Consider the following 115,343-nt stretch of genomic DNA (forward strand, 5'->3'; position numbering starts at 1 on the left):
TCCCAAGCACTCACACTCATCGGCTGTAATTTGTTAAAGATCGTTTGCCACCAGACCCGGAAACCCTGCTAAACTCTTCGTTTTCGCCGTTTCGCTGTTGTGTCTGCAGCGGAGAAACCGAACTATACGGACCAGACCGGACCCCGTCAACACCTTCGGGCAACATTCTTTGCCCCGCCCGCACAAACCCCTGATCCGTAAGAATATTTCTTTCAGCGATCATTGCAGTCCCGTGACAGACCCCTCGCCCTACCCCGCAAAACACTGCCTTCTCCCCTGCTTCAGCACCTCTTCCTGCACCTTAAAACACCCCAAAACCACAGCACCAAAGCAAAAGCCGCTCTGGCGAGCGGCTTTTTGTTGCGTGAAACTCATATAGATATATATCCGGCTACCAATACACATTGCTCGCTATTCGGTACAACGGCTGCAGCTAGCTACGATTTCTACGCAGCATCACCTCACCAGCGGCCAGCGCTTGAGAACGGTATAGCGGCTCTGGCCGACATGACTGTGCACCAATGCAAACTCGCCAACACTCCAGCTGATTGGTGCTATCTCATGTGGAGGTGGGCGTACCCGGTCATACAGCATGGTGACGTGAGGGTTATACGAAGAACGAAAGCGAATACCCATCTTGCGCAACTGCATAGCCAATAGCAGATGCAATTCCGTCACCTTGTCTTTCCCGTAACCGACCGTCAATACATAAGGTGAACGCCCGTCACGCCCGCTAAAGTTTGCTGTCCGGTCAAGCGTCACTTCAAAAGGCTGTATCTGGATTCGCCCAGCCACATACATGGCCGCCTCAACATATTCCACAGGCGGCAGCTCACTCTCAAACTCCACAATACCGGCGAGCGAGATGTGAAGGCATTCCAGCGGAACAAAATGTCCGGCCAATGAATAGATATGGCAATCATGGATTGCTACGTCCAGAATTTTTGTCTGGACCTGAGGCGGAGCGAGGATTGCGATGAATAGATTTCCACGTGCCAGTGCGCGAAATCCATGACTTAACGGTGACGGCCACATGGGCTCAAAACCACCGCTGCCACCAGGACCGACGTCCTCACCATACATGTCAGGCATTTGCAGCTCAAATAGTTCATACGGCGCTTTGTCCACGTCGCACCTCATCAAACCAAACCAGGAAATCCAATCCTAGCTCCGAGCGCTTCAGAAAAAACAAAACCCCGCACAAATCGCGCGGGGTTTCTGATGAACGTTCGTTCTAATTGAAATAGACCACACCGAGGTGTCAGATCATTCCCACTCAATCGTTGCCGGTGGTTTGCCAGACACGTCGTAAACCACGCGATTGATACCGCGAACTTCATTGATGATGCGGTTGGAGACTTTGCCCAGCAAGTCGTACGGCAGTTCCGCCCACTTGGCGGTCATGAAATCGCTGGTCTGAACGGCACGCAGCGCCACTACATATTCATAGGTGCGGCCATCGCCCATTACACCGACGGATTTCACCGGCAGGAATACGGCAAAGGCTTGCGAGGTTTTGTCGTACCAGTCGGCAGCGCGCAGTTCATCAATAAAGATGGCATCCGCACGGCGCAGCAGGTCACAGAACTCTTGTTTGACTTCACCGAGTACACGTACGCCAAGGCCTGGGCCTGGGAATGGGTGACGGTAGACCATCTCATGCGGCAGGCCCAGTGCTACGCCCAGTTCGCGGACTTCGTCCTTGAACAGTTCGCGCAGTGGTTCAAGCAACTTGAGGTTCAGCGTATCTGGCAGGCCGCCCACATTGTGGTGGCTCTTGATGGTGTGAGCTTTCTTGGTCTTGGCACCGGCGGATTCAATGACGTCCGGGTAGATGGTGCCTTGGGCCAGCCATTTAGCGTTGGGCAGCTTGGCGGCTTCAACCTGGAAGACTTCAACGAACTCACGACCGATGATCTTGCGCTTGGCTTCGGGATCACTCACGCCAGCCAGATGACCCATGAACTGCGCGGTGGCGTTTACATGGATAACCTTCACACCCAGATGCTTGTTGAAGATGTTCATGACTTGCTCGCCTTCGTTCAGGCGCAGCAAGCCGTTATCCACAAATACGCAGGTAAGTTTGTCGCCAATGGCGCGATGAATCAGCGCAGCAGCCACGGATGAATCGACGCCGCCAGACAAACCGAGGATGACTTCCTCATCACCCACCTGCTCACGAATCTTCGCGACGGCGGTTTCGACATAGTTAGGCATGGTCCACGATGGCTTGGCACCACAGATTTCCAGCACGAACCGGTTGATGATGTCGCGGCCCTTGAGGGTGTGGGTGACTTCGGGGTGGAACTGCACGCCGTACAAACCCTTGGTCTCGTCAGCCATGGCGGCGAACGGGCAAGATGGGGTTTCAGCGATCATGCTGAAGCCTTCTGGCAGTGCGGTGACTTTGTCGCCGTGGCTCATCCAGACATCCAGCAGGCCATGCCCTTGGTCGTTCTGGCGATCTTGCAGATCACGGAACAACTTGCTGTGACCGCGGGCGCGGATTTCGGCGTAACCGAATTCGCGGGCATGGCCACCATCGACCTTGCCACCCAACGTCTGCGCCATCCACTGCATGCCATAGCAAATACCGAAGACCGGTACGCCTAAGGCCAAGAGACCAGCATCAGCTTGATAATCGCTTTCGTAAACCGAGTTAGGACCGCCGGAGAGGATGATGCCGGTGGGCTGGAACTCGCGGATGAAATCGATGGAAACATCGAACGAGTGCAGCTCACAGTAGACATGCGCTTCGCGCACGCGGCGTGCAATCAGCTGGGAGACTTGGGAGCCGAAATCGAGAATCAGGATCTTGTCCATGACGCGCCTTTGGTTGTCCTGCAGGTACGCAGGCTGGAAAAGCGCGCTATTTTAGCGTGTTACGGCATTTGCTGCGAGTATCCCCGGCCCGGCGGATTGTACCCACGCCAATACGCTATCAAGCACACCCAATCCGCGGTCGGCTTGCGGGTGGTTCAGGATCGCCACCACGGCAAACATGTGGCCATCAGCATCACGCACAAAACCAGCCGCTGCGCGCACATCTTTGAGCGTACCGGTTTTGATGTGGGCCTCTCCAGCGACGCCACTTTCTTTCAGGCGTTTCTTCATGGTGCCGTCGACTGCGGCAATGGGCAGCGATGAAATAAATTCCGGCGCGTACGGACTTTGCCAAGCCCACTGCAGCAGTTGCGCCATGTGACGAGCAGAGATTTGTTCTTCGCGCGACAAGCCCGAGCCGTTTTCCAGCGTCAGCTCTTGCCAGTCGGCATTGTGGCGAGTGAGCCAGTCATGGATGGTGCGGCTGGCCGACTGGATATCATCACCGTCACCCGGCTGGCGGAACTGCGCGCCCAGCGTGAGGAACAACTGCCGCGCCATCAGATTGTTGCTGTATTTATTAATGTCGCGAATGTTGGTCGCCAGATCGGCGGATTGCGACTGCGCCACGCGTGTTGCTTGTGCAGGTACTTGGCCCAAGCGTGTGTTGCCGCTGATCTCGCCACCGGTTTCTTTCCATAGATAACGCGCAAGGCTGCCGGTGTAGGTCGCGGCATCCAGATAAGACTGATATTTATCTACCGAGCAATCGGGCGGTAATGCGCCGGTGACGCGCACTCGAACGGCGTTACCCGCGCCGCTCGCCTGAAAACCCAGGCCACTACCCACGCATGGTGCATTGGCGGAAAGCTTGATGCCGTTTTCAAGAGTCACCTCTGGCAGAGGCGGATCAAGAACCAGATTGGCCGAACTAGCGTCAGTGGCCACATGAAACCGGAACGCATGAAAATTGACCAGCAAGCTATCGGGCCCGACCAGATACGCGCGCGCCGGATCATTGCCATCATCGGCAAAGCTGGTTTTGGCGGGAATCTGCAAATAGCTGCGGTCCAGCACGATGTCGCCATTGATGCGTTTGATGCCGCTGGCACGTACATCGCGCAGTAGCATCCACATACGTTCGAGCGTCAATTTGGGGTCGCCCGATCCCTTTATATATATGTTGCCCTGCAAGACGCCGTTATTGACCGGTCCATCAACATAAACCTGCGTATTCCACGAGAACGCCGGGCCCAGCATATCCAGTGCGGCGAAAGTGGTGATCAGCTTCATGGTGGATGCCGGATTGGCCGGCACATCCGCATTCCAGTATTGGCCCGGCCCGCGATCCAGCGGCACCACTGCCAGCGACAATGCGGACGCAGGCAATTTGGCCGATGCCAATGCATTGGCGACCGGGGCAGGCAGTGGCGCGGCGTGTAATGGCGCGGCGGTCAGCACCAGTGAACAGAGCGCAGGGGCGATCAGCGGGAACAGCGAACTAAAACGAGGCATCGGGCGAATCCGGAAAGAACCAGTCAATGGCAGCAAAAGGCGTTGCTGCATTGTGCCCGGCTACTTGCGGCGCTGCCAGCCGTCCGTAATGGCCAAAATGCGCCTTGCCGAAATGAAAAGTGCGCCAGAAACAATCAACCTGCCGGATCAGGCGCAATCTGATTTAGCGCGACGGTACGTCAATGCCCGGGTGGCGGCTTTGCCAGGCTTTGAGTTCTGTCCGATAGTTTTGCAGCGCTTGCGCATATGTATCAAAAATACAGGGGTCGCAGCCATTGCCACAACACTCCTCCAGCGCGGGCTCATAAGGCGGCTGCGGTGGTGGGTCTGCCGGGTCAAGATGCGCTTCAGTCATGATGTTCTCGTATCGATAGATACGCCCATTATCTCGTCTGCGAATGCTCTTGCAACCCTGATTTGCAAAGAACCAGACCGGTTTGCGATGGTCCATCTGCACAATGCGGGCGCATCTGCTTGCGTCAGGCAGATAAACGTGAGGCATCTATCCTGTTACAACACGTAAAAACGATATAAAAATGGCAGGAAAAACGGCATGAAGCGGAACGGTTTTTCGTATAATCCGACCAACTCGTCTAACCGCGTTTAATGTGCAGCACCGCAACGCGGCAAACGGCGATATAAACACGAATTTCATACCACAGGACCCGGTCACCACCCATGAACATCTCGCAGCTATTGCAGCCCCAGGACATCGTGCTCGATTTGAATGTTTCGAGCAAAACCAGGCTCTTTGAAGAAATTGCGCGACGACTGGAGCAAACGCACGGATTGGCTAAGGATCTGGTGGTTAAAAGCCTGCAGGATCGCGAGAAGCTGGGCTCGACCGCGCTGGGCCTTGGCATGGCGTTGCCACATGCCCGACTCAAGGGTCTGACTGACGCCATCGCAGTTTTTGTACGTACCGAACTCGCACTGCCGTTTGATGCGCCCGATGGCAAACCGGTTTCCAATATTCTGGCATTGATCGTGCCGCAACACGCCACGCAAGCTCACCTGGAGATTCTGGCTGGCATCGCCCAGTTATTCAGCGACCAGGATTTTCGCAACAAGCTGCGCACCTGTGGCACGCCGGAAGAAGTTCATCAATTGTTTGTCACGTCGGCAACGGCATAAACGGGAATCTTGCGCATCATGATCAGCCAATTGCTTGCCGCTGGCGACAAAGCCAATATCCTGGCCGAAGCCCTGCCCTACATCCAGAGCTTTCACTCCAAAATCTTCGTGATCAAATATGGCGGCAACGCCATGACCGATGAAGCGCTCAAAGCTGGTTTCGCCCGCGACATCGCCCTGCTGCAATTAGTGGGCATGCGCCCGGTGATCGTGCATGGCGGTGGACCGCAAATTAGCGGCTTGCTGGAAAAAATGGGCGTCAAAAGCGAGTTTCGCCGGGGCATGCGGGTGACTGATGCGCAAACGCTGGAAGCCGTGGAAATGGCGACTGGCAAGCTCAATCAGGAAATCGTCGGGCTGATCAACCGCAGCGGTGGTAAAGCCGTCGGCCTGAACGGGCAAGATGGCTATTTTATTCAGGCGCGCAAAATGATGCTGCCACCGGAAGAAGGCGAGACTGAACCGGTTGATATCGGTGCTGTGGGCGAAATCGAAAAAATCGACCCGGAACTCATCAGCCTGCTGCAGACGCGCAATTTTGTGCCGGTGATCATGCCCATTGGCGTGGGTGTAGACGGCCAGGCTTATAACATCAACGCCGATCTGGTGGCCGGAACGCTGGCCCGGGCCTTGAATGCCGAAAAACTGATCCTGATGACCAACACGCCAGGTGTACTGGATCGCAATGGTAAACTGATCGCTGGTTTGACGTTGTCGGACGTTGATGCGCTATCGGCCGATGGCACGATTTCTGGCGGTATGCTGCCGAAAATCAGTTCAGCGCTCGACGCGGTACGCATGGGCGTGAAGTCGGCTCACATTATTGATGGTCGCGTTCCCAATGCGCTGTTGCTGGAACTGCTGACCAGCGAAGGCATCGGTACGCTGATCCGCCCGGATGGCGGACCACACTTTTTGACCGATACCCAACGCTACTTTCACGACGAATAAGCCCATCTGCTCTGCCACGGTTTGCGCCTGCATTTGATCGGGCCAAACCGGGCCGCCCAGATACGGCGTTCGCATTTGTGGCACGGTGATCTGCTAGAATCGCGCCATGACTTATCAAGTACTCGCCCGTAAGTGGCGCCCTCGCACTTTTGCCCAACTGGTTGGCCAGGAACACGTCATCAAGGCGCTGTCCAATGCCTTTGCCAGCGGCCGTCTGCATCACGCATGGTTGCTGACCGGCACGCGCGGCGTGGGTAAAACCACCATCGCCCGGATCATGGCCAAATCGCTTAATTGCGAAACCGGTGTAACCGCCGAGCCATGTGGTGTCTGTTCCGCCTGTACCCAGATTGATGCGGGGCGTTTTGTTGATCTGTTAGAGATTGATGCGGCGTCCAACACCGGTATCGACAATATCCGTGAAGTACTGGACAACGCGCAGTACGCGCCCACGGCCGGTCGCTTCAAGGTCTACATCATCGATGAAGTGCACATGCTGTCCAAAAGTGCCTTCAACGCCATGCTCAAGACGCTGGAAGAACCACCCGGCCACGTCAAATTCATTCTGGCGACCACCGATCCGCAGAAAGTGCCGATCACCGTGTTGTCACGCTGTTTGCAGTTCTCCTTGCGCCAAATGACGCCACAGCAAGTCTCTGGCCACCTCAATAATGTGTTGCAAGCCGAACAGATTCCGTTTGAGCCAGCATCACTGAGTCTGCTCGGCCACGCGGCCAATGGCTCGATGCGTGATGCGCTGAGTTTGCTGGATCAAGCCATTGCTTATGGCTCCGGCGAAGTGCGCGAAGAAGGCGTGCGCGCCATGCTGGGCGCAGTGGACCAAGGCTATTTGTTTGAAATTTTGCGCGCGCTGGTGGCCCACGATGGCCCGGCCATGATGGCTGCCGCAGATTCGATAGCCCAACGTGGCTTGTCGTACGAATCCGCACTGCATGAACTGGCGCATGTGCTGCATCAGATCGCGCTGGCACAAGTTGTACCGGGTGCGCTGGCCGATGATTTGCCATTGCGCGACGATATCCTGGCGATGGCCCAGGCGTTACCGGCGGAAGAAACCCAGCTTTATTATCAGATTGCACTGCACGGCCGCCGCGATCTGGCGCTGGCACCGGACGAATTCGCCGGTTTCTCAATGACGCTGATGCGTATGCTGGCGTTTGCGCCGGTATCGTCTGGCTCGATTGCTCCGGTAACGGGTTCGGCTCCCGCCACCATCCCGGCCCGCGCGCCTGTCGCACCAACGCCGGCAGCGGCGGTACCTGCTTCCGCAAGTGTGAGCACTCCGGCGCCCGCAGTTGCTGCGCCAGCAGCATCGGCCATGGCAGCGGTGGTCACCGCACCGGCAGTTGTCCCTACATCGGCCGTGGCTGCAGTCGCTGAGACGGTCACCCTAGTGATGCGCACAGCATCTACTGCTCCGGCAGCAGAGCCCGACTACGATCCGGCGCCATGGGAGCCTGAAGCCGAGTCCGCTGCACCGATTCCGGCCCACGAGCATTTCCAGCCAGAATACGAGGATGTCGCGCAAGAACTAGCAGCGCAATCCGTTTCGCACGAACTGCCGCCTGAACAATCAGCCAGCCCTGCCGAAGTATCAGTCCAGGGTGCCAACTATGCCGACTTCAATGGTGACTGGCACGGACTGGTCACCGATATGCGCATGGGCGCTGAAGGTATGCTGGCCCAACAAGCCGAGCTGGTTTCCTGGAACAACGCGCATTTCCAGTTGCGCATTTCCAGATCCAACCAGGCGCTGGCTACTCGCGCGCTGGATTTGCAGGAAAAGCTGCGGCAGGCATTGAGCACGCATTTCGGTGTGCCGATTCAGGTCAGCGCGCAGATGATCGACGCCACCATTGAACACACCCCCGCTGCGATCATGCAGCGTGCGCGTGAGCAACGCCAGGAAGAAGCCGAACTGGCCATTCAGGGCGACCCGTTTGTCCAGGCGATGGTGCAGGAGTTCGGCGCCATTGTGCTGCCAGGATCAATCCAGCCGATCTGATCGACTGGCGTAGTACCGAATTTAAAATCACAGCAATCAACAAGGAGCACTCAGATGTTTAACAAAGGCGGTTTGGGCGGGCTGATGAAACAAGCTCAGCAGATGCAGGAAAACATGGCCAAGGCACAAGAAGCGCTGGCCCTGGTTGAAGTTGAAGGCCAGGCCGGTGCAGGCATGGTCAAGGTTGTGATGACCTGCCATCACGCAGTCAAGCGCGTCAGCATTGATGACTCGCTGCTACAAGACGACAAAGACATGCTGGAAGACCTCATTGCCGCTGCAATGAACGACGCCGTGCGCAAGGTTGAAACCACTACGCAAGAGAAAATGGCCGGCTTCACCTCTGGTCTGAACTTGCCAGCCGGTTTCAAGATGCCATTCTGATTCGGTTGTGAGGGGTAAAGGGCAAGGCGGGAGGAGAAAACCTCGATCTTGTTCTTTACCCCTTTGTTATGTGCAACGTCCCGCAACCTCTTTGGCCCCAATGAGCACACCCTCTTCCCTGCAAAATCTGATCGATTCGCTGCGCGTACTGCCCAGCGTTGGCCCCAAATCGGCCAGTCGCATGGCGTATCACCTGTTGCAGCGGGATCAGCCGGGTGCCAATGATCTGGCGCACGCGATCATGCACGCGCTAGCCACGCTCAAGCACTGCGCCAAATGCAATACGTTTACTGAAGCCGAGATTTGCGAGATTTGCGCGGATGAGCGTCGCAATCACGAGCAATTGTGCGTGGTGGAAATGCCCACCGATCTGCTGATGGTGGAGCAGACTTTGGCGTATCACGGTTTGTATTTTGTCTTGATGGGCCGGCTAAGCCCGCTTGATGGCATTGGCCCGAAAGATATTGCATTCGCGCGCTTGCTGGAACGCGCCAGCGATGGCGTCGTTAAAGAGGTCATCCTGTCTACTAACTTCACCGTTGAAGGTGAAGCCACGGCCCACTATCTGGCAGAAATGCTGCGCGCACGCGGGCTGCAAGTCAGCCGTATCGCCCGTGGTTTGCCTGTAGGTGGCGAACTCGAACATGTCGATCCCAGCACCCTGGCCCAGGCGTTGGTAGAGCGGCGACAGCTTTAGTCTGCCCAAGCCAGGCCATTGCGGCCGGTGGCTTTACCAGTCACATTTCAAGCGACACCACTCCCCCTCTGCTTCGTTCAAGCACCTCATCGTCACTAAAGCTCGTCCGCAACGCACAAAAGAAAGGCCCCACATCACTGTGGGGCCAAGTTGCTGCTCTGCTCAAGACCTTGAGCGGTAGCTAGCCAGCAAACGCTGGCTCAGCCACCTCAATCAATACGCAATTCAGTCTTCGGATCAAACAGCACAACCTTGGACATATCCAGCGCCAGACGCATGGTTTCGCCTGGGCCTTTGGCATCACGCGGATGAACGCGGGCGACCACATCCTTGCCGTTGATCTTGGTGAAAATCATGGTATCCGGGCCGGTTGGCTCGGTCAGGATCACCTTGCAACCCAGCGAGCTTTCGTCGCCGTGTGCCACGTCCAGTTGCTCCGGGCGAATCCCCAGAATGACTTCCTGGCCAACGCGCTTGGCGAAACGCTCGCCCTTGTGCAGAGGCAAGAAACGCGCGTCGCTATCGCTAGTCAGGCTCACACCGACTACACCGTTTTGCTCCGCCAGATGACATTCGACGAAGTTCATTGAAGGCGAGCCGATAAAGCTGGCAACGAACAGGTTGGACGGGCGCTCGTAGATATCTTGCGGGCTGCCAAACTGTTGAATGACGCCGTCTTTCATGACCGCAATGCGATCGCCCAGCGTCATCGCTTCGATCTGATCGTGCGTCACGTAAACGATGGTGGTTTTCAGACGCTGATGCAGTTGCTTGATTTCAGTGCGCATTTCCACGCGCAGCTTGGCGTCCAGGTTGGACAGCGGCTCATCAAACAGGAACAGGATCGGGTCACGCGCCAGCGCACGGCCCATGGCCACACGTTGACGCTGACCACCGGACAACTGACCTGGCTTGCGATCCAGCAGGTGATCCATCTGCAGCATCTTGGCGACGCGGTTGATCACTTCTTCTTGTTCTTTCTTCGGTACGCCGCGTGTTTCCAGACCAAACGCGATGTTCTGACGCACGTTCATGGTTGGGTACAGCGCGTAGCTCTGGAACACCATGGCGATGTCGCGATCTTTCGGCGCGACGTCGTTCACAACCTTGCCACCGATATGTACTTCACCGGTAGTCGGGCCTTCCAGGCCGGCAATGATGTTCATCAGCGTGGACTTGCCACAACCGGACGGGCCAACGAGGATCAGGAACTGACCGTCGTCGATCTCAATGTCGATCCCTTTCAGGATGTGTGTGTCGCCAAAGCTTTTGGTTACGTTTTTGATGGCAAGTGCGCCCATCTTTTTCTCCAGTTCTGAGTTCGGGTACCGGGCTACTGCCACTGGCTTGATGCGTCTTGTTGAATACGCATCAAGCCAGTTTTGTATGGTGTAGCTTTCGTCGGTGTATCTGGTTTGGCTGTTCCGGGTTAACCCTGGATCAACCCTTGACCGCGCCGGCGGAAAGCCCACGCACAAAGTATTTACCTGCAACCACGTAAACGAAGATGGTCGGCAACGCTGCAATGATTGCGGCTGCCATATCCACGTTGTATTCCTTCACGGTGGTTGAAGTGTTAGCCAGGTTATTCAGGCCCACGGTGATGGGTTGCGAGCCACCGGAGGAGAACACCAGACCGAACAGGAAGTCGTTCCAGATCTGTGTGAATTGCCAAATGAAGGTCACCATCAGGATAGGTACCGACATCGGCAGCACGATGCGCCAGAAGATGCGCCAGAAACCTGCGCCATCCAGCCGTGCGGCGTTGATCAGTTCATCCGGGATACCCACGTAGAAGTTGCGGAAGAACAGCGTGGTGGAAGCAATACCACACACCACGTGCACAAACACCAGACCAGTGGTGGAGCTGGCAATGCCCATCCAGCCTTCAGTCATGGCCATTGGCAGCAACAGCACCTGGAACGGAATGTACAGACCATACATCAGCATGGCGAATACAACTTCCGAGCCCGGGAACTTCCACTTGGACAAAATATAGCCGTTGATCGCGCCCATGGAGGTGGAGATGATCACCGCCGGGAACACCATGCGTACCGAGTTCCAGAAGTACGTGGACAGACCGGTACATTCAACACCGGTACACGCAGTACCCCAGGCTTTGCGCCAGGCGTCAAAAGTGATGTGCATCGGCAGCGACAACAGATTACCAACGCGGATTTCATCAATCGTCTTCACCGAAGTCGTCAACATGACATACAGCGGCAAGAGATAGTAAACAGCGAAGTAAATCAGGACCGCGTAAACGAGGAAGCGGGAAAAGTTCTTGTTATGCATTACGGCCTCGGCGCAGTTCGGAATACAGGTAAGGCACGATGACCGCAGACACAGTCAGCAACATCATCATGGCGCTGGCAGAGCCGAGCCCCATTTCGCCACGGGTAAACGCCATCGCGTACATGTAAGTCGCCGGCACATCGGAAGAGAAGCCAGGACCACCGCCAGTCAATGCGACCACAAGGTCAAAGCTCTTGATGGCAATGTGAGCCAGAATCATCAGCGTGGAGAAGAACACCGGGCGCATGGCCGGCAAAATGATCTTCCAGTAAATACGTGGCAGTGAGGCGCCATCGATCTGGGCTGCTTTGATGATCGAATCATCAATACCACGCAGGCCAGCCAGGAACAGGGCCATCACGAAACCAGAGGATTGCCAGATACCGGCGATCACAATGGTGTAAATCGACATATCCGGATTAACCAGCCAGTCAAACTGAAAGCTGGTCCAGCCCCAGTCATGGAACATCTTTTCCAGACCCAGACCCGGGTTCAACATCCACTTCCAGGCAGTACCGGTCACGATGAAAGACAGGGCCATCGGATAAAGATAAATAGTGCGCAACGCACCTTCAGCACGGATTTTCTGATCCAGCAAAATAGCCAGCAAAATGCCTACGAGCATGCTGACGCCAATGAACAGAATACCGAACTTAAACAGGTTCTCGACCGCTACCCACCAACGTTCATTGGCGAACAGACGCGCATATTGAGCAAAACCAACCCATTCATAGTTGGGCAACAAACGCGATGCGGTAAACGACAGATAACCATTCCAGGCCACAAAGCCATAAATGAATACCAGCGACAGCAAGAACGACGGGGCAAGCACAAGCCGCGGAAGCCAGCGTTCCGCAAAGCCATACTGAGCTGGCCGGGTCGACTGAATCATGACAAATCTCCGATGTACGATGGGGTGGAGCCCCCTCTTGCGCCGGGACCGGCACAAGAGGGTTACTACGAGCTACAACTGCTGAGAATCAACCATCCTTGCGGTCTTGTGACCGCGCGGGATTAGTTAACCTTGGCAGCGGCAGCCAGTTTTGCAGCAGCTTGCTGAGCGGTCATGTTGTCGTCATTCCAGAATTGCGAAATAACGTCGTACATGGCGCCTTGCGTGGCGGAATGCATTGCCATGCCGTGAGCAAAGGATGGAACCAGGGTGCCGGACTTGTTGTCAGCAGCGAAGTCCTTGGCCGATTGCTTACCGCAATCGTCAAACTTGGACATGTCTGCATCCAGGCGAACCGGGATCGAACCCTTGTTCAGGTTGAAGATTTGCTGGAAGTCTGGGCTAACCAGGGTTTCAGCCAGATCGTTTTGACCCTTGGCGCCGTCAGCGTTCTTCAGCTTGAAGAAGATGAAGCTGTCGATGTTAAAGGTGTAGGACTTGGCGGAACCTGGTGTAGGTACACACACGAAGTCTTTGCCTGGTACCTTGCCTGCAGCCAGGAACTCGCCCTTGGCCCAGTCACCCATGAACTGCATACCGGCTTTGCCATTGATAACCATGGCAGTTGCCAGATTCCAGTCGCGGCCAGCAGCGTTCTTGTCGGTAAATGGCTTGATCTTCTTGTATGTTTCCAGAGACTTGATCATGGTCGGGCTCTTCAGGCTAGCCTGGTCCAGATCAACAAAGGACTTCTTGAAGAATGCCGCACCACCAGTACCCAGAACCACGTCCTCGAATACGGTTGCGTCTTGCCATGGCTGGCCACCGTAAGCAACTGGCTGGACGCCGGCTTTTTGCAGGGCTTCAGCAGTCTTGAAGAATTCGTCCCATGTGGTCGGAACCTTGGCATTTGCTTTCTTCAGCAGATCCGGATTCACCCACAGCCAGTTCACGCGGTGCACGTTCACCGGTGCAGCAACGTAATGGCCTTGGTACTTCATGGTGTTTTGCACCACTGCCGGCAGAACCTTGTTCCAGTTTTCTTTGTTAGCTACATCATCGATGTTGGCCAACACACCTTGATCGCCCCACTCTTGAATGGCCGGGCCCTTCACTTGAGCTGCTGCTGGCGGATTGCCGGACACAACGCGAGTCTTCAGCGCGGTCATGGCGTTATCACCTGCACCACCAGCAACTGCAAAATCCTTCCACTTGTCGCCCTTGGCTTCGAGCATCTTCTTCAGCTCGCCAGCGGCCTTTGCTTCACCGCCGGAAGTCCACCAGTGCAGAACTTCTACCTCAGCCGCATTGGCAGCGCATGCAACGGACAAAGCCGCTGCGCAGAGCGTCATACGCAAAGTTTTCATTTTCTTCGGTCTCCTAGGCTACGGGCGACCCCATGGCAGCCCGCGTACAGGAATTTAGGGGGGCTCAGGTTTGACCGAAATCAGGTGAACTCCTGACCAGGGCAGATATGTAGGGCGATTACCTTAGTTTTTGCCGGAAAACGACATAAATCCTCAACTTCAAGGTGTAGGTCGATGCGCAAAAGAAACAGTTATTAAGATTCGCGAAAAACACAATTTCCGGTAATTAGGATTTCTGCTGCAGATATCCATGCAATGAGCATTTTCCATCGCGGTCAATATGGGCTGCTTGCCGGGTGAGTGGATGCAAAAAAGGCGACTTACGTCGCCTTTTTTGGGGTCTAACAATCCGAAGATAAATTCAGATTAGAAACCAGTCCAAGTGCCGATCAGGACGCGAGCGCCGTTGTCGGTGCCACTGGATGCTACGCCATCAAGTTGCCAGGTTGCAGTTGCAAATGGGCGAGCATCTTCGCTCTTGAACTTCATGTAACGCGCTTGCACATAGGCAACGGTGTTCTTGGACATACCGTAGGTGTATTGACCATAGAGCTGGTTCATATTCATGTCGTTGATTTTTTCACCGCCGACCTTGCTATTAACTACGTCTTGCCAGCCCAAGGCAATGGATTGCTTACCCCAACGATAAGCACCGCCAAGCAGGAACTGATCATTCGACGAGGTAGCTTCACGACCATTAGTCAGGTACCAGCCATCAGCAACCCATTTGTTGTGCTTCCAGCCAGCACGCAGACTAAAGCCATTACCAACATCCCAATTACCTTGGGCAAAGTACATCTCTTGCTGAATGTCGTTCCCGAAGAAACCACCCGAGCTTGGCGAGTAGGCGTCATCCTGATTCCAGGCCAAAGTATCAAACGTAACATTGCCAACATTGGCTCCATCCGCCTGGGCCAAGCCCTTCTGCTTCTGGTAACCACCAGCCAAACTCAGGCCATTGCCCTTGTACGTTGCGATTGCATCGAGAGCCCAAGCTTGACCATCAGAGTTCTTGGTACCTAGGTCATAAGCAACCTGGACATTGAAACCGCCGAAATCAGGCGACGTATATGCCAGAGCTTCCTTGAACCATACCGCATTTGCACCGTAATCTTCCCACAGGTTACCGGCACCGTTCTGGAACTCATCCAGGGCAAGGTAAGAAGGCGCGAATACTCGACCCGAGCGGAAAGTACCCCAATCACCGGTCAAGCCGATATAAGCCTCGCGTGAGCCCCAAGCCGCTGTGGCTGGCGTGGCAACTTTCTGCGAAACCCGCCAGATCAGCTTGTTGCCATTGTCCAGTTTATCGTTGCCATCAAAATTCAAAATCAAATCGGTTTCATTGCCTGCAGCAGAAGAGGAACTTCCGTCCGCTTTTAGTGAAGAGTCTTGATGCGTACGGACAAAGATATCCATTTCCGCGGAACCACTGATGGAAACGTCAGCGAAAGCAGGTGCAGCAAAAGCTGCGGTCAGTGCGGTAACAAGCAGAGCGCGCTTGAACATGGTTTTTCTCCTGGTTTTTGAAAAGCGGTGTGCAACTTATGCACCAGCAAGCCTTGGCTAAAAAATGACGCCAACCTTGCTAGTTGCTGCGCAGATTAAGAGACTCGCTTTCACCAGGACAATGTTAAAAAAGACCACACCTTACACAATTGCAAAAAATTATTTCAAAAAATAACCAATAAATTCATTTGGTTATTGCGCCTTTCTCAAATATCACCCCTGCAGACCGGCAAAGCTGCCTACCCAGAAGTGCAACACTTGAAATGGAAAAAGGGCGACTTTCGTCGCCCTCCTTTTAGACTGAAACCTGAATAAAATTCAGATTAGAAGCCAGTCCATGTACCGATCAGCAGACGTGCGCCGTTGTCGGTGCCGCTTGGCGATGTGCCATCCAGTTGCCAGTTAGCAGCAACGTACGGACGGGTGTTGCTATCCTTGAACTTGTGGTAACGACCTTGGACGTAAGCCACAGTGTTCTTGGACAGACCGTAGGTGTACTGGCCAAAGATTTGGTCCAGATCGTGGTTGCTGTCTTTATCACCGTTGGTTTTGCTGTTGGTGATATCTTGCCAACCCAGAGCAACGGAGCTCTTACCCCAGCTGTATGCACCGGCCAGCAAGAACTGGTCGTTTTCAGCAGTGGTGAAGGAGCTTACTGTTGCGATGTTGTTGTCATTGGACCACTTGTTGTGCTTCCAGCCTGCACGAACAGTAAAGCCGCTGCCAATGTCCCAGTTACCTTGAGCAAAGTAGAACTCTTGCTTCACGCCAGTGTCGCCGCCGGAGTTGAAAGCATCATCCTGGTTGAAGCCAGAAGTACCACCGGCGCCATTAGCAACACCCTTCTGTTGCTGATAACCACCAGCCAGGCTCAGACCGTTACCGTTATAGGTAGCGATTGCGTCCAGAGCCCAGGTTTGGCCTTGAGCAGTTTTGGTGCCCAGGTCATAAGCAACTTGCACGCCGAAGCCACCGAAGTCAGGTGTGGTGTATGCCAGAGCTTCTTTGAACCATACAGCGTTTGCGCCGTAATCTTCCCACAGGTTACCCGCGCCCCACTGGAATGCATCCAGAGCCAGGTAAGACGGTGCGAACACGCGACCCGAACGGAAAGTACCCCAATCACCAGTCAGACCGATGTAGGCTTCACGAGCGCCCCATGCGGTTGTGGAAGGAGTAGCCACTTTTTGCGAAATGTGCCAAATCAGCTTGCTGCCGGAATCGAGCTTGTCGGAACCGTCAAAGTTGGTGATCAGGTCAGTTTCGTTCAGAACAGCGGAACTACCTGCGTCGTTCGCATTTTTCTGGGAAGAAGCTTGGTGGGTACGGACAAAGATATCCATTTCAGCGGAACCGCTGATGGTAACGTCCGCAAAGGCCGGGGCGGCAACAGCAGCGGTAACCGCAGCAGCAATCAGAGCACGCTTAAACATTTATAGGTCTCCTAGTTTGGAAGTTGGTTATTCACCAGCTTGAGCAACGACAAAGAACCGCCACGAATGATGACGTGAACTTTGCTCTGCACAAAGCATAAGTGAATTCATTTAGGCGAAGCAAACCACGTCCGGCTTCAAACCAGGAAATGTCTTATAAGTACAACAAAGTGGTATTACGAGTGGGGCAAGCACATTCCGGCGGATGGCACCAGATTGGTGTGTACATAACTGGAATATAAAAAAATCTTTGATTTAAAACATTTTTTGACAATAAAAGAGCCATGTTTATCTATGTATTTCCATTCCCAGCGGTACGAATAGCCGCCAGAGCGTCCGCCCGTCCCAACAACATCAAATGCTGATTAATTGGTATTACATCGTTTTGGCTTGGCCGCTGAAATCCTAAACACGTCATCTGTTTTACGAGGCATGCCGGGGGAAGCGTGCTGGCCGGAGTGCCAGACGATTCTGTTGCTCTACGGCCATTCGGTTGCGCGAGCGCCGATAGCGCACATCATTCGCAGACGTACATCGCCCTGCAATGCCAGGAAGTGGTGATAGAAAACAAAAAAGGGCGACATGTCGTCGCCCTTTTTCCTACCCCGCAACTACTTCCAAATTACTTGGCGATGTGCGAAATCAGGTCCAGCACTTTGTTGGAATAACCGGTTTCGTTGTCGTACCAGGCAACCAGCTTCACAAAGTTGTCGTTCAACGAGATACCTGCCTTGGCATCGAATACCGATGTGCAGATTTCGCCGTTAAAGTCGGTGGAGACCACGTCGTCCTCGGTGTAACCGACAACACCCTTCATCTCACCTTCTGCCGCAGCCTTCATGACCGCGCAGATTTCCTTGTAGGTTGCCGGCTTGGCCAGGCGAGCAGTCAGGTCAACCACCGATACGTTCGGGGTCGGCACGCGGAACGACATGCCGGTGATTTTCCCGTTCAGTTCCGGGATCACCTTGCCAACTGCTTTAGCGGCACCAGTCGATGACGGAATGATGTTCTGGGAAGCACCGCGACCACCGCGCCAGTCTTTATGCGATGGGCCATCAACGGTTTTTTGCGTTGCGGTAGTGGCATGCACCGTTGTCATCAGCGCCTCAACGATACCGAAGTTATCGTTAATGACTTTAGCCAGAGGGGCCAGACAGTTGGTGGTGCAAGATGCGTTGGAAACGATATCCTGGCCTGCATAGGCCTTGTGATTTACACCCATGACGAACATCGGGGTGTCATCTTTGGAAGGGCCAGTCAGCACAACTTTTTTGGCGCCAGCCTGAATATGTTTACGTGCAGTTTCATCAGTCAGGAAAATGCCGGTCGCTTCTGCAACCACATCTACGTTGACTTCATTCCATTTCAGGTTAGCCGGGTCTTTCTCAGCGGTACAACGGATGGTTTTGCCGTTTACAACCAGATGACCATCTTTTACTTCTACCGTGCCGTTGAAACGACCATGGGTAGAGTCATATTTCAGCATATATGCCATGTATTCCGCGTCCAACAGGTCGTTGATTGCAACGATTTCAATGTCGGGACGAGCTTGTGCCGCGCGAAAAACAATGCGACCGATACGGCCAAAACCGTTGATACCCACTTTGATAGTCATATATTCCACCAGCTATTTGTTAATAAACAAAAGGTTGATTGTTCAATAACGAGCAACCTTACCAAACAGAAATCATATGTGTCATATGTATAGGCTATGGCGGCAAATACAACCCGATCAGTTACATCTGCGACTAACCGTCACTACACAGCACTTTAGCCCAAAGCCATGACAACAATATGCAAGAACAAACAGCCCGGCGAAGGAACATATCGCCAGGCTGTTTGCTAGCTATCTACCTTTATGGGCGAAAACTGGCGGCTTCGCGAGCCAATGCAGTAATAGCATCCCAATCACCCGCAGCCACTTTGTCTTTTGGCGCCAGCCAGGAGCCGCCCACACAACCGACGTTCGGCAGTGCCAGCAACTTGGGCGCCGACTCCGGCGTCACGCCACCAGTAGGACAGAACAATGCTTGCGGCAACGGGCTACCCAAAGCCTTGAGCATGCCGTAAGAACCAGCTTGTTCTGCCGGGAACAGCTTGAGTGCGTCAAAACCCATTTCCAGAGCAGCGATCGCTTCTGAAGGCGTCATCACGCCAGGCAGCAACGGAATGTCCGCGGCGCGCGCGGCGGCTGCCAGTGTTTCGGTCAGACCAGGCGTGACCGCGAACTTGGCGCCAGCGGCCTTGGCCTGTGCGAACTGTTCCGGGCGAACCACGGTGCCGACGCCAACAATGGCATCAGGTACCTCGTCGGCAATCAAACGGATGGACTCGAGTGCGGCGTCAGTGCGCAGCGTCACTTCAAGTACACGGATACCGCCTGCGACCAGCGCTTTGGCCAACGGGACCGCGTGTTCGGTCTTTTCAATAATCAGCACCGGCATCACCGGGCAGGAGCGCATGATTTCTCGAATTTGCATGATCCTGACTTTCTTATAAGTGTTGCGTGTTAGTACCTCAATGCGCACCTGCCAATCCCAAAATCTGGCACAACGGGATAAAGCCTCTGACAGGTTACGCCCCCGACCACCCTTTCCAGTTGACGATCAGTGCGCCAAGCCAAGAGAAAGGGCTCCCTCTTCCGCGCCTGTGGCAGCCTGACGGAAAGAAGCAAACAGTTCGCGACCCATGCCATGCTGGTGCGCGGTCAGATCGGCCTCGGCCCGCTCCCGCGAGGCCCAGACCTGAGAATCAACCTTGGCTTGCAAAACGCCAGCTTCGGCATCAAGACGAATCACATCACCCGAACGCAATTTGGCCAGTGGTCCGCCAGCCAATGCTTCTGGCGTAATGTGAATAGCCGACGGCACCTTGCCGGAAGCGCCGGACATACGGCCATCGGTTACCAATGCTACTTTGAAGCCGCGATCCTGCAGCACACCAAGCACTGGGGTCAGTTTGTGCAGTTCGGGCATGCCGATTGCACGCGGCCCCTGGAAGCGCAGCACAACCACGACGTCTTTTTCCATTTCGCCGCGCTGGAATGCTTCCAGCACTTCATCTTGATCATGAAACACCATTGCTGGAGCTTCAACCAGGCGATGCTCTGCTTTCACTGCAGAGATTTTGATCACGGCACGCCCCAGATTGCCATCCAGCAAACGCAGGCCGCCGTCGGCACTAAATGGCTTCTCGATACGACGCAAAACACCTTCGTCGCCGGACTCGGCATCCGCATCACGCCATTCAAGCTTGCCATCGATCAGGAATGGCTCTTGTGCGTAGCGGTGCAAACCAAAACCCATCACGGTGTGCACGTCTTCGTGCAGATAACCGCCCTTGAGCAGTTCGCGGGTCAAGAATGGCATACCACCGGCGGCATGGAACTGGTTTACATCAGAAGTGCCGTTCGGATAGATTTTGGCCACCAGCGGCACCACGGCCGACAGGTCATCAAAATCGCTCCAGTCAATGATGATGCCAGCAGCGCGCGCTGCAGCAGTCAGATGCATGGTGTGGTTGGTTGAGCCACCGGTCGCCAGCAACCCGACGATGCCATTCACCACGACTTTTTCGTCGACCAGACGGCCAACGGGAATGTATTCATTACCTACATTGGTAATTTGTGCGGCACGGCGACCTGCTGCTGCAGTCAAAGCATCGCGCAGCGGAGTATTTGGATGAACAAACGCTGCACCTGGTAGATGCAGACCCATGATCTCCATCAACATTTGATTGGAATTGGCGGTGCCGTAAAAGGTGCAGGTACCCGCTCCGTGATAGGAGCCTTCTTCAGAAGCCAGCAATTCGGTGCGATCACACTTGCCTTCGGCAAACAACTGACGAATTTTCGCTTTCTCGCTGTTGGCGATGCCTGAGGTCATCGGGCCGGCCGGGACAAAAATCGCAGGCAGATGACCGAACTGCAAGACCCCGATCAACAAGCCCGGAACGATCTTGTCACACACGCCCAGTAGAGTAACTGCATCAAATACATTATGGGACAGCGCCACTGCGGTAGACATGGCGATGACGTCGCGACTGAACAGCGACAACTCCATGCCTGGCTGACCTTGCGTAACGCCGTCGCACATGGCTGGCGTACCGCCAGCAAACTGTGCCGTGGCACCCGCCTCGTGGGCAGCTTTCTTGATAATGGCAGGATAGGTTTCGAGCGGCTGATGCGCCGACAACATGTCGTTGTAGGAAGAGACAATGGCAACGTTCGGGCGGCGCATTTCGCGCATCATGATCTTGTCGCCCTCTGGCGACGCAGCCCATGCATGCGCCAGATTGGTACAGGCAAGCCCTTTGCGCAGCGGCTCCTTGCTAGCGGCGGCATCCAGGCGAGCTAGATAGCGCTCGCGGGATTCGCGACTTCGTTCAACGATACGCCGGGTAACCTCGGCGAGCCGAGGATGCACAGGACTGACAGCTGGCATTGCAGGACTCCGAAATGGGGAACGCCACGGACCGGATTAACACTACAACCGACCCAGGATTGAAATAGTTGCCGAAGCGTAGTTTTACTACAATCACCCCTGCGCATCAACCAACACTATGACACAAAATGGTGCTGCTGCACTGCAGCATAAGCCAGCCAGAGCGGGCTATTACCCCCATGACATTACTCGTTGCTGCGGTCTGCGAGAAGAGGCTTCTTTACCGTTTGCGCGGGTGTTTGAGCGTGTAGTAAGATTACAAAGTCTTTCGAATATCCGGCTTGGGTAATTTGCAGCATAGTTGAATTTCCCGCGCGCCAGAAAGTCGCAATAACGGCAGCAGCAATCAGGTTTGGTGCATGCATAGCGCCGACACCATCTGATGATGCTGCCGTGTCCGTTTCGCCGTGCCAGGCGCACACAAGGATTCTGGTTTCATTTGAAACAGCCTACAGGCTGTTTACAGCAAAACGAGAGGTCTTCACGCCTCTCGCATAAAAGGAAAGGAACGCCCGATATGACCCCTATTGATGCTTTCGACATGGTGCTGTTCGGTGGCACCGGCGACCTGGTGATGCGCAAGCTGTTGCCGGCCCTGTACCACCAACACCGTGACGGCAATCTGCCTAAAGCCGGCCGCATTATCTGTCTGGGCCGCAGCGCCAGCGACACAGCCGCTTATCTGGACAAGGCGCATGGACTGGCCAAGGGCTATCTGGGTAGCGACTACGAAGCAAACGTATGGGCCGAGTTCGCCAGCCGCATTTCGTTCCTGCGCAACGATGCCAACAACGCCGATGATTACCCTGCCCTGGCCGAACTGCTGAACCAGGAAACTGGCCGTGCTCGCGTGTTTTACTTCTCCACCGCGCCGGACCTGTTTGCCATCATCAGCAAGAATCTGGCTTCGGTTGGCCTGAACAAAGGCAACTCCCGCGTTGTGCTGGAAAAGCCGCTCGGCCACGACCTCGAATCGTCGAATGAAATCAACGATGCGGTTGCAGAGTACTTTAACGAACATCAAATTTACCGGATTGACCATTACCTGGGCAAAGAGCCGGTTCTGAACCTGATCGCCTTGCGCTTTGCCAACACGCTGCTGGAACCGCTGTGGCGCCGTGAGTGGATCAGCGACGTGCAAATCACCGTGACCGAACAAGTTGGCGTGGAAACCCGTGCGGATTTCTACGACAAGACCGGCGCGCTGCGCGACATGATTCAAAACCACTTGCTGCAGTTGCTGACCATTGTGGCGATGGAACCACCAGCCACCATGGACGGCGATGCCGTTCGTGACGAAAAGCTCAAGGTTCTGCGCGCACTCAAGCCGCTCAGCCTGGAAGATGTGCACACCAAGGTTGTACGTGGTCAATATCGCGCTGGCACGATCAATGGCAAGCCTGTTCCGGCTTACCAGGACGAGCCTGGCGTACCGGAAGGCTCCACCGCAGAAACCTTCGTTGCGCTCAAGGCTGAAATCCAGACCTGGCGCTGGGCTGGTGTTCCTTTCTTCCTGCGTACCGGCAAGCGTTTGCAAGAACGGATGGCAGAGATTGTCATCAACTTCCGCGAAACGCCGACTTCCATCTTTGGCCGCATGCACACACCAAACCGTCTGGTGATCCAGTTGCAACCGGACGAATCCGTACGCCTGTACTTGATGGCCAAAGAGCCAGGCAACCAGGTACGCCTGCGTCCAGTCCACCTGGATCTGGACTTCAAGGAAACCTTCAAGACTCGTTCACCAGAAGCCTACGAGCGCCTGTTGATGGACGTGATTCGTGGCGATCTTTCGCTATTTGTGCGTCGTGACGAACAACGCGCCGCGTGGCGTTGGGTCGAGCCGATTCTCGATTCGTGGGGCAGCAGCACCGAAGCCCCCAAGCCATACACCGCAGGCACATGGGGCCCGGCGGCAGCGTCGGCTTTGTTGTCGCGTGATGGTCTGGCCTGGCACGAAGAGCACTGATTTACCGCTACAGGGCAGTCAGCCTGCATGAGACCGAGGGTATTTTGACCAACAGGGTCATCATCTCCCGGTCATATGGCAGCGCTGCTGTCTACTGAAATACGCAGAAAACGCGTCAGCTGGCCGGTTCAAGTTTATGTGTTGCACACAAAACCCGGCCAGTTGTTACGCTTGTTGAATGATTTTAAGGATGACCAATGTCCGTTGTGTGGCATGAATTTGGCAGCAAAGACGAACTGGACCAGCAACTGGCCTGTGCCATCGCAGCAGCTTTGAATGCAGCCATTGCGGCACGCGGCAAAGCGGCGCTGGCCGTCTCCGGTGGCCGTACGCCCGCAGGCATGTTCAAGGCGTTGAGCGAATCTACCGTTGATTTCAGCAAGGTCTGGATCACGCTGGTTGATGAGCGCTGGGTGCCGGTTGATCACGCCGACAGCAACGAGCGCACCGTGCGCCAGAATCTGCTGGTAGGCAATGCCGCTGTTGCGCACTTTGTCTCGCCCGTGTCTGCCGCGGCCACGCCGCATGAAGGCGAAGCGGAAATCGAAGCACGCTTTGCCGCCCTGCCCGCGCCATTCGACGTACTGATTCTAGGTATGGGCGATGATGGGCACACTGCATCCCTGTTCCCGAATGCGCCGGAGCTTGAAGCGGCTTGCGCCTCGCAGGCCCTGGTCGCTGCGGTAACCCCGCCAGTCGCACCGCACAAACGCATCACCCTGACTTTGCCCACCATCGCCAAGGCGCGTGAAGTGATCGTACATATCACTGGTGAAGGCAAGAAAACCCTGTTGCAAGATGCACTGGCCGAGCAAAAGCCGGTGGTAGAGCAATATCCAATCCGGCGTGTGCTGGATGCAGTAACCGGTCAAAAACTGGTTTACTGGACAGCTTGATTGGTCATTTTCCGATATGGGGCTCAATGAGCCCCGTATCCATAATCGGCGGAAGCGATACCCAAAAGGCACGCTACCGCCAATACAAAGAGATGGAGTGAGACGCCTATGCTCGAACGCATCAAAACGATGATCGACAGCCTTTCCAGATCGGAACGCAAAGTGGCCGAACTGGTACTGGCCCAGCCCAATCTGGTTGCAAATGCGCCTATTGCGCAAATTGCCGATCTGGCCGACGTATCGCAACCCACGGTCATTCGTTTCTGCCGTTCGCTCAATTGCTCCGGGTTGCAGGATTTCAAACTGCGCTTGACCCGCAGTCTGGTCTCCGGTGTGCCTTACGTGCATTCGATGGTATCGGCTGACGACTCCGCTCATGACCTGGCCAAAAAACTGTTCGACAACAACATTTCGCATCTTTTGCGTTGTCGTAACGAACTCGATACCGAAGTACTGGAAAAAGCCATCAAGGTTCTGGCCAACACCCACAAGATTGAAGTGTGGGGACAAGGTCAATCCGGTGCAGTGGCTATCGATGCCCAAAACAAATTTTTCCGCCTTGGTGTGCCAACCGTAGCCTATACCGATCCACATATGCACGGCATGAGCGCTTCCATGCTCAAACCGGGCGATGCTGTGGTAGCGGTCTCCAACTCCGGCCGTACGCTGGACATGATCCGTTCGGTAGAAATTGCCCGTGATGCGGGTGCCGACGTGATTGGCATTACGCACTCCAAATCGCCACTGGCCAAGCGTTGTTCGCTTTGCCTGTATGCAGACACCATGGAAGATCCGGATCTGTACACGCCCATGATTACCCGCATTGTTCACCTGGTGATCATCGACGTGCTGGCTGTTGGCGTGGCGCTCAAGCGCGGGCCAGAGCTGATCGACCAACTGGAAAAAATGAAGCGCAACATGAAAGAAAAACGTGTGCGCGGGCACGACCATTGATCGCTTGCTGATCAATGAGGCAATAACTCATCAGCAGATAGCCAGGCCGGCGGTGCCACGCCGCTGCCCGACATCTGTCGAGGCAATCCCGGTAGTACCCCGGCAGCAAAACCTTCAGCACGAAGCATGTAAAACAGGCATTCAACCAGAGTCCGCCCCCTTTCATGGCAAGCGGACGTGAAGCCACAGGAAGAAAGGAAATAGGATGTCCAAGCTTACCAGCTCGCCCGCCTGGCTCGCCCTGGCGGAACACTTCAAGGAAATCGCTCCGCTGCACATGCGGGACATGTTCCAGGATGACCCGAAACGCTTCGAGAAATTCTCGGTGGAATCGGGTGGTTTGTTCTTTGATTACTCCAAGAACCGCATCACTGAAAAAACCCTGGAACTGCTGTTCACGCTGGCCCGCGAATCCGGCCTGCAAAAGCGCATTGAACGCATGTTCTCCGGCGAAAAGGTCAATATCACCGAAAACCGCGCTGTACTGCACGTAGCGCTGCGTAATCTGGACAAAAACCCGATCCTGGTTGATGGCGAAGACGTCATGCCCAAGGTCAACGCCGTCAAAGAGAAGATGTTCCAGTTCTCTGATGAAATCCGCTCTGGCGAACGCGTTGGCTACACTGGCAAGGCCTTTACCGACATCGTGAATATCGGTATCGGTGGCTCGGACCTCGGTCCGGTTATGGTCTGTAATGCGCTGAAAGACTTCGGCCATCAGCGCCTGACCATGCACTTTGTATCCACTGTGGATGGCGACCAGATTGTCTCCACGCTGAAGAAACTGAATCCGGAAACCACGCTGTTTATCGTGGCTTCCAAGACCTTCACCACCCAAGAAACCATCACCAATGCCCGCACCGCGCGCAAGTGGTTCCTGGATCGCGTGGGTAACGAAAGCCATATCGCCAAGCATTTTGTTGCGGTTTCAACCAACTCCAAGGCGGTGGCAGAGTTCGGTATTGATACCAACAACATGTTCGAATTCTGGGACTGGGTTGGCGGCCGTTACAGCCTGTGGTCGGCCATTGGTTTGCCCATCGCCATTTACCTGGGCAAGCATGATTACCAGGATCTGCTGCATGGTGCTTACACCATGGACGAGCATTTCAAGAACAAGCCGCTGGAACAGAACCTGCCCGTGATCATGGGCATGCTCGGCGTGTGGTACATCAACTTCTTTGGTGCCAGCACCCATCTGATTTCCCCGTACAACCAGTCGCTGCATCGCTTCCCGGCTTATCTGCAACAGTTGGATATGGAATCGAATGGCAAGACGGTTGATCTGGATGGCCATCGCGTTGATTACAACACTGGCCCGGTGGTGTGGGGTGATGCCGGTATCAACGGCCAGCACGCTTACTACCAGATGCTGCACCAGGGTTCGCAAATGGTGCCGATCGACTTTATCGCCAGCGTCGAGCATCCGGAAATTCCTGAGCCGCACAGCACGATTCTGATGGCCAACTTCTTCGCGCAGACTGAAGCCTTCATGCGCGGCAAGAACGAAGCTGAAGTACGCGCTGAGCTGGAAAAATCCGGCATTACCGGTCAGGCACAAGATGAGCTGACCCCACACAAGGTCTTTGAAGGCAATCGCCCAACCAACACCATCATGATGCAGCGTCTGACGCCGCGTCGCCTGGGTGCGCTGATTGCCCTGTACGAACACAAGATCATGGTTCAGGGCACCATCTGGAACATTAACTCCTATGATCAATGGGGGGTTGAGTTGGGCAAGCAACTGGCCAAAGCCATTGAAGCCGATCTGACCACGCCAGGCCTGACGGCTACACACGACTCTTCGACCAATGGCCTGGTCAATTACTACAAACGCAATAACCCGCGTTAAGCAACACCACTGCCTCCCCAATTGCGCACTTTTGGGGAGGCAGATAACTACACCGCACAGCGGAAATGTGAAGTCGCCCGGCCACGAGCCGGACGATGTTCGGAATGGACAACGCAAGCCCGGACAGCATTAACTACATCAAAAAGGTATGGCAATGGCAGAGCAGATACACGACCAGGACCCACAGGAAACCCGTGAGTGGCTGGATGCGCTGGATGGCGTGCTGGAAAACGAAGGTGCTGAACGCGCCCACTATCTTGTTGAAAAGCTGATTGGTCATGCGCGTGAAGACGGAGTCAATATTCCGTATACCGCGACCACCGCTTACATCAACACCATCCCGGTTCACCTTGAGGCCAGAAGCCCGGGGAATCACACTTTCGAAGAGCGCATTCGCTCTTACACGCGCTGGAACGCTGCGGCGATGGTCGTGCGCGCCAACAAGATCAATGGCGATCTGGGTGGTCATATCACCTCTTTCGCTTCTGCCGCCACCCTGTACGACGTGGGCTGGAACCACTTCTGGCACGCGCCGAGCGACAACCACGGCGGTGACCTGGTGTACTTCCAGGGCCACAGCGCGCCTGGCATGTATTCGCGCGCCTTCCTGGAAGGCCGTATCTCTGAAGAACAACTGCTGAAGTTCCGCCAGGAAGTGGACGGTGGAGGCCTTTCCAGCTATCCGCACCCGTGGCTGATGCCGAACTTCTGGCAATTCCCGACTGTGTCGATGGGTCTGGGCCCGTTGATGGCCATCTATCAGGCTCGCTTCATGAAGTATCTGGGTGACCGTGGCTTTGAACAGAAGGGTGATCGCAAGGTCTGGTGTTTCTGCGGCGATGGCGAAATGGACGAGCCGGAATCACTGGGCGCGATTTCGCTGGCTGGCCGGGAAAAGCTGGACAACCTGGTGTTCGTGATCAACTGTAACCTGCAGCGTCTGGACGGCCCGGTGCGCGGTAACGGCAAGATCATCCAGGAACTGGAAGGCGACTTCCGTGGTTCGGGCTGGAACGTGGTCAAGGTTGTTTGGGGTACCGGCTGGGATGCCCTGCTGGCCAAAGACAAGAACGGCCTGCTGCAAAAACGCATGATGGAAGTGGTCGACGGTGAATACCAGACCTACAAATCCAAAGATGGCGCGTATGTTCGTCAACACTTCTTTGGCGCGTATCCAGAACTGCTGGATATGGTGTCCAACCTGTCTGATGACGATATCTGGCGTCTGACCCGCGGTGGTAATGATCCGCACAAGGTCTTCGCTGGCTACAAGGCGGCGGTTGAGCATAAAGGCCAACCTACCCTGCTGCTGGTCAAGACCGTGAAGGGCTACGGCATGGGCGCGGCGGGCGAATCGCAAAACGTGGCACACCAGACCAAAAAGCTGTCGCCTGATGACTTGCTGCATCTGCGCGACCGTTTCCGTATTCCGCTGACCGATGAAGAAGCGCGCGCCGCCAGCTTCTACCTGCCGCCAGCTGAAGCGCCAGAACTGAAATACATGCACGAACGCCGTGCCGCGCTGGGTGGCTACCTGCCATCGCGCAATCCGGTGAACGAGCCGCTGGAAGTACCGCCGCTGGAAACATTCAAAGCCCTGCTGGAAAGCTCCGGCGAGCGGGAAATGTCCACCACCATGGCGTTTGTGCGGATTCTGACCGCACTGGTGAAAGACAAAGCCATTGGCAAGCGCGTTGTGCCGATCGTGCCGGATGAATCCCGTACCTTTGGTATGGAAGGCATGTTCCGCCAATTGGGTATCTGGAGCCACGTTGGCCAGCTGTATGAGCCGCAAGATGCTGACCAGCTGATGTTCTACAAAGAATCGACCACAGGTCAGATTCTGCAGGAAGGCATCAACGAAGCCGGTGCCATGGCGGACTGGATTGCCGCGGCCACCGCTTACGCCAACCATGGCGTCACGATGATTCCGTTCTATATCTATTACTCAATGTTCGGCTTCCAGCGTATTGGTGATCTGGCTTGGGCTGCGGGCGATCTGCGTGCTCGTGGCTTCCTGGTCGGCGGCACCGCTGGCCGCACGACACTGAACGGCGAAGGCCTGCAACACCAGGATGGTCACGGCCATCTGTTTGCCGAGTTCGTGCCGAACTGCGTTTCGTATGATCCGACCTTTGCCTATGAACTGGCAGTGATCGTGCATCACGGCATGAAGCGCATGTATCAGGATCAGGAAAACATCTATTACTACCTGTCCGTGATGAACGAAAACTACGCCCACCCGGCCATGCCAGCGGGCGCAGAGGAAGGCATCATCAAGGGTCTGTACAAGTTCCGTCCTGCGGCTGCCACGGGTGACCTGCACGTACAACTGATGGGCTCCGGTACGATCTTCCGTGAAGTCATCGCTGCAGCAGAATTGCTGAAGAGCGACTTTGGCGTTGAATCGGATATCTGGTCCGCACCTAGCTTCAACGAACTGAAGCGCGACGGTATGGCTGCAACCCGCTACAGCATGCTGCACCCAACGGCCGAGCCGAAGGTGCCGTATGTGACTGAATGCCTGAAAGATGCCAAGGGTCCGGTCATTGTGGCGACCGACTACAAACGCACCTACGCCGAGCAGATTCGCGAATACGTGCCGGGTCGTTATGTGGTGTTGGGTACCGATGGCTTTGGCCGTTCGGACAGCCGTCAGCAGCTGCGCAAGTTCTTTGAAGTGGACCGTTACCACGTGGTGGTGGCGGCGCTCAAGGCACTGGCCGACGACGGCAAGCTGCCATTGACCAAGGTTGCGGAAGCGATTGCCAAATACGGCATCGAAGCGGATCGTCCGGCTCCCTGGACAGTATGAGAAATGTGTGAGGCGTGAGGTGTGCGGCGTGCAGGATAAAACCTGCCACACCCACACCGAACGCTAAGGCTGGAGTGAGGTTGCCCCTCACTCCTTACCCCTCACCCCTCACAGGAATTCCCATGAGCAACGTTATTGAATTGAAGATTCCCGATATCGGCGGCCATGATGGCGTGGATGTCATTGAAGTGCTGGTCAAAGCCGGTGACGTGATCGAGGTTGAACAATCCCTCATCACACTGGAAACCGACAAGGCCACCATGGAAGTCCCGGCTACCGCTGCCGGTACGGTCAAAGAAGTCAAAATCAAGGTTGGCGACAAGGTTTCGGAAGGCGATGTGGTTGTGCTGGTCGAAGTCAGCGCTGCGGCGGCTGCTCCAGCGCCTGCTGCTGTGCCAACACCAGTTGCCCCGGCACCGACCGCACCTGCACCAGTTGCCGCGCCAGTTCCGGCACCGGTAGCCGCGCCGGCAGGTCCAGCCCAAAGCATTGAAGTGCGCGTGCCGGACATCGGTAACTTCGATACGGTCGAGATCATCGAAGTGAACGTCAAAGTCGGCGATACCGTCGCCGTTGACGACTCGCTGATCACGCTTGAATCCGACAAAGCCAGCATGGAAGTACCTTCCACAGCGGCTGGCGTAGTGGAAAGTGTCGCAGTGAAGGTTGGTGAAAAGATTGGTGAAGGTGCCTTGATCCTGACACTGAAAGGTAGCGCTCCGGTCAGCGCCGCAGCGCCTGCACCTGTTGCAGCACCTGCTCCGGCCCCAGTTGCTACGCCAGTGCCGACACCGGCAGCTGCCCCGGCCGCCGCACCAGCTGCAGCCACCACCACCGCAGTCAAGTTTGACGAAGCCGGTTTCCGCCGTGCTCACGCCAGCCCATCGGTGCGTTCTTTTGCGCGCGAGCTGGGTGTGGATTTGTCCCGCGTAACCGGTACCGGTCCCAAGGGTCGTATCCTGCACGAAGATGTGCGTGGCTATATCAAGAACGTATTGTCGGGTGCCGCCGCAGCACCAGTTGCCGCCGCAACGGCTGGTACTGGCGTCGGTCTGGATCTGCTGCCATGGCCGAAGGTTGATTTCGCCAAATTCGGCCCGATCGAAACCAAGCCACTGACCCGCATCCAGAAGATTTCCGGTGCCAATCTGCATCGTAACTGGGTGATGATTCCGCACGTTACGTTCAACGACGAAGCCGATATCACCGAGCTGGAAGAATTCCGCAAGTCGATTGGCAAAGAGTGGGAAAAGAGTGGTCTGAAATTGTCGCCTTTGGCTTTCATCATCAAAGCTGCAGCCGAATCGCTCAAGGCGTTCCCGAACTTCAATGCCAGCCTGGATGGCGACAACCTGGTCCTCAAGCAGTACTACCACATCGGTTTTGCGGCAGATACGCCGAACGGTCTGGTTGTGCCGGTGATCAAGGATGCCGACAAGAAGGGCCTGAAAGAGATCGCCAAGGAGCTGACCGATTTGTCCGCTCTGGCACGCGAAGGCAAACTCAAGCCGACCGACATGCAAGGCGCCACGTTCACGATTTCCAGCCTTGGTGGCATTGGCGGCAGCAGCTTTACGCCGATCATCAATGCGCCGGAAGTGGCAATCCTGGGTGTCTGCAAGAGCCAGATCAAGCCAGTATGGAATGGCAGCGCGTTTGAACCGCGTTTGCTGTGCCCGCTGAGCCTGTCGTTTGATCACCGCGTCATCGATGGCGCGGCAGCGGCACGCTTCACCGTACATCTGGCCAAACTGCTGGCCGACCTGCGGCGTCTGATCCTCTAAGTGCGAAGCGTGAGGCGTGAGGGGTAAACACCTCTCACGGCTCACTACACCTCACGCCTCCCCCCTTACTCCTCACAAGGGTTACCCAATGAGTACCGTAGAAATCAAAGTTCCGGATATTGGCGGTCATGACAACGTCGATATCATCGAAGTGTTCGTCAAAGTCGGCGACGTTGTTGAAAAAGAGCAATCGCTGATCACTCTGGAAACCGACAAAGCCACCATGGAAGTGCCTTCCACCCACGCGGGCAAGGTCATCTCGGTGGCAGTCAAAGTCGGCGACAAAATTTCCGAAGGCGGTTTGGTGATTACGCTGGAAGCTGCAGGCGTTGCAGCCGCCGCACCAGCTCCAGCCGCACCGGCAGTTTCGCCGCAACTGGCTTCATCTGTCTCGCAGCCGGTTGCAGGCGCACAAGCTACTGCCACTGCTGGCGACGTCATCGAAACCGAAGTCGTCGTGCTGGGCGCTGGCCCGGGCGGCTACACCGGCGCGTTCCGTGCAGCCGATCTGGGCAAGAAAGTGGTGTTGGTTGAACGCTACGAGCAACTGGGCGGTGTGTGTCTGAACGTAGGTTGTATCCCGTCCAAGGCGCTGCTGCATGTGGCCAAGGTCTTGACCGACGCCGAAGAAATGAAAGAACACGGTATTGATTTCGGCACACCGAAGATCGATCTCGACAAGCTGCGCGGCTTTAAAGACAGCGTCGTTGGCCGTTTGACCAAGGGCCTGACTGGCCTGGCCAAGCAGCGCAAAGTCCAGGTGGTAACCGGCGAAGGCAAGTTCACCGGCCCGTACACGCTGGATGTGACCGCTGCTGATGGTTCGGTAAAAACCATCCGCTTCCAGAACGCCATCATCGCCGCAGGCTCTACCGCGCTGAAGATTCCTGGCTACCCGTACGATGATCCACGCGTAATCACCTCGACCGGTGCGCTCAAGCTCGAAGGCATCCCGAAAAAGATGCTGGTGGTGGGCGGCGGCATTATCGGTCTGGAAATGGCTTGCGTATATGGCGCGCTGGGCACCGAAATCAGTGTAGTGGAACTGGGCGATGGCCTGATTCCAGGCGCTGACCGCGACGTGGTGAAGGTACTGACCGACCGCATCGGCAAGCGCTACAAAGTGATGATTCGCACCAAGGTCACGCAGGTTGAGCAAACGCCGGAAGGTCTGCGCTGCACATTTGAAGGCGATTGGGCCCCGAAAGAACCGCAGGTATATGACAAGGTTCTCGTTGCAGTGGGTCGCCGTCCCAACGGCAAGCTGATTGGTGCCGAGAACCTGGGCGTGAACATCGACGAACGCGGCTTTATCCAGGTGGATAACCAGTGCCGTACCAACGTGCCGCACATCTTTGCCATTGGCGATATCGTCGGCAATCCGATGCTGGCCCACAAAGCTACGCACGAAGCCAAATGCGCCGCTGAAGTGATCGCAGGGGAGAAGAGCTATCTGGATTACCGCGCGATTCCATCAATTGCGTATACCGATCCGGAAGTGGCATGGATGGGTCTGACCGAAACCGAAGCAAAAGCGACCGGTGTGGCGTACGAGAAGGCCGTGTTCCCGTGGGCGGCGTCTGGCCGTGCGTTGGGTAATGGCCGCGATGATGGCCTGACCAAGATCCTGTTCGACCCGGAAACCCACCAGATTCTGGGCGCGGCCATTGTTGGCGTGAACGCCGGTGAGTTGCTGGGTGAAGCGGTACTGGCCTATGAAATGGGCGCCGATATCAACGATATCGCCGGTACCGTCCACGCGCACCCAACGCTGTCGGAAACCGTGGCCATGGCTGCTGAAATCGCTCACGGGTCGATTACCGACTTGTACATTCCGAAGAAGAAAAAGTAACTGGCCGGGTCTCTGACCCAACGTCATTTACAACCCAAACGCCCCGACACATCGGGGCGTTTTTTATTGGGCCGACCCAACACCGCGCTTTACCAGACTTTATAAATCCGGCCAGTCTGTGGCCCTTCCACGCTACGCACATAAGCCTGAGCCACCCGGCTGGCAGGCACCGATTCGTAACCGGGGAAGAACGGGCCATATGCCTCGGCGGACTCCGTCAACAGCGTCGGGCTAACTACGTTGATGCGGAACCTGCCCCAGGCATCCACCGCGGCGCCGCGTGCAAAGCCCTCCACCGCCGCATTAACCGTGGTGGCGTTAGTGCCCTGCGCAATCGGTTCGTCACTGACAATGCCGCTGGTGAGGGTGATCGAACCACCGGGCAGCAAGAAATGCTGCCCAATCAACGCCAGATTGACCTGCCCCATCAATTTGCTATCAATCCCCTTGCGAAAAGCTTCCGGCGTGGTTTGCGCCAGCGGGCCGAAATACAGATCGCCCGTTACTGACACGATGGCATCCACCTTGCCCACTTGAGCAAACAGGTCACGCACACTCTGCGCATCGGCCACATCTACCTGTAAATCGCCACGTGTTTTGCCGACTTTGATGATGTCGTGACGGGGTGACAAAGCCTCAGCCACAGCCCGACCTACCGTACCGCTCGCGCCAATAATGATGATCTTCATATTCGTACCTCACGCAATTTGAAAGAAAGAAGACCTCATTCTGGTTTAACGGCTTTCAGTTGATAACCACTTGGTTTCTCAGAACATATAAAACCATCAGTTATAAATAATGAAAATTCGTTCAATAAAAATGCCAATGGTATTGCACCCCAAATACACGCTCTATCGTCGCTGCGGTTTTTGCAACACGCCACAATTGATTCAAAACAAAAAATACAAAATAGGAATATTCTGAGCGTGCTTTCAGCAATATCCATCATTAACCATTGATTTAAAAGGGATTATTATGCAAATGACATGTAAAAAGGCAGCAATCGCCCTCATGGTCAGCAGTGTTGCAGCCCTTTCCGCGTTAGCACACGCCGACGGTGGCACTATTCACTTTGTGGGCCGGATTGTTGAAGATACCTGCCAGGTCTCTAACCTGGATCAAATCACCAAACCGGCAAATGCCCAGCTAGGCCATTGCGATCAACACATCGCGCAGTCTGCCCGGATGAGCATTCAACCGGTCGTGCAGAAAACGCTCATTCCTGTAACGTCTAATGCACCAACAGACGCAGGCAAGCAACAGCCCAAGCTGGCTATTCTGATGGTGGAATACCGTTAAGCATGCTGGCTCAGCCATGCCCCACGCACTGTCGGGCATGGCGCCCACCCCGCGCGATTCGTTATCACTATGACTCACATCAAATCCGGTTAATATATCGAATCAACTCGACCGGATTTGCGTAATGCGCTTTGTTTCCAAGCTGCCTGACGTTGGCACGACCATTTTTACCGTCATGAGCCAACTGGCTGCAGAACACGGCGCAATCAATCTCTCCCAAGGCTTTCCAGACTTTCCTTGCGCGCCAGCCTTGCTGGATGCGGCATCCAGCGCCATGCAGGCCGGACACAACCAATACGCGCCCATGGCCGGTTTGCCAGCTTTGCGTCAGGCGCTTGCCGCCAAATTGCTCGCTAGCCAACAAATACCGGTCGACCCAGAAACCGAGATCACCATCACCGCCGGAGCAACTCAGGCCTTGTTTACCGCCATTGCTGCGGTGTTGCATGCGGGTGACGAAGCCATTTTGCTTGATCCGTCTTACGACAGTTATGCGCCAGCGATTCGCGCCCAAGGTGCTACGCCGGTGCGACTAAATCTGAGCGCACCAACATTTGCGATTGATTGGGCTGCTGTTGAAGCCGCCGTTACTCCTCGCACGCGGCTAATCATCGTCAATAATCCCAACAACCCGGCAACCAGCGTTTTTAGTAATTCAGATCTGGATGCACTTGCCGCCATCGTTGAGCACCATGATTTGCTGGTGCTGGCCGATGAGGTTTACGAGCACCTGGTATACGACGGCATTACCCACCGCAGCGTTTTGTCGCACCCGGCTTTGCGCGCTCGCAGCTTTGCGGTGTATTCGTTCGGCAAAACCTTCCATGCCACCGGCTGGAAAGTGGGTTATTGCGTGGCCCCGCCGCTGCTGAGCGCAGAATTTCGCAAAGTGCATCAGTTTCTGGTGTTTTCGGTCAACACGCCGATGCAGCATGCTTTGGCGCACCATCTGGCCCAGCCCGTGCATTGGCAGCAATTGAGCGCATTTTATCAGGCCAAACGGGATCGGCTGGCGAACGGCTTAACCGCAGTCGGTTTCCGCTTGCAGCCCAGCCAAAGCACTTATTTTCAGCTGGCCGATTTCACGACGATCCGTGATGACTTGAGCGATGTGGAGTTTGCGCGCTGGCTCACGCTGGAACATGGCGTCGCCAGCATTCCGGTTTCAGCATTTTATGGGGATGGCCGGGATGATCGGCTGGTGCGGTTTTGCTTTGCCAAACGCGACGACACGATCGATAGCGCCTTGGCACGGCTGGCAAAACTGGCGAATTAACTGACGCTACTCGTTGCCGGGACGGCAACAGGCCGGGCACGCAACAGCCGGACAATGGTGATGATATTGAGCGTGGCCGAAGTGGTTTCCAGCATGACGCCGCCAATCGAACCAGACAATATGCCGTTGCCCAGCCACAGCAAGGTACTGCCCAGAATCAGCAAGCGCATCGGAATGCCGCTAAAGAAAAATACGGCGATGGTGCCGACACAGCCGCCAACAATGGGCACAATGCTGGCCCAGCCGTGGCCAACATACAGTCCCAGACCAATATTGAGCAGCACGAACACGGTGGCAACCCACGGCGAGCGAGTGCGCATAGAGGCAAACATGCGCACACCTGAAACGGCGGCACTGGTCATGGCAGCCGGGTTGCCCAGCAACGCGAAGTGGACCGCATAGGTGGCCGACTGGAGTGACATCAATGCCTTGAAACGGCGATCTTGCCGTTGCAAAAATCCGGCGATGCTCAACGCAAACACCAGATAACCCAGACACTGCGCCAGCGAAAAAACGGCCAAAACCTGCTACTCCACAATAAAACCGCCAACCGGAAATACCAGCAGACAGTCGTCGAAAACCGCGATTCTACGCTGCCCTGGCCCCGAATTACGCCAGACCGCGCACAATTTTGACCAAAAATGACCGGGAAATTTCCCGGTATTTGATCAACGTCGAACCGGCGGCTGGTTACAACATGCGCCGACCTTGATCTGCAAGCTATCGGCCAGATTGCGGTCCATGTTGTTGAACCAAGCGGTGCGGATGCGGGAGATCAGACCGGCGCGGCGCGGGCCCAAGGCATTAACCAGCGAGCCATACTGCATCTCGCGCACGTCGTAGGTCACCGTAAGCCGCCGTTTTCCAGGGGTCACCGACTGCACGCCCGGCAATCCTGCCAAGGTTTCAATCTGACCGGGCAACGAGTCTGCGGGCAGCGCAATAATACGGGTCACCAGCCAAAGTGCCGTTGTAGTTGTCATGCGTTACCCCTTGAGTTTGCGGACCACATCCATCAACTCTTCAATGGCATCGTCGCCTTGGCCTTCACCAATTGCTCGCGCTACGCAACCGTGCGCATGGTTTTCCAGCAGGTGCATGGCTACCCCATCAAGCGCGGCGCGAATGGCAGCGATCTGGGTCAATACATCCACGCAGTAACGGTCTTCTTCCACCATGCGCGCGATGCCGCGCACCTGACCCTCAATGCGATTCAAGCGCCCCACCAGCCGCTTTTTGTCCGGCTGCACCGCAGATTTCTCCGGATCACCCGGCAAGGCATGACATGGTGCGGAAGCCGAAGTGTCAGACGACGTCATAGCCAGCATCCTCAATAGCTTGTTTGAAATCGGCTTGCCCGGTAACTGCCGGGTCGAATTGCACGCTAGCACTGGCGGTGTCCTTATCGACCACGACCTGGTTTACGCCATCAATGCCCGACAAAACGCCGGTGAGCGTTTTAACGCAACCCATGCAACTGATGCCGTCGATTTTGATTGTGGTGGTTTCCATCTTCATTTTTCCTTTATGTGTCCGCTGCTCACGGCTCGGTTAATCAACGTGTTCGATTCCTGATATTGCCAATCCGCGACGTCAGCCCTTTGCGCGCCAGCGCCGCAACAACAGCGCGTTACCCAACACCGAGACAGAACTCAACGCCATGGCAGCCCCGGCGATTGCGGGATTCAACAAACCCAATGCCGCCAGCGGGATGCCTGACACGTTGTAGATAAACGCAAAAAACAGATTCTGTTTGATCTTGCCCAAAGTGGCGCGGGCCAGTTCCACAGCCTGAGCCACCGCACGCAAGTCGTTACGCATCAAGGTGATATCTGCGGCTTCAATCGCCACATCACTGCCCGCGCCCATCGCAAAGCTCACTTCAGCTGCAGCCAGCGCAGGAGCATCGTTGATGCCGTCACCGACCATGGCAACATGCTTGCCTTGCGCCTTGAGCTCATTGACCACCCGGGCTTTGTCGCCCGGCAAAACCTGGGCGTGTACTTGCGTAATGCCCGCAGCATTGGCGATCCATTGCGCCGTGCTCTGGTTATCGCCCGTCAGCATGATCACCTCAACCCCAGCTTGCTGCAGCGCCTTGATCGCTTCGACCGAAGTATCGCGCAAGCGATCGGCCAGGGTGATTACACCCAGCAGTCGCCCATCTTCGCCCACGCCAATCAGCGATTCGTCGGGCTGGATATCCGCAAGACTTGGGTTCTGGGCGGGCGAAGTGGCAACCCAGTCCGCTCGCCCCACTTTCAATTGTTCTCCACTGGCTAGCTTGCCCTGCACTCCTTGACCCGGCGTCACCGTAAAGCCGCTCACCGACAAAAGCGCCAATCCGCGTTGGGCTGCTTCATCCAGCACAGCCCGCGCCAGTGGATGCTCACTACCGGCTTCCAGACTCGCGGCCCACTGCAGCAGGGTGGCTTCGTCCAGTGGCATGCCATCCGTAGCAGTAGCTAACGGCAGAATCTTGCGGACGCGTGGCCGACCTTCGGTGAGCGTGCCGGTCTTGTCGACCACCAGCGTGTCGATATGCGCCGCATGTTCCAGCGCTGCGGCATTGCGGAACAACAGCCCCAGATGCGCGCCACGGCCAACGCCAACCATTACGGCGGACGGCGTCGCCAGTCCCAAGGCGCAGGGGCAGGCAATCACCAGCACGGCTACCGCGTTGACCATGGCCGGAGTGAAGCCGCCCAGCCACCACCATGTCAGTGCAAAAGTCAGCAAGGCAATCAATAAAACGGCCGGGACAAACACAGCGGCAATGCGATCGGCCAGTCGCTGGATCGGCGCTTTGGAGCCCTGCGCTGCGGCCACCAGCCGCACAATCTCAGCCAGTTGTGTGTGCTGGCCAACGCCGGTTGCGGTAACGCGCAGCATGCCGTCCTGATTGCGCGTGGCGGCGTAAACCTTGCTGCCTGCCTGTTTTTCTACCGGGATGCTTTCACCAGTAAGCATGCTTTCGTCGATCACAGCGAGCCCGTCAATCACCTCACCATCCGCCGGCACAGCCTCGCCATGGCGCACGATAATCACATCGCCGTTGCGCAACTGGTTGATCGCTACTTCGGCCACCGCGCCATCGCGCTCCACGCGAGCGGTTTTGGGTTGCAGTTGCATCAGCTCGCTCATCGCACGCGAGGCTTTGTGTTTGGCGCGCGCTTCCAGCCATTTGCCAAGGCACACCAGCGTGATGACCACCGCGCTGGCCTCAAAATAAACCGGCAAGTCATGCCATCCCCACAGCACCACCGCCGCGCTAAAGAAATACGCCACGCTGGTACCCAGCGCGATCAGTACATCCATATTGGCACCACCGCCTTTCAGCGTATGCCAGGCACCGCGATAGAAGCGCCAGCCAAACCAGAATTGCACCGGCGTTGCCAGCAGCCATTGCAGAGAGCGCGGAATCATCACTGCATGCGATCCGCTGAACATGGCAATCATTTCCACCAGCAGTGGCGCCGTCAGCAGAGCTGGCGCCAGCCATTGCCAGAAAGACGCTTCAGCCTTGTTGGCCGCCGGGTCCTCATTCTGTTCGGTGATATCACGGGCGTCATAACCGGCTTTGCGCACGGCGGCGACCAAGGTCTGGCTGTCGTGCAATCCGGCAGGTTGTTCGATTTGCGCTGTTTCGCTGGCGAAATTGACCGTGGCCGTAACGCCAGGCAAGCGATTGAGGACTTTCTCAATTCGCGCAGCGCAGGCGGCGCACGTCATACCCGACAGCGCCAGGGTGCGTTGTTCTGCCTTGACGTCATAACCCGCTTTACGGATGGAGGCGATCACCTGCGCGACACCGGGTTCACCAGTCATGCTGACATTGGCCGATTCACTGGCCAGATTCACCTGTGCGGTCACGCCGTCCAGCCGCCCCAATACTTTCTCGATGCGGCCAGCACATGCTGCGCAAGTCATACCGCTGATTGGCAGTGAAACATCCATGCGTGTCACCTTAATTCATATACCCATTGGGGGTATATTATACGGAGCAGGGGTATCTGTATACGCGATGGCATTTGTTACGCCCATCTTTACCAATACCATCCGGGGGTATAGATTTGCAGCTCCCGATTTCTGGCGATGGCATCACGGCATGTGGCGCATTGGCTTGTTGATTTTCTGTCTATTGCTGGCGACCTTTGCATCCGCCGGCATAGTCACGCCGCAAGCAATGCCAGTCTCCACAATGGAGGCGACACATTGCGCCCACCCCAAAATGGATGCAGCACCCAACACCTGTCATGACTCCGCGCCGCAAGTGACGGCAGCCCATGCGGTCGATCACTGCTGCGATAGCCCAGTCTGTTCCATGCACCAGGCCGTACCTGCCGCTAGCCAGCAACTGCCACCCACACATGGGCTGACCAGCGTCTTGAGTTCACGCATACCCCCTGTTCCCGCCTCGCGCGATAGCCGCCCGCCGTTACCCCCACCCCGCTCCAGCGTCTGATCGACTCCCGGTTCTAGCTATGACTCACTTGCGGCCCTTGCCGCGTGTGCGTCTGTCTTGTTCGATCATATCCGGCTGTTTGCTGAACCAAACTACCTCAGCACAGCCGACGCCTATGGAGCTATCGCTCATGCAACGTATTTTCAGTATTTTTGCCACCCTTACCTTGCTGCTGGCCAGCGCCGCACAAGCCGCCATTCCGGTTACGCTTTACAAAAATGCCGGCTGCAGCTGCTGCGAGGCCTATATCGCTTACCTGAAAACCCACGGGTTTGAGGTCAAAGCCGAAGACCGTACCGATATGGAGCAAATCCGCAAACAATGGGGCTCGGCCAACGCGGCCAGTTGCCACACCATGCGCATCGGTAAATACACGGTAGAAGGGCATGTTCCCGTCGCCGCAATCAGCAAATTGCTCAAAACCAAACCTGTCATCGCGGGAATTGCCGTACCTGGCATGCCAATGAACTCGCCAGGCATGGGGACGGAAAAAGCCGGCACGCTGACTGTGTATGCACTCAACGGCAAGGCCGACGGTGCGCTGCCGGTGTTCGGCAAGTTCTGAGCCGGCATTTAAACCAGCATCTATCCTGACCATTGCATGCGGCGGGCCTGGCGCTGTTAGCGCCGATGTAAAAAAGACCCGCCGCTCTGGAGCAAAGCCTATGGATCGTCGTTCTTTTATGCGCTACGGCAGTGCCGCTCTAGCAAGCCTGGCTGTAGGCCGCGAAGCCTTTGCACAGTCGGCCTCTCACACAATGACAATGACCGCCTCGATGCCAGGCATGGCAATGCCAGCTGCCACCGCTGCCGATGCACTGTTACCGGTGAGCGATCTACCCGTTGGCAGCACCCTGCCCGCCTTGCGCATACTGCCCAATCAAGCCACGCAAGCCGGTTTATTCAAAGCCACGCTAACTGCCCGGCCCGTCGAGGTGCAATTCAAACCCGGCTTGAGTACTACCGCCTGGGCTTATAACGGTCAGTTGCCCGGCCCGCTGATTGAGGTCATGGAAGGTGACACGCTGGAAATCCGCCTGGTGAATCAGCTGGCTCAACCCACCACCGTTCACTGGCATGGCCTGCCAGTGCCGCCCGACCAGGATGGTAATCCGGGCGAAGAAGTGCCGCCCGGTGGCGAGCGGCTGTATCGCTTTACCTTGCCACTTGGGACTGCCGGAACCTACTGGTATCACCCGCATCCGCATGGTTATACGGCCGAGCAGGCGTGGATGGGTCTGGCTGGCGCGCTGATCGTGCGAGCCAAGGCCGACCCGCTAGCCAACCTGGCTGAACAGCATCTGTTGTTCTCCGATCTGAAACTGGCCACTGATGGCCGCATTGCCGGTAATTCGGAGATGGACTGGATGAATGGGCGCGAAGGCCAGTTTGTGCTGGTCAACGGCGCCCATCAGCCAGTCATTAACCTGAACGGCGCGCAGCATTGGCGCTTGTGGAACGCCTGCAATGCCCGGTATCTGCGTTTGTCACTGGCAGGTCGGCCGTTCCAGTTGGTGGGCAGTGACGGCGGTTTGCTTGCTCAGCCAAGAACAGTCACCGAACTATTGCTGTCGCCAGGCGAGCGCGCGCAGATTGTGGTGAGCGGTGCTGCTGGTGCAGTCACGCTGCAAGCAACTCCTTATGACCGCGGCAAAATGGGCGATGTCGCCATCGAACAAACACTGACTTTGGCCAAGGTTTTGTTCGATGGCGCAAAGGCTGCGCCATTACCCACCCGCTTGCGCGACATTGCCCCATTGACCACACCGGTGGCCCGCAAAGAAGTCCGCTTCAGCGAGCAAATGAGCATGGATGGCGGGGTGCATCAGATGATTCCGCTCATCAACGGCAAGCGGTTTGATATGCAGCGAGTTGATCTAAGCAGCCAGCGCAACGCGGTTGAAGCCTGGTCGCTGGTGAATGATTCAGACATGGATCACCCTTTTCATTTGCATGGCACCCAGTTTCAGGTGGTCAGCCGCAGCATTGAGGGCAAAATCGTGCCGGAGCCCTTTTTGGCCTGGCGCGATACCGTCAACACGCGTCCCGGTGAAACGGTGGTGATCCATACAGTGCAACATCAGCGCGGTAAAAGGATGTTTCACTGCCATATTCTGGAACATGAAGATCGCGGCATGATGGGGATGCTGGAAGTGATTTGACCACCGTAGCCAACGGCCATCACCGCTCGCCCACTTTTGCTGTTTCAAGCCGACCTGCGGGTCGGCTTTTTCATGGCCGGTCATAAAAACGTCAAGTATTGATTATTTCAAAAGACAAGACCGACCGTTCGTCTAGTAAATGCCATTTACATAAAACCAACCCGTTTCAACTCCCTCTAAACGACAGCTACCAGCAACTCGGTGGCGGTAAGGCTTTGCTCTTTACGAACAGGTTCATGAACAACACGCTGCATCAGCCGAAGCCGTTTTCTGGTTCTCGGCAAAGTACATATATCTAGTCGGGAGTAATTGAAATGAAGAAGCTCATCACTGCAGTATTCGCATTGTCTCTACTGGGCATCGCCAGCTTTGCTCAAGCGGAAGAAGGCTGGGGTAACGCCACTGGGACCTATCTGCCTCATATGCATGTGCATCCGCATGATCAACCCAACGGAACAGCCAGCAAAGGCATGTAATTTGCGTGCGTTCGCCACGCCAGGGTAAATGCCTCAACGTTGGACACTGGCGAGCAATTGAAAGCACGTAGTCGATCGCACCTCCAGATTCAATCCAGAAAACCGGCGTCATCAGCCGGTTTTCTTTTGCCTGCCATTTGGAGTTGTCAGCAAACCAGACCATGCCGCCCGGCTCTTTTCAAAGTAAAACCGTAGTTCGGCTTCGTGCCTGGCCCCGCGTTTGTTAAACTTGCGGCATTTCCGATCAGCCGAGTAATTCGCCGTGGCCCAATATGTAATGTCCATGCTCCGCGTGAGCAAAATCGTTCCGCCCAAACGCCAGATCATCAAGGACATTTCCTTGAGCTTTTTCCCGGGTGCCAAGATCGGCCTGCTCGGTCTGAACGGCTCGGGTAAATCTACCGTCTTGCGGATCATGGCTGGTGCCGACAAAGAATTCGACGGCGAAGTACAGCATCTGGCCGGTGTGAAGATTGGCTATCTGGAACAAGAACCCAAGCTGGATGACAACGCCACCGTGCGCGAAGAAGTCGAAGGCGGCATGGGCGAAGTGATGGCTGCGCAAAAGCGGCTGGAAGAGGTCTACGCCGAATACGCTGAACCCGATGCTGACTTCGACAAACTGGCCGAAGAACAAGCGCAACTGGAAGCCATTATCTCCGCCGGTGCTGGCGACAATACCGCATTGCAACTGGAACTGGCCGCTGACGCGCTGCGCCTGCCAGCGTGGGATGCCAAGATCGGCAACCTCTCCGGCGGTGAAAAGCGTCGCGTGGCACTGTGTAAATTGCTGCTGTCCAAGCCCGACATGCTGCTGCTAGACGAACCAACCAACCACCTGGATGCAGAATCGGTGGAATGGCTGGAGCAGTTCCTGGTACGCTTCCCTGGCACCGTGGTGGCCGTTACCCACGATCGCTACTTCCTCGATAACGCTGCCGAGTGGATTCTGGAACTGGACCGCGGCCATGGCATTCCATGGAAGGGCAATTACTCCAGCTGGCTGGAGCAAAAAGAAGCGCGCCTGGAAACCGAATCCAAGCAAGAAGGCGCCCGCATCAAAGCCATGAAGCAAGAGCTGGAATGGGTGCGCCAGAACCCCAAGGGTCGTCAGGCCAAATCCAAGGCGCGTATCGCCCGCTTTGAAGAACTGTCCAGCTTTGAACACCAAAAGCGCAACGAAACCCAGGAAATTTTCATTCCGGTCGCGGAACGTCTGGGCGACAAAGTTATCGAGTTCAAGGGTGTGTCCAAAGCCTTTGGCGACCGCCTGCTGATCGACAACCTCACCTTCAACGCCCCGGCGGGTGCCATCGTCGGCATTATCGGCCCGAACGGTGCCGGTAAATCCACGCTGTTCAAGATGATCGCCGGTAAAGAACAACCGGATAGCGGTGAAGTCGATATCGGTTCCACCGTGCAAATGGCGTTCGTTGAACAAAGCCGTGAAGGCCTGGACAACGAAAAAACCGTGTTTGACGATGTGTCTGGCGGTGCGGATTTGCTGACCGTGGGCAAATTTGAAATGAGCAGCCGTGCGTACTTGGGCCGCTTTAACTTCAAGGGTGGCGATCAGCAAAAGATGATCGGCAACCTGTCTGGTGGTGAGCGTGGCCGTCTGCATCTGGCTAAAACGCTGCTGAAAGGCGGCAACGTGCTGCTGCTGGATGAGCCGTCTAACGATCTGGACGTGGAAACCCTGCGCGCGCTGGAAGACGCCCTGCTGGAATTTGCCGGCACCGCGTTTGTGATCTCCCACGATCGCTGGTTCCTTGACCGGATCGCCACGCACATTCTGGCGGCGGAAGGCGACTCTCAGTGGACCTTCTTTGACGGCAACTATCAAGAATACGAAGCCGACAAACGCAAACGTCTGGGTGAAGAAGGCGCCAAGCCAAAGCGGATTCGCTACAAGCCAGTGACACGTTAAGCTGGATTAGTCAGCGGAAACAAAAACGGGAAGCTACGGCTTCCCGTTTTTGTTTCGCCCCGTAGCCCGGGTGGAACCCACTCCTTGAGGGTGCCCCACAATGCCCCTGGATATTGCATTTGACAGTTGCAGCGGGGCAGTGAGAATCCGGGGTGGCAACGCGTCAACAAGCCACCCAATGTGATTTTGATTTTGGCAAACATTGCCCCCGGATTCTCGCTCACGCTTCATCCGGGCTACATTTCTGCGTTGTCGCCGTCCACCAGCCACCATGTGCATTGGACAAGCACAAAACCCGCACCGGTGGTATTGTGTCGCCCTTGTTGCGTATTAGCCTGCTAATACCTTGAATTTGCTTGAAATTTAAATGTGATCTGAAATGGCCGCCGCCCCGTACAAAAAACTCATCCACGTCTCAACCCTGGAAAACCTGGACACCTGGGCCCGCTTTCGCCAGGCCATGTGTGTGGATTGCCAATCCGCCTGTTGCACCATGCCAGTCGAGGTGAAGCTGCCGGATCTGGTACGCATGGGCGTGGTTGATGCGTTTGAAGCGGAGCATGAAGCGCCCAAGAGCATTGCCAAGCGCCTGGAAAAAGCGCGGATTGTGGCGCATTTCAACTTCAAGCATGAAGTGTTCACGCTGGCTCAACGCGCCAGCGGAGATTGCATTTATCTGGATGCCGAAAGCCGCCTTTGCACCATTTACGACAAGCGCCCGAATACCTGTCGCAACCATCCAAAAATCGGCCCGCGCCCTGGTTTTTGCGCTTACAAGAATCGCTGATCGTCGCTGATCAGCCCTGCGGCGTGTTCTCATCATTGTCATAAAGTCTTCATACAATGGTCGCGCCGCTGGCGTGCATCCTGGCGTTAGCTGGCATTCAGTCAGCCCACGTTTGCCAGGAACTGCGTCAGATGAGCGTTACCGTGCCCTTCCCTAATCCAGTGCGTGACTGGATTGTCAGTAACCTGCAGCGCGGCTGTACTGTGCCCGATGTCGTGGCCGAACTGCGCACCAACAATGTTTCGCCAGACCTGGCGCAAGCCATGGTGGCCAGTGTGGCTCATGCCTTGACCACACGTTCGCCGCTGCCTGACGGACAACTCGTGCTGTACGAGCCTGCTGTTAGCTATGTGGCTGATCCGAGTCGGTTACGCGGGGGATCGGTACTGCATTGCGTTGATCGCGATATCCACGTGCTTGCGCGCATGGAAGAACCAACTGCGGCGTTACTGGGTAATGTGATCAGCATTCGCGAATGCGAACAACTAATTGAACTGGCACGCCCGCGTTTACGGCCATCCACCGTGGTCGATCCGGCAACCGGCAAAGATGTGGTGGCCGATCACCGCAGCAGCGAAGGCATGTTTTTCCGGTTGCTGGAAACGCCCTTGCTGGAAAAGCTGGATCGGCGCGTGGCGGCCCTGACTGGTTTGCCGGTGGAAAACGGCGAGGGATTCCAGATTCTGCATTACCCGGCCGGCGCGGGTAGCACGCCGCATTTTGACTTTCTGCAGCCGACCAATGTCGCCAACAGCGAATCGATTGCCCGCAGCGGCCAGCGCATCAGCACGCTGGTGATCTACCTGAACGATGTGCTGGCAGGCGGCGAAACCACCTTCCCGCAAGTAGGCTGGTCAATCTCGCCGCAGCAAGGCAACGCCATCTATTTTGAATACTGCAATCGCCACGGCCAGACCGATCCGGCATCACTGCATGCCGGCGGCCCGGTGCTCAAGGGCGAAAAGTGGGTGGCGACCAAGTGGATTCGGGAGCGCAAATTCGTGCCGCGCTCGGCGGTCATGGCCTGAGGGCTGACCCAACCCGGTTTGCGCGCCAGCCAGCGTAACTGGCATGCGCGCGCCGTCGTCGATTACATCAGATCGTTAGCGATCCAGCCTTTGTCGGTCAGGGTGAACGCCTCTTTCAGCTGCATCTGTCCGTCACCGGCAATCAACCGCGCCACCATGGGGAACACCCGCTGCGCCTCCGGATCACGCGCCCACGGGGCCGGATCAATCTTGTAGGTGTAGGTCACCGCAGTGGTTTTGCGGCCATTGTCGTCACGCGGTGGCTCCCAACCGACGATCTGGTTCAGGCTTAATGTCGCCGCGCAGAAATCGCCGTGATGCGTCACTTTGCTGCCATCAGATGTCTGGCTGATCATGTCTTGCTTCAGAAAATACTTCTGCCCTTCTGGCGTGAGCGAATAACGCTTGCCCGGCAAGACGCCGGATTTATCCTCACCGGTGTATTTGATGGTTACATCCGACGCACTGACCAGTCCCAGTTTTTGCAGCACCGGCATTTGCAGGGCATTGCGTCCGCCAATTGCAAACTCAGCCTGAGTCACCTCAACGGGCCAGGTGTATTTGGCCAGGCACAGGTGCCCTTTCTGCGCCAGATATGCTTGCATGCCTTTGCTGAACGTCTCGGCAGTGGGTTCGGTCGATTGCTTGTTGTTGCACGCGGCCAAGGTCAGCATGCCGGTTAGCGTGGCCAGACTGATTAGCGCTTTGCTCAGTGGTTTCAGATTCATTGTTTTCACTTTCATGGCAGTGATCATGTTCAGTTATCCGGTGCCGCTCATTCATTTCCCTGAACTACGAGAGCTGAATGAGCGGCCGGTTTTTGCAGTTTTCCCGACTTCCAGTTCTGAACTAGATGACTAGTTCACGCAGGTGCCGGAGGTTGGTGCATTGGCCGGTGGCTTGTAGCCGTCGGTCAAGGTGTTCAGGAAGCAGATCAAGTCCGACATCTGTGCCTCGGTCATGGGTGGCGTGGAACCCGCGGCGCGGCCATCCAGCGGCATTTGCGTGTCGATATTCACGTGATACGCCGTCGGCAGATCGTTGTACTTCTGCACGGTGCCGCCGGTGTATTGCGTGGTAATCAGGCCATAAGTCGGGAAGTTGGCGTCTGGCGTGGCTTTGGGCGTGCCGCCGACGGTGGGGTACCAGATTTCCGGATTGGTATCGCGCGTATTGTAAAAGCGCACGACCTGATTCAGCGTATGGATCACACCGTTATGGAAGAACGACCCGCGCGTTGCCACATTGCGCAGTGTTGGCGCTTTGAACAAACCGCAAAACGCGTTGGCCGCGCCGGGTGCTGTGGGCAGGTGATCGGTGCGCAACGGGCCGCAGATACCCATATCAGAATAATTCGGGTCCTGATTGGCCGGGATCGCCATATTGCGCGGCAGGCTGATGCCTTCATAAGAGAAATCGGTAAACAGCGCGCTGCTGCCATTCAACCCTGCGCCCTGGTAATGGCATGATGCACAGTTGCCGGTACCGGCGTCGGTGAACACTTGCAGACCACGCAATTCGGCTGCGCTCAGCGCGCCACCAATCTTGTTACCCGCCCACAAATCGAACTTGCTGGAATACGGATGAAAACTCACGTCTTCCAGTTGATAGGCCTGCAACGCTGCCCGGATATTGGCAAACGCGGCATTGGTATCGGCAAAGGCATTGGCACCAAACGCCTGCAAGAACAGCGGGGCATAGGCTGCCGCTTTGACTTTGGCGACCACATCAGCCGGTGACGCGTTGGCCATTTCGTTGGCGGACAACAGCGGTATGCTGGTCTGATCCGCCAACGTTGCTGCGCGGCCGTCCCACGTCAAACCACCGCCAGGACCGGGCACGCTCACGCCGTCCGGGTTGTCCAGCAGATCGGCATACGGGGGAATATTGTCTTTGTAGCGCAATGACGGCACCGCACGAGTACCCGCTTGCAGCAGATCACTGCCACCAAGCTGCACCGCCAGATTGTTGGGCGGGCCATAAGCATAATTGGGATCGTGGCAGGTGGCGCAGGCCATCTTGCCCGAACCGGACAGCGTTGCATCAAAGAACAGTTTGTCACCCACTTGTGCCGCCAGGCTCAACGGTGCCGAGGCCGAACTGGGGCTCGGTGCACTGGTTGGCGTTGGTGTGGGCGTAGGCGTAGGCGTTGGTGTCGTCACATTGGCAGAGCTGTCGTTGCCACTACCGCCGCCACATGCGGCGACGATCAGCGGTAAAACACACAGCGCTAACCGGAAATACTCTCGCATTTTCAGAACCTCGGTTGCACCTGCGGGACTGGTCTTCGCCAGCCCGCGCTGGTGACAATAAATCCGGGGAAACCATTCATGGTCTCCCCGTTTTGCTACGGGCGGTATTCAGCCCGTGATGAGATGACGCGCTGTTATTTCACCGCCCACACACCGGCCTGGGTGGCATCCGGACCTACTTGCGGAGTCAGTGTCTGGGTGTCCGACGACTGTTTCTGCGTGTAGGTGGCTGGAATCACGTAGGCATGATTCATTGGACGAACCGAATCGAAGTGGGTGTCTGCGCTGCCTGCGTATTCCGGCAAATTCAGGATGTTGTTCGCGATGAACTTCTCGGTGTACTTGGAGCGGTTCATGTACGAAGCATCATTGGCCGGATCAGCCAGCTGGAACATGTCTTGCAACGTGCGTACGAAGGAGAAGTGGCTGTACGGATCGCTATCCTTGATCCCCTTCGGTGCGTTTGGCTGGTTGGTCAACACCGCGAAAATACTTTCGCCATGACCGCGATTGCCCTTGGCGTAGTTATTGACGGAGGTGTCTTGCGACCAGGTGCCATCGGCGTTTTGCTTGAGCGGAGTGGCAACGGTGCTGTTGGAAACGTTCCAGCCGCAGCAAGAGTTAAAGCCGGAGGTTGCCGTGCCTTCATCAAACATCAGCACAATCGCTACCCGTTTCTGACGATTAGCCCACAGCGGCGAGGCTTGAATCTTCTTCACCAGTGCATCTACATAGTTATCGCCACGGGTGATGATGTTATTGCCGCTGCTGCAATCGCTGGCCGTACCACTTGGCGTACCTGGCACGCTGATCGAGTGCATGTCATCACACTGGTCCGGCATGATGAAGTTGATCTGGCCCACTGCGCCGGACTGCAAATCGGCACCGAACTGATCGACTACGTAGTTGGCTGGCACGGCATATTTTTTGCCGTTGAGCAAATTGGCATCCCACTGCCCGCCACCCAGCGTGCGGTTGCTGAATTTCCATTCCGGCGCGCTACGCACGTTCTGATAAGCCATGCCCGGGTGGTGTTTGGTTTTGTACAAACCAGCCGGCATTGGCAGCACCAGACCCGGTGTACCGATTTGCGTGGCATTGCCACCCAGCGTGCCCGGCGCGTAGACGTTATCCGTTGCGGTCACAGCAGCATCGGCCACGCCGTCAGTCCGGAAGTCCTGACCCGGGTTCATCGACTCGCTGTAAGTGCGCCACTGCAGACCCTTGGCGGTCAGCGCATTGAACAGATTCGGCTTGCCCACGATATTGTGATTAACCGCGGCAGTCTGGGTACAGGTAGTGGTAAACGGCGAGGAAGCCAGACCTGGTTGGGTATTATCCGGCAGCGGCAGATCCTGCACGGCGTTAGCGCCGGTTGCATCGCAGTTCCATTGGCTGTCGTCGCTAATACCGAAGTCATCAGCGCCGCCCAGTGCGGTGTAGTTCGGCTCGCTCGGGTTGCCCGTTGCAAAGTAGCTGGTGAACTGGTTGCCGGCTTGCAGATAGGCATTGATCTTGGGTGCGTATGCCGAGCCCAGGATCGTGGTGGTGCCTTTGTTTTCCAGCATCACGATAAACACGCTGTCGTAACGCGGGATGCCTTCCACATTGAAGGCTGCTTGCTGCGCCTGCAGGAAAGTGATCGGCGTCCGGGTATCGGCAGTGGTCGCTGTTGCGGGCGTTACGTGCGCCAGACCCGTCAGCTCAGGATCACCACCAGCTACCGCCAGGGCATCCGGATACAGTTCTTTGCTATCGAACTTCTTGGTGGCGTAGGCAAAGCGGTTGTACAGCGCGTTGGCTTCTTGCAGCAGCGCAGTCTGGGCAGTGCCAGTCACAGTGGTGACGTCAGACAACAGTTGGGCTGCGGTAACGCCAACACGTGTCGCCAGATTGGCTTTCTCGGTCTGGTAGTCGGTGCTGTTGGCTTCCACCATGCGCTGGATTTCGCTGGACATCGGGCTTACCACCACGGTACCGGTGGATTGCTCGGTCACTTGCGCAGCCGAAGCGCGAAGAATGATGTGGCTGCCCGTGGCCTTGCTATTGGCAGTGTTGACAGCTGTGGCGCTGACATCGGCAATGATCGCGCCCATGCCGGCCATTGGCAGGGCGAAGTGGCCCGTGCTGTCGGTCGTTACCGGGTTTTCGCTGGCGTCGCAAATACCGTTGTTGTTGCTGTCATAACAAACGGTGGCGCCTTGGTAATAGCCGGCCTGAATGGTCGGGGTAGTTGCGCTGCCGGAAACCAGCAAACTGCTGTTTACCACACCGTGCAGCATGGCGGCTGTCGGGGCAGGAGTCGGCGTAGGCGTAGTGGAGCTGGAGCTGGAATCGCCACCACCACAGCCGGCCAGTACACAGGCGGCGGCAATCGCGGTAAGGGATGAAGTCAGACTGATATGTTGGAGCGTTGACACTGGAACCTCCCGAGGATGATTTCGTTTTGTGTGACCGGCGCAGTGGCTTGACTGCCAATGCAGTCGGTCTTTGAAAAACGGGGCAATCCTAGGGAGCGAACATGAAGAAAGCGTGACGCTACGTTCTGATACAACACACTTACATGAACTTTTTTTTATTCTGTAAACCAGATAAAAAGTTATGCGTTAAACGGATATTTATATTCGTTTAACGCATTGCCGCTGCAACAAATCGGAAACAGAAGCTTCACATAGCAACTTGTAAAAATTTATGTCCGTTTCCCACAACGCAAACGCCCGAAGAAAACTCCTTCGGGCGTTTGCGTTTGAATGGGGCTTGCTTACGTGGCGCAGTCTCAATGAGAGAAAGCCAATTCTTGTACCAGCGGCCAAAAACAAAAAAGCGCTTGGTCTGCACCAGGCGCTTTATTTAAGTACTTCGACCAACTCTAATTGTAACAACGCAATCCGGAGATTGTTTTTGTTTTGCTGCGGACCGCAAGTCATACCAGCGTACGCTGAACTTGCGATGCCATGAATTCTGGCGTCCCCACGGGGAGTCGAACCCCGGTCGTCGCCGTGAAAGGGCGGTGTCCTAGGCCTCTAGACGATGGGGACAAGGATGAAACTGAACTGCGTGTGTTTTCGGTTTTGGATTAGCAAGAAGAAATGGTGCGCCCGGAGCGATTCGAACGCCCGACCCTCTGGTTCGTAGCCAGATACTCTATCCAACTGAGCTACGGGCGCACTGTAACTTCACAACTAACAACAGACCTGCCAACAACTTTACTACCAACACCACTGGGAATGGTGGCGTCCCCACGGGGAGTCGAACCCCGGTCGTCGCCGTGAAAGGGCGGTGTCCTAGGCCTCTAGACGATGGGGACGTCTAAACATTTATGCGGCTACTCAAGAGTTACTGCATTCCTGAGCAGCCGCATTGTTTTGGTGGAGCTAAGCGGGATCGAACCGCTGACCTCTTGCATGCCATGCAAGCGCTCTCCCAGCTGAGCTATAGCCCCGAAAGAGATGCGCATTGTAGGAGATGAATCTAAACCTGTAAACCCCTAATGCGCATTTTTTTTAAATATTTATTACCAGAGCGCCCACCAGGAGCCGGTTTCCCAATAGCTATCCTGCAACACCACGGTGTTCGGGTAGTTCTGCAGCAGCACGCGCTTGGCATCGTCACGCAGTTGGGTCAGGCCCAGCTTGTCGTACGAACGCACCATGATGCCCAACGCTGGTTCCACCTGCTTGGTGTTGCTGAATGATTCCAGCAGCCCCTTGCCGCGATTGGCAGCAGCCAGATATGCACCACGGCGGTAGTAGTATTTGGCTACAAACAGCTCATGGTTAGCTAGCGCCCCGATCAGATACCCCATCCGCGTGCGGGAATCCTCGGCGTATTTGCTATCCGGGAAGCGATCAACCAACTGTTTGAAGGCATCGAACGAGTCACGCGCCGACTTTGGGTCACGCTCGGACATGTCCTGCTTGGCCAATGCCGACAAAAAGCCCTGGTTCTCATTAAAGTTGACCAGACCCTTCAGATACAGCGCGTAATCCATACTCGGATGAGACGGATACTGCTTCATGAACCGGTCCAGCGTAGCCAGTGCCAACTGCGCGTCAATATTCTTGTACTGGTTAAAAGCCTCTTCCAGCAACGCTTGCTGGGCAAAGCGGCCATAAGGGTAACGAGCTTCCAGTGCTTCGAACAGCTTGGTCGATTTTTCCCAGTTTTTGCTGGTTTGTTCGCTTTTCGCTTCGTTGTAGATCTTCTCAGCCGACCAGCCCTTGGTCTCGTCTTGCTCGTCCGGCGTCGATGCGCAACCGGCCAGTAAAAAACCGGCCACAGCGAATGCTGCGATTCGCGGTAAAATCTTGTTCATGATGAATCCTGAATTAGAACCCGACGATTATAGCGATTTCGCGCAGCCGCGTATCCTCACTGTGCCCGCTGAATGTGCTGGCTCACGTCTGGACGCCGCGCTGGCGCAATTGTTACCCGACTATTCACGCAACCGGCTGGCCGGATGGGTGAAAGACGGCCTTGTCACTGTCGATGACAAACCTGCCTCCCCAAAGACCAAACTATGGGGCGGCGAAACCTTGCGGGTGGATATCCAGCCTGATCCGGAAGAAGTCGCCTTCCAGCCAGAGAATATCCCGCTGGACGTAATTTACGAAGATGAAGCCATCCTCGTTATCGACAAACCGGCCGGGCTGGTTGTTCATCCTGGTAGCGGCAACTGGTCCGGCACTTTGCTTAATGGACTGTTACACGCCTATCCGGAGCTTAAAACCGTTCCCCGCGCCGGCATCGTACACCGTCTGGACAAAGACACCAGCGGCTTGATGGTGGTAGCGCGTACCCTGCCCGCGCAAAACCATCTGGTCAAGCAGTTGCAAGCGCACACGGTCAAGCGCCATTACCTCGCCATTGCCCAGGGTCTGGTCAAGCGTGATGGTACGGTAGATGCGCCTATCGGGCGGCATCCGCGTGAGCGTATCCGCATGGCGGTGGTTGGGACAGGCAAGCACGCGGTGACTCACTACCGGGTGCTGGAAAAATTTGATGGCTTCACGCTGGTTGAGTGCCGTCTGGAAACCGGCCGCACTCATCAGATTCGCGTGCACATGGCGCATATCGGCCATCCGCTCGCCGCAGACCCGGTCTACAGCGGTCGTGCCAAGCGGCTGGAGCCTGAGATCATGCTGGCGCTGGAAGACTTTGATCGTCAGGCTTTGCATGCACGCAAGCTCAGCCTGGTGCATCCGGTGACCGGCAAAACCATGACCTGGCGCTCGCCGATTCCGATCGACTTTGAATCCTTGCTCAACACCATGCGCGCGCAAGCCGGTCTGGATGAAACCTGGGATGAAGAAGAAGACTGGGGTGACGACGACGACGACCACGACATGGAGGTCATCTATGTCCGCGAATGAGGCCGCCGATCAATCGGATCAATCGGATCAATCAGACCAACCGGATCAATCGCAGCCGCCACGCTTTCTGATGCCCAACTGGCCAGCACCCGCCAATGTAATGGCGCTGATGACCACGCGGGTCGGTGGCGTCAGCAACCCGCCGTTTAATCAGCTCAATCTGGGTAAACATGTGGGTGACCATCCGGCGGCAGTGGCCGAAAACCGCGCTATTTTGCGTAGTTACCTGCCCGCTGAACCCAAATGGCTCAATCAGGTACACGGCATTACGGTAGCCAGCGAAGGCGGTTGCGATGCCGATGCCAGCATCAGTACACAAGCCAACGAAGTCTCAGTCATCATGACAGCCGATTGCCTGCCGGTGCTGTTTTGCGATCAAGCCGGTACGGTCGTCGCCGCCGCTCACGCCGGGTGGCGTGGCTTGTGTGATGGCGTACTGGAAGCCACCGTGCACAAAATGGCCAGGCCTGCGAGCGAAATCCTGGCGTGGATGGGCCCGGCAATTGGTCCGGAACGTTTTGAGGTGGGCGATGAGGTCCGCGCGGCGTTTATGGCGCATGACCCTGCCGCTGCCAGCGCATTCAAACCCGGTGCGACTGAGGGCAAATGGTTGGCCGATATCTACACGCTGGCGCATCAACGCCTGACCGCCATCGGCGTTACCGAGGTCTATGGCGGCGGGCTGTGCACCGTAAGCGATGCAGAAAACTTTTTCTCCTACCGCCGAGATCACCAGACTGGCCGCATGGCTGCCTTGATCTGGCTGGCGGCTTGAGCCAGCAACTCATCTGGCGGACGTGGCCGATTGCTTTGTTAGCGGCCCGCCCTCCCCGCCCTTTTCCACGCATAAGTACATAGCGATTTGAACATGCCAAGCCCAACGCCCGAAATCAATCCCTGCCCCAAATGCGGCGCAGTGGCCGAAGTCCGCAAAGCCGGTGGCAACCGTGTCTGGCTGGAATGCAGCAAATTTGGCCGCAACGGCAATTGCAGTGTGATCAGCACCCCGCAACCCAATCGCAAGGAAGCGATTGCGGCCTGGAACAAGCTCAAATAACGCCATCTTCTGCTAGCCCTGTGGGCGTCATCTGCTAGGACAAAGCGGCACCAAACACATGGCCCATGCCGAACGTGACCGCAGCGCACACTCCCGCCGTGAGCAGTTGGCGTAACGCCGAGAAACCGGCCGTGCGCCCGTTAAACAGCGATGTCACAGCGCCCACCAGCAATAACGCCAGCGCACTAAGCACCACGCTGCCTGCCATCGCCAGCCAGCCGTTGAATAGCAAAAACGGCAGCACCGGCATTAATGCGCCCAGTGAAAACAGCACAAACGAAGTCGACGCCGCCCGCCACGGATTGCCGCCCATTTCCTTGGGATCAATACCCAACTCTTCACGCGTCAAGGCATCCAGAGCCACGGTTTTGTCTTTCATGATGCTGTTGGCAATGCGCTCAGCGTCGGCCTTGGGCAAGCCCTTGGCGCGATAGATCAAGATCAGCTCGTGCTTTTCAGCTTCTGGTGTTTGCTCCAGTTCTTCCGCCTCTTTGGCGATTTGTGAACTGGCCAGTTCGCGGGCGTTGGTCACCGATAGCCATTCGCCCAAGGCCATCGACATCGCCCCGGCCAGCAAACCGGCCACTCCGGTCAACAGTACCGTATGAGCCGCCACGCCCGCCCCCGCCACGCCCATGATCAAACAAAAATTGGAGACCAGACCATCGTTGGCGCCTAGCACAGCGGCCCGTAAATCGTTGCCACTGGACACACCGTTGTGCCACGGCTCTGCTTCGGCAATGGTAGGACCATCGATTGGACCGCTGGCAATGGCCTGCACAATCGCTGCATGACCGCGTTCCTCGCCCGACAACTCGGCGGCATCGGGCTGACCGGCATATTTATTGCGATCGGCAAACTCGGCGGCGGCCACGCTGTTGATGACAAATCCCGGACCAAACCAGCGAATCAACTGGCGCAGCAAACGGGTTTTGAAATCAAAACTGAAACGCGGCATTGTCACGCCATTGGCATCGAGTCGATGCAGCCAGATTCTGGCGTGGCTGCGTTCTGATTCCGCCAACTGCTGAAAAATTTCTTTGCGCGTGGGTTCGACCTCGGCCGCAGCCAGCGCATCATATAAAGCGGCACTGTTCATTTCATCGCGCCAGTTGGTCAGAAAACGCTGGATATTGGGTGAATGCTTCACGGCATGATCCTGGGTGTGGCAATCGGTAACCATTCATTATCGCCATGGCGCGGACAATTGCCGCCAACAAATACCAGCGCGCAGTTTTGGGATTATCCCGGTACTGCCCTTACAATCTGCTCCAATTACATTCGCCCGGGCATTTTCCGTGACGCTAAACCGCCGTTCTGCTTACCGTTTTTCTGCATCGCTGCTGCTTGCAGTGGCGCTCGCTGCTTGCAGCAGTACGCCCGCCACGCCGGTCCCGGCCGGGTTTTATCGCGTGCAAAAAGGCGACACGTTGTACCGGATTGCGACAAACAACGGGCAGACCGTGGCGAATCTGGCGCGCTGGAACAACCTGAAAGACACCACCTCTATTGAAGTCGATCAGGTGCTGCGCGTGCGTCCGCCGACAGCAGGGTCCGCAACGCCTGGCACAGCTGCCAAACCGGCGCCCGCCAAACCTGCAACGCCCGCCCCGGCGCCCGCTGCTGCACCCAAACTCGCGCTAGTCTGGCCCGCCAAAGGCACTGAGCTGAAAACCGCAGCCACCCGCAATAACGGGATTGATATCGGTGGCCAGCGCGGCGACCCGATTCTCGCCGCTGCTGCAGGTAAGGTGGTTTACGCTGGCGAAGGTATTCGTGGCTACGGCAAGCTGCTGGTGATCAAGCACAACGAAGACTATCTGACCGCCTACGCCCATAACGATTCGTTGCTGGTCAAAGAAGGCGATAACGTCAGTCAGGGACAGAAGATCGCCACCATGGGTGATAGCGGCACCACGCGAGTCATGCTGCACTTTGAACTGCGCTACAAAGGCAAAGCGGTTGATCCAACCGATTCTTTACCGTGAAGCTTGGGCAGGCAAAAGCGCCCGACTTCCACCCAACAAAAAGGCCCGCGTAGATGCGGGCCTTTTTGTTGGGTAGTACTTGCCACGTGGCGGCTGTTAATGGCTGCCATCCATGATGAATTTAATCAGGAACAACACCGCCACCATCACCACCGGTGCCCGCAACTGGCGCCAGCGGCCAGTCCCGGCTTTCATCACACAATACGCAATGAAACCACCAGCAATGCCTTCGGTAATCGAGAAACAGAACGGCATCATCACGGCAGTGATAAACGCGGGCACGCATTCGGTCAGGTCTTCCCAATCCACTTTGACCAGTTCGGAAGTCATCAACACACCAACAAAAATCAGCGCGCCAGCAGCAGCGTAGGCAGGCACCATTGCGGCCAGCGGCGAGAAGAAAATCGCCAGCACAAACATCAAGCCCACCACCACCGCCGTCAGACCGGTACGGCCCCCAACCGACACACCAGCGGAGCTTTCAATGTATGTGGAAATGGCCGACGTACCCATAAACGCGCCGAGCATGGAACTGGTGCTATCGACCAACAGTGCTTGCTTCATGCGCGGGAAGCGGCCATTTTCATCAGCCAGACCCGCTTTGCTGGCCACGCCGATCAAGGTGCCCGATGAGTCAAACAGGCTCACCAGCATGAACGAGAAAATCACCCCGCCCATACCCAGACTGAAGGCATCTTTGATAGCCAGTTGCCCGAAAACCGCACCAATAGCGGGTGGCATGGCGGCAATACCGTGGAATTTCACATCTCCAAACATGAACCCCAAGGCGGTAGTTACGGCGATGGCGATCAGCACCGCGGCGTGTATCCCGCGCGAAGCCAGAATGGCGATGATGAAAAAGCCCAGCGCGCCCAGCACGCATGGCAAGGAAGTCAGGTTACCCACGGTGACCATAGTGGCCGGGCTGGCGACGACGATCCCGGCATTGTGCAAACCCATCAGGGCGATCATCAGGCCGATACCGGCGGCAATGCCGACGCGCAAAGACTGCGGAATATTGGCGATCAACCAATAACGTACGCGCAAAACAGTCAGCAGAAAGAACCCGACTGCGCCCCAGAAAATGGCGCCCATGCCCACTTGCCAGGTCAGATGCTGCCCGCCCACCACCACAAAAGCAAAGAAGGCATTCAGGCCCATGGCCGGTGCCAGCGCGATGGGCAGATTGGCAACCAGACCCATGGCGATGCTGCCCACGGCGGCGATCAAGCACGTCACCACGAACACCGCCTGGGTATCCATGCCCGCGTTCGAGAGAATCTGCGGGTTTACAAAAATGATGTAAACCATGGTGAGAAACGTGGTGATCCCGGCGATCACTTCGGTACGCGCATCCGTACCATGCTCACGCAGTTTGAAATAACGTTCCAGCAGGCCTGGGCGCAGCGGTTTTGCGGAGGTTTCCAGCATGTTTGATTCCGGGTAACAGGTTACTGAGGTCTGAGGTTCAGACAAACCCGCGCAGCTTAACAAAAGCGGCGATAAGCACGAAGGCAGAATTGCCCAATTTCATGACGAGCGAATAGCGGTCTGACGCGCGGCAAGCCGCCATCCTGCGGGCTTTGATGCCAGACAGGTGCATCCAATCGGTTACTGACCCGCTTCACTGGCGCCCAAACCGTGCTCGACCGCATATACAGCAGCTTGCACCCGGCTGGATAAACTCAGCTTCTTCAGGATGTTCTGTACATGAATCTTGATGGTGCTTTCTGCCAGATCCAGCCGTCGCGCAATAACCTTGTTGCTCTCGCCCAAAGCCAGGTAGCCCAGAATCTCCCGTTCTCTTGGTGTGAGTTTTTCATCGTCACGCGGTACGGCTGGCGTGGCGCTGGCCACGCGAAACTGTTGAACCAGCTTGGCAGTCATGGCCTCGGCCACCACGGCCTCACCGGCGTGGGCGCGATGGATGGCGCTGACCAGATATTCCGCGTCGATATTCTTGAGCAGATAACCCCGCGCACCGGCGCGTAAGGCCGTTGCCAAGTCTTCGGCATCTTCCGAAACTGTCAGCATCAGCACTGCCAACGTCGGGACGTCTTGTAGCATCAGCCGTAGCGCTTCCACGCCAGACAAGCCGGGCATGTTCAGGTCCAGCAGCACCACGTCTGGCTGTAAAGCATGCACAAATTTGACCGCCTCGGCACCATCGGCGGCTTCCCCTACCACTTCCAGCCCGGCCTGGCGCCCTAGCAGCAGACGTATGCCGCTACGAAACAAAGTGTGGTCATCAACCAGCAGTACGCGGATCGCGTTGGGCATGCGAACCCTCTCCCTGAGCCATTTCATTGGCGGTTTCGTGTGCGGTACGCGCCATGGTCAACGCCACGGTCACGCCTTTTTCGTTAATGAATTCCAGTTGCGCGCCCAACCGCTCGGCGCGTTCCCGCATGATATTCAGGCCCACGTGGCGCTCTGCGCGGCTGGCCATTTGCAATGCATCAAAACCACGTCCGTTGTCTTTGATCAGCAAACGCAGTGGCGCATCGTTGTGCAAAACCACTTCAACCTGAGTGGCCTGCGCGTGCTTGCGCACATTGGATAGTGCTTCTTGCAAAATAAACAGCAGTTGCAATTGCGCATCGGCCAGCAGCGGCCGTCCCTGCCCGCTCAATGTCAGCGAAGTGGTAATCCCGGTCTGTTTGCGGAATTTATCGATGACGGTACGCATGGACCCTGGCAAGTCGCCTTCTTGCAAACGGGTGCGGAAATTAAGCAGCAGTTCGCGCACATCGTCATAACTTTCTGTCACCCCGGCCCGCAACATCGGCACGACATCTTTAGCCTCGTCCAGGGCATTGCGTTTGAGCGAATCATCCAGCATTTGCACTTGCAGATTCAAAAAGCTCAGGCCCTGCGCAATGCTGTCGTGCAAACCTTGCGCCATCAGATTGCGTTCTTCCGACACCGCCAGTTCCCGCGCCCGGGCCGCCAGCCGCAGGTTTTCCAGCGCAATACCCAGATGCTGGCCTAGCGTGGTCAGCAATTGCGTTTCGCGTTCTGCAATCTGCCGCTGGCCGACAAAATGCAGCGTAATCAACCCCAGATAAGACTCACCCGCGCCAATCGGAAAGGCGCTGACCTGGGCAAAGCCCGCTTCTGCGCACGGCAGCTGCGGCATTACCGGGCTGTAGCGCATTTGCTTGATGACCGTCTGCCCTTGCTGCGTCGGGCCGCAATGACAATCTTGCGGATGTCGGCAGATCTCGGCCTCACGCAAGCTCTCGGGCAAGCCAACACTGGTCATCAACCAGGCCGAGTCCTCCAGCGGATCAATCACCCGCACGCTACCCGCATCCGCACCAAACCAGGCGACGAGCCGCTCCAGTACGCCGTGGCACAGGGCATGTGCCGTTTGCGGCCCGTTCACAAAAGCAACCACGTCATATAACAAAGACAGTTCACGATTCTGGGCGTTGAGTTCTGCCGTTTTCTCCAGCACCCGTTGCTCCAGCGAGCTGTAGGCTTCTGCCAGATGATCTGCCATCTGGTTAAAACCTTGCTGGACTTCGCCAAATTCATCGCGGGTTTCTATGGGCAGGCGCACGGTAAAGTCCTGCACTGTCATGCGTGCGATACCTTCGCGCAATCGCCCCAGCGGCCGGAAGATCAGCAAGAACATGAGGTAAATCTGCGTAATCGCCCCGGCAATGGCCAAGGCGATCAGGAACATCTGCGACAAGCGCAACCACAGCGTGCGGTTGGTATTGAGCTGTTCAATCGACAGCACCAGTTGGTTCACCTGGTCGACAAACTGGTCCAGATCGCCACGAAACACTTGCCAGTCAGCCAGCCGCTGGCCGCGCATTACCGGGTCTAGCCACTGAGCTGTCCAGCGTTGGTAGTTCTCTTCGATCTGCGCAAATTGCTGTTTGACTTGCGGATCATTGGGCAGATACAACGGTCGCGCCGGATCACCTTCGCGCAGCAGATCCAGCGTTTGCTGGAACTCTTTCTGCTCGTCTTTGAGCCTGGTAGCGAGTACCGGATCATGATTGGCGGCGTAATGCTCCAGCGTCAGACCCATTTTGTAGGTGCGCATGCGCAAACTGCCAGCGGCGTTGATGGCCGCCCCGCCACCCTCCAGCTGCCATGACAGGTACAAGGTGATGCCTATCGCCATCAAACCGACCGCCAACGTTGCGGCCAGCACTGCCAGCACCCGCATGGAGAGCTGACGTGCAGGTCTAAGCTGCGTGTTGGGTTTAATGATTACCGGCTCGGTTTGCATGCTGTTTTTCCACGCGCCGGATAATGCGGCAGCGTTATTCGATGGCTTGGGCGGACTGCAGGATAAAGTCGGCGATGGCTTCAACGTTATCCAGTTCGAAGCAGGTCAGTTGATGTGCTACGGGCGCAACGTCATTGCTCACCAGACTGATAATGGTCGGCTCAGCCACAAACCGCGGCGGTTTGCCATTGGCGGCGCGCCAGACTTCCAGCTTGGGATACGGATGCTGGCGAAAGCCTTCAATCAAGGTGAGATCAGCTGGCGCCAGGCGCTGCAACTGCTGGTGGATGTCCGGCTCCGGCGCATCACGCAGTTCATGGAAGATGGCATAGCGATACGGCGACACCACCATCACCTCCGCCGCTCCGGCAGCGCGAAAACGGGCGCTGTCTTTGTCTGGCGGTTCTAGCATGATGTCATGATGCGAATGCTTGATGGCGTTAATGCTGACGCCACGCGCCGTGAATATGACGATCAGCTTTTCGAGCAAGGTGGTTTTGCCACTGCCGGAACTGCCAACCAGGCCGAAGACGCGACGAGTCAAATCAACCGCCGGTTTGCGACATGAAACGCACGATCTTGCCTGGCGTTTCGCGGAACTCGTGGCGTTCCGGTTTCAGTTCAATGGCCAGGCGGATGGCGTTTTCCAGTTCCGCGTCGGTCGCGCCGTCACGCAGCAATGGGCGGAATTCGAATTTCTCTTCCTGACCCAGACACATATACAGCGTGCCGTCCACCGCCAGACGTACGCGATTACAGGTGGCGCAGAAATGCTGCGAAATCGGCGTGATGAAGCCAATCCGCCCACCCCCATCGGGCGTCATCCAGTAACGCGCCGGTCCACCCCCGAGTTCGTGGACCTCTGGCACCAGGCCAAAGCGCTCTACCAGCCGCTCGCGCACCGGCCCCAGATCGAGATATTGCGCGTTACGGCCAGTCTCGCCCATGGGCATGGCTTCGATCAGCCGCAGGATAAAGTCGTGCTCCATGGCGAATTCGGCCATGCGTTCGATCTCGTGATCGTTCACGCCTTTCATTGCCACCATATTCAGTTTGATCGGCGCAAAGCCTTCTTCTTTGGCGGCGTAAATGCCGCGCATCACCGCATCGAAAGTATCGCGGCCAGTGATGTGTGCATTACAGGCACCATCCAATGTATCCAGGCTGATATTGAGGCGATCAACGCCCGCCTGATGCAATGCTTTGGCGTGTTTAGCCAGTTGCGTGGCATTGGTGGAAAGCGATAGATCATGCAACCCCGGCAAGGCTTTGAGGCGGGCGGCCAAGTCTGGCAAATTGCGGCGCAGCAGCGGTTCGCCGCCAGTCAACCGAATGCGCCCTACTCCCAAACGGGCAAAGGCGGCGACCAGGCGTTCGATTTCATCGAAGGTGAGCCAATGTTCTGGCTCTTCAAAGCCGTGAAAGCCTTTGGGCATGCAGTAAGAACAGCGCAGATCGCAGCGGTCAGTGACCGACAACCGCACGTAATCCACCCGCCGCCCGAAGCGGTCGGTCAGAACTGGTTTAGCAAGTTGATGCAGCGGTGCGTTCATGGTGCTTCCATTGTATGCCGCTAATTATGCTTTATGAATGGCTTATGTAACTACGTAGCCCGGATGGAGAGTAGCGGGAATCCGGGATTGTCATGCCATCAATTGGGGCAGGCGCTCATTCTTGCCAGTATTGTTCCCCGGATTCCCGGCCTGCGGCCTCCATCCGGGCTACCGGTCTTGTGAGAGGTCTTCAACCGCGTGGCCGCACCACCTGCCATGCCCGGACTAGATACGTGGCGGAGCCAAAGCCGCTCCATACGTGCACCAAGCGGGTAAACGGGAAGATCACAAACAACGACATCCCCATAAACATATGCACCTTGAACAGCGTTGGCGCTTGGGCGATCAGGTCAGCAGCGCCAGCCTGGAAGGTGACGATATGCTGCGCCCATGCCATAAACAGCGTCATCATGTGGCCATCCATATGGTCTTTGGAGATGAAAATCGTCGACAGGCCCAGCAACAAGGTCACCAGAATCCATCCTAGAGTCAGTTTGTCGCGCCAGTTGGTCAAAGCTTTCAGTCGTTCATCACTAAAACGGCGATGTAGCAGCACCAACAAGCCAACCAGTGTCATCGAGCCAAACACACCACCGGCCACCATGGCGATCATTTGCTTGGTGCTGTGCGCTACGCCCAGTGCATCCCATACCCAGATTGGCGTTAACAGGCCGCCCAGATGCCCCGCAAACACCATCAAGATGCCGATATGAAACAGATACGAACCCAAACGCAATTGGCCACGGCGGATCAATTGGGTGGATTCGCTTTTCCACGAATACTGCTCGCGCTCGAAGCGCACCAGACTGCCGAACAGAAAAATGGCCAGCCCGATATAGGGGTAGATGCCAAACAGAAAGTCATTCATCAAATAAGCTCCTCAATCACAATTACGCCAGCCAGGCTACTACTCCCCTCTTTTGGAAGAGGGGCAGGGGGAGATGGCTGCAATACCGAACCAACCATTGCGGCTCGGCTCGCGGAAACCCAATCTCCCCTAGCCCCTCTTTGCGAAAGAGGGAACTACGCTTGCGGCTTGCCAGCAATCGCGCCTCACGCCGCCGGGCGCGCTGCCTGACGTGGATAAAACTGCACGGTTTGCGTGCCCGGCTTGCCCAGCAATGGCTCGACGCCCTCAACATTGGGACCGAAAGTTTCCAGCGCTTCATCCATATCGCGGACCGGCGGTTGCACCAACGGCAGTGGCTTGACGCTGGCCAGGCTCACCAAGGTGCTGAACACACAAGCGTACGGCGAGGATTTCTCGGCCAGGCGCTCGCCAATCACCGCGATCACATGCACGGCTTCATCGAGGAACGACAACGCAATCTCGGGAGAGACACCGCCGAGAAACTCCAGCATCAGCGGTAAATAGTCCGGCAGCTCATTGGCTTCGATCTGCAAGCCATTCTGTTTGTAGGCTTCCATGAGGTCGACCATAGCCGGACCGCGGTCACGGCTTTCGCCGTGGATATGCTCGAATAGATGCAGCGAATATTTGCGGCCCCGATCAAACGTATCGACGTAGTTTTCCTGCGCCTCAATCAGCGCCAGCCCACTCAAGTACTGCAACAGCGGCGCCAGCTTCAGTCGCAAGCCATCCGGCGAATCGGCCAGCAGGCGGTCCAGTTCAGGCAATGCATCGAGCAGGTCTTGTTCCGGGTATTGCAACAGCGCGGACATCACCTGGAAGTGGATGGTTTCAGGAATATGCAGGGATACACTCATCACTCCACCTCCGAGTTTTTGCGCGATTTAGGCATATCCACAAAAATGGTCGAGCCTTGTTTACGCTGACCAAACAGCCCCTCAGTCGAAACGCCACCCGAACAGCCATTGCCAAAGGTAAAGCCGCACGAGCCTTTATCGTTAAAGCTGTCTTCGACCATTTCCTTGTGGCTGGACGGAATAACGAAACGATCTTCGTAATTGGCAATCGCCATGATCTTGTACATATCTTCGACTTCGGCCTTGCTCAACCCAACCTGATTCAGTACATCCAGGTTCTCGGTCTTGTGCACGGTCTTGTCGCGCATATAAGCACGCATCGCCAGCATGCGATCCAGCGCACTCAGCACTGGTTTTTCATCGCCTGCGGTCAGCAAGTTCGCCAGATAACGCACGGGAATCCGCAGTTCTTTCACGTCCGGCAGAATGCCGTTCTTACCCAGCACACCGCGCTCAGCAGCCGACTGGATGGGCGACAACGGCGGCACGTACCAGACCATCGGCAAGGTGCGATATTCAGGGTGCAGCGGGAAGGCAATCTTCCATTCCATCGCCATTTTGTACACCGGCGATTTGGTGGCGGCATCGATCCATGAATCCGGAATGCCCTGCTTGCGCGCTTCAGCCTGGACTTCGGGCGAATGCGGATCGAGGAAGACCTTGAGTTGCGACTCGTACAGGTCTTTTTCGTCGGCCACGCTGGCGGCATCGGCGATCAAGTCAGCGTCGTACAGCATCACGCCCAGATAGCGAATCCGGCCCACGCACGATTCAGAACATACGGTCGGCTGGCCGCCTTCAATACGCGGATAACAGAAGGTGCATTTCTCGGCCTTGCCGGACTGCCAGTTGTAGTAAATCTTCTTGTACGGACAGCCAGAAATACACATGCGCCAGCCGCGACATTTGTCCTGATCGACCAGCACAATGCCATCGTCTTCACGCTTGTAGACCGAGCCGGATGGGCACGAGGCAACGCATGCCGGGTTCAGGCAGTGCTCGCACAGCCGTGGCAAATACATCATGAAAGTGTTTTCAAAGGTGGCGTGCATCTCTTTCTGGATGCCTTCAAACAGCGCGTCTTTGGAGCGCGCCGAGAACTCACCACCCAGATCGTCTTCCCAGTTCGGGCCCCAGTGGATCTTGTCCATTTTCTTGCCGGTCAGTACCGAGACTGGCCGCGCGGTTGGCGGCGTTTGCGATTCTTTGGCGTTTTGCAGATGTTCGTAGTCGTAGGTAAACGGCTCGTAGTAATCGTCAATTTCCGGCAGGTTCGGGTTGGCGAACATACTGGCCAGAATGCGCAGCTTGCCGCCTTGGCGAGGCTCCAGTTTTCCGTTCGGCAAGCGGTTCCAGCCCCCTTTCCACTTCTTCTGGTTTTCCCATTCCTTGGGGTAGCCGATGCCAGGTTTGGTCTCAACGTTATTAAACCAGGCATATTCAACGCCATCGCGACTGGTCCAGACGTTTTTACAGGTCACCGAACAGGTATGGCAACCGATGCACTTGTCCAGGTTCAGCACCATGGCTACTTGGGCGCGGATTTTCATTTTTGTTCTCCTTCTACCAGCGGGCCTTCCATCCAGTCGACGTTCTTCATCTTTCTCAAAATGATGAACTCATCACGGTTGGCGCCTACGGTGCCGTAGTAATTGAAGCCATACGCTTGCTGCGCATAACCGCCAATCATGTGCGTCGGTTTGGTCACGGTACGGGTTACCGAATTGTGGATACCGCCACGTTTGCCGCTCATTTCGGCACCGGGCACGTTCACGATTTTTTCCTGGGCGTGGTACATCAAGATCATGCCGTCCGGCACGCGTTGCGATACCACCACGCGGGCAGTCAGCGTGCCGTTGCTGTTGAAAGCTTCAACCCAGTCGTTATCCACCAGCCCGGCTTTTTTGGCGTCAGCTTCAGATACCCACACGTGCGGGCCGCCACGGCTCAAGGTGAGCATGCGCAGGTTGTCTGAATACGTGGAGTGAATGCCCCACTTCTGATGCGGCGTGATGAAATTGAGAACAATCTCTTTCTCACCGTTGGGCGACTTGCCCAGCATCGGCGCGACGGTTTTCAGATCGACTGGCGGCTTGTACACACACAGGCCTTCGCCAAAATCGAGCATCCAGCGGTGGTCTTGATAGAACTGCTGACGGCCAGTGAGCGTGCGCCACGGGATCATTTCGTGCACGTTGGTGTAACCGGCGTTGTAGCTGACTTCTTCCGACTCAATGCCTGACCAGGTTGGCGAACTGATGATCTTGCGCGGCTGCGCTTGTACATCGCGGAAGTGAATCTTGTCGTGTTCGCGGCCAATGGCCAGATGGGTGTGATCGCGGCCAGTGACTTCCGACAACGCCTTCCACGATTTCACCGCCACGTGGCCATTGGTTTCCGGCGCCAAGGTCAGAATCATCTCGGCCGCATCAATCGCCGTTTCCAGCTTGGGCTGGCCGTTGGCCGCTACGCCGTTCAACAACGCCAGCTCGTCAATCTCGGTGCCGGTTTTCCAGAAGATGCCCTTGCCGCCGTTGTTCACGTTTTTCAGCAACGGGCCGATGGTGGTGAATTTCTCGTAGATGCGGTTGTAGTCGCGCTCAACCACGGTCATGTTCGGCGCGGTTTTGCCGGGGATCAGATCACATTCGCCATGCTTCCAGTCTTTTGGCGCAAACGGCTGACCCAGTTCGCCCGGGCTGTCATGCATCAGCGGCGTGAGTACCAGGTCTTTTTGCACACCCAGATACGGGCCAGCGATTTCGGTGAACTTCTTGGCGATGGCCTTGTAGATTTCCCAGTCGCTCTTGCTTTGCCACAGCGGTTGCACGGCTTCGCTCAGTGGATGAATGAACGGGTGCATGTCAGACGTGTTCAGGTCGTCTTTTTCATACCATGTGGCTGTTGGCAGCACGATATCGCCGTAGAGACACGTGGTGGACATGCGGAAATCCAGCACGGTCAGCAAGTCCAGTTTGCCTTCGGCGGCGGGGCGGACTTTCACTTCTGATGGCTTGATGGCGTCGTTTTCGTCGCTGAACACGGCGTTTTGCGTGCCGAGCAAATACTTGAGAAAGTACTCGTGGCCCTTGCCCGACGAGCCCAGCAAATTGGAACGCCACACAAACAGGTTACGCGGGAAGTTCTTGGGGTTATCCGGATCGTCGCAGCTCATGTTGAGCGTGCCGTTCTTGAGCGATTGCGCGGCAAACTCAACTGGATTCACACCCGCTGCTTCAGCCTGGCGCACCACATCCAGCGGATTGGTTTCCAGCTGCGGGGCAGATGGTAGCCAACCCATGCGTTCAGACTTGGCGTTGAAATCAATCAGCGACATGCCTTCGTATTGCTTGGCATTGGCGGTCGGGCCGAGGATTTCTGACACCGCCAGTTTTTCGTGACGCCATTGGCTGGTGTGGGCATAGAAGAACGAGGTGCCGTTCATTTGGCGAGCTGGACGTTGCCAATCCAGCGCAAACGCCAGCGGGGTCCAGCCTGGTTGTGGGCGTAGTTTTTCCTGGCCCACGTAATGCGCCCAGCCGCCGCCGCTTTGGCCGACGCAGCCGCACATCATCAACAAGTTGATGATGCCGCGATAGGTCATGTCATTGTTGAACCAGTGATTCAACGCCGCGCCGACCACCACCATGCTCTTGCCATGGGTGTCATGCGCGTTTTGCGCGAATTCGCGGGCGATAACTTCGACATCTTTGGCTGGTACGCCAGTGTGTTTCACTTGCCAGGCCGGGGTGTATGGGATGTCTTGATCGTACGAGGTGGCGACGTTAGCGCCGCCCATGCCGTTATCCACGCCGTAATTGGCCAGCATCAGGTCATACACAGTGGCAACCAGCGCGGTACTGCCGTCTTTCAAGGTGACGCGTTTGGCTGGCACATTGCGGAACAGCAGATCATCTTGTTCGCCGCCAAAGTAGCCAAAGCCAACGCTGGCAGCTTCATCGTGCGAGCCCTTGAGCGACAGTTGCGGATCAACGTCCGTCCCGTCGGCCAGGTTTTTCATTTCCAGATTCCACTTGCCTTTACGGCCATCGGCTTCGTTCCAGCGTGAACCAATGGTGCCGTTCGGTACGGCCAGCGCGCCGGTTTTCTGGTCGACCAGCACGGTTTTCCAGTCCGGGTTTTTGGCCTCGCCCAGATCATCGGGCAGCATCGAAGCGCGCAAGAAGTGATCCGGCACCAAGCCATTGCCATGCTCGCGCAGTGTCACCAGCATCGGGAAGTCGGTGTATTGCTTGCCGTAGTCGCGGAAGTAATCCGATGCGCCGGTTTTGTGGAATTCATTGAGCACCACGTGGCCCATCGCCATGGCCAGCGCGGCGTCCGTGCCTTGCTTCGGGGCCATCCACAGATCACCAAACTTGGCCATTTCGCCAAAGTCGCTGGAAACCGCCACCGTCTTGGTGCCCTTGTAGCGCACCTCGGTATAGAAGTGGGCGTCAGGCGTACGGGTCATCGGGATATTGGAGCCCCACACCATCAGGTAAGTGGAGTTGTACCAATCAGCCGATTCCGGCACGTCGGTTTGCTCGCCCCACACTTGCGGGCTGGCTGGCGGCAGATCGCAGTACCAGTCATAGAAGCTCAGCGGCACACCGCCAATCAGGCCCAGATAACGTGCACCAGCGGCGTAACTCACCATGCTCATCGCCGGAATAGGCGAGAAACCAATCACGCGATCCGGGCCGTATTGTTTGACCGTATACGCGTTGGCAGAGGCGATCAGCTCAGTGACTTCGTCCCACGTGGTCCGTACAAAACCACCCAAGCCACGTACCTGCTTGTAGGAGTCCGACTTGGCTTTGTCTTCAACGATGGACTTCCAGGCGTCGATCGGGCCCATGGTCTGGCGGGCTTCGCGCCACAGTTTGGCCAGTCGACCACGAATCATTGGATATTTAACGCGCTGCGCCGAATACACATACCAGGAATACGACGCGCCACGCGGGCAGCCACGCGGTTCATGGTTGGGCAGATCGGGCCGGGTGCGCGGGTAATCGGTTTGCTGCAGTTCCCAAGTGATCAGGCCGTTTTTGACAAACACACGCCACGAACAGGAGCCGGTGCAATTCACGCCGTGGGTAGAGCGCACGACCTTGTCGTGTGTCCAGCGATTACGGTAACCGTCTTCCCACTTGCGGTCTTCATTGACCACAACGCCGTGGCCGTCGGCAAAGGTATCCCGCGTGCGGGAGAGGAATTTCAAGCGGTCGAGAATGTGACTCATGCGAACCCCGTTTTGAGCATGGTTGCGCTCGCCAAAAAGGGACAAGCGCCATTGGACTCCATGCTAGGCGGGTGCTGCGGCGCCGAATATTCGTCAGTGGGGGTGTCGAGCCAAGGGAGAGGAGCTAGAAAGGACTAGTTCTTTTGGCCAGGTAGGGCGCGACCTTATCAGCACTTTACGGACGGGCATTGCCGCCTGCCGCCGACAGAAATCGTTCAGCAATGTCTTTAATTTCGGCTTACCCTGGAAAGGGCTGTTTGCCTGCGGGAGGCAGACCAGAACAAGCCCAAGGCCCCATCGGCCCATCAATTAAAAGAGCATCCAATGAACCGCTTTGCGTTCCATTGCCGTTCGGTCACCCTGCTGTTGCTGCTGACATTGGCCAGTGGCTGCGCCACGCGTGCGCCGCTGGCAGACTTTCCACGCCCGGCCACGCATGCACTGGCCGCTGACAAAACCGGCCCGCTGGCTCAGTCGGTGCACCAGCCCGCCGGAATCGACTCCGAGCAATCCGGCTTTTATCTGCTGGTGAGCGGCAAAGAAGCTTTTGAAGCGCGCCTGGCGCTGATTCAACAAGCGCGAACTTCACTTGATCTGCAGTATTACGCCGCCGCGCAAGACCGAACCGGCACGGCGATCCTGAACGCACTTCTGGCGGCATCTCGCCGGGGCGTGCGCGTGCGCGTCTTGCTGGATGATCTGAACCTGGACGCTCCGGATGACGCACTCGCCGTCATGGCGGTCCAGCCCAATTTTGAAGTGCGTATATTCAACCCGATCACCACCGGCGGGCGCTCGTTTCTGGCCAGAGCATCGGCCATGCTGGGCGACTACGATCATCTTGAGCGGCGCATGCACAACAAGTCGCTGATTGCCGACGGCGTGATGGCGATCATTGGCGGTCGCAATCTGGCCGATCAATATTTTGATGCTCGCGCTGACATGAATTTTCGCGATCTGGACGTGCTGACCGCAGGCAATTTGCCCGGACGGCTGGAAGCCAGTTTTGATCGCTACTGGAACAGCAAAGAGAGCTACCCGCTACCCGCGCTGGAATCCCGCCCGCCAAGCGCAGAAGCCGTCGCCAGCTTGCAGGCCAATCCCGTCTCGCCACCACAAGCACCGGGGACAGCAACGGATGTAATGCTGTTGCCGATACCGGATGCGGCCAGTGCCAATGCACTGTTGAACAAGGCCACTGGCCAGTTGATCTGGGCGCAAGCCTGGCTGGCGGTGGACAGCCCATCCAAAGTTGAGCCGGACGACGAACATGCGCAGGATCATGCCGGCAGCAAACCGGGGCGCGGTCTGGCACTGGCGCTGCAGCAGGCCCACCACGAGTTCATCATTCTCTCGGCGTACTTTGTGCCACGCGATGGCGGCACTGCCACGCTGGGCGCGCTGCAACAACGCGGTGTGCAGGTCAAAGTGTTGACCAACTCCTTAGCATCTACCGACGTGGCGGCAGTGCATTCGGCTTATCGCAAATATCGCAAAGCATTACTGGCCAGCGGCGTGCAGCTCTATGAATTCAAGCCAGTGGCGGGCGTTAAAGGACTGGGTTTGTCCGGTGGCTCGTCGCGTGCCAGTTTGCACACCAAAGCTTATGTGATTGATCGGCGCATCTTGATGATCGGCTCGTTCAACCTGGACCCGCGCTCAGTCAACCTGAACACGGAACAAGCAGTGCTGATTGAAAGCCCGGCGCTGGCCCAGCATGTGGCCCAGCTTTACGATACCGCGGCCACGCCAAAATACAGTTATCACGTCGAGTTTGATCCGGCCGATTCATCCGAACCGGCCAGTTCGCGCGACTTGCAATGGGTAAGCGAGGAAAACGGCGCGCCGGTGACCTACACCAGTGAGCCGCAGGCGGGCATCTGGCGACGCATGATTAATGGCGTGGTGGGTTTGTTCCCCGCAGACGGCGAGCTTTAGTACCGGCGGGGACGCTCGCAACGCATTACCCGGCCACCGGTTTTTGTTGCCGCCGATATTCATTGCGCTTCATGGCCATGTATTCGTCCAGATCCATTTCATGCAACTGGCGCGGATAACGCTCGGTGGCGGTAAACCAGTTGCGCATGCGCAGTTCCGGCTGCTGCTCGGCCGGAGCGGATTGCGCCCCCAGCCATGATTCAATGGCCAGGTAGTAGCGGATGGTGTTGCGCTCAACCAGACCGCGCACACCGCCCACAGGTTGCCCATCAATCTGGGTAAAGCCCACCTTGTCGCTGCCCAACGTCCCCAGATAGCTTTGCAAAGCCAGTTTGGCGGTGAGGCCATAGCCATAGGCATAAGACAGATGCACAAAACTATGGCCTGAATCCAGCGGAATGGATTCCAGATTGATCCGGTAATCGTGTGTGCCCATGGGGCCATTACCGGCGTGCAGCACCACATTTGAATAACCGGCGTCGGCAGCAAGCGAATGCCAGGAAAAATCCAGTTCATGCGCGGCGGTGAGCGGCTGATCCACTTTGCGACCCACATACACCACCAGTTGCTCTGCTGTCGCCCCGATGTGGCAATACTTGATATTCAAATGCAGGATCAGGATATCGCACCAGTGCGCCGGGTCATTTACTGCGGCTTTGAACTCCGCAAACGGGTGATCGACCACGGCGTAAATTTCGCCCTTGAGTTGACTGTCAGTCTGGCTGGATTCAAGCACCAGCGGCTGGCCAAAAGCGTTGTGCTGCAACTGGGTGGTCAAAGCAGCGTAGTGGGCCTGCAAAGCGTTGGCGTGGTTTTCCGCCGCACTGGCAACACCAGCCAGCAACAAGCTGACCAGCGCAAACTGGAGCCACTGAAAACAAAACCGGGTGCGGCGAAACATGGGACCTTCCCTTTCGGCAGAGACTCGCTGAACGATTCTGGAGATGTAAACCCAGCATGCCATTGCAACGCATCCGGCAGAATCCGGCATCCCCCAAATGACCGTCGGCATTTGTCTGACACGCAAATGAGAATGTGTTTGGCATTACCAGCCCCGCCAACGCGGTCTAATGGCGCCAGTATCGAACACCAGTCAGCCCACCTGTGAATCTGGCTGGTCGCCGTTCGGCAAACTGCATCTGATGGAGATAAACATGACCACACTGGCTGAGCTGACCCCCCAAGATCTGTACATCCTGCGCGAAGCCGCCGAAGGCAAATCCATCGGTCTGGATTTTAGCCAGGTACGCCACTTGATGGACACCGACCCGCCGTTGATTGAGGCACGGCCTATTTATGGCTGGCAAATTACAGCTGCTGGCGAGCAAGTGCTGCTACAGCACTGAGTCCCGTCCAGACAAAAACAGCGCCTGCATAAGCGGCGCTGTTTTTGTTTTGCGGTGCCTGGCCTGGTATCAGCAAGGCATGTCAGCGCCTTTACGGGCATAACGCCACCAGGTCAGCAGCACACAAGTAACGTAGAAGGCCATCAGCACATACAAGGCGGTTTCAGCTTCGCCCGTGGCTTTCATCGAAAAGCCAAACAGTTGCGGAATCAGGAAGCCACCGTATGCGCCAATAGCACTGATAAAGCCAGCGGCAGCAGCCGACTCCCGCACGCCGTCCACTTCAGCAACTTGCATGGAAGTACCCAGCTTTTTGGCTTCGCGCTGTGCGGTACTCACAAAAATGGTGGGGATCATCCGATAGGTAGAACCGTTACCAATCCCGGCCAGGATAAACAAAGCCTGGAAGGACATGAAGAAGCCCCAGAAACTACCGCCCGCGCCCTGATGCGGCAGAAAACTCAAGGCCATACCCACCGCCACAATCATCAAGGCAAACACACCCAGCGTCACTCTGGCACCGCCCACCTTGTCGGAAACCCAACCGCCCACCGGACGGATCAGCGCACCAATCAACGGTCCGATAAACACAAACGACGTGACATCGATCCCGGTGAACTGGGTTTTGGTCAGCAGCGCAAACGCAGACGAGAAACCGATAAAGCTGCCAAAGGTACCCAGATACAGCCAGCACATCAGCCAGTTATCTTTGCGACGAAAAATCACTGCTTGCTCGGCAAACGAGGCCTTGGCGCTGGACAAATCGTTCATGCCAAACCAGGCGGCAATACTGGACGCAATGATAAACGGCACCCAGACAAAACCGGCATTTTGCAGCCAGATATGGTGCTCTACACCATCTTTGACAAAGCTTTGCGGATCGCCACCAAACACGCCGAACATACCGGCGGTAATAGCCATTGGCATCACAAATTGCGCGACCGATACACCCAGATTACCCAAACCGGCATTCATGCCATTTGCATAACCTTTTTGCTTCTTCGGGAAGAAATACGCGATATTGGCCATGGAACTGGCAAAGTTGCCGCTACCCAGGCCGGTTAGCAACGCAATGATCAGCATGGTCGGGTAAGGCGTTGAAGCATCTTGCACGGCGTAACCCAGCCAGATAGCAGGGATCAGCAAAGACGCAGTGGAAATGGTCGTCCATTTACGGCCACCCAGAATCGAAGGCAGAAAGCTGTAGAAAATCCGCAGGGTGGCGCCGGACAACATGGGCAGCGCGGTCAGCAAGAACAACTGGTCTTTGGTGTACTGAAAGCCAATCAACGGCATTTTCAGCACCACGATGCTCCACATGATGGAGATCGAAAACGCCAGCAGCAAACAGGGAATGGAAATCCACAGGTTGCGTTTAGCAACTTTTTCGCCCGAGTTTTGCCAGAAAGCGGAATCTTCCGGCTCCCAGCGAGAGATGACAGCGGCAGACGCCATGATGATTTGTCCGTGAGATGAGATATGTCCCAAGGCTATATAAGTTGCCGCTGCAACTAAATTGGCCAGAAGTGCTGACTGGCCCATGCAGAAGAACCAGACTCAACCGCCAGTTGGCCAGGGCGATCTAGTCCATTTGAACTAGACAAGCCCAATCGACCAGGTAGCTCAATGCGGAACAATGGTTTAATACGAGGTTTGCCGGTCAGGCCAACTGGTCGCACCGCCTCTGCACAGGAAATCAACAAGTCATGAATAAACGTGAGTTTCTCGCCGCCGGTGCCGCCCTGATCGCCACGTTGCCCGCCAGCGCATTGGCCCGCAAAAAAGACAAACCCGCGCCAGCAGCTCCCGCCGTACCCGAGCCTGCGCTGCTGACAATTTCTGGCGCCATTACCCGCAGCAATCGCGGGCCGCTGAACCCGGCTTTTGACGTCATGCTGAAAAAACAGAACGTGCATTTTGACTCGGCATGGAGCCTGACTTACGCCGATTTGCTGAAAATGCCCGCAGTGGAAATGCACGCCACGCTGGAATATGACGGCAAGTCCCATTTGCTCAAAGGCCCGTATCTGGCCCAGTTACTTGCCACCGCTGGTGCCCCGACGCGTGATGGAGTGAAAGTGTTGCTGCGTGCGGTAGATGGCTACGCCGCAGGGATTTCACTGGGCGACCTACGCAAATATCGCTACATCGTCGCGACCCATATGGACGGCAAACCCATGCCACTGGGCGGGTTGGGACCACTGTGGGCCGTATACGCCCCCGACGCCTTCCCCGACATGACCGCCAAACCCCTGCCCGACCGCTTCGCCACCTGTCCGTGGGGGCTGTATCACGTTGAAGTGCAGAGTGGTTGATCACGCCGCAGGCAGAAACAGCCATCTGCAACAAAGTCAGACGATTTTCTCCGCAATGCCAAAGCAGTTCACCAAGTCGTCCTGACGCGACGCCGAAGCGTGCCCTTGTGGTACCCCCTTGGGGCAGACAGAAAGATTCGTACGGCAAGCTTCGGCAACAAAGTCAGATGATTTTCTCTGCAATGCCAAGGCAGTTCACAAAGCCGTCCTGACGCGACGCCGAAGCGCAGACAGTACGATTCGTACGGCAAGCTTCGGCAACAAAGTCAGGGCGGCTTTGTGAACTGCAAACAAAGAAAGACTACTGACGGGAGGGTGTCAGTAGCCCCTCTGTACATTGGCCTCACGTCATCCGACGCTACTGCCAACGTACTCAGGAGATTGCATCATGAACACCATTGCGAATCCGTTTTGCTGGACTGAAATTGCCGTCACCGACATGGAGCGTGCTGTGCTGTTTTATCAAGCCGTATTCAGAACCGTGCTGCATCGTGAAAACTTTGGCGGCTCACTCCAGGCCGTGTTTCCACACGCCGAAGATCAGCCCGGTGGCGCGCTGTTCAAGTCAGACAATTTCCTGCCAGGCCGCAGTGGCATTCGCGCCTATATGAATGTGGGCGAAGAAAAGCTGGACGACGTACTGGCCCGCATCGAACAAGCTGGCGGCAAGATGGATTTCCCGGTGGTTGATCTGGGCAAAGGCATCGGCTTTATCGCTGGCATGATCGATTCCGAAGGCAATAGCGTCGGTTTGTTTTCGACCGTGGGTTAAGGACCGCCAACAAATGCGCCGAGCCGACCGCCTGTTCCAGATCGTGCAATTTCTGCGCGGTCGGCGTCTGACCACTGCCCGCTGGCTGGCCGAGAAACTGGAAGTCTCGGACCGCACCATTTACCGCGACATTCAGGATTTGATGTCTTCCGGCGTGCCCATTGATGGCGAAGCGGGCGTCGGTTATGTGCTGCATAAAACCTTTGACCTGCCGCCACTGATGTTTGATCGCGATGAACTCGAAGCCATCACCATTGGCCTGCGCATGGTCAAGTCTTGGGCGGGCGCTGGCCTGGAGCGCGCGGCCAATAGTGCGCAATCCAAAGTGCAGTGCGCGCTGCCCAACGAGTTGCGCCAGCGCTTTGGGCGTATCGCCTTGTATTCGCCCAGCTGGACCAAACCCTTTAGTGGCGATGTATTTGATGTGGTGCGCGACGCCATCGGGCACAACTACGTCATTGCCATCGACTATCAACGCCTCGATGGTAGCGCCAGCGAAATGCGCAACGTGTGGCCGCTGGGGCTGTTTTTCTGGGGCAATAAATGGACGCTGGCCGCCTGGTGTGAGACGCGTCAGGCTTTTCGCAATTTCCGGCTGGATCGCATCAGCGAGTCCCAACTCTTGCAGCGGCATTTTGTTACCGATGCCGAACGCAGCCTGGATGGCTATCTGAAAGCGATTGGCGCGCCAGCCAATACCGACGATTAAGCCACCCGAACCCCGCCGTACCTCAATGCATGAGCCAGTGTGGCTTGCCCGGCGCAGGCGATTTCCCGCATAATGCAACATTATTGCAAAAACAGCCTGCAGCGGCGGCCATGTCTCACTCCCATTCCGATCACGCTTCACATTCCCACGCTCATTCGCACGCAACCGCCGTTGTTCGTCCGGGCTTACCGGCACGACTGTTCGCGTTTAGCGCGGCGCAACGTTTGCTGATTGCGCTGGTGCCTTTGGCGCTGGTCTGGTTCATGACCTGGTGGGCGCTGTAAATGATCCAGCTGGATGACATCACCGTTTGTTATCGCAAGCATCCCGCCGTGCATCATGTCAGCGGCACCTTTACCGCAGGCGGATTGACCGCCGTGGTCGGCCCGAATGGCGCCGGTAAAACCACGCTGCTCAAAGCCATTACACGGCTACAGCCGCTCACCACCGGCAAAATCACGGTCGATGGCGAAATCGCCTATCTGCCGCAACTGGCCGAGCTGGACCGACAGTTTCCGCTCACCGTTAGCGAACTGGTTCTGGCTGGCGCCTGGAAGCGTAAAGGTGGCCTGAAAAGCCTGAATGGCGATGAAGTAACCCGCACGCAAGCTGCGCTGGAACGCGTTGGTCTGGGTGGCTTTGGCCAACGCCCGATCTCCACTTTATCGGGTGGCCAGCTGCAACGCGCCCGCTTTGCCCGCTTGCTGGTGCAAGACACGCCCATCATTTTGCTGGATGAGCCGTTCAACAATATCGACACCCGCACGCGCGACACCTTGCTGACACTGCTGGAACACTGGCGCGATGAATCGCGCACGGTTGCGGTGGTGGTGCATGACATGACCATTGCCCACTCGCACTTTCCCGAAACCGCTTTGCTGGCCCATGAGGTGATTGCCTGGGGGCCGACAGCCACTACGCTCACCGAAGAAAACCTTGAGCGCGCCCAACAAATGACCGAATACTGGCAAAACGATGCCCCGTGGTGTGCCCAAGCATGACTTTGAATGAACTGTTTATTGCGCCGGTTAGCGACTTTGCCTTTATGCGCCGCGCACTGGCGGGCTGCGTAGCTCTGGCCACCGGCTGCGCGCCGATGGGCGTCATGCTGGTATTGCGCCGTATGAGTCTGATGGGTGATGCGCTGTCTCACGCCGTGCTCCCCGGCGCGGCCATCGGCTTTATCTTCGGTGGCTTTGCGTTGCCTTGGCTGGCGGGCGGTGGGATTGCCGCAGGTTTGCTGGTGGCGTTACTTGCCGGTTTGGCCAGCCGTTATACCAGCCTGAATGAAGACGCCAGCTTTGCCGGGTTTTATCTGGTGTCGCTGGCCGTTGGCGTGGTGCTGGTATCCAAATGGGGCAGCAATGTCGATCTGATCCACTTGCTATTCGGCTCGGTGCTGGCAATTGATGACCCGGCGTTGTATCTGCTGGCGACCATCACCAGCATCACCCTGATCTGGCTGGCAGTGAACTACCGTGGGGTGATTCTGGAATGCGTTGATCCCGGTTATCTGGCTGTCACCGGCGGGCGCGGCAGTCGTTATCACCTCGGTCTGATGGTGCTGACGGTGCTCAATCTGGTTGCCGGTTTTCAGGCGATGGGTACGTTGATGGCAGTCGGCATGATGATGCTGCCCGCCACTATTGCCCGCCTGTGGGCCGATACGCTGGCCGGACTGCTGTTGTCGGCCTGGTTGTCCGGCTTGGCCGCTAGCGTTATCGGGCTGCTGCTGTCGTACCACCTGAACCTGCCTTCCGGCCCGGCCATCGTGCTGGTGGCCGGCATCATCTATCTGGTATCGCTGTGGCTGGCCCCACATGGCTGGCTGGGCCGCCGCGCCAGCAAAACTCATTTGCAACATTAAGCTCCAAGGATCATCCCGCCCATGCCACGTCTGATTCGCTGGCTCTCGCTAGCATTCCTGTGTTTTTCCGGTCTGGCTCAGGCCGCCACCCCGTTGCCGGTAGCAGCCAGCTTCAGCATCTTGGGTGATCTGGTGCAGCAAGTCGGCGGCGAGCGCGTTTCGGTATTCCGCCTGGTCGGGCCAGATGAAGATGCCCACGTATTCCAGCCAACACCGGCCGATATCGCCCGCATTTCACGCACCCGTTTGTTCTTTGTGAACGGGCTGGGGCTGGAAGGCTGGCTGACCCGCTTGCAACAAGCCGCCAATTACCAGGGCACCGTGGTTACCGTCAATCAGGCTGGCAATACGCTGGTGATGGATGAAGACGGCAAACGTGTCACTGACCCGCATGCCTGGCAAGACCCTGCGCGCACCAAAGCCATGGTCGGCGTCATCAATGCGGCGCTGTGCAAAGCGGACGCTGCAGGTTGCGGCTATTACCAGCAGCGCACCACGGCTTACCAGAAACAGTTGGACGATTTGGCCAGCTGGGCGACCAGCGAGTTCAACAAAGTGCCACCGCAAAAACGCGTCATTCTGACTTCGCATGATGCATTTGGGTATCTGGGCGCTCGCTTTGGCATCAAGATTCTGGCACCGCAAGGGGTTTCCACCGATGCCGAGCCCAGCGCCAAAGATGTGGGTAAGCTGATTAACCAGATCAAGCAAAGTGGCATTCATGCGGTGTTTATGGAAAACATCAGCAATCCGAAAATGGTGCAGCAGATTGCTGCCGAAACCGGTAGCAAACCGGGCGACAAGCTGTTTTCGGATGCGTTATCCAAAGATGGTGTGGCCGATACCTATCTAAAAATGTACCGGCACAATGTGACCACGCTGGTCGCGGGTATGGCGCAAAACCGCTGACACCGCGCGGCCATCAACCAGTTCAGCGTTTGGTCGCGCCACGGATAACACGGCTCAAGCGCCCAGCCGCATCCCGAATCTCTTCGTGGTTCAGCCCTGCATAGCCCAGCAGCCAGCCCTCTCGCGTAATCGGCCCCAGATGGGCGTAATGCAAATCACGCAACGCCAAACCGCTGCGGCGGGCGGCAGCGGTCAGCGGCGCCTCCTGCCCCGGCTGCACCAGTCCGGCAAACTGCAAACCGCTGGCAAATCCGGTCGGCTGAAGTAGTTCGCCCAGCGGCGCCAACGCTTGCAGCATACAGTCGCGGCGGCTGCGGTACAGCAAACGCATGCGCCGCAAATGCGCGCTGAAATGCCCCTGGCTGATAAATGCCGCCGTCACCGCTTGCTGTAACTGGCTGCTATGACCGTCGCAAGCGCGGCGGCCCGCAATCAGCGCGGGCATCACCGGCTCGGGCGCGACCACATAAGCTAGGCGCAATCCCGGAAACAACACTTTGCTGAAGGTGCCTACGTACAAGACGCAACCAGCGTCATCCAGCCCTTGCATGGCAGGCAGCGGTTTATGGTCGTACTGGTATTCGCCGTCGTAATCGTCCTCCACAACCCACGCGCGCTGCGCTTGCGCCGTGCTCAGCAAATCCATGCGTCGCGCCAGCGACATACGCATTCCCAGCGGATATTGATGCGAAGGCGTGACGTAGATCATCCGGGGTTTGGGCAGAGTGCAACTGCCATCCGGCTCGCGCCAGAGCAGCCCTTCCTCATCCAGCCCCACCGGCTGCAATATCGCTCCGGCGGCCTGAAAGGCGGCGCGGGCACCGTGGTAACCGGGGTCTTCAACCCAAGCCACGTCGCCCGGATCGAGCAAAGTGGTCGCCAGCAATTGCAGCGCCTGTTGCGAGCTGGAAAGAATCAGCACTTGCCCCGGATGACAGCGCACCCCGCGTGATTGCGCCAGATACGCCGCTATGGCCTGGCGTAACGGCAGATAACCTTGCGCATCACCGTAATCCATCAGCGCATCACTTTCCGGCCCGCGCACAATGCGCGATTGCAAGCTCAGCCACAGCTCGCGCGGAAACACGCGCAGATCAGGCAAGCCAGCGCTGAAATCTCGTTGATCCGGCACGTCAAAACGCAGCCGCGTTGCCAATTGCGTCGCCAACCCGCGTTGCGACGGCCCGGCAATCGCCTGCCCCGCCACCGGTTTGGCCGGAAAGCGCGTCAACACATCAATGGCGACGAATGTCCCCGCGCCCACCCGCCGCTGCACATAACCTTCGGCTTCCAGCCGCACATACGCCGCTTCGACCGTAACCCGAGCCACGCCCAGTTCGGCCGCCAGCACCCGTGAAGCGGGCAAGCGCTGGCCCCGCACGTACAGACCTTTGAGGATATGTTCGCGCAACTGGCTGCAAACCTGGTCCTGCAGGCTGGGCGCATTGATGTCGGCGGGTATCAAGGAAAAATGCATTGGCCTTATCTTGGCAATGAAATTGGCATTAAATGGCAGGCCATTCTCGCTTTAAACTGCCCCTGATACCACCCCGCCTCAGGAAAAAAACAATGCAGACATGGAGCAATGAACTCGGCCAACCTTTGGGTAAACCCTTGCCGGATTGGCAAAATCCACCTTTCCCGATTGCTACCACGCTGGAAGGCTACGGTTGCCGGATGGAACCGCTTGATGTGGCAAAACACAGCAACGCGTTGTGGGAAGCTTTTTCGGAAGATATCGAAGGCCGTGTCTGGACTTATTTGAGTGTCGGGCCATTTGCCAACAAGGCCGGGCATGACGGCTGGTTACGTACGCTGGCAAGCAAGTCTGACCCGCAACCGTATGCCATTGTCGATGCCGCAACCGGCTTGGCTGCGGGTATCGCCACCTATCTACGCATTGCGCCAGAAACGGCGAGTATCGAGGTTGGCTGGCTGACTTTCTCGCCGCGCATGCAAAAGACCAAACTGGCGACCGCGGCGATGTTCTTGCTGATGCGCAACGCCTTCAAGCTTGGCTATCGCCGCTATGAATGGAAGTGTAATTCGCTGAACGCACCGTCCCATCGCGCAGCGGAGCGTTTGGGTTTTACGTTTGAGGGGATTTTTCGCCAGGCCGCCATCAATAAAGGACGCAGTCGCGACACCACCTGGTTATCGATTATTGATAGCGAATGGCCGTTACTGGAGGTGGCATTTGAACAATGGCTGCAGGCGGATAATTTTGATGCGGCTGGCCGTCAGCGCAGCAGCCTGTCGGCGTTGACCAGCGCGGCGCTGGCCCAGCGGGCGACATAACAGGCTTGGCCAGTTACAACCGCACCGCCACATAAACGCCGACAAAACGCGCAGCCAGCATCTTGCTGGCTGTGTGCACTTCTACGGTCATAGACAGCCGCCCTTTGCCACGGCGCCGGTACATGCGCTGGAAGGCAGCCAGTTGCTGTTCATCAACCGGCAGCACATGGGCAGAAAAATCGCCGGGGATCGGCAACAGGAAGTCAGTAGCACCAGACTGGATCACCACATCGGCGCCCTCGCCCGCGGCTACATTCACCACCATCCAGCCAGCTATCGTCGCCAACGTCGAGATACTGCCACCAAAAGCGGTGGCGTGATCGTTGCGGTTGGGTTCGTATGGTACCGCGAGCGACCAATCATCCACATCGCCCATGACGTGCACTTGCATCGCTGCCAAAACAGGAAAGCCGTCACGAAGACGGCTATTCCAGTAGTCAGCAAATGCGACCGTCACACTCAGGACCCGGACGAATTGACCGGATAACGCGGTGGCAGGAACAAAGCGGCAATCTGCTTGGGGCGATTGTGCGCAATCAGCGGCGCATCTGGCATTTCGTTAACGGTGCGGGCGCTGCCACCCAAAGCCGGGACAACTGCAACGGCGTTGGCACGCACTGGCGCCATGCGCGGCGGTGTGGCTACGGCGTTACTGCGGGCTTCGCGATTGCCACCACGTTCACGCCCGTCGCGGGATTCACGCCCTTCACGATTGTCGCGGGTACGTTGCGGCGGGCTGGCGGGTGCTGCGGGCTCCATATGAGTACCCGGCGAAAAGCCTGGCACTGGCGTGAGCTGGAAAGTCTTCTTGATCAGCTTCTGGATGCCGAGGAAAGCCTTTTCTTCGCCCGGATCAACCAGCGAAATGGCAATGCCCTTGGCACCAGCACGACCGGTACGACCGATACGGTGCACGTAGTCTTCCGGGTTGCCTGGCAATTCAAAGTTAACCACGTACGGCAGTTCGGAAATATCCAGACCACGCGCGGCAACGTCAGTCGCAACCATCACCTTGATACGGTTTTCCTTGAACGCGGCCAACGCTTCCATCCGCGCTTTCTGGTCGCGATCACCGTGGACAGCCTCAACTTCAAACCCTTCGCGCTTGAGATCACGGGCGAGTACATCAGCACCTTGTTTGGTGCGGGTGAACACAATGACCTGCTGCATGTCTTGCGTGCGGATCAAATGCGCCAGCAAAGCTTTTTTGCGATGGGTTTCGCAAGGATGCAGGATTTGTTCAACGTTTTCGTTGGTGGCGTTCTGGCGAGCCACTTCAACTGTCACTGGTTCGTGCAGGAAGTCGGCCACCAGCTTTTTGATTTCGGGCGAGAAAGTCGCGGAGAACAGCAGCGTCTGCTTGCGGTTGGTCAGCAAATCCATGATGCGGCGGATATCGGGGATAAAACCCATATCCAGCATGCGATCGGCTTCGTCCAGCACCAGAATCTCGACTTGCGACAAATTCACGGTTTTTTGCTGCACGTGATCGAGCAAGCGGCCTGGCGTGGCGACCAGCACTTCGACACCGGCACGCAGCGCAGGAATCTGGCCATTGATGTCGACACCGCCATACACCACGTGGCTACGCAGAGCTTGATGCTTGCCGTAGGTTTTGACCGATTCATAAACCTGATCGGCCAGTTCGCGGGTTGGAGTCAGGATCAGCGCACGCACCTGATGGCGAGCCGGAGAAACACTGGTGTTGGCGTAAGGCGCGAGGCGAGTGAGGATGGGCAGGGTAAACGCGGCGGTTTTGCCGGTGCCAGTCTGGGCTGCGCCCAATACATCCTTGCCTTCCAGCACCACTGGGATCGCCTGAGCCTGGATCGGGGTTGGGCTCTCATAGCCTTGTTCTTCAACAGCTTTGAGTACTGCGGGCGCCAGCCCCAGCGTTGCAAATGTCATCCTGCGCTTACTCCAACGAGCTTCATTCATTGATTCAGAGAACCGGAGCGAGGTATCGGAAACCTCCGGATAATCAACGAGTTTATCACGAAAACAGCTAACTTTATGTGCTTTTGCCGTGACGGGCCTGTCAGGCGTTACCTGACCGGGACTACAAGGGTGAGTGCAAGCCCGCTGTGCGTGAGGTGGCAGCGCTTGCCATGCTTGCCCCCGCGCACGCATGGTTTAGAGCGGAACAATCAACCATACGATGATTGACACAATGTAAACAGTTACGCCAAATCATGAAAATATGACACATACATTGACGAAGCGAATCCGGATAATGTGCAACATCGTAGTTGAGTAATGCAGTTCTCCAATTCTCCGTTTGGCCTGTTCTAACCAACTCGAGCTTCTTCTTGTTAGCGCCCCCGCCAGCAGGATGACTCAGTAGAACGTGAAAGCCCTGGCCCGCTTTGCAACCGCTCCGGAATGCAAAGTGGGCCATTTTTTTGCCTGGACCATTGGCTTGATGATACGTACATTGAGTATGATAGGTAAGAATATCTAACAACAAGACCCCAGAGCCCGCTTGATGAATGTGCAATTGCTGGTTAATCCCGACGTTGAAACGCTGCGTTCGTGGCAACGCGGCACCACTCTTGAAGTGCCCGCACTGGGCCAAAGTTTCATGCTGACCAATGACTGGGAAAGCGCCCGCAATGGCGACCAGCCCGGCACGTACCGCGTCGGCGAAGCCTGGTTATCGCGTGACACCCAGTATCTGCCGCGCCTTAACTTCAAAGTGGCCGAGCCCATTGCCACACCGGTTCGCCGCACTAGTCCGCCCGGATTTATCAGCGGCGTGTATTGGCACTCGGCCAAAGAAGCCATTCAGGTGCGCCGCGATGGCTTTCGTGCCTTCCCCCCTGCCCGGCGCAAGCAAACCATGAGCATTGCCGAGCCCGGCAAGATCACCATCCATACCCGGCACCCGCGCACGCTGGAGGCGATCAACCGCCTGGCAGAACGCATTGGTTTAAGTGAACAAGCGCTTTTGCTGGATGCGCTTTACGCCGGGCTGGGCCAGATTGCGTCCAGCCGGCTGGATACCGCCAAAGCGGAGGCTTTTCTCAAGGCATTCAGCGTGACTCAGGTCGTTGATAAAGCGGTAGATGAAACCGGCCAGGATTTGTTCGCCCGGCTGTAACCGGCGCTGACGATTGATCCGGGCAGTAATTGCCCGCCAAACCTTGTTGCACCGCACGTCGCAGCCCGTACAGATACGGGTGGAGGTAGTCCGGCGTGTTCGGTTACAATTGCAGACTTTCCTAATTCACCGATCAGGCAGGAGAAACACCCATGTCGATGGCTGACCGCGATGGCGTCATCTGGTACGACGGCAAACTGGTTCCGTGGCGCGACGCGACCACGCACGTGCTGACCCACACGCTGCATTACGGCCTGGGCGTTTTCGAGGGCGTGCGCGCTTACGAAACACCAAGCGGCCCGGCTATCTTCCGCCTGCAGGATCACACCGATCGCCTGTTCCGCTCCGCCCACATCTTGGGCATGAAGCTGCCGTACACCAAAGAACAACTGAACGCTGCCCAACTGGCCGTGGTGAAAGAAAACGGTCTGCAATCGTGCTATCTGCGCCCGATGGCGTTTTATGGCGCGGGCAAGCTGGGTGTGGCTCCGCCTCTAGATGACGTGCACGTAATCGTCGCTGCCTGGCCGTGGGGCGCGTACCTGGGTACTGATGGCCTGGAAAAAGGCATCCGTGTGAAGACTTCGAGCTTCACCCGCCACCATGTCAATATCACCATGTGTAAAGCCAAGGCTAACGGCAATTACATGAACTCGATCCTCGCCAACACCGAAGCCACCCGCGACGGTTACGACGAAGCACTGCTGCTGGATGCCGAAGGCTACGTGGCAGAAGGCTCGGGCGAGAACGTGTTCATTGTGCGTCGTGGCAAGCTGTACACGCCTGATCTGACCAGTGCGCTGGAAGGCATCACCCGCGACACCATCGTGCAACTGGCTGAAGAACACGGCATTCAGGTCATCGAAAAACGCATTACCCGCGACGAAGTCTATAGTGCGGATGAAGCGTTCTTCACCGGTACTGCCGCCGAAGTCACGCCGATTCGCGAACTTGATGGCCGCACCATTGGGGAAGGCCGTCGTGGTCCGGTTACCGAACTGCTGCAATCCCGTTACTTTGCCAGCGTGAAGGGCCAGGAAGGCTCCCGCGCTGAGTGGCTGACCCCTGTCAAGTGAGCGAAGCATGAGTCAACTGAAAGAAAATACCCTGCGTGAGATCGAAGTCGGTGCCAGCGATTTGCCGCTGCACTGCCCGATGCCGGATATGGTGAGCTGGAACGCCCATCCGCGGGTGTTTTTGCCGATTGAAAAAACCGGTGAAGCACTGTGCCCGTACTGTGGCACCCGCTATCGTCTGAAAGCTGGCGAAGTGCTCAAGGGTCATCACTGAACCTTGCGGTGAGTCTTGGATAGAACGGCGCATCGCGCCGTTTTGTCTTTTCGGGTAGCGGCTTTTCAAGCAGCCGCTTTCCTCTTCGTTTTAAGTAGCGCCCACTCTTGCGACACTGCATGAAAAAAATACTGATCGTGGCCCCAGCCTGGGTTGGCGACGCCATCATGGCTCAGCCGCTGTACCGCCGTCTGGCCGAGCGCCATCCTGGCGTGCAGATTGACGTGCTCGCGCCACCGTGGACGCGCCCGGTTCATGCGCGCATGCCCGAGATCAGCGAAACCATCGACAACCCGTTTGGTCATGGCTCGTTGCGGCTGGCGCAGCGCATCAAACTGGGAAGGCAACTCAAGCAACGTGGCTACGATCAAGTCATTGTGCTGCCCAACTCGCTCAAATCGGCGCTGATTCCGTGGTTTGCCGGTATTCCGGTGCGCACTGGCTGGGTAGGTGAAGCGCGTTTCATCCTGATGAATGACACCCGCACGCTCAATCCGCTGGCTCTACCGCAAATGGTGGAGCGTTTTGCCGCACTGGCTGATGACGCGGGCAAACCATTGCAACGCCCGGTGCCGCATCCGCGCCTGAAGATCGATGAAGCCTCGCGCACGGCTGCGTTGAACAAACTGGGCCTGACTGCAGATCGCCCCATCATCGCCTGTTGCCCTGGCGCCGAATATGGCCCTGCCAAACGCTGGCCGGCCAATCACTTTGCCGCACTGGCTCGTCAACGCATGGCGCAAGGCGACCAGGTCTGGCTGTTTGGCTCCAATAAGGATGATGAAATTGCCAGCGAGATTGCCGCGCTGGCACCCGGCGCGGTCAATCTGTGTGGCAAAACCAGCCTGGCGGAAGCGATTGACCTGATGTCGTTGGCACAAGTGGTGGTCGCCAATGATTCGGGCTTGATGCATGTCGCGGCCGGGCTGGATCGCCCGCTGGTAGCCATTTATGGATCCAGCTCACCCGAATTCACGCCGCCGCTATCCAACCGGGCTGAGATCGTCACGCTGGATCTGGAATGCAGCCCCTGTTTTGAGCGCGTTTGCCCGCTTGGTCACATGAATTGCCTTAATCAGCTGGAAGCCAGTCGCGCCAATCGTGCCATCGAAAAACTGCTTTTGCTGGGCGCGCATACCTGAGCGCCCATGCCCACAAATACGCTGGTCGCGGCCAGGCGGCAGCTCAGGCCGTACCGGTTGGACACAGTTACCACTGCGACTTGGCTGAATACCGCTACGCCCCCATAATGGTCAGCATTCTCAAGTCACTTTAAAAAGAACTGCCACTGCGATGGTCGTCAAAAAATTCTACGGCGCCACCACCCGAGATGCGCTTCGGCAAGTTCGGGACGAACTTGGCCCCGACGCTCTGATTTTGTCCAACCGCCAGGTTTCCGGTGGCGGGGTCGAGATCATGGCTGTTGCCGACTCGGACGTCGCTACCCTTACTGGTGTAAAAACCGGCGGTGCATCGCGCACGCCGTCCCGGGCTAATGGCGCACGCCTGCTGCGTTCCATTCACGACGATACCCCTGCAACACCGACCGGTCGGGCGCTGGAACGCTCTTATGCCATCCCCGACGAAGAACACGAAGACAGCGAACCTTCGCTGGCTGATCTGGCTCCCACGCCACAAAGCAACGCCCCGATTCCGACACCGGTGCCTACCCCTGCTGCGCCAACCACTTACGCCAGCCTGCTGGACGAACCACTGCCCCGGCAGACCGCGCCAGTGCAACCCGCGCCCGCAGTAACGCCGTCGCTTGGTTTGAAGTCGACACCGCCGCGCCGCGAAGAACCACTGCGCACTGCGACCAATTTCCGTTACGAAGACGCCAACGCCAGCCAGCCATCGCCGCCGAATAAAGAGGCCATGGAAGACATCGCGCGCGAAATCCGCTTGTTGCGCGGGCTGATGGAAAGCCAGATCGCTGGCATGGCCTGGGGCGAGTTGTCGCGCCATGCGCCAGAAAAACTCGAAGTATTACGTCAGTTGCTGGCCGGCGGTTTCTCGCCTGCCTTGAGCCGCCAGCTGATCGAAAAAATGCCGGATATCGGCATCGAACAAGGCTTGCGCTGGATTAAAGCCGCGCTGGTGCACAACCTGCCAGCCAGCTCCGATGATTTGATCGAACGCGGCGGCACATTTGCCCTGATCGGGCCGACTGGCGTGGGCAAGACCACCACTGTCGCCAAACTGGCCGCTCGCTGCGCGCTGCTGCATGGGCCGGACTCGGTTGCGCTGCTGACCACCGATAGCTACCGGATCGGCGCGCAAGATCAACTGCGCATTTATGGCCGCATCATTGGCATTCCGGTACATGACGTCAAAGACCAGACTGATCTTGAACTGACACTGGCCGATTTGTCTGACCGCCATCTGGTGTTGATCGATACCGTGGGTATGGGTCAGCGGGACCAGCGCATTGGCGAACAATTGGCGCTGTTCGGCCAGGATCGGGTTTCGACCATCCTGCTGCTGGCGGCCAACGCGGCGCCAGCCACGCTGGATGACGTTGCCCGCCGCTACAAAAATCCAACATTGGCAGGCTGCATTCTGACCAAGCTGGACGAAACCATGAGCCAGGGCGGTTGTCTGGATGTGGCCATTCGCCACCGGCTGCAATTGCAGTTCGTCACCAATGGGCAGCGCGTGCCGGAAGACCTGCACCGCGCCAATGTTGAATACCTCATTGACCGCTCGTTCCGCGGCGCGGCCGACAACCCGGTATTCCAGCTGCGGCAGGACGAATACCCGCTGTATATGAGCTCGCAAACCGGGGCAACTGAAGTTCCGCTTGATCTGAATGTGAGAAACCGCCGTGGCTAATGGCTGGCTGGATCAAGCGGCCGGCTTGCGGGCTTTGCTTAGCCCGACACCGTGCCGCAGCATCAGCCTCAATGGCGGCCGCGGTGGCAGTGGCGCTACCACCTTGGCGATCAACCTCGCCGCCGCCTTGGCCGAGCGTCAGCGTGAAGTGTTGCTGCTGGATGAGTTTGAAGGGCAGTCCAACTCTTTGCATCGCTTGCGACTGGCGCAGGCTTATCACTTTGAGTCCGTTCTGCGTCGCGAAATCTCACTGGCCGACGCGGTGGTGCAAACCGATGCCGGTTTCGCCATCCTGCCGGTCTCTGCCCGCGCCACCATGCTGGCGGGCTTGAACGAGCGCGAACTCTCCTGGCTGGCGCAAGAGTTTGAAACGCTCACGGCAGAAGTCGACTTCCTGCTGCTCGATACCCGCCCGACCACCCTGTCTGGTGTTCCAAATCTGTCTTTGGCCGCTGACGACGTGCTGATCATCGTCTCGCAAAACGCCGAGTCGATCACCGACGCGTACGCCACGATCAAGGTGCTGTACACCGAATACGCCCGGCGCGAATTCCGCATTCTGGTCAACCGTGTTGCCAGCCTGGAAGACGCCAGCCTGCTGTTCGACCGCATTCGCAGCGTTGCCACGCAATATCTGGGTGCGGAAATTCGTCTGCGCCTGATTGGTTATGTGCCGGAAGATGACAAACTCAAACGCGCCATGCGCCTGGGCCGCACGGTGATCGAGGCTTTTCCTGAAGCGGAAGCCAGCCATGCTTTCCGGCAACTGGCCGATGCCATGCTGCGCTGGAAGCGCCCGAATCAGTCGCAAGAAACGCCGGGACACTTTGTTTACCGGCTCGTGGAATCCAGCCGGATTCTCACCGACCGCTTGCAGAACTGACCCAGGTTTTCGCCGCACTCATGCCAGATACCTCGCCGCCGACGCTGTCCACGCTTGCTGAACTGCGCCACGATGATCTTGGCGAGTTTCTCTATCTGGCCGGTCGGCTGGACTCCAATGGCAGTGCCGCGGTCTGGCCCGCCACCCGTACCTTTGCTCGCAAAGACTTGCGGATCAACGCCGCTGCAGTGGATTACTGCGATGGCGCCGGTCTGGCTCTGTTGTATGAGCTAATCCAGAGCGGCGGCGTGGTTGAAGGTTTGCCGCAACGCTATACCGCGCTACTCAATGAGCTCGATCCCCAGACACCACTCAAGGTGGAAGCTCCGGCAACGCGGCCCGGCTTTCTGATTCGCTTGGGTAGCAAAGCCGCCGATGTCTGGCGCGGTGTTTACGATCTGCTCGCCTTTACCGGCGAACTGACTGAAGCGTGGCTGGTATTGCTACGTCGCCCGAGTATTTTGCGCTGGGGCGACATGATCGAGCAGTGCGTCAAAGCTGGCGTCAACGCTTTGCCCATCGTGTTGTTGGTGGCGTTTTTGTTGGGTGTCATTCTGGCCTTCCAGTCTGCTGTGCCCATGCGCCAGTTTGGCGCGGAATTATTCGTCGCCAATCTGGTCGGTCTGGCTTTGGTACGCGAACTGGCGCCTCTGATGACTGCCGTTCTGCTGGCCGGGCGCACTGGCGCTGCCTTTGCGGCAGAACTGGGCACCATGAAAGTGAATGAAGAAATCAATGCGCTGGTCACGCTGGGACTGGAACCCGTGCGTTTTCTGGTGCTGCCACGCATTCTGGCCGTTACGCTGATGGCGCCGTTGCTCACGGTGCTGGCCGAGGTAGTTGGTATTTTCGGTGCCGGGCTGGTGTTGTTGAGCTTCAATATCCCGCTCACTACCTCCGCCGCCCAAGTCATGGATTCGGTCGGGTTTTCCGATTACATCGGCGGTTTGGCCAAGGCCACCGTCTACGGTTTTGGTATTGCGGTGATCGGCTGTCGGCGTGGCTTGAACACGGGTGCCGGAGCCAGCGCGGTTGGCGCCAGCACCACGCAGGCGGTGGTTAGCGCAATTGTCATGCTGGTGGTGTCCGATGGCTTGTTTGCTGTCGCCTTCTACTACCTGGGGTGGTAGATGGACATCATCAAGGTTGAGAACCTCACCTGCGCCTATGGCCGCAATATCGTACTCAAGGACGTCAACCTGACTGTACAGGAAGGTGAAATCCTGACCATTCTGGGCGGCTCCGGGTGTGGCAAATCCACGCTTCTTAAACACATGATCGGGCTGGAAACACCGCGCCGCGGCCACGTGCTGATCAAGGGCGAAAACCTCACCCTGGCCGATGGCGATGAGCGGCGGCGCATTCTGTCGCAGTTTGGCGTGGCGTATCAATCGGGCGCCTTGTTTGGCTCCATGACGGTGCTTGAAAACGTCATGTTGCCACTGGAGTCCTACACCCAGCTGGACGCCGCCGCGCGTGATCTGGTGGCGCGTCTCAAGCTGCGTCAGGTGGGGCTCGAACAATTTGCCGACTACCTGCCCTCGGCGCTTTCCGGCGGCATGCAAAAACGCGCAGCCATTGCCCGGGCACTGGCGCTGGACCCGGCCATTCTGTTTCTGGATGAGCCGTCCGCCGGGCTGGACCCGATCACCTCTGCCGAGCTGGACGCCCTGATCAAACGACTTGCGCAGGTGCTGGGGCTAACCTTTGTGGTGGTCACACACGAACTCGCCAGCATCTTTGCGATTGCCGATCGGGCCATCATGCTGGATAAACAGAACAAGGGCATCATTGCCGAAGGCACGCCCACCGATTTACGCGACCATCACCCGGACCCACGCGTAACCCGGTTCTTCAGACGCGGAGCAACATGACGCATAGCAAGCATTACTTTCGGCTGGGATTATTTGTGGTGATCGCCGTGATCACCGCAGCGCTGCTGTTCATCGCGTTTGGTGCGGGCCGCTGGCTGGGCAAAAGCGTCACCATGGAAACGTATTTCGATGAATCGGTCCAAGGTCTGGATGTCGGTTCCAAGGTGCGCTATCGCGGCGTAACCGTGGGCGAAGTCAGCAAAATTTCATTTACCTACACCAAATATCAGCTGGATTCCCCGCCGTCCGAGCGGCTGCAATATGTGCTGGTCGAAACGCGTTTGCGCCCCGAACTGTTTGGCGGCAAAACCATGCAATTGCCCAGCCAGGAGACGCTGCAGCGCGAGATAGACCGCGGTTTGCGGGTGCGGATTACACCGCAGGGGCTGACTGGCACCAGTTATCTGGAAATCGACTACTTCAACCCGTACAGCAACCGGCCGCTCGCGATTTCCTGGGCGCCGCTCGATTTGTATATCCCGTCTGCCCATAGTGCCGTTTCACAGTTGATGAGTGCCACCCAAGACATCATCACCCGCATGCAAAAGCTGGATGTAGAAACCACCGTGACCCGCTTGAATCACCTGCTGGCCACTACCGACGACAAATTGGGGCAGATTCCCATGGCCAGCATCGCCAAATCGCTCGATAGCGTTGCCGGCAAGCTGGACAAACTCCCGCTGGACCAATTGGTGAGCGATGCTCGGGCGATGCTCAACGAGGTGCATGCCACCAGTGCGCAGCTGCATGCCATGCTGGACGCGCCTGGCATGGCCAGTGCGCCGGCCAATCTGGCTGTCAGCAGCGCAAAACTGCGTGAGTTGCTCGAAAGCCCGCAGCTGAGTGACTCGCTCAAACATCTGGATCAAACCATGTCGCGGCTGGATCAGCTTACCGCCGGGCACGAAGGCGAACTGGGAGAAACCTTGATGAACCTGCACTCGGCCAGCGATGATTTGCGCCGCCTGACTGATCGCGCCAACAGCAATCCAGGCAGTCTGCTGTTTGGCAGCACGCCTACCCCTTACCCGTTGCCCGCCCAATGACCCGCGCCCCGCTCCGCCTCGCCGCCCCGCTACTCGCCGCCGTTGTGCTGCTGGCCGCTTGCTCCAGCACGCCACCGCAAGAATCCCGCTATCAGCTCGATACGCCGTACCCGGCAGCCGCCGCACCCAGCGCGCCGCGCTTTAACGACACGCTCAAGGTCATGTTGCCCAATGCGCCTGGCGAGCTAGGCGGCAGCCGCTTCATTTACCGCGAAACCGACCAGCGTTATACGCGTGACCCGTATCGCGGTTACACCTCACCGTTGCCGTTTTTGCTGGCCGACCGGATTACCGACTGGATAGGCCGCTCTGGTTTATTCAGCCATGTCATTCCATCGCGTTCACCGTGGCCGTCGCGCTATGTTCTGGAAAGCGACGTCGATGCGCTGTACGTCGATCTGCGCCCAGGTCAGCCGCGCACTGCACACGTCCAGTTGGGCTTTCGGGTCCGCGATACCACGGACAACCGTTTTGTGTACGACGGGCAGATCTCGGCGAGCGCTCCGCTAGCCGAACCGGTTAGCGGAGACAGCATCGCCACTGCGCAAGCGCAGGCGCTCACACAAGCCTTGAGCCAACTCGAAACCGCACTACGCAGTGCTCCGGTTTCCGCGCAATAAACGAACCAATGAACGCTCTCGCCGTCGTATTGGCGGCGAGACGCGCCAACCGGCAAGGTTGGCAGGTATGGCCAGAACATGCCGTTTCAACCGCTCGCGAGTATGCGCCGCCATTGTCCAGTCATCATTGCCGCACATGCTTCACGTACTTTTCTTAAAATAAGCTTGGGTTTTGTTGAATCCCGACAGCAAGCATGGCCCGGATTCAGGCAAAATCAGCCCTAAGCATTTCGAGAAAGATATGGTTGCCGTCACCCGCCCCTTAGCCCAATCCATTGCCGAAGCCGCCGACCCGGCGCGTTGGCTGCACGCCCTGTCTGGCCGCTATCCGCCCGAGCAGATGCGCCGTCTGCAACAAGCGCTGGAATGGTCCGCCACGCTGTACCAGGGCAAGACTCATCCCGACACTGGCGAGCCGGTGTACCCGCACGCCGTCGCTTCGGCGTCGATTGTGGCCGACCTGAATCTGGATGCCGATGCCGTCATCGCCACGCTGCTGTTCGGCGCGCCCGACAGCCTGGCCGATGCCCCGGTCGCCATCGAAACGCATTTCGGCAAAGCCGTCGCTACGCTGGTTGAAGGCGTCTGGCGCGTACGCAAGATTCATACCCTGACCCAGGGCCGCGCGCGCGGTGCCGACAACGCCGAGCAAATTGAAGCCTTGCGCAAGATGCTGCTGGCGATGGTCGAAGACATGCGCGTGGTGCTGATCAATCTGGCGTGGCGCACGCAAACCATGCACACGCTGGCTAAAGTGCCGGATGAAGAGCGTCGCCGCATCGCCCGTGAAACGCTGGATATCTACGCCCCGCTGGCTAATCGGCTGGGCGTCTGGCAGATCAAGTGGGAGCTGGAAGACCTCGGCTTTCGCTATATGGAGCCAGAGACTTACAAGAAGATCGCCAAGCTGCTGGACGAACGCCGGGTTGATCGCGAGAACTTCATCAATGACGTGCTTTCCACGCTGCGCCGCGAGCTGACCGCTGCCGGAATCAAACACGTTGATCTGATGGGCCGCCCCAAACATATCTTCAGCATCTGGAAAAAGATGCAGAAGAAAAAGCTCGATTTCTCCGAGCTGTATGACATCCGCGCGGTGCGGGTGCTGGTGGATGACGTCAAGGATTGCTACACCGTGCTGGGGATCATCCACAATTTGTGGCAACCGATTCCGGGCGAGTTTGACGATTACATCGCCAACCCCAAGGGCAATTTCTATCGCAGCCTGCACACAGCGGTGATTGGCCCGCAAGACAAAGCCGTCGAGGTGCAGATTCGTACCTTCGACATGCACGAGCACGCCGAATTTGGTGTGGCCGCACATTGGCGCTACAAGGAAGGCGGCAAAGGCGATAGCAAATACGAAGAGAAAATCGCCTGGCTGCGGCAATTGCTGGACTGGCGCGAAGACATGGCGCAAGAAGCGCATCTGGCCGATGCCTTCAAAGCCGAACTCTTTGACGACACCATTTATGTACTGACGCCAGCGGGCCGCGTGATCTCGTTGCCCAAGGGCGCCACGCCGGTCGACTTCGCCTATCACTTGCACAGTGATCTGGGACATCGCTGTCGCGGCGCCAAGGTCAACGGCCATATCGTGCCGCTCAACACACCGCTGGAAAACGGTCAGCGTGTAGAGATCCTTGCCGCCAAAGAAGGCGGCCCGAGTCTGGATTGGCTGCATCAGGGTTATGTAAAAAGCCACCGTGCGGCGCAGAAGATCCGCTACTGGATACGCCAGCAGAATCTGGATGTGGTGGTGGCAGCCGGTAAAGCGTTGTACGACAAAGAAGCCTCGCGTTGTGGGGCCACCCAAGCCAATCAGGAAGACGTCGCCCACCGTTTGGGCGTAAAAACCGTCAACGACCTGTACATTGCGTTGGGGCATGACGATGTGTCGCTGCGCCAGTTGGCGGATGCCTTCAACACCAGCCCACCGCCGGTGGAAGAAACCGTCAATCCGGAAGACGTCGTGCGCCGTGCGCGCGCCGACCAACACGGCGAAGGCATTCTGATCGAGGGCATCGACCAGTTAATGACCTTGCTGGCCAAGTGCTGCAAACCGGTGCCGCCGGATCAAGTCATCGGCTTTGTCACCAAAGGGCGTGGTATTTCGATTCACCGTACCGATTGCCCGACGCTGAAACGCCTGGCTGCGGCATCGCCCGAACGACTGATTCGTGCGGATTGGGGCAAGCAAAAAGGCAACGTCTTTGCCACCGACATTCTGGTGGAAGCGCATGATCGCCCCAGCTTGCTGCGTGATCTGTCTGACGTGATGTCGCGCGAGAAGATCAACGTTACCGGTGTGAACACGCTTTCGAAGAACACACTGGCACGCATGCGCTTTACCGTGGAAATTCGCGGAGCGGATGACCTACCGCGTATTTTCTCGCGGCTGGCCGACGTGGCTGGGGTGTTGAAAGTAGAACGCGTCTGAACGGACTCGACACCTGGATTATCTCCGAGGCGGCGTGTCCGCCATCGCCTTTGATGTTGTTCGGGGCTACCCCAACGTGGGGGCGATCACGCCGGTTGCCAGCAAGATGGTCTGCGTTAGACCAAACAGGGCGATCAACGATGCACCGGTCCAAGACAGCGTGCGTTGCCAGCCACCGCTGTGGCCATGCGCTGGCAGCAGTCGGTTGATACCCATCGACCCCAGACTGATCAGCGACACGGTAATCGCTACGCCCAGTGCCATCGCAAAGGTCGAAATCACGCCGGTCATGAAAATGCCGTTGGCCAGGCAAAAAATCAGCACCAGTATCGCCCCGGTGCAAGGCCGCAGCCCGACCGCAACGCCAGTCAAAGCCATCTGCCGCCAGTTACGGCTGGCATTGGCTGCGCCTTGTGCCCGGTAGGTCAATTTGTTTGCTGCGACTGCAGCGTTACCCGAACGCTTTGGTGGCATTCGCAATGGAGAAACAGAGCGTGCGGTTGCAGCATCGGGCTCGCAACCACAGGTATCCAGACCCCGCGCCAGTCGCCACAGCATCAGCAAGCCCATTGCGCCGAGGATGGCATAGCTGATCATTTGCAGCGCGGCGGCATGCCCGAGAATCTTCAATGTCCCGCTATCAAACAGCGCGGCTAGCCCGCCCACCAGTACAATCGCCGACAACGCTTGTACTGTGGCCGCCCAGGCGCTCATGGCCACACCATGCAATACCCGTGCCCGTTGGGTCAGAAAATAACTGCCGATCACTACCTTGCCGTGCCCCGGCCCCGCCGCGTGCAGCACACCGTAGATAAACGAGATCAGCACAATGCCCCACAGCGCCGCATTGCTGTGGCTCTGCCGGCTTTCTTGCAGATGTTCGCGCAAGATGGCGTTGAGCTGGCTTTGCCATTGCACGATTTGCCCCACGGCCATGCGGACGGGGTATGGCAGTTTACTGAGCTGCGATGGCGCTTCTTGCGGCGCGGCAAGCGCAGCGGCAATTGGAGCAGAGGCAGTAGACGATGCCACCGGGCTCACCGGGCGCCCGAAATAATCGACCGCGTGTGCCGGGCCGGCCAGCAGGCAAGCTGCCAGCAAGAGAGCGAGCCAGAGGGTGATCTTCGCCCGTAACCGGAGCGTGAATACAAGATTCAGCAATTGAGTTTCCAGACCAGCGGATTCACCGTGCCGTAAAAAATCGGATGGGCACGGTCTTCAAATGAATTGAGCTTGCAACTGCCAATGCCATCCCCGGTTAGCGTGACCGAACTGGCATTGGTGGGCTCGTAATCCACAAAATAAGATTCATCGTAAAAGCCCAGCGTCACCCTGCCCTGACGCGGATCGACGGGCTTATCCAGCGGCAAGGTAAATTCATAAACCAGCTTGGCGCCGTCCAGCCGCGCGGTGAAGTCGGTCGGCGCCTTGACATTAATGGCGCTGCGCTCAATCGCCAGATGCTGAAAATAACCGTAGTTCTGCAGATTATCGAATCCGCCTGCCTTGACCTTGGCGACTTCGGCTTTGCTTAACGGCTTGCCTGGCTTGCGGCCCTTGGCAACGTCACTCAACACGGCCGTGGTGAAATCTTCATCGAACACCCAGTGTTCTTTGAGTGCCACCACTTTGCCCTCTTTGAATTGAATGGCAACGTCGTATAGAACCCACACGTGGGGGTGCGCCGCTGCTGCTGCAGAATAAAAAGCGGCTAGCAGCGCCAGCAAATAAACCGGGCGAAGAAATGAATGCATTGAACTGGAGTCGAAACCCGCGTGATGAATTAAAAGGCCCGTGCAACTTTAACGATCGGGGCGTCTGAACGATGACACTCATCTGGCAGGCAGGTTCATAAACCTGCCGCTCCCCATGCTAACCGATCCGCCGAAACCCGCGCCCAACAAAAAGGCGGCCCGTAAAGGCCGCCTTTTTTATCTGTACTAGCCGTTGATTAACGGGCAGTACGACGCTCGCCCACTTTGACGATCTTCAGGCTGTTGGTGCTGCCACCCAGGCCAACCACATCGCCGTAAGTGAACACCACCAGATCGCCCTGTTGCACCACGCCGCGCTGGATCAGTTCCAGTTCGGCACGGACCAGCAGGCTTTCCTGGTTGGCGTTGTCATAAGACATGATGAACGGGTAGACATCGCGGAACAGAGCCAGACGTGCATAGGTGTCTGCTTCAGGTGTCAGCGCATAAACCGGCACGCCACTGATGAAGCGCGACAGCCACAGTGCCGAAGCACCGGATTGGGTCAGTGCAGCAATCGCCTTGACCTTCAGATGGCCAGCAGCAAACAGGGCTGCCATAGCAATCGACTGGTCGATGCGGGTGAAGTCACCTTGCTTGAGCACTTCGTCGCTGATGCGGTTTTCTTGCGACTTCTCAGCCTCAAGACAGATACGTGCCATGGCTTCCACGGTTTCTACCGGGAACTTGCCGCTCGCGCTTTCGGCCGACAACATCACGGCATCGGTACCATCCAGCACGGCATTGGCCACGTCCGAGACTTCCGCACGGGTTGGCACCGGGCTGGTAATCATCGATTCCATCATTTGTGTAGCGGTGATGGTGAGCTTGTTCTTGCGACGAGCTGCTTTGATCATCTTCTTTTGCAGCGCAGGCACTGCAGCATCGCCCACTTCAACGGCCAAGTCACCACGCGCAACCATGATGCCGTCAGACGCATCCAGAATTTCTTCCAGATTGCCAATAGCTTCGGTGCGTTCGATCTTGGCGATCAGCAGTGCCTTGCTGCCGGCGGCGCGCAACAGGGTGCGAGCCATGTACATATCGGCACCGCTCTTGGGGAAAGACACAGCCACGTAGTCAGCGCGCAGTACAGCGGCGACCTTGATGTCTTCCATATCTTTAGCGGTCAGTGCCGGTGCAGTCAGACCACCGCCTTGGCGATTGATACCCTTGTTGTTGGACAGAATGCCGCCCACTTTCACGCGGGTGTGCACCTCGCTGCCCAGCACTTCGGTGACTTCCAGCACGATGCGGCCATCGTCCAGCAGCAAGATTGCGCCAGCTTCAACGTCGTTTGGCAGTTCTTTGTAATCGAGGCCAACCACTTGCTGGTTACCCAGGCCGTCGTATTCGGCGTCCAGAATGAATTTGTCGCCGTTGACCAGATCAACCTTGCCGTCTTCAAACTTGCGCACACGAATCTTGGGGCCTTGCAGGTCAACCATGACGGCCAGCGGGCTGTTGGCCTTGCGTGCGGCTTCACGGACCAGTTCAGCGCGATCCATATGATCTTGCGCGGTGCCGTGTGAGAAGTTCATGCGTACCATGTTCACGCCAGCGGCGACAAGGCGCTCGAGCGTGGCGGAATCATTGGAAGCTGGACCGAGGGTGGCGACGATTTTTGTGCTGCGTTGCATGCAATTAACTCCTGTCTCTAATCGATTTATCGACTGATGTTCTGTTGCTGTTGCGATGTACAAGATGAAGGCTAGCCGGTGAGACAGGATGGCACGCCTGCCCGGCATGGCTAGTCAATACGAAGCTGAAGGGGTATGCAATACCCATATTGATTTATGTCGCGCATCGCGAGTGGTTTAACGCCGGTCTTGCACCGCCGGCCTGATCAATTTTGCAGTGGTGTCCCCAGCAGGAATCGAACCTGCAACTAGCCCTTAGGAGGGGCTCGTTATATCCATTTAACTATGGAGACGTCACAAACAACCAAAACCCGCTAGCGCTTGTTTTTGCCAGAAAATTTCGGTTTCCGAGACCATTCCCCGCTCGGCAGCCTGATATTTTACCGGGTTTCGTCCATTTGGTTTGCGTAAAGCTGTCACCCGCACGCTACAGATGTTGCATGACATATCGGGTGTCGGCATCAACGCTGGGGCGCATTATACCGATTGGGAGCCAATGGCGCGCTACTGTTGGGGTTAAAGCTGACACTGAGCAAATCAGGTGGTGTCCAGGTATGGCATACGCCGTTAAACAGTTCGATATCGACGGGTTAAAAACCGCATCTTCGTAAATTGCGCGACCAGCACTGCGCTTCACCCCCGCGACCAACGGTACAAAATGTCAGGGCAACCTTCTTCGTTATCGCTGCCATCCCCATGCGCAATCGCCACGAATCCGTGCCGCTCGTAAAAGGCGGCAGCAGCGGCGTTCTGCTGAAATGTATAGAGCTGCAAATCGCCAGCAGTCTTGGCCTTCACCGTGTCCAGCAAGGCGGTACCGTTGCCATGGCGCTGGTAACGTGGGCACACATATAACTGGTCGAGCCATGTAACGTCACCCGCTGTGGAATACGCTGCCATTGCTGCTATATGGCCATCGTCCAAGGCCAGAATGACATTGCCCGTGGGGATCAGCACATGGGCAATCCACTCATGAACTGCTGCATCGGCATGAACCAGCGGTGCATAGTCCGCCAATTCATTGCGTGAACGCATGTACATGCTGGTTAGCTCGTCGGCATCGGCCGGCGTCGCGACTCGCAAAAATACAGACATAGGCTTTCTCCAATAGCCCGCAATGTGGGGAAGATACCTTTCCTCAGACGATTCCAGCCACCGCCCGCGCTGTAAAAGACACAACTGCGCGTGCTGGGTGCTATCACAAGAAGATCGGGATGGGGGGAAGCCATGGAAAGGTTCACTTGGTTGATCGTGTTGGTCGGCGTGTTGCTGGCGCAAGCTGGCTGGACCTCCAGTATGGCAACGACAGCATGCGAGAAATCCAGCGCCAGTTCGCCCGCCACGGACTTTCCACCCAGACAACAGAATCATCAGCGAACAACAGTTGCTCCGCCGGGGACGACCTCCAATGTGAGCAATCAGTACAACTACGTTTACTGTCCAGCCTTTGCAGCACCTGCCGCAGCTTCACAGCCTGCGGACACCACGTCAGACGACTGGTCGGCCGGAGGCGACTTCACCGGCCCTGGCGATGCCCGTAAAACGCCGACCGACAAAGCCCATGAAAAAACCAATCCGACCAAGATCGACGTGCGCCTTTCCAAAGATATCGGTCTGACTGTCGAAACCCAGGACTCTGCCATTGCGTGGGCAGCATTGGCGGCAGCGGTGATTATCGTTTTGTTTGCAACCTGGGGAGTAGCGCACGCGTCAAAGCATCCGGAAAGCCCGATCACGGTCATGGGCTACGCATTACTTATTGGCGGAGTGCTCTTTCTGGGCGGGCTCGTGGGGTATTGGTGGAAAGACGATGTCAGCACCACGCTCACCACCGAACAACTGACCCGCCTCGCCAATTCGAGCGACCTGCAGCGGGCCATTGCCGACTTCAGCCAAGCCAACGATGAACGTACGCGGCTCCAGACACGGGTGGATGCCCTGGAAAAAGACCTGGCGCTCGCACAAGCGTCGGCCAAAGTGGGCTCCAGTCAGAATGCAAAGGTAGGCGACTGGGGGATTTCTGACTGGCCGCTAGCGCTTTTGCTGATGCTGGCCGCGGCGATGGTCAGCGGCTTGTGGGCACAGCGAGCCTTTGTCGCCCAGATCAATGCGCTGCAAGTCAAACTGGCCGAATCGAGAACGGCCATGACCAATGCAATTGACCTGCTGAACCAGGAGAATCCTGAACTGTCTGAGCACGCGCTGAACCCTGACCAGCAGCCGCCGGAACACTTACTGACCGCGCTGCGAGCCGCCGTGCGAATGCTCAAGCGCGCTATCGGCCGGGAATACATAGCAGGCAAATTGTAGATCAGCAAGCGGCGCGCCTTGGCAATACTACGATCTAGCCGCGCATTGCCACATCCCTCCTGCGTAGTGCAAAAGTAGCCCGGTTATCGGGATCTATATCCCGAACGATCCTGCATCTGCGCCTGATTCCTCAAAACTGGATGCAAACTTGTTGTGCTCCGTCGCAATTGCGAGTTCGTACACCGTTCTGGGGGTGGCCACGACCTGAAACCCCAGCTTCTGATGAAAGCGCATTGAGGCCACGTTGCTACCGGCTACCAATGCGCAAAGCTCAGAGTGGCCACTGCGCAAGAGCGATTCTGCGGCGATACGGTAAAGCGTAGCGGCCAGATTCTGCCCGCGCCAGGCGCTCCGCACTCCGACCGCCTCGACGCTGTTAGCCTGAATCAACGAGAACGCCTGATATTCACCATGGCGGTCAGCCAGGACGCGTCCGGCCTGCCAGTCGCACAGCTCCCACTCCTCGCGTATTGCTGCAACTGCAGGAATCGGTGAGTTGGGGACATCGACAAAGGTCTCGGCAAACAAGGCGCGTGCCTGTTCCCAGTTGATCTGGGCAAACGGTACCGCATGCAATTCCGCCGGCAATGGCGAGGCAGATTCGAGTGGCAACGGCAAAACCAGATTAAAAAACTCAAACAGTGGCGTAAAACCCAGCGTTTTGAGCGCTTTATGCTTGGCCACTTCCGGCAAATAAGCGGAAATGCGCAAGCGCTGTGCTCCCACATTGCGGACAGTTTCCATTACCGTTTGAATCAAATGACTTGCGACATCGTCATCGATGGCCACGACCGGGGCCGCGTAAGCGCAACCATCGTGCGCAATACCCAGCGTTACCCAGCCCGCGCAACCGGCGAGTTGGTCATTGCGCCAGGCAACAACAACCTGGCGGCCATGATCGTGAGCAGCATCTTGCAAAGCATCCGCGAGCCGGGCGGGGATATTGGGGAAAAGTTGCTTATCCCACAGCGCTTGCAACGCTGGCAATGCCCCGGATTGCAGCGGCGTTATTGTTATTGTCATATCTGTATCGAGCGTTAATGAGTGGTTATTTGCGTTACAACTTTTCGTCCAGCCATTAACGCCAACGCTCACCCGGATTTTTCAGGTAATGCACAAATACATAACGCCAGGGAATGGAAATGTAGACCAGCACAACCATTGAGCAGGCAAAGATATTGCCAACGATAGCCTCATCAACGTGTCCTGCACGCCACTGCGGTAGCGGCACCAGTGCTAACCAAAGTGTTTTCCACAATAACTCCCACAGCAATACCGGCAACATTTTCAACGGATAACGCAGGCCAAGCGCAGCCAGCAAAGAGAAAGCCGCCAGCATGCAAGTCACGATGCCTTGCATCAGTTCCCACTGCTTGTGTTGTTGCAGGATGCCAGGCCAGACCACGGCACCCAGCCCGACCACGACGAGAAGATACATGGCTCGCAGCAGATACAGCCGCAACAGCGATACCTCATTCGCCGCAGGAATATCCAGGGCCGGAATGGCAGAAGCGGGTAAAACAGATGAATCATTCACCAGGTTATCTCCCAAAAAATCGCCAGGACTACGGTTGTTTAGAACGCTAATTGCGTCAGACTGGTTTGTTGCATTGCTACGGCCCGCTCAGCGGGTGGCAAACTCGCTGGCCGGTACTGCTTTACCCCAGTGATAGCCCTGCCCCATATCGCAGCCAGCGCGCGTTAGCCAGGACGCCTGCTCCGGCTCTTCTACGCCTTCGGCCACCACCTTCATCCCCATGCCGTGGGCCATGGCGATGATGGATTGCACCAGCACCGCGCTACCCGGATCGCGCAGGATGTTGTTGATGAACGAGCTATCAATTTTCAATGTGGCAATAGGAAAGCGCGTGAGATAACTGAGCGCCGAATAACCGGTGCCAAAGTCATCGATGGCGATATTCACGCCCATGGCATAGATGGCTTCGAGCGCGACCTGGGTGGTATCACTGTCTTTAAGCAACAAGCCTTCGGTCATTTCCAGTTCCAGCCAGCGCGGCTCACAGCCGGTCTGGCTCAGCACGTTGCGCACCGTGGCGACAATATCGCTGGTCTGCACCTGCCGTGGCGACAGGTTGACCGCAATGTGCCAATCCTTTTGCCCGGACTTGTTCCAGATACAGGCCGTCTCACAGGCATCACGCAGCACCAGCTCGCCAATGGCAAGGATCAAGCCGGTGTCTTCTGCAATGCTGATAAAGCTGTCTGGCGCCACCCATCCGCGCTCCGGGTGATGCCAGCGCAACAGCGCCTCCGCTCCCACAATCTTGCCGCTGCCCAGATCAATCTTGGGTTGGTAATGCACCTGCAACTCACCGCGTACCAGACCGCGGCGCAGATCAGCCTCCAGGTGCAGCCGCTCGCTATCGCGTTTGGTCATGTCCTGCGAGTAAAACTGGAAGTTGTTACGGCCTCTGGCCTTGGCATCGTAGAGCGCGCCATCGGCGTACTTGACCAGCGTTTCCGCCTGCTCGCCATCGTCCGGGTACAGCGCAATGCCGATACTGGCGGAAACCACCAATTCGCGCCCTTCCAGCGTCACGGGCACTACCAGGCTGGCCAGCAGGTTTCCGGCAATGTGGCCGAGGTCCATTTCGTCGTGTATGCCGGGTAGCACGATAATGAATTCGTCGCCGCCCAGTCGGGCCACGGTATCGGTTGCCCGTACACAGTGCACCAGGCGGCGCGCGGTTTCGCACAACAACTCGTCACCAGCAGAGTGCCCCAGCGTGTCGTTGATGGTCTTGAACCGGTCCAGATCAAGCATCATCACGCCCACCTGCAAACCATCTCGCCGGGCACCGGCCAAAGCCTGGCTGATGCGATCGTTGAACAACGCGCGATTGGGCAAACCGGTCAGCACGTCGTAAAACGCGAGCGAATGGATTTTCTGGCGATACGCCAGCAACTCGGTGACATCCCGGCCAACCGCCAGCGCGCTGACCACGTTACCTTCGCCATCGAACTCGGGACTGAGGCGAATCTGCAAGGTTTTTTCCGCATCGCCAAAGCTGATTTCGATGCTGTCGGCCTTACCCGTTTCCAGCACCCGTTTCAGACAAAGTTGATAAGTTACCGGGTCGTTAAACGCAAATATCTGAATCGGCGTTTTGTTCAGTACTTTGTCTAGCGGCATGCCAACAAGCGCCGTATACGCCGCGTTGGCATAAACGCGGTGGCAAGTGCGGTCGTAGCGAACAATCACGTCAGGCGAGTTCTCGGCCAGATGCCGGAACTCGCGTTCGCGATCCTCCAGCAGCTTGGCCATGCGCCTGCGCTCGGCAATATCCTCAATCAACAACTCGTTGGACTGACGCAGTTCTGCAGTGCGCGTTTCTACCAGTTGTTGCACGTGGCGCGAACGCAAGGCCAGCCGCTGCAGATAAAGTGCCGCCAGCAAGCTGAACAACACACCCGCCACCAGTGTCAGCACCGATGCGATATGACTGGACAGAAAAGGTGCTGAAGCGGCTGAAACCACCACGTGCCAGGGCCGCCCTGCTGCGTTGAAATCATAGGTGGCGGCATCGGTGCGGGCGAAGGTCAGCCATACCGGCAATAGCGTGTCCGGCCGGATTGCTGGCGGTTCATTGCCATCGCGAAAAGCCAGGTTGCGTTCATCAGCACGGTCACCCGAGTAAATACTGATATCGATCCGCGCCGAATCTTTCAAAAATCCATTGCTGCCCAGCAATGCCCTGAACAAGCCTTCCGTGCGGAAAACTACGGCCGTATCGCCCAGAAAAGCGCGCTGGCGGGCCGCCGCGTCGACCAGCGAAGCGCCGTGACGATAGACCGGCATGAGCACCAGGAATCCGTGCGAGCCCTGGCCTTGTGCCAGTCGCAGGAGCGCCGTGGACTCGGCCAAGCCAGTGGGTACCGCCCGTTGCAGTGTTTCCGTTATGACCGGATTGGGCGAAACATCCAGGCCGAATGCGGCCTCATTGCCCTGCATTGGCTCAATGTAATCAACGATGTAATACGAAGGGCGGATGGCGCTGGGCACAGGTCGGCCATTTTGCAGCACCGTGACTGAAAAGCCCGGAAAGCGTTGGCGCAGCTGCGCTTCGTAGGTCGGACGCTCGGCTTGCGACAGCATGCGGTGAAAATTGAAGGCTTGGATATATGAATAGTGGGCCAGCAACGGCGCGCTGAAGGTATGAAACTGCTCGCGGCTCACCGAATCAAAAGTGACAAACAACTGATTCAGCCCGGCCAATAGCTGCACCGAATCATCCAGCCCGCGCTGGATGGCGGTAATCCGGGCGTCCGCCTGCTGCTGGAAGTCGAGCCGGGTCTTGTCGTACTCCAGCTGCCCTACTCCAATGAACAGCAACACCGTAATGACCAGGCCAGACAGCAAGGTCGGTATCGCAGCATTGAAAATGGAAAAAGGCCCGTGCGATCGGAGCAATTCAAATACCCTTTTGTGCCTGCAGACGTGGCTATTGTTTGTAATTGATGCGTATTGAGTGCGGCAATGCAGATGCACCAGGCGACCAGGCAACTCTGCCTGCCTGTGCAAAGTGCTTCATTTTGTCGGAAAAGTCTGCAGCGTGGGCAGAACTGTCTACTTCCCGATACAGTCGTTTGCGGGGCCCGACTGCGATAATTGGCAGATGCGAAGTAGCCACAGCTCTCTCACATTGCGCATCCGCGCCATCCCCTTACGCTGATCTGGTCGAGCCGGTCATGGGTCGGGCAATCTCCTGCAAGCCCTTCCACCCACGTAAATTTCAATTTCTTATTGAAGTATCAAAATATTACGCACCTGCCCCAGTTAAGAGGGGACGCCGGCAGGTCATCGGCCATTGCCGCCGTCCACTCGCAATGCTGTGGGAGACCGGTTAGAGCTCAAAACCGGTTGGTCACCAGTGCATCATTTTTTATGTGCCGTTTGATTTTGTACGGTAAAGGCGTAGGCGGGAGCACAGGTATTCCTTGCGTTTGCAGCAAACACGGCAATTCCGGTCAGAACGCCTGAAGTTCTCCTAAGCTAACACACCGGCAATGGTGGTCTGTTCGCAACCGAATGTTGCCCTGGCAGTTTTGCGGGCGATCAATGCGCGGTGAGGGTTAGCAGGATGTCGGCATACCATGTGCTATTGAGCCCGAGCACTTCGTCCTGGACCAGATCACGGGTACCTACGTCAATTCGCGACGAGTGTACGCCCAGCAAAACCCACGGGAAGTCCACCGTAACTGCCAACTCCGGATCAACCCGCATCACCACCGGCGCACCACTGGTGCCACGGTGGGTCCGGCCATCGGTCAAAAAATAGCCTTTGCCCTGAAACCGCAAACCGAATGCTGAAGCGATGATGGCGTGCCGGACCACCGGCATATGGTGCAAGGTATCGTGAAAGCCCAGTGGAAACCCCACCACCAGCACCGAGCTGCCCACCATGATTTGTCCCTGCAAATTGGCCAGGTGCTCGGGAGTAAAGGCGCGCCAGGCCATGTTTGGGGGCAACGCGGAGCGCTCAAGTTCAATTACCGCAACATCGACACTGCCGGCAGAGTCACTGCCCTGGCGCCAGACGCTTTGGCCATTACGGCGGTATAGCGGAATCGAAAAGCCGATAGATTGGGTCAGGTTGTCTGGATTGGTATGCAGTTCGATTTCAATCCGGTCCGGATAATGATTGCTGGGTTCATCAACCATGACGTGGCGGCTGGTAACCAGAAACAGGCGCTGATCACGCTCAAAGAAAAACCCGCTGGCATTGGTAAGGGGCTGTTGCTGCTGAAAGGTGCACACCCGTGTGGCCGCCAGCAAAATGGAATCTGTCATTGTTGGCGCTTATTCCCGCAAAAATACTCGATAGGGTTTCGGCCAGGTTCGCGCCTGCCGGGTCTCGTTGATAGCCACCACAAGGTAATGCTGAGCAATGGCAATGTCGGCGTGTTGTTTGCCAGTCGCTGCTTTGGATAATGCATCGAAAGCCAGTTGCCAGGTGTCGTGATTTGCGGTGAGCGCGCTACCTTTTTTGAGCAGGGCGTAATAGAGCGCGCCTTCCAGCGTATCCAGATAGCGCTGCAGGCTGCCGGTTTCTCCCGTTTCCAGCTCAGGGAGTAAAGGTGTGCTGGTCATATGGACCCCGCCAGTTGAAGTGATGGTTCGGTCGGGCACTGGCCCGCGTATGCTCCCTTCACTTGATTGCAGCGGTTGGCCTGGCGCTATCCACTTTCAGCGCAATGCCTTTGAACGGGGCCAGAACAGCCTAGTACCGGCTTGGTTGATACTCAGTGCGCTAGCACACGTAGCAATACATCCCCTTGATTACTGCAGTCTGGCTGCGTGTGATAACGCACAGATCAAGGGTGCGACTTGGGTCCACATTGTTTTTTTGTGGCGGCGGTGAGCGCTCAGTATGGGCAGTGATCAACCAGAGAATCCCTTGCAAAGACCGGATGCAAGCGGCTGGCTGAGCCAGGCTGAAGCCGCAGCTAACAGCATGCTGGGCCGATTTGCGCAGCGTCGGGCACGTCACCATCGCCCAAGGTGTGGCAACGCTCTACGGCACGGTGCAAAGCTGGGCCGAGCACGATCTGGCCGGTTTTACGGCTTTGCGCACACCAGGTATCTATCGAGTGATCAACAACCTCACCGTGATCTACCAGCAATATTCCCTGCGCACGATTTCTTCTGTCCGATACTAATAATCCGAAACCCAAGCGGTGAACTCAGGCGCGAAAATACGCCACGGCACGCGCCACGGCACGCCTGTGCGGTGCCCGGTTAGCGTGGTCGATAAAAGCCGTCTGTAATGTGGTGAGCGCTTATGTTCGAGAACGCACATAAGCCCTTCTGTGCAAGGCGTACACTCAACCGCATCGGCGCGCGCATTCGCGTGGGGTTCTAGCGCCGCTCTGCCCCGGAGTGTCGCTATGGTCATTGCGCTAAACCCGAAAAAAAATCAATTGCTGGCAGCGCTGCCACAAGAAGAATGGCAACGCTGGGCACCCCAGCTTGAACACATCGATTTGTCTCTGGGCCAGGTGTTGTATGAGTCTGGTTCGAAAATGAGCCATGTCTACTTTCCCACTACGGCGATTGTGTCCTTGCTGTATGTGATGGAGAACGGCGCCTCGGCCGAAATTGCCATTGTCGGCAATGAAGGCATCGTCGGTATTTCGCTGTTCATGGGGGGCGAATCCACGCCCAGCCGCGCCGTAGTGCAAAGCGCCGGACATGGCTATCGGCTCAAGGCCCAAGTCATGAAAGATGAGTTCATCCGCACACCGGTATTGCACTTGATGCTGCGTTATACCCAGGCGCTGATCACCCAGATGGCGCAAACCGCTGTGTGCAACCGCCACCACTCGCTGGATCAGCAGTTATGCCGCTGGCTCTTGCTCAGCCTTGATCGCTTGCAGGGCGACGAGTTGGTGATGACCCAAGAACTGATCGCCAACATGCTGGGTGTGCGGCGTGAAGGTGTCACCCAGAGTGCGCTCAAGTTGCAGGAGGCCGGGTTGATCCGCTATGCCCGTGGTCATATCTCGGTGCTGGATCGTACCGGACTGGAAAAGCGCACTTGCGAATGCTATGCCGTGGTCAAGAAAGAATACGACCGGCTTTTGCCAGAACCACTCGCCGAATAATGCAACGTATCTGTTCACCCGCAGCGTGGAATCCAACCGAATTGACACTTGGTGTGCTGCCGCACAGATGCTGGGGTGCGTGAAGCGCACATTTGACCTTCCTGTAATGACTGGAAGGATGATCATGAAATCCGATTCCGAGTTTCAAACCGAAACGCAAGAACGCCTGAAATGGCCGGCAGCGGCCAAAATCCGCCACGCTGCTATCGAACTCAAAGACAGCACGGCTGCACCACTATTTGCCAAAAATACCGGCGCCCGTCGCGCAGCCCGGCAGGCCGCGAGTATCGAAGGCACCGTACTGGAAAGCCATCAACGCGCGCCCTTGGCCAGTCACGGCAATGATGAGCAGATCAGCCGCGAGATCGCCCGACTGCTTGAGCAAACGACTGGCGTGTTGCCACGTTCGCTCAAGGTGCAGGTCGAAAGTGGCTGGGTCACGCTGACCGGCGAACTCGACTGGAATTACCAAAAGGCGAAGATCATTGCCGCCATCCATTACATGCCGGGAGTCGATGGGTTGAGCGACGAAATCACCATCAAACCCCGCGCCCGATTAATGTTGCACAAATGGGGGCCAGGCAACGCGTTGGGTGCGCCACGCCAGAACAAACGCGTTTTGATTGGCATGCTCGACACCCTGGAACAGGGCCTGTCTACTGAGCAAGCGCCTGAGCTTGCAAACCATACGGCGCTGGTCTCCGATACGCATCACGGCACGCCGGGCATGCAAAGCTCGGTAAGCAATATCCGGGGAATGCCATGATTTCGATCGCTGGTCGGGCCAGTGCAGCTTTGGGACCGTTAAGGGACTCGACGATCTCTTTTCCCAGATTCAAGGCCATGACGCCTGATACATCGCAATCTCCGGTTTATGTCTTTGATACGCATCTTGAGGCAGAAGCCGCCATTCAGGATCTGGCCCGCGCTGGTTTTGACGTCAAGAAACTATCCCTCGTGGGCAAGGGCTATCACTCCGAAGAACACCCGGTCGGGTTTTATTCAGTGGGCGACCGCATGAAAGCCTGGGGCGGCATTGGCGCATTCTGGGGCGGTATCTGGGGGCTGATGCTGGCACCGGCAGTCTTCTTCTTGCCGGGGTTGGGTCTGATGGCCATGGCTGGCCCGTTGGTAGCGGTACTCGTCAGTGCGCTCGATAGCGCAATCGTCGTCGGTGGCATGTCGGCACTGGGTGCTGCGCTGGTGCAGGTAGGCGTGCCGCACAACCATGCCATCAAATATGAAACGGCGCTCAAAGCAGATAAATATATGCTGCTGGTTCACGGCACTACGGCAGACAAAGCGCAGGCCAATCTGGCACTGGCCAAGGCGAAAGCATGGGAAACCTCAATGGCGGAACCACTTCCGGCGGTGTGACTCATGTTGGTCGAAGTTGCGGCCCCTCTTTTGGGAGCCGAGCAACAGGTCTGGCGGCCCCCTATCAGTTTCACGCCTTCACCAGCAGAACATATGCTTTTGCCGGATTTGTTGTGGTGCTTGACGCGCTTCATATTCGATATCATTCAGAAAAAACAACGCCATAATCTGGCCGATGGTGCTTTTTTCTGCGCTGGCATTGCTAGGCAGATCAGCAATCCGGCGCAGCGCAATCTGGTTGGGGAATTCATTCTCTATGGTGGCTTGCAGGATCAGGGAATCCACCTGCTCCTGACTGAGTGCCGGGCCAAAATCGTATTCAAATGACTTTTGATCGCCGCGTTTATTACAGTATTGAACGTGATAGCGCATTGTCTTGCTCCTGAATCCGCACTGCGGCAGCCGCCTCAGATGTGATCCGCTACTTGCATTGATGCACCTGGCAAACCGGTCACAGGCTTTACCTCGGGCATAGTTGTCGTTTGCTGTTTCAGTCGGATTTGCTCGTACCAGGCGCCGCGATTGAGCGCATTGGGATAATGCATTTGCGCCGCGCTAATGCCGTCGCCCGCTTTGCAGGTGGTACTGGCTCCGGCCAGAACCAGCATCTTCTCAATGTCCTCATGATCGCAATAAGCCGCGTAATGCAGGGCCGTATTACCAAACTCGTTGGCTGCGTTTGGATCTGCGCCTTGTTCCAGCAAGGTTTTCACCCTTGCGGCATCGCCGTAGAAAGCCGCTTCGTGCAGTGGCAACATGGCATCAACTCCCGGGAAAACGATTGGGTGGATGTTCAACGCATTATTGGCGACGTTCGTGATCCAGCCACCAGACGCGCGAAAAAGCGATGGCGCCTACTCCCGCCAGAAAGCTGATGCTCCACAGCAGGCTGCCGGTTGCGGCAAACAGTGAGCTCGCGCCCGCTGCAGCGGCCATGGCCAATAGTGTCAATTTATTCATGATGTTCTCCCAAGGGTTCCAGAGCGAAAGACCTTGGGCTCCCTCGTTGTCACATTGCGCCAGAAGGTGGGACTAGTCTGTTCGCCAGCGCACTGAATGCCTGCGATGGTGCGAATAAGCTCAGTGGTGAGGTAGCACGGATAAGCCGGAATTTGACTTGCCCGTGTTAACTAGCGGCGCCATGGGCCAGTCGCAAGAACAAGTACAAAGTGAAGTTCAGCAGTTTGGGCCGCGCCTATAAGCAATGACTCGCTAGATCGCAGATCCGCTTAACTCTCCGTTAGGAGGTTTTCATGAAAGCTATTACCGTTTACAGGATCCGTTTCTGGGACATCAACACCAGCAACTTCGTCTTGTCTGAAGGGTTTCTGACTCAAGATGCCGCCAGCGCAGAGCATGTGCATATCGACAGTAGGACCGCGCTGCAGGTCGATTGCGCAGATGTGCGCGATGGCCGGTATATCCCACCAGTGCAATCCGCTTGAGTTCTAAAGCATAGCTTGCACTATATCGAGCCATAGCGCGCTCGGATAAAGAGAAACCCACTCAGGTGCATCGGAGGTGGATTGGTCTGATGGACACCTAGTTAAGGGGTGGCTATGGCCGCGTAGCAAGTCCATTTTGGATCGACAGCGGGCTTTGGAGACTGATATCCCAACGTCTGCCATGTTGGGCTGCGCGTCTATGCATGTCCGCCAAGGCTTCCCGCTTTGCCGCGACGTTCGCGCAGGCTTCGCACCAGTGCAGGCGGTGGCGCTGGGCGCGCAGGCTGGATTGCCATTCATGGCCCTGGGCGCATTGCCAGCGCAGCGGGTCATTGCTCCCGACATAACTGACCGACAGACAGGTGCCGCCATGCTGTGCAGCCAGAGCCTGCGCGTCATCCAGCCTGGCCTGCTCCGCCAGGGCGCGGGCATCGACCCCGCGTGACTGGGCGGCTAGCTGGCGGGCGTCCTCAAACCGGGCGTTCGCCCGTGCATCCGGAATGACGACCGGGTGATTGACCACCATGCGGGTCAGACGGGTGCATTCAGGGCACCACGTACGAGCCGGCACCGCAAACCAGGTATGGCCGTGGGCGCATTGCCATTGCACTTTGTCGGTGGCGTGCACAAAGACGGTGGCAAGACAACGACCACCCCGTTCGGCGGCGTAGGCGCGCAGCCTGACCAGGTAATCTTCAGCGTACTTCGCCTTGAGACACTGTGGACAGCCTTTGAAATGCCGCTTCATGTACGCCCCCGACGACTGCCAGACGTGTCCATGGCGACAGCGCCAGGTCAACGGGGTTGTCCCGTTGATATAGGTGTCGGATACGCACGCCACCTCATGGCGCCGGGCCAGTTCGTGCAGCGCGGCAAAATCCTTGATGAGCCGGTCCGGCGTGCAGTGGGGGCACCAGTATCCCGTCCGCAGCCGGTTGGCGATGGTCTGCCATTCATGACCGCTGGCACAACGGAAGGCCAGTTTGTGTTTCTGGGCCACATATGCCGGACTCAGGCACTCACCGCCCCAGGCTTGCGCGATACGTTGCAGCGCGGCCAGTGCCTCCGCCACGGTTGCTGCCCGCACTTCTGGCGTGGTCACGCCGTAGGCCCAGTCGGGCCAGGAGGCAATGGCGTCCCGGACCGCCTGCGGCAATGTGGCAAGATGTTGCGCCCGTGCCAGGGCACCCGCGCTGGGGGTCATTTTTTTGTCCCTTTGATGGGGTTGCCGGGTTTGGCCGCCGGCGCACTGGCGGTCTTTGCCGTGACGACCGCCATCTCCCGCCCGGTGATGAAGATTTTTTGCGGCAACTTGAAGTGGCGCAGCTGCAGCAGTTCCAGCGGGCCTTCGCCACTGAGCGTACGCAGGGCGAAGCGCAGGTGGATGGTGTCATCCAGCGTCCAGTCGATGCGCCAGTCCGCACGGTCCACCTGCTCCACCTTGGCCTCGTCCAGCAACCGGATGAAGCCCCAGCTGCCGGTGTATTTGTGTTCATGCGCCATACCGCCCTGCAGCAGGTTCCAGGTGAGCCCGCCGCCCATCTTGTCCGGGTCATTGCCGGGCCAGTTGAAGCGTTCCCAGTATTGCTTCTGGTTGAAGTAATCCAGTGTCTGGCCGTCGATGGTCAATTTGCTGTCGGTCAGTCTGGGGTTGCCCATGGCCATCAGGTCGAAGCGGTATTTGCCATTACCTTCGGCATACATGCGGCTGGACAGGCGCGACAGCAGGTTGATGGCGTTGAGGAAATCAACATTGAACTTGACCGACTGGGCATTGAGCGGATTGGGGACCCACTGGTCGCCTTCGCGCTTGAGCAGACCGCCCAGTTCGGTTTTGGCAAACTGCGGAATGGTGCCTTGCGGGGCAATGAAACGGGCGAGTTCCGGCTCGCACACCTTGAAGCCGGGAATCTCCAGTTCTAGCCGCTCGGTTAGGCGGGAGGAGATCAAGCCAAAACCAGACTCCGACGATGAAATAGAACACCACCGGGAAACAGAAATCCGCATTCGCATACGCTGGTCAGACGCGCCCATGCCATATAGCTGTTACCGGCGATGCCCTCGGACGTAAGTTGCAGTCCCAATAGCCAGCCGAACTGACGTCAGGCCACAAAAACGGGGTTCGCACTGCCAAGGGTGGACTGCTACAACTTGGCTAGTTTTGCCCAAAACCCCGAAAAGGGTAACTGAGATGGGGATTGCAGGCGAACCGACTTTCGCGCCATCCAGCATCAATGTTCTGGCGCGGTATTTCCTCGGCGCGGCAAAAGCACCAGGTCAGTCGCTTCCTCCGCATCTCTGAGGAGCGTCTTGCGCGGCGTGCCTAACTGCGCACGCATGGTCAGGCCACGAGCAAAATCCGCGACCTGGATCGCACGCACCGCTACCGGAAAGTCGGACGGGATTTCTCCCGCGCTGATCCCGTCGCAAAAACGGCGTTCCACAAGCGCCACGCCGCCAGCCGCAGCGTCCTGCAGGAACTGCCGGACCTC

At 57.0% G+C, this 115,343-nt stretch carries 104 protein-coding genes and 5 tRNA genes (1 of these 109 running past the window's edge); 52 read left to right on the top strand and 57 right to left on the bottom strand.

Translation table 11 applies throughout. The annotated features are described in order from the left end of the window. Window positions 1-456: 456 nt before the first annotated feature. The 4 genes from P4L78_RS11745 to P4L78_RS11760 form a co-directional block, all read right to left on the bottom strand. Window positions 457-1,128 (bottom strand): 2'-5' RNA ligase family protein, encoded by a 672-nt coding sequence (locus tag P4L78_RS11745; RefSeq protein ID WP_309328256.1) that lies wholly within the window; start codon window positions 1,126-1,128, stop codon window positions 457-459. A gap of 138 nt (window positions 1,129-1,266) precedes the next feature. After that, the gene (gene guaA / locus P4L78_RS11750) at window positions 1,267-2,823 is read right to left on the bottom strand and encodes a glutamine-hydrolyzing GMP synthase (RefSeq protein WP_283150133.1); all 1,557 of its coding nucleotides are present in this window, start codon (window positions 2,821-2,823) and stop codon (window positions 1,267-1,269) included. Window positions 2,824-2,874: 51 nt separating this feature from the next. Then, window positions 2,875-4,338, bottom strand: coding sequence for a D-alanyl-D-alanine carboxypeptidase/D-alanyl-D-alanine-endopeptidase (gene dacB / locus P4L78_RS11755; RefSeq protein ID WP_283150134.1), 1,464 nt, complete (start codon window positions 4,336-4,338; stop codon window positions 2,875-2,877). A gap of 163 nt (window positions 4,339-4,501) precedes the next feature. Beyond that, window positions 4,502-4,693: an oxidoreductase-like domain-containing protein gene (locus P4L78_RS11760; RefSeq protein WP_309328258.1), complete on the bottom strand. Its 192-nt coding sequence runs from the start codon at window positions 4,691-4,693 to the stop codon at window positions 4,502-4,504. A 323-nt stretch (window positions 4,694-5,016) separates the two neighbouring features. Between P4L78_RS11760 and P4L78_RS11765 the strand changes: the two genes are divergently transcribed. The 5 genes from P4L78_RS11765 (at window position 5,017) to recR (ending at window position 9,530) form a co-directional block, all read left to right on the top strand. Continuing rightward, complete coding sequence (locus P4L78_RS11765; protein WP_283150136.1) at window positions 5,017-5,472, top strand: PTS sugar transporter subunit IIA; 456 nt, start codon at window positions 5,017-5,019, stop codon at window positions 5,470-5,472. 18 nt (window positions 5,473-5,490) lie between these two features. Next, window positions 5,491-6,423 (top strand): acetylglutamate kinase, encoded by a 933-nt coding sequence (gene argB / locus P4L78_RS11770; RefSeq protein ID WP_283150137.1) that lies wholly within the window; start codon window positions 5,491-5,493, stop codon window positions 6,421-6,423. 106 nt (window positions 6,424-6,529) lie between these two features. Then, window positions 6,530-8,449 (top strand): DNA polymerase III subunit gamma/tau, encoded by a 1,920-nt coding sequence (dnaX, locus tag P4L78_RS11775; RefSeq protein WP_309328260.1) that lies wholly within the window; start codon window positions 6,530-6,532, stop codon window positions 8,447-8,449. 54 nt (window positions 8,450-8,503) lie between these two features. After that, window positions 8,504-8,833, top strand: a complete 330-nt coding sequence (locus P4L78_RS11780; protein WP_283150139.1) for a YbaB/EbfC family nucleoid-associated protein — start codon at window positions 8,504-8,506, stop codon at window positions 8,831-8,833. A 100-nt stretch (window positions 8,834-8,933) separates the two neighbouring features. After that, window positions 8,934-9,530, top strand: coding sequence for a recombination mediator RecR (gene recR, locus P4L78_RS11785; protein ID WP_283150140.1), 597 nt, complete (start codon window positions 8,934-8,936; stop codon window positions 9,528-9,530). 209 nt (window positions 9,531-9,739) lie between these two features. Here the strand turns inward: recR and P4L78_RS11790 are convergent, their stop codons facing one another. The 9 genes from P4L78_RS11790 to edd all read right to left on the bottom strand — a co-directional run bounded on the left by P4L78_RS11790 (window position 9,740) and on the right by edd (window position 21,471). Next, the gene (locus P4L78_RS11790) at window positions 9,740-10,831 is read right to left on the bottom strand and encodes an ABC transporter ATP-binding protein (RefSeq protein WP_283150141.1); all 1,092 of its coding nucleotides are present in this window, start codon (window positions 10,829-10,831) and stop codon (window positions 9,740-9,742) included. Between the two features lie 139 nt (window positions 10,832-10,970). Next, on the bottom strand, window positions 10,971-11,825 hold the full coding sequence (locus tag P4L78_RS11795; RefSeq protein WP_283150142.1) for a carbohydrate ABC transporter permease: 855 nt from the start codon (window positions 11,823-11,825) through the stop codon (window positions 10,971-10,973). After that, window positions 11,818-12,717 carry a carbohydrate ABC transporter permease gene (locus P4L78_RS11800; RefSeq protein ID WP_283150143.1) on the bottom strand — a complete coding sequence of 300 codons (900 nt, stop codon included), beginning with the start codon at window positions 12,715-12,717 and terminating at the stop codon, window positions 11,818-11,820. Before P4L78_RS11800 ends, P4L78_RS11795 begins: the two co-directional genes overlap by 8 nt. Window positions 12,718-12,839: 122 nt before the next feature. After that, a complete protein-coding gene (locus P4L78_RS11805) occupies window positions 12,840-14,084 on the bottom strand; it encodes an ABC transporter substrate-binding protein (RefSeq protein WP_309328263.1) in 1,245 nt (414 codons plus the stop codon). Between the two features lie 366 nt (window positions 14,085-14,450). After that, complete coding sequence (locus P4L78_RS11810) at window positions 14,451-15,593, bottom strand: porin (protein ID WP_309328264.1); 1,143 nt, start codon at window positions 15,591-15,593, stop codon at window positions 14,451-14,453. 323 nt (window positions 15,594-15,916) lie between these two features. Next, window positions 15,917-17,026, bottom strand: coding sequence for a porin (locus P4L78_RS11815; protein ID WP_283150146.1), 1,110 nt, complete (start codon window positions 17,024-17,026; stop codon window positions 15,917-15,919). A 622-nt stretch (window positions 17,027-17,648) separates the two neighbouring features. Continuing rightward, on the bottom strand, window positions 17,649-18,644 hold the full coding sequence (gene gapA, locus P4L78_RS11820; protein ID WP_283150147.1) for a glyceraldehyde-3-phosphate dehydrogenase: 996 nt from the start codon (window positions 18,642-18,644) through the stop codon (window positions 17,649-17,651). A gap of 241 nt (window positions 18,645-18,885) precedes the next feature. Next, window positions 18,886-19,509 (bottom strand): bifunctional 4-hydroxy-2-oxoglutarate aldolase/2-dehydro-3-deoxy-phosphogluconate aldolase, encoded by a 624-nt coding sequence (locus tag P4L78_RS11825; protein ID WP_283150148.1) that lies wholly within the window; start codon window positions 19,507-19,509, stop codon window positions 18,886-18,888. A 126-nt stretch (window positions 19,510-19,635) separates the two neighbouring features. Beyond that, window positions 19,636-21,471 (bottom strand): phosphogluconate dehydratase, encoded by a 1,836-nt coding sequence (edd, locus tag P4L78_RS11830; protein WP_309328265.1) that lies wholly within the window; start codon window positions 21,469-21,471, stop codon window positions 19,636-19,638. A 517-nt stretch (window positions 21,472-21,988) separates the two neighbouring features. On the opposite strand from edd, the gene zwf reads away from it, so the two are divergent. From zwf to lpdA, 7 genes are all read left to right on the top strand, one after another. Then, window positions 21,989-23,440 (top strand): glucose-6-phosphate dehydrogenase, encoded by a 1,452-nt coding sequence (gene zwf / locus P4L78_RS11835; RefSeq protein ID WP_283150150.1) that lies wholly within the window; start codon window positions 21,989-21,991, stop codon window positions 23,438-23,440. A gap of 197 nt (window positions 23,441-23,637) precedes the next feature. Next, window positions 23,638-24,336, top strand: a complete 699-nt coding sequence (gene pgl, locus P4L78_RS11840) for a 6-phosphogluconolactonase (protein ID WP_283150151.1) — start codon at window positions 23,638-23,640, stop codon at window positions 24,334-24,336. 108 nt (window positions 24,337-24,444) lie between these two features. Further along, window positions 24,445-25,290 (top strand): transcriptional regulator HexR, encoded by an 846-nt coding sequence (gene hexR, locus P4L78_RS11845; protein WP_283150152.1) that lies wholly within the window; start codon window positions 24,445-24,447, stop codon window positions 25,288-25,290. Window positions 25,291-25,495: 205 nt separating this feature from the next. Continuing rightward, window positions 25,496-27,142, top strand: coding sequence for a glucose-6-phosphate isomerase (gene pgi / locus P4L78_RS11850; RefSeq protein ID WP_283150153.1), 1,647 nt, complete (start codon window positions 25,496-25,498; stop codon window positions 27,140-27,142). A 154-nt stretch (window positions 27,143-27,296) separates the two neighbouring features. Continuing rightward, the gene (aceE, locus tag P4L78_RS11855; RefSeq protein WP_283150154.1) at window positions 27,297-29,957 is read left to right on the top strand and encodes a pyruvate dehydrogenase (acetyl-transferring), homodimeric type; all 2,661 of its coding nucleotides are present in this window, start codon (window positions 27,297-27,299) and stop codon (window positions 29,955-29,957) included. 122 nt (window positions 29,958-30,079) lie between these two features. After that, entirely contained in the window at window positions 30,080-31,741 is a 1,662-nt protein-coding gene (gene aceF / locus P4L78_RS11860; protein WP_309328267.1) for a dihydrolipoyllysine-residue acetyltransferase, read from the top strand. An 88-nt stretch (window positions 31,742-31,829) separates the two neighbouring features. Further along, window positions 31,830-33,593, top strand: a complete 1,764-nt coding sequence (lpdA, locus tag P4L78_RS11865; RefSeq protein WP_309328269.1) for a dihydrolipoyl dehydrogenase — start codon at window positions 31,830-31,832, stop codon at window positions 33,591-33,593. Window positions 33,594-33,682: 89 nt separating this feature from the next. On the opposite strand, the gene P4L78_RS11870 is transcribed toward lpdA, so the two are convergent. Next, entirely contained in the window at window positions 33,683-34,282 is a 600-nt protein-coding gene (locus tag P4L78_RS11870; RefSeq protein WP_309328271.1) for a short chain dehydrogenase, read from the bottom strand. Window positions 34,283-34,604: 322 nt separating this feature from the next. On the opposite strand from P4L78_RS11870, the gene P4L78_RS11875 reads away from it, so the two are divergent. Continuing rightward, a complete protein-coding gene (locus P4L78_RS11875) occupies window positions 34,605-34,892 on the top strand; it encodes a hypothetical protein (RefSeq protein ID WP_283150158.1) in 288 nt (95 codons plus the stop codon). Window positions 34,893-35,016: 124 nt separating this feature from the next. Then, window positions 35,017-36,168: a methionine aminotransferase gene (locus P4L78_RS11880; protein ID WP_309328273.1), complete on the top strand. Its 1,152-nt coding sequence runs from the start codon at window positions 35,017-35,019 to the stop codon at window positions 36,166-36,168. Here the strand turns inward: P4L78_RS11880 and P4L78_RS11885 are convergent. The 5 genes from P4L78_RS11885 to P4L78_RS11905 all read right to left on the bottom strand — a co-directional run bounded on the left by P4L78_RS11885 (window position 36,165) and on the right by P4L78_RS11905 (window position 40,125). Continuing rightward, window positions 36,165-36,689, bottom strand: coding sequence for a YgjV family protein (locus P4L78_RS11885; protein ID WP_309328274.1), 525 nt, complete (start codon window positions 36,687-36,689; stop codon window positions 36,165-36,167). The two genes, P4L78_RS11880 and P4L78_RS11885, sit on opposite strands and share 4 nt — an antisense overlap. Before the next feature lie 147 nt (window positions 36,690-36,836). Further along, window positions 36,837-37,151 carry a heavy-metal-associated domain-containing protein gene (locus P4L78_RS11890; protein ID WP_309328276.1) on the bottom strand — a complete coding sequence of 105 codons (315 nt, stop codon included), beginning with the start codon at window positions 37,149-37,151 and terminating at the stop codon, window positions 36,837-36,839. Between the two features lie 3 nt (window positions 37,152-37,154). After that, window positions 37,155-37,487 carry a metal-sensitive transcriptional regulator gene (locus P4L78_RS11895; RefSeq protein WP_309328278.1) on the bottom strand — a complete coding sequence of 111 codons (333 nt, stop codon included), beginning with the start codon at window positions 37,485-37,487 and terminating at the stop codon, window positions 37,155-37,157. After that, the gene (locus P4L78_RS11900) at window positions 37,474-37,680 is read right to left on the bottom strand and encodes a heavy-metal-associated domain-containing protein (RefSeq protein ID WP_283150163.1); all 207 of its coding nucleotides are present in this window, start codon (window positions 37,678-37,680) and stop codon (window positions 37,474-37,476) included. The genes P4L78_RS11895 and P4L78_RS11900 overlap by 14 nt, the downstream gene beginning before the upstream one ends. Window positions 37,681-37,761: 81 nt before the next feature. Next, a complete protein-coding gene (locus tag P4L78_RS11905) occupies window positions 37,762-40,125 on the bottom strand; it encodes a heavy metal translocating P-type ATPase (RefSeq protein WP_309328279.1) in 2,364 nt (787 codons plus the stop codon). 638 nt (window positions 40,126-40,763) lie between these two features. Between P4L78_RS11905 and P4L78_RS11910 the strand changes: the two genes are divergently transcribed. The 6 genes from P4L78_RS11910 (at window position 40,764) to P4L78_RS11935 (ending at window position 47,016) form a co-directional block, all read left to right on the top strand. Beyond that, window positions 40,764-41,198: a DUF411 domain-containing protein gene (locus P4L78_RS11910; protein ID WP_283150165.1), complete on the top strand. Its 435-nt coding sequence runs from the start codon at window positions 40,764-40,766 to the stop codon at window positions 41,196-41,198. A gap of 100 nt (window positions 41,199-41,298) precedes the next feature. Beyond that, complete coding sequence (locus P4L78_RS11915) at window positions 41,299-42,795, top strand: multicopper oxidase family protein (protein ID WP_309328280.1); 1,497 nt, start codon at window positions 41,299-41,301, stop codon at window positions 42,793-42,795. A 314-nt stretch (window positions 42,796-43,109) separates the two neighbouring features. After that, window positions 43,110-43,271 carry a hypothetical protein gene (locus P4L78_RS11920; protein WP_283150167.1) on the top strand — a complete coding sequence of 54 codons (162 nt, stop codon included), beginning with the start codon at window positions 43,110-43,112 and terminating at the stop codon, window positions 43,269-43,271. A 277-nt stretch (window positions 43,272-43,548) separates the two neighbouring features. Continuing rightward, window positions 43,549-45,201, top strand: a complete 1,653-nt coding sequence (gene ettA / locus P4L78_RS11925) for an energy-dependent translational throttle protein EttA (RefSeq protein WP_283150168.1) — start codon at window positions 43,549-43,551, stop codon at window positions 45,199-45,201. A gap of 379 nt (window positions 45,202-45,580) precedes the next feature. Continuing rightward, window positions 45,581-45,988, top strand: coding sequence for a YkgJ family cysteine cluster protein (locus P4L78_RS11930; protein WP_283150169.1), 408 nt, complete (start codon window positions 45,581-45,583; stop codon window positions 45,986-45,988). A gap of 131 nt (window positions 45,989-46,119) precedes the next feature. Beyond that, complete coding sequence (locus P4L78_RS11935; RefSeq protein ID WP_309328281.1) at window positions 46,120-47,016, top strand: 2OG-Fe(II) oxygenase; 897 nt, start codon at window positions 46,120-46,122, stop codon at window positions 47,014-47,016. 62 nt (window positions 47,017-47,078) lie between these two features. On the opposite strand, the gene P4L78_RS11940 is transcribed toward P4L78_RS11935, so the two are convergent. The 8 genes from P4L78_RS11940 to P4L78_RS11975 form a co-directional block, all read right to left on the bottom strand. Beyond that, window positions 47,079-47,759, bottom strand: a complete 681-nt coding sequence (locus tag P4L78_RS11940; RefSeq protein ID WP_309328283.1) for a hypothetical protein — start codon at window positions 47,757-47,759, stop codon at window positions 47,079-47,081. Between the two features lie 114 nt (window positions 47,760-47,873). Beyond that, the gene (locus P4L78_RS11945) at window positions 47,874-49,268 is read right to left on the bottom strand and encodes a cytochrome c peroxidase (RefSeq protein WP_309328284.1); all 1,395 of its coding nucleotides are present in this window, start codon (window positions 49,266-49,268) and stop codon (window positions 47,874-47,876) included. A gap of 134 nt (window positions 49,269-49,402) precedes the next feature. Then, window positions 49,403-51,688: an alkaline phosphatase family protein gene (locus P4L78_RS11950; RefSeq protein WP_309328286.1), complete on the bottom strand. Its 2,286-nt coding sequence runs from the start codon at window positions 51,686-51,688 to the stop codon at window positions 49,403-49,405. Between the two features lie 542 nt (window positions 51,689-52,230). After that, window positions 52,231-52,306, bottom strand: a tRNA-Glu gene (locus tag P4L78_RS11955). Between the two features lie 52 nt (window positions 52,307-52,358). Then, window positions 52,359-52,435 (bottom strand) — tRNA-Arg (locus P4L78_RS11960). Between the two features lie 64 nt (window positions 52,436-52,499). Beyond that, window positions 52,500-52,575 (bottom strand) — tRNA-Glu (locus tag P4L78_RS11965). Between the two features lie 59 nt (window positions 52,576-52,634). Continuing rightward, window positions 52,635-52,710: transfer RNA gene (locus P4L78_RS11970), tRNA-Ala, on the bottom strand. A 72-nt stretch (window positions 52,711-52,782) separates the two neighbouring features. Then, window positions 52,783-53,583 carry an outer membrane protein assembly factor BamD gene (locus P4L78_RS11975; RefSeq protein WP_283150174.1) on the bottom strand — a complete coding sequence of 267 codons (801 nt, stop codon included), beginning with the start codon at window positions 53,581-53,583 and terminating at the stop codon, window positions 52,783-52,785. Here P4L78_RS11975 and rluD point away from each other — a divergent pair. The 3 genes from rluD to P4L78_RS11990 all read left to right on the top strand — a co-directional run bounded on the left by rluD (window position 53,582) and on the right by P4L78_RS11990 (window position 55,697). Then, window positions 53,582-54,640 carry a 23S rRNA pseudouridine(1911/1915/1917) synthase RluD gene (gene rluD / locus P4L78_RS11980; RefSeq protein WP_283150175.1) on the top strand — a complete coding sequence of 353 codons (1,059 nt, stop codon included), beginning with the start codon at window positions 53,582-53,584 and terminating at the stop codon, window positions 54,638-54,640. The two genes, P4L78_RS11975 and rluD, sit on opposite strands and share 2 nt — an antisense overlap. A gap of 70 nt (window positions 54,641-54,710) precedes the next feature. Next, a complete protein-coding gene (gene pgeF / locus P4L78_RS11985) occupies window positions 54,711-55,415 on the top strand; it encodes a peptidoglycan editing factor PgeF (protein ID WP_309328370.1) in 705 nt (234 codons plus the stop codon). A 93-nt stretch (window positions 55,416-55,508) separates the two neighbouring features. Continuing rightward, the gene (locus P4L78_RS11990; RefSeq protein ID WP_283150176.1) at window positions 55,509-55,697 is read left to right on the top strand and encodes a Lar family restriction alleviation protein; all 189 of its coding nucleotides are present in this window, start codon (window positions 55,509-55,511) and stop codon (window positions 55,695-55,697) included. 34 nt (window positions 55,698-55,731) lie between these two features. Here the strand turns inward: P4L78_RS11990 and P4L78_RS11995 are convergent, their stop codons facing one another. Continuing rightward, window positions 55,732-56,880 carry a VIT1/CCC1 transporter family protein gene (locus P4L78_RS11995; protein WP_309328287.1) on the bottom strand — a complete coding sequence of 383 codons (1,149 nt, stop codon included), beginning with the start codon at window positions 56,878-56,880 and terminating at the stop codon, window positions 55,732-55,734. Between the two features lie 115 nt (window positions 56,881-56,995). Between P4L78_RS11995 and P4L78_RS12000 the strand changes: the two genes are divergently transcribed. After that, window positions 56,996-57,685: a peptidoglycan DD-metalloendopeptidase family protein gene (locus P4L78_RS12000; RefSeq protein ID WP_309328288.1), complete on the top strand. Its 690-nt coding sequence runs from the start codon at window positions 56,996-56,998 to the stop codon at window positions 57,683-57,685. A gap of 96 nt (window positions 57,686-57,781) precedes the next feature. Here P4L78_RS12000 and P4L78_RS12005 read toward each other — a convergent pair whose 3' ends face one another. The 9 genes from P4L78_RS12005 to P4L78_RS12045 all read right to left on the bottom strand — a co-directional run bounded on the left by P4L78_RS12005 (window position 57,782) and on the right by P4L78_RS12045 (window position 70,460). After that, complete coding sequence (locus P4L78_RS12005) at window positions 57,782-59,116, bottom strand: NCS2 family permease (RefSeq protein ID WP_283150179.1); 1,335 nt, start codon at window positions 59,114-59,116, stop codon at window positions 57,782-57,784. Window positions 59,117-59,296: 180 nt separating this feature from the next. After that, the gene (locus tag P4L78_RS12010; protein WP_283150180.1) at window positions 59,297-59,965 is read right to left on the bottom strand and encodes a response regulator; all 669 of its coding nucleotides are present in this window, start codon (window positions 59,963-59,965) and stop codon (window positions 59,297-59,299) included. Next, the gene (locus tag P4L78_RS12015; protein WP_309328290.1) at window positions 59,934-61,934 is read right to left on the bottom strand and encodes a type IV pili methyl-accepting chemotaxis transducer N-terminal domain-containing protein; all 2,001 of its coding nucleotides are present in this window, start codon (window positions 61,932-61,934) and stop codon (window positions 59,934-59,936) included. Before P4L78_RS12015 ends, P4L78_RS12010 begins: the two co-directional genes overlap by 32 nt. A 34-nt stretch (window positions 61,935-61,968) precedes the next feature. Then, window positions 61,969-62,478 carry a molybdopterin-guanine dinucleotide biosynthesis protein B gene (gene mobB, locus P4L78_RS12020; protein ID WP_283150182.1) on the bottom strand — a complete coding sequence of 170 codons (510 nt, stop codon included), beginning with the start codon at window positions 62,476-62,478 and terminating at the stop codon, window positions 61,969-61,971. 1 nt (window position 62,479) lies between these two features. Continuing rightward, window positions 62,480-63,487, bottom strand: coding sequence for a GTP 3',8-cyclase MoaA (gene moaA / locus P4L78_RS12025; protein WP_309328292.1), 1,008 nt, complete (start codon window positions 63,485-63,487; stop codon window positions 62,480-62,482). Between the two features lie 190 nt (window positions 63,488-63,677). After that, the gene (gene narI, locus P4L78_RS12030) at window positions 63,678-64,355 is read right to left on the bottom strand and encodes a respiratory nitrate reductase subunit gamma (RefSeq protein ID WP_309328293.1); all 678 of its coding nucleotides are present in this window, start codon (window positions 64,353-64,355) and stop codon (window positions 63,678-63,680) included. A 185-nt stretch (window positions 64,356-64,540) separates the two neighbouring features. Continuing rightward, window positions 64,541-65,215, bottom strand: coding sequence for a nitrate reductase molybdenum cofactor assembly chaperone (gene narJ / locus P4L78_RS12035; protein WP_309328294.1), 675 nt, complete (start codon window positions 65,213-65,215; stop codon window positions 64,541-64,543). Then, window positions 65,215-66,765 carry a nitrate reductase subunit beta gene (narH, locus tag P4L78_RS12040; RefSeq protein WP_309328295.1) on the bottom strand — a complete coding sequence of 517 codons (1,551 nt, stop codon included), beginning with the start codon at window positions 66,763-66,765 and terminating at the stop codon, window positions 65,215-65,217. The genes narJ and narH overlap by 1 nt, the downstream gene beginning before the upstream one ends. Continuing rightward, a complete protein-coding gene (locus tag P4L78_RS12045) occupies window positions 66,762-70,460 on the bottom strand; it encodes a nitrate reductase subunit alpha (RefSeq protein ID WP_309328296.1) in 3,699 nt (1,232 codons plus the stop codon). Before P4L78_RS12045 ends, narH begins: the two co-directional genes overlap by 4 nt. A 324-nt stretch (window positions 70,461-70,784) precedes the next feature. On the opposite strand from P4L78_RS12045, the gene P4L78_RS12050 reads away from it, so the two are divergent. Then, window positions 70,785-72,398, top strand: coding sequence for a phospholipase D family protein (locus P4L78_RS12050; RefSeq protein WP_309328298.1), 1,614 nt, complete (start codon window positions 70,785-70,787; stop codon window positions 72,396-72,398). A 25-nt stretch (window positions 72,399-72,423) separates the two neighbouring features. Here P4L78_RS12050 and P4L78_RS12055 read toward each other — a convergent pair whose 3' ends face one another. Continuing rightward, window positions 72,424-73,299, bottom strand: a complete 876-nt coding sequence (locus P4L78_RS12055; protein ID WP_309328299.1) for a hypothetical protein — start codon at window positions 73,297-73,299, stop codon at window positions 72,424-72,426. Window positions 73,300-73,552: 253 nt separating this feature from the next. On the opposite strand from P4L78_RS12055, the gene P4L78_RS12060 reads away from it, so the two are divergent. Further along, on the top strand, window positions 73,553-73,744 hold the full coding sequence (locus tag P4L78_RS12060) for a hypothetical protein (RefSeq protein ID WP_283150190.1): 192 nt from the start codon (window positions 73,553-73,555) through the stop codon (window positions 73,742-73,744). Between the two features lie 69 nt (window positions 73,745-73,813). On the opposite strand, the gene P4L78_RS12065 is transcribed toward P4L78_RS12060, so the two are convergent. Further along, window positions 73,814-75,199: a NarK family nitrate/nitrite MFS transporter gene (locus tag P4L78_RS12065; RefSeq protein ID WP_283150191.1), complete on the bottom strand. Its 1,386-nt coding sequence runs from the start codon at window positions 75,197-75,199 to the stop codon at window positions 73,814-73,816. A gap of 251 nt (window positions 75,200-75,450) precedes the next feature. On the opposite strand from P4L78_RS12065, the gene P4L78_RS12070 reads away from it, so the two are divergent. From P4L78_RS12070 to P4L78_RS12100, 7 genes are all read left to right on the top strand, one after another. Next, on the top strand, window positions 75,451-76,059 hold the full coding sequence (locus P4L78_RS12070) for a hypothetical protein (RefSeq protein ID WP_309328301.1): 609 nt from the start codon (window positions 75,451-75,453) through the stop codon (window positions 76,057-76,059). A 388-nt stretch (window positions 76,060-76,447) separates the two neighbouring features. Further along, complete coding sequence (locus tag P4L78_RS12075) at window positions 76,448-76,831, top strand: VOC family protein (protein WP_283150193.1); 384 nt, start codon at window positions 76,448-76,450, stop codon at window positions 76,829-76,831. A 13-nt stretch (window positions 76,832-76,844) separates the two neighbouring features. Beyond that, complete coding sequence (locus tag P4L78_RS12080) at window positions 76,845-77,540, top strand: YafY family protein (protein WP_283150194.1); 696 nt, start codon at window positions 76,845-76,847, stop codon at window positions 77,538-77,540. A 110-nt stretch (window positions 77,541-77,650) separates the two neighbouring features. Then, window positions 77,651-77,824, top strand: a complete 174-nt coding sequence (locus P4L78_RS12085; RefSeq protein WP_283150195.1) for a hypothetical protein — start codon at window positions 77,651-77,653, stop codon at window positions 77,822-77,824. Next, entirely contained in the window at window positions 77,825-78,541 is a 717-nt protein-coding gene (locus tag P4L78_RS12090; protein WP_283150196.1) for a metal ABC transporter ATP-binding protein, read from the top strand. Beyond that, window positions 78,538-79,407 carry a metal ABC transporter permease gene (locus P4L78_RS12095; RefSeq protein ID WP_309328304.1) on the top strand — a complete coding sequence of 290 codons (870 nt, stop codon included), beginning with the start codon at window positions 78,538-78,540 and terminating at the stop codon, window positions 79,405-79,407. Before P4L78_RS12090 ends, P4L78_RS12095 begins: the two co-directional genes overlap by 4 nt. A 21-nt stretch (window positions 79,408-79,428) precedes the next feature. Further along, window positions 79,429-80,316: a metal ABC transporter substrate-binding protein gene (locus P4L78_RS12100; RefSeq protein ID WP_309328305.1), complete on the top strand. Its 888-nt coding sequence runs from the start codon at window positions 79,429-79,431 to the stop codon at window positions 80,314-80,316. A gap of 22 nt (window positions 80,317-80,338) precedes the next feature. Here the strand turns inward: P4L78_RS12100 and P4L78_RS12105 are convergent, their stop codons facing one another. Beyond that, the gene (locus P4L78_RS12105; RefSeq protein WP_309328307.1) at window positions 80,339-81,793 is read right to left on the bottom strand and encodes a PLP-dependent aminotransferase family protein; all 1,455 of its coding nucleotides are present in this window, start codon (window positions 81,791-81,793) and stop codon (window positions 80,339-80,341) included. Window positions 81,794-81,885: 92 nt separating this feature from the next. Here P4L78_RS12105 and P4L78_RS12110 point away from each other — a divergent pair, with 92 nt between their 5' ends. Then, window positions 81,886-82,614 (top strand): GNAT family protein, encoded by a 729-nt coding sequence (locus P4L78_RS12110; RefSeq protein WP_309328308.1) that lies wholly within the window; start codon window positions 81,886-81,888, stop codon window positions 82,612-82,614. Between the two features lie 13 nt (window positions 82,615-82,627). Here the strand turns inward: P4L78_RS12110 and P4L78_RS12115 are convergent, their stop codons facing one another. Continuing rightward, a complete protein-coding gene (locus P4L78_RS12115) occupies window positions 82,628-83,071 on the bottom strand; it encodes a YiiD C-terminal domain-containing protein (protein WP_309328310.1) in 444 nt (147 codons plus the stop codon). A 2-nt stretch (window positions 83,072-83,073) separates the two neighbouring features. Next, the gene (locus P4L78_RS12120; RefSeq protein WP_283150202.1) at window positions 83,074-84,522 is read right to left on the bottom strand and encodes a DEAD/DEAH box helicase; all 1,449 of its coding nucleotides are present in this window, start codon (window positions 84,520-84,522) and stop codon (window positions 83,074-83,076) included. A gap of 577 nt (window positions 84,523-85,099) precedes the next feature. Between P4L78_RS12120 and P4L78_RS12125 the strand changes: the two genes are divergently transcribed. The 11 genes from P4L78_RS12125 to P4L78_RS12175 all read left to right on the top strand — a co-directional run bounded on the left by P4L78_RS12125 (window position 85,100) and on the right by P4L78_RS12175 (window position 96,699). After that, a complete protein-coding gene (locus P4L78_RS12125) occupies window positions 85,100-85,714 on the top strand; it encodes a hypothetical protein (protein ID WP_309328312.1) in 615 nt (204 codons plus the stop codon). Between the two features lie 152 nt (window positions 85,715-85,866). Continuing rightward, the gene (locus P4L78_RS12130) at window positions 85,867-86,790 is read left to right on the top strand and encodes a branched-chain amino acid transaminase (protein ID WP_283150204.1); all 924 of its coding nucleotides are present in this window, start codon (window positions 85,867-85,869) and stop codon (window positions 86,788-86,790) included. A 7-nt stretch (window positions 86,791-86,797) separates the two neighbouring features. After that, complete coding sequence (locus P4L78_RS12135) at window positions 86,798-87,004, top strand: zinc-finger domain-containing protein (RefSeq protein ID WP_283150205.1); 207 nt, start codon at window positions 86,798-86,800, stop codon at window positions 87,002-87,004. Window positions 87,005-87,123: 119 nt separating this feature from the next. Then, the gene (gene waaF / locus P4L78_RS12140; RefSeq protein WP_283150206.1) at window positions 87,124-88,146 is read left to right on the top strand and encodes a lipopolysaccharide heptosyltransferase II; all 1,023 of its coding nucleotides are present in this window, start codon (window positions 87,124-87,126) and stop codon (window positions 88,144-88,146) included. Between the two features lie 151 nt (window positions 88,147-88,297). After that, on the top strand, window positions 88,298-89,836 hold the full coding sequence (flhF, locus tag P4L78_RS12145; RefSeq protein ID WP_309328313.1) for a flagellar biosynthesis protein FlhF: 1,539 nt from the start codon (window positions 88,298-88,300) through the stop codon (window positions 89,834-89,836). Next, the gene (locus P4L78_RS12150) at window positions 89,829-90,719 is read left to right on the top strand and encodes an AAA family ATPase (RefSeq protein ID WP_309328315.1); all 891 of its coding nucleotides are present in this window, start codon (window positions 89,829-89,831) and stop codon (window positions 90,717-90,719) included. Before flhF ends, P4L78_RS12150 begins: the two co-directional genes overlap by 8 nt. A gap of 20 nt (window positions 90,720-90,739) precedes the next feature. After that, window positions 90,740-91,849, top strand: a complete 1,110-nt coding sequence (locus tag P4L78_RS12155; RefSeq protein WP_309328316.1) for an ABC transporter permease — start codon at window positions 90,740-90,742, stop codon at window positions 91,847-91,849. Continuing rightward, window positions 91,850-92,593, top strand: a complete 744-nt coding sequence (locus P4L78_RS12160; RefSeq protein WP_309328317.1) for an ATP-binding cassette domain-containing protein — start codon at window positions 91,850-91,852, stop codon at window positions 92,591-92,593. Then, window positions 92,590-93,639 carry an MlaD family protein gene (locus P4L78_RS12165; RefSeq protein ID WP_309328319.1) on the top strand — a complete coding sequence of 350 codons (1,050 nt, stop codon included), beginning with the start codon at window positions 92,590-92,592 and terminating at the stop codon, window positions 93,637-93,639. Before P4L78_RS12160 ends, P4L78_RS12165 begins: the two co-directional genes overlap by 4 nt. Further along, window positions 93,636-94,259 carry a hypothetical protein gene (locus tag P4L78_RS12170; RefSeq protein WP_283150212.1) on the top strand — a complete coding sequence of 208 codons (624 nt, stop codon included), beginning with the start codon at window positions 93,636-93,638 and terminating at the stop codon, window positions 94,257-94,259. Before P4L78_RS12165 ends, P4L78_RS12170 begins: the two co-directional genes overlap by 4 nt. A gap of 241 nt (window positions 94,260-94,500) precedes the next feature. Beyond that, entirely contained in the window at window positions 94,501-96,699 is a 2,199-nt protein-coding gene (locus tag P4L78_RS12175; protein ID WP_283150213.1) for a bifunctional (p)ppGpp synthetase/guanosine-3',5'-bis(diphosphate) 3'-pyrophosphohydrolase, read from the top strand. 66 nt (window positions 96,700-96,765) lie between these two features. On the opposite strand, the gene P4L78_RS12180 is transcribed toward P4L78_RS12175, so the two are convergent. From P4L78_RS12180 to P4L78_RS12200, 5 genes are all read right to left on the bottom strand, one after another. Next, window positions 96,766-97,860: a hypothetical protein gene (locus P4L78_RS12180; protein WP_309328320.1), complete on the bottom strand. Its 1,095-nt coding sequence runs from the start codon at window positions 97,858-97,860 to the stop codon at window positions 96,766-96,768. Next, the gene (locus P4L78_RS12185; protein WP_283150215.1) at window positions 97,854-98,453 is read right to left on the bottom strand and encodes a DUF1007 family protein; all 600 of its coding nucleotides are present in this window, start codon (window positions 98,451-98,453) and stop codon (window positions 97,854-97,856) included. The genes P4L78_RS12180 and P4L78_RS12185 overlap by 7 nt, the downstream gene beginning before the upstream one ends. A gap of 197 nt (window positions 98,454-98,650) precedes the next feature. Continuing rightward, window positions 98,651-100,093 (bottom strand): pyruvate kinase, encoded by a 1,443-nt coding sequence (pyk, locus tag P4L78_RS12190; protein ID WP_283150216.1) that lies wholly within the window; start codon window positions 100,091-100,093, stop codon window positions 98,651-98,653. Window positions 100,094-100,311: 218 nt separating this feature from the next. Beyond that, a tRNA-Arg gene (locus P4L78_RS12195) sits at window positions 100,312-100,386 on the bottom strand. 340 nt (window positions 100,387-100,726) lie between these two features. Next, on the bottom strand, window positions 100,727-101,188 hold the full coding sequence (locus P4L78_RS12200; protein WP_309328323.1) for a GNAT family N-acetyltransferase: 462 nt from the start codon (window positions 101,186-101,188) through the stop codon (window positions 100,727-100,729). Between the two features lie 132 nt (window positions 101,189-101,320). Between P4L78_RS12200 and P4L78_RS12205 the strand changes: the two genes are divergently transcribed. Continuing rightward, window positions 101,321-102,403 carry a hypothetical protein gene (locus P4L78_RS12205; protein ID WP_309328324.1) on the top strand — a complete coding sequence of 361 codons (1,083 nt, stop codon included), beginning with the start codon at window positions 101,321-101,323 and terminating at the stop codon, window positions 102,401-102,403. A 93-nt stretch (window positions 102,404-102,496) separates the two neighbouring features. Here P4L78_RS12205 and P4L78_RS12210 read toward each other — a convergent pair whose 3' ends face one another. The 5 genes from P4L78_RS12210 to P4L78_RS12230 all read right to left on the bottom strand — a co-directional run bounded on the left by P4L78_RS12210 (window position 102,497) and on the right by P4L78_RS12230 (window position 108,515). Further along, window positions 102,497-103,426: a GNAT family N-acetyltransferase gene (locus tag P4L78_RS12210; RefSeq protein WP_309328325.1), complete on the bottom strand. Its 930-nt coding sequence runs from the start codon at window positions 103,424-103,426 to the stop codon at window positions 102,497-102,499. Between the two features lie 55 nt (window positions 103,427-103,481). Beyond that, the gene (locus P4L78_RS12215; RefSeq protein WP_309328326.1) at window positions 103,482-103,940 is read right to left on the bottom strand and encodes a hypothetical protein; all 459 of its coding nucleotides are present in this window, start codon (window positions 103,938-103,940) and stop codon (window positions 103,482-103,484) included. Between the two features lie 87 nt (window positions 103,941-104,027). Beyond that, the gene (locus P4L78_RS12220) at window positions 104,028-106,835 is read right to left on the bottom strand and encodes an EAL domain-containing protein (RefSeq protein WP_309328328.1); all 2,808 of its coding nucleotides are present in this window, start codon (window positions 106,833-106,835) and stop codon (window positions 104,028-104,030) included. Between the two features lie 645 nt (window positions 106,836-107,480). Continuing rightward, the gene (locus tag P4L78_RS12225; RefSeq protein ID WP_309328330.1) at window positions 107,481-108,215 is read right to left on the bottom strand and encodes a trypsin-like peptidase domain-containing protein; all 735 of its coding nucleotides are present in this window, start codon (window positions 108,213-108,215) and stop codon (window positions 107,481-107,483) included. Between the two features lie 9 nt (window positions 108,216-108,224). After that, a complete protein-coding gene (locus tag P4L78_RS12230) occupies window positions 108,225-108,515 on the bottom strand; it encodes a hypothetical protein (RefSeq protein ID WP_309328332.1) in 291 nt (96 codons plus the stop codon). 377 nt (window positions 108,516-108,892) lie between these two features. Here P4L78_RS12230 and P4L78_RS12235 point away from each other — a divergent pair, with 377 nt between their 5' ends. From P4L78_RS12235 to P4L78_RS12255, 5 genes are all read left to right on the top strand, one after another. After that, complete coding sequence (locus tag P4L78_RS12235) at window positions 108,893-109,084, top strand: BON domain-containing protein (protein ID WP_309328333.1); 192 nt, start codon at window positions 108,893-108,895, stop codon at window positions 109,082-109,084. A 228-nt stretch (window positions 109,085-109,312) separates the two neighbouring features. Beyond that, window positions 109,313-110,029, top strand: coding sequence for a Crp/Fnr family transcriptional regulator (locus P4L78_RS12240; RefSeq protein WP_283150224.1), 717 nt, complete (start codon window positions 109,313-109,315; stop codon window positions 110,027-110,029). Between the two features lie 124 nt (window positions 110,030-110,153). Further along, on the top strand, window positions 110,154-110,795 hold the full coding sequence (locus P4L78_RS12245) for a BON domain-containing protein (protein ID WP_283150225.1): 642 nt from the start codon (window positions 110,154-110,156) through the stop codon (window positions 110,793-110,795). Between the two features lie 77 nt (window positions 110,796-110,872). Beyond that, a complete protein-coding gene (locus P4L78_RS12250) occupies window positions 110,873-111,406 on the top strand; it encodes a hypothetical protein (protein WP_309328335.1) in 534 nt (177 codons plus the stop codon). Between the two features lie 3 nt (window positions 111,407-111,409). Continuing rightward, complete coding sequence (locus P4L78_RS12255; RefSeq protein WP_309328336.1) at window positions 111,410-111,733, top strand: hypothetical protein; 324 nt, start codon at window positions 111,410-111,412, stop codon at window positions 111,731-111,733. 80 nt (window positions 111,734-111,813) lie between these two features. On the opposite strand, the gene P4L78_RS12260 is transcribed toward P4L78_RS12255, so the two are convergent. Together P4L78_RS12260 and P4L78_RS12265 are read right to left on the bottom strand one after the other, a co-directional pair. After that, window positions 111,814-112,164 carry an ankyrin repeat domain-containing protein gene (locus tag P4L78_RS12260; RefSeq protein ID WP_309328337.1) on the bottom strand — a complete coding sequence of 117 codons (351 nt, stop codon included), beginning with the start codon at window positions 112,162-112,164 and terminating at the stop codon, window positions 111,814-111,816. A 43-nt stretch (window positions 112,165-112,207) separates the two neighbouring features. After that, entirely contained in the window at window positions 112,208-112,366 is a 159-nt protein-coding gene (locus tag P4L78_RS12265) for a hypothetical protein (RefSeq protein WP_309328338.1), read from the bottom strand. A gap of 293 nt (window positions 112,367-112,659) precedes the next feature. Here P4L78_RS12265 and P4L78_RS12270 point away from each other — a divergent pair, with 293 nt between their 5' ends. Further along, a complete protein-coding gene (locus tag P4L78_RS12270) occupies window positions 112,660-112,851 on the top strand; it encodes a hypothetical protein (protein ID WP_309328339.1) in 192 nt (63 codons plus the stop codon). Between the two features lie 112 nt (window positions 112,852-112,963). Here the strand turns inward: P4L78_RS12270 and P4L78_RS12275 are convergent, their stop codons facing one another. From P4L78_RS12275 to P4L78_RS12285, 3 genes are all read right to left on the bottom strand, one after another. Further along, the gene (locus P4L78_RS12275) at window positions 112,964-114,055 is read right to left on the bottom strand and encodes a hypothetical protein (RefSeq protein WP_309328341.1); all 1,092 of its coding nucleotides are present in this window, start codon (window positions 114,053-114,055) and stop codon (window positions 112,964-112,966) included. Then, a complete protein-coding gene (locus tag P4L78_RS12280; RefSeq protein ID WP_309328343.1) occupies window positions 114,052-114,801 on the bottom strand; it encodes a type VI secretion IcmF C-terminal domain-containing protein in 750 nt (249 codons plus the stop codon). Before P4L78_RS12280 ends, P4L78_RS12275 begins: the two co-directional genes overlap by 4 nt. Before the next feature lie 281 nt (window positions 114,802-115,082). Beyond that, window positions 115,083-115,343 carry the end of a TetR/AcrR family transcriptional regulator gene (locus P4L78_RS12285; RefSeq protein WP_309328344.1) on the bottom strand. Its footprint extends 372 nt past the window's final position, so 261 of the gene's 633 nt are visible here — the last part of the coding sequence; its start codon lies off the right edge, out of view — the gene reads right to left on this strand; it ends in the stop codon at window positions 115,083-115,085.

Source organism: Silvimonas sp., assembly GCF_031291215.1.
Lineage (GTDB): Bacteria > Pseudomonadota > Gammaproteobacteria > Burkholderiales > Chitinibacteraceae > Silvimonas > Silvimonas soli.

Coding starts and splice junctions, on each gene's coding strand:
- P4L78_RS11910 (WP_283150165.1), top strand. CDS start 40,764: ATGCAACGTATTTTCAGTATTTTTGCCACCCTTACCTTGCTGCTGGCC.
- argB (WP_283150137.1), top strand. CDS start 5,491: ATGATCAGCCAATTGCTTGCCGCTGGCGACAAAGCCAATATCCTGGCC.
- P4L78_RS12070 (WP_309328301.1), top strand. CDS start 75,451: ATGAATAAACGTGAGTTTCTCGCCGCCGGTGCCGCCCTGATCGCCACG.
- narJ (WP_309328294.1), bottom strand. CDS start 65,215: ATGAGTGTATCCCTGCATATTCCTGAAACCATCCACTTCCAGGTGATG.
- P4L78_RS12175 (WP_283150213.1), top strand. CDS start 94,501: ATGGTTGCCGTCACCCGCCCCTTAGCCCAATCCATTGCCGAAGCCGCC.
- P4L78_RS12120 (WP_283150202.1), bottom strand. CDS start 84,522: ATGACATTTGCAACGCTGGGGCTGGCGCCCGCAGTACTCAAAGCTGTT.
- flhF (WP_309328313.1), top strand. CDS start 88,298: ATGGTCGTCAAAAAATTCTACGGCGCCACCACCCGAGATGCGCTTCGG.
- P4L78_RS12130 (WP_283150204.1), top strand. CDS start 85,867: ATGTCGATGGCTGACCGCGATGGCGTCATCTGGTACGACGGCAAACTG.
- pgi (WP_283150153.1), top strand. CDS start 25,496: ATGTCCAAGCTTACCAGCTCGCCCGCCTGGCTCGCCCTGGCGGAACAC.
- pgl (WP_283150151.1), top strand. CDS start 23,638: ATGTCCGTTGTGTGGCATGAATTTGGCAGCAAAGACGAACTGGACCAG.
- P4L78_RS12065 (WP_283150191.1), bottom strand. CDS start 75,199: ATGGCGTCTGCCGCTGTCATCTCTCGCTGGGAGCCGGAAGATTCCGCT.
- P4L78_RS12005 (WP_283150179.1), bottom strand. CDS start 59,116: ATGCTGGAAACCTCCGCAAAACCGCTGCGCCCAGGCCTGCTGGAACGT.
- P4L78_RS11905 (WP_309328279.1), bottom strand. CDS start 40,125: ATGGATGTTTCACTGCCAATCAGCGGTATGACTTGCGCAGCATGTGCT.
- edd (WP_309328265.1), bottom strand. CDS start 21,471: ATGCCAGCTGTCAGTCCTGTGCATCCTCGGCTCGCCGAGGTTACCCGG.
- P4L78_RS11895 (WP_309328278.1), bottom strand. CDS start 37,487: ATGACGTCGTCTGACACTTCGGCTTCCGCACCATGTCATGCCTTGCCG.
- P4L78_RS11930 (WP_283150169.1), top strand. CDS start 45,581: ATGGCCGCCGCCCCGTACAAAAAACTCATCCACGTCTCAACCCTGGAA.
- P4L78_RS12050 (WP_309328298.1), top strand. CDS start 70,785: ATGAACCGCTTTGCGTTCCATTGCCGTTCGGTCACCCTGCTGTTGCTG.
- P4L78_RS11760 (WP_309328258.1), bottom strand. CDS start 4,693: ATGACTGAAGCGCATCTTGACCCGGCAGACCCACCACCGCAGCCGCCT.
- narH (WP_309328295.1), bottom strand. CDS start 66,765: ATGAAAATCCGCGCCCAAGTAGCCATGGTGCTGAACCTGGACAAGTGC.
- dnaX (WP_309328260.1), top strand. CDS start 6,530: ATGACTTATCAAGTACTCGCCCGTAAGTGGCGCCCTCGCACTTTTGCC.
- P4L78_RS12045 (WP_309328296.1), bottom strand. CDS start 70,460: ATGAGTCACATTCTCGACCGCTTGAAATTCCTCTCCCGCACGCGGGAT.
- P4L78_RS11935 (WP_309328281.1), top strand. CDS start 46,120: ATGAGCGTTACCGTGCCCTTCCCTAATCCAGTGCGTGACTGGATTGTC.
- recR (WP_283150140.1), top strand. CDS start 8,934: ATGAGCACACCCTCTTCCCTGCAAAATCTGATCGATTCGCTGCGCGTA.
- P4L78_RS12275 (WP_309328341.1), bottom strand. CDS start 114,055: ATGACCCCCAGCGCGGGTGCCCTGGCACGGGCGCAACATCTTGCCACA.
- P4L78_RS11900 (WP_283150163.1), bottom strand. CDS start 37,680: ATGGAAACCACCACAATCAAAATCGACGGCATCAGTTGCATGGGTTGC.
- P4L78_RS12090 (WP_283150196.1), top strand. CDS start 77,825: ATGATCCAGCTGGATGACATCACCGTTTGTTATCGCAAGCATCCCGCC.
- P4L78_RS11870 (WP_309328271.1), bottom strand. CDS start 34,282: ATGAAGATCATCATTATTGGCGCGAGCGGTACGGTAGGTCGGGCTGTG.
- P4L78_RS11940 (WP_309328283.1), bottom strand. CDS start 47,759: ATGAAAGTGAAAACAATGAATCTGAAACCACTGAGCAAAGCGCTAATC.
- pyk (WP_283150216.1), bottom strand. CDS start 100,093: ATGCAACGCAGCACAAAAATCGTCGCCACCCTCGGTCCAGCTTCCAAT.
- P4L78_RS12105 (WP_309328307.1), bottom strand. CDS start 81,793: ATGCATTTTTCCTTGATACCCGCCGACATCAATGCGCCCAGCCTGCAG.
- P4L78_RS12160 (WP_309328317.1), top strand. CDS start 91,850: ATGGACATCATCAAGGTTGAGAACCTCACCTGCGCCTATGGCCGCAAT.
- P4L78_RS11805 (WP_309328263.1), bottom strand. CDS start 14,084: ATGAAAACTTTGCGTATGACGCTCTGCGCAGCGGCTTTGTCCGTTGCA.
- P4L78_RS12055 (WP_309328299.1), bottom strand. CDS start 73,299: ATGTTTCGCCGCACCCGGTTTTGTTTTCAGTGGCTCCAGTTTGCGCTG.
- P4L78_RS12095 (WP_309328304.1), top strand. CDS start 78,538: ATGACTTTGAATGAACTGTTTATTGCGCCGGTTAGCGACTTTGCCTTT.
- P4L78_RS12100 (WP_309328305.1), top strand. CDS start 79,429: ATGCCACGTCTGATTCGCTGGCTCTCGCTAGCATTCCTGTGTTTTTCC.
- P4L78_RS12245 (WP_283150225.1), top strand. CDS start 110,154: ATGAAATCCGATTCCGAGTTTCAAACCGAAACGCAAGAACGCCTGAAA.
- waaF (WP_283150206.1), top strand. CDS start 87,124: ATGAAAAAAATACTGATCGTGGCCCCAGCCTGGGTTGGCGACGCCATC.
- moaA (WP_309328292.1), bottom strand. CDS start 63,487: ATGAACGCACCGCTGCATCAACTTGCTAAACCAGTTCTGACCGACCGC.
- P4L78_RS11790 (WP_283150141.1), bottom strand. CDS start 10,831: ATGGGCGCACTTGCCATCAAAAACGTAACCAAAAGCTTTGGCGACACA.
- dacB (WP_283150134.1), bottom strand. CDS start 4,338: ATGCCTCGTTTTAGTTCGCTGTTCCCGCTGATCGCCCCTGCGCTCTGT.
- P4L78_RS12265 (WP_309328338.1), bottom strand. CDS start 112,366: ATGAATAAATTGACACTATTGGCCATGGCCGCTGCAGCGGGCGCGAGC.
- P4L78_RS12010 (WP_283150180.1), bottom strand. CDS start 59,965: ATGCCCAACGCGATCCGCGTACTGCTGGTTGATGACCACACTTTGTTT.
- P4L78_RS11810 (WP_309328264.1), bottom strand. CDS start 15,593: ATGTTCAAGCGCGCTCTGCTTGTTACCGCACTGACCGCAGCTTTTGCT.
- P4L78_RS12015 (WP_309328290.1), bottom strand. CDS start 61,934: ATGCAAACCGAGCCGGTAATCATTAAACCCAACACGCAGCTTAGACCT.
- aceF (WP_309328267.1), top strand. CDS start 30,080: ATGAGCAACGTTATTGAATTGAAGATTCCCGATATCGGCGGCCATGAT.
- P4L78_RS12240 (WP_283150224.1), top strand. CDS start 109,313: ATGGTCATTGCGCTAAACCCGAAAAAAAATCAATTGCTGGCAGCGCTG.
- P4L78_RS11800 (WP_283150143.1), bottom strand. CDS start 12,717: ATGATTCAGTCGACCCGGCCAGCTCAGTATGGCTTTGCGGAACGCTGG.
- P4L78_RS12155 (WP_309328316.1), top strand. CDS start 90,740: ATGCCAGATACCTCGCCGCCGACGCTGTCCACGCTTGCTGAACTGCGC.
- P4L78_RS12080 (WP_283150194.1), top strand. CDS start 76,845: ATGCGCCGAGCCGACCGCCTGTTCCAGATCGTGCAATTTCTGCGCGGT.
- P4L78_RS11875 (WP_283150158.1), top strand. CDS start 34,605: ATGGTCAGCAGTGTTGCAGCCCTTTCCGCGTTAGCACACGCCGACGGT.
- rluD (WP_283150175.1), top strand. CDS start 53,582: ATGATGAATCCTGAATTAGAACCCGACGATTATAGCGATTTCGCGCAG.
- ettA (WP_283150168.1), top strand. CDS start 43,549: ATGTCCATGCTCCGCGTGAGCAAAATCGTTCCGCCCAAACGCCAGATC.
- narI (WP_309328293.1), bottom strand. CDS start 64,355: ATGAATGACTTTCTGTTTGGCATCTACCCCTATATCGGGCTGGCCATT.
- P4L78_RS11765 (WP_283150136.1), top strand. CDS start 5,017: ATGAACATCTCGCAGCTATTGCAGCCCCAGGACATCGTGCTCGATTTG.
- P4L78_RS12270 (WP_309328339.1), top strand. CDS start 112,660: ATGAAAGCTATTACCGTTTACAGGATCCGTTTCTGGGACATCAACACC.
- P4L78_RS12210 (WP_309328325.1), bottom strand. CDS start 103,426: ATGACAATAACAATAACGCCGCTGCAATCCGGGGCATTGCCAGCGTTG.
- P4L78_RS12255 (WP_309328336.1), top strand. CDS start 111,410: ATGTTGGTCGAAGTTGCGGCCCCTCTTTTGGGAGCCGAGCAACAGGTC.
- P4L78_RS12200 (WP_309328323.1), bottom strand. CDS start 101,188: ATGTCTGTATTTTTGCGAGTCGCGACGCCGGCCGATGCCGACGAGCTA.
- P4L78_RS11995 (WP_309328287.1), bottom strand. CDS start 56,880: ATGGTTACCGATTGCCACACCCAGGATCATGCCGTGAAGCATTCACCC.
- pgeF (WP_309328370.1), top strand. CDS start 54,711: ATGCCCAACTGGCCAGCACCCGCCAATGTAATGGCGCTGATGACCACG.
- P4L78_RS12230 (WP_309328332.1), bottom strand. CDS start 108,515: ATGACCAGCACACCTTTACTCCCTGAGCTGGAAACGGGAGAAACCGGC.
- P4L78_RS11890 (WP_309328276.1), bottom strand. CDS start 37,151: ATGACAACTACAACGGCACTTTGGCTGGTGACCCGTATTATTGCGCTG.
- P4L78_RS11945 (WP_309328284.1), bottom strand. CDS start 49,268: ATGCGAGAGTATTTCCGGTTAGCGCTGTGTGTTTTACCGCTGATCGTC.
- P4L78_RS12075 (WP_283150193.1), top strand. CDS start 76,448: ATGAACACCATTGCGAATCCGTTTTGCTGGACTGAAATTGCCGTCACC.
- P4L78_RS12135 (WP_283150205.1), top strand. CDS start 86,798: ATGAGTCAACTGAAAGAAAATACCCTGCGTGAGATCGAAGTCGGTGCC.
- P4L78_RS11780 (WP_283150139.1), top strand. CDS start 8,504: ATGTTTAACAAAGGCGGTTTGGGCGGGCTGATGAAACAAGCTCAGCAG.
- P4L78_RS12110 (WP_309328308.1), top strand. CDS start 81,886: ATGCAGACATGGAGCAATGAACTCGGCCAACCTTTGGGTAAACCCTTG.
- P4L78_RS11915 (WP_309328280.1), top strand. CDS start 41,299: ATGGATCGTCGTTCTTTTATGCGCTACGGCAGTGCCGCTCTAGCAAGC.
- lpdA (WP_309328269.1), top strand. CDS start 31,830: ATGAGTACCGTAGAAATCAAAGTTCCGGATATTGGCGGTCATGACAAC.
- P4L78_RS11825 (WP_283150148.1), bottom strand. CDS start 19,509: ATGCAAATTCGAGAAATCATGCGCTCCTGCCCGGTGATGCCGGTGCTG.
- P4L78_RS12185 (WP_283150215.1), bottom strand. CDS start 98,453: ATGCATTCATTTCTTCGCCCGGTTTATTTGCTGGCGCTGCTAGCCGCT.
- P4L78_RS12225 (WP_309328330.1), bottom strand. CDS start 108,215: ATGACAGATTCCATTTTGCTGGCGGCCACACGGGTGTGCACCTTTCAG.
- hexR (WP_283150152.1), top strand. CDS start 24,445: ATGCTCGAACGCATCAAAACGATGATCGACAGCCTTTCCAGATCGGAA.
- P4L78_RS11975 (WP_283150174.1), bottom strand. CDS start 53,583: ATGAACAAGATTTTACCGCGAATCGCAGCATTCGCTGTGGCCGGTTTT.
- P4L78_RS11795 (WP_283150142.1), bottom strand. CDS start 11,825: ATGCATAACAAGAACTTTTCCCGCTTCCTCGTTTACGCGGTCCTGATT.
- P4L78_RS11815 (WP_283150146.1), bottom strand. CDS start 17,026: ATGTTTAAGCGTGCTCTGATTGCTGCTGCGGTTACCGCTGCTGTTGCC.
- P4L78_RS11880 (WP_309328273.1), top strand. CDS start 35,017: ATGCGCTTTGTTTCCAAGCTGCCTGACGTTGGCACGACCATTTTTACC.
- guaA (WP_283150133.1), bottom strand. CDS start 2,823: ATGGACAAGATCCTGATTCTCGATTTCGGCTCCCAAGTCTCCCAGCTG.
- P4L78_RS12085 (WP_283150195.1), top strand. CDS start 77,651: ATGTCTCACTCCCATTCCGATCACGCTTCACATTCCCACGCTCATTCG.
- P4L78_RS12205 (WP_309328324.1), top strand. CDS start 101,321: ATGGAAAGGTTCACTTGGTTGATCGTGTTGGTCGGCGTGTTGCTGGCG.
- P4L78_RS11990 (WP_283150176.1), top strand. CDS start 55,509: ATGCCAAGCCCAACGCCCGAAATCAATCCCTGCCCCAAATGCGGCGCA.
- aceE (WP_283150154.1), top strand. CDS start 27,297: ATGGCAGAGCAGATACACGACCAGGACCCACAGGAAACCCGTGAGTGG.
- P4L78_RS12165 (WP_309328319.1), top strand. CDS start 92,590: ATGACGCATAGCAAGCATTACTTTCGGCTGGGATTATTTGTGGTGATC.
- gapA (WP_283150147.1), bottom strand. CDS start 18,644: ATGACTATCAAAGTGGGTATCAACGGTTTTGGCCGTATCGGTCGCATT.
- P4L78_RS11920 (WP_283150167.1), top strand. CDS start 43,110: ATGAAGAAGCTCATCACTGCAGTATTCGCATTGTCTCTACTGGGCATC.
- zwf (WP_283150150.1), top strand. CDS start 21,989: ATGACCCCTATTGATGCTTTCGACATGGTGCTGTTCGGTGGCACCGGC.
- P4L78_RS12250 (WP_309328335.1), top strand. CDS start 110,873: ATGACGCCTGATACATCGCAATCTCCGGTTTATGTCTTTGATACGCAT.
- P4L78_RS12170 (WP_283150212.1), top strand. CDS start 93,636: ATGACCCGCGCCCCGCTCCGCCTCGCCGCCCCGCTACTCGCCGCCGTT.
- P4L78_RS12060 (WP_283150190.1), top strand. CDS start 73,553: ATGACCACACTGGCTGAGCTGACCCCCCAAGATCTGTACATCCTGCGC.
- P4L78_RS12260 (WP_309328337.1), bottom strand. CDS start 112,164: ATGTTGCCACTGCACGAAGCGGCTTTCTACGGCGATGCCGCAAGGGTG.
- P4L78_RS12125 (WP_309328312.1), top strand. CDS start 85,100: ATGAATGTGCAATTGCTGGTTAATCCCGACGTTGAAACGCTGCGTTCG.